This is a genomic window from Cupriavidus sp. FW305-3-2-15-C-LB2 (genome assembly GCF_058787575.1).
Genome location: NZ_JBYSZW010000012.1, coordinates 1 through 114,550, shown reverse-complemented (window position 1 = coordinate 114,550; position 114,550 = coordinate 1). Strand labels below are relative to the sequence as shown.

Annotated in this window: 93 protein-coding genes, 3 pseudogenes and 1 riboswitch; of the genes and pseudogenes, 52 read left to right on the top strand and 44 right to left on the bottom strand. The window is 64.8% G+C overall.

What is annotated here, in order from left to right; translation table 11 throughout:
- Positions 1-85: 85 nt before the first annotated feature.
- Both AC3WRR_RS11755 and AC3WRR_RS11750 read left to right on the top strand, forming a co-directional pair.
- Positions 86-1,834 carry a class I adenylate-forming enzyme family protein gene (locus AC3WRR_RS11755; protein ID WP_058697086.1) on the top strand — a complete coding sequence of 583 codons (1,749 nt, stop codon included), beginning with the start codon at positions 86-88 and terminating at the stop codon, positions 1,832-1,834.
- A 47-nt stretch (positions 1,835-1,881) separates the two neighbouring features.
- The gene (locus AC3WRR_RS11750) at positions 1,882-2,724 is read left to right on the top strand and encodes an acid phosphatase (protein WP_231881501.1); all 843 of its coding nucleotides are present in this window, start codon (positions 1,882-1,884) and stop codon (positions 2,722-2,724) included.
- A 32-nt stretch (positions 2,725-2,756) separates the two neighbouring features.
- Here AC3WRR_RS11750 and AC3WRR_RS11745 read toward each other — a convergent pair whose 3' ends face one another.
- From AC3WRR_RS11745 to AC3WRR_RS11735, 3 genes are all read right to left on the bottom strand, one after another.
- Positions 2,757-3,239 (bottom strand): CreA family protein, encoded by a 483-nt coding sequence (locus tag AC3WRR_RS11745; protein WP_058697085.1) that lies wholly within the window; start codon positions 3,237-3,239, stop codon positions 2,757-2,759.
- Positions 3,240-3,249: 10 nt separating this feature from the next.
- On the bottom strand, positions 3,250-3,735 hold the full coding sequence (locus AC3WRR_RS11740) for an acyl-CoA thioesterase (RefSeq protein ID WP_010814167.1): 486 nt from the start codon (positions 3,733-3,735) through the stop codon (positions 3,250-3,252).
- Between the two features lie 210 nt (positions 3,736-3,945).
- On the bottom strand, positions 3,946-4,227 hold the full coding sequence (locus tag AC3WRR_RS11735) for an HU family DNA-binding protein (protein ID WP_010814166.1): 282 nt from the start codon (positions 4,225-4,227) through the stop codon (positions 3,946-3,948).
- Positions 4,228-4,736: 509 nt separating this feature from the next.
- On the opposite strand from AC3WRR_RS11735, the gene AC3WRR_RS11730 reads away from it, so the two are divergent.
- Together AC3WRR_RS11730 and AC3WRR_RS11725 are read left to right on the top strand one after the other, a co-directional pair.
- Complete coding sequence (locus AC3WRR_RS11730) at positions 4,737-5,939, top strand: ammonium transporter (RefSeq protein ID WP_010814165.1); 1,203 nt, start codon at positions 4,737-4,739, stop codon at positions 5,937-5,939.
- Positions 5,940-6,152: 213 nt separating this feature from the next.
- A complete protein-coding gene (locus tag AC3WRR_RS11725; RefSeq protein ID WP_010814164.1) occupies positions 6,153-7,007 on the top strand; it encodes a mechanosensitive ion channel family protein in 855 nt (284 codons plus the stop codon).
- Between the two features lie 19 nt (positions 7,008-7,026).
- Here the strand turns inward: AC3WRR_RS11725 and AC3WRR_RS11720 are convergent, their stop codons facing one another.
- The gene (locus tag AC3WRR_RS11720) at positions 7,027-8,232 is read right to left on the bottom strand and encodes a Bcr/CflA family multidrug efflux MFS transporter (protein WP_010814163.1); all 1,206 of its coding nucleotides are present in this window, start codon (positions 8,230-8,232) and stop codon (positions 7,027-7,029) included.
- Positions 8,233-8,625: 393 nt separating this feature from the next.
- Between AC3WRR_RS11720 and AC3WRR_RS11715 the strand changes: the two genes are divergently transcribed.
- Positions 8,626-9,213: a hypothetical protein gene (locus AC3WRR_RS11715; RefSeq protein ID WP_058697084.1), complete on the top strand. Its 588-nt coding sequence runs from the start codon at positions 8,626-8,628 to the stop codon at positions 9,211-9,213.
- A gap of 106 nt (positions 9,214-9,319) precedes the next feature.
- Here the strand turns inward: AC3WRR_RS11715 and mdoH are convergent, their stop codons facing one another.
- From mdoH to AC3WRR_RS11700, 3 genes are all read right to left on the bottom strand, one after another.
- Positions 9,320-11,932 carry a glucans biosynthesis glucosyltransferase MdoH gene (gene mdoH / locus AC3WRR_RS11710; RefSeq protein WP_081225829.1) on the bottom strand — a complete coding sequence of 871 codons (2,613 nt, stop codon included), beginning with the start codon at positions 11,930-11,932 and terminating at the stop codon, positions 9,320-9,322.
- Positions 11,905-13,503, bottom strand: a complete 1,599-nt coding sequence (locus tag AC3WRR_RS11705) for a glucan biosynthesis protein G (protein WP_037025456.1) — start codon at positions 13,501-13,503, stop codon at positions 11,905-11,907. The genes mdoH and AC3WRR_RS11705 overlap by 28 nt, the downstream gene beginning before the upstream one ends.
- 367 nt (positions 13,504-13,870) lie before the next feature.
- A complete protein-coding gene (locus AC3WRR_RS11700) occupies positions 13,871-14,242 on the bottom strand; it encodes a hypothetical protein (RefSeq protein WP_010814159.1) in 372 nt (123 codons plus the stop codon).
- A gap of 202 nt (positions 14,243-14,444) precedes the next feature.
- Here AC3WRR_RS11700 and AC3WRR_RS11695 point away from each other — a divergent pair, with 202 nt between their 5' ends.
- The gene (locus AC3WRR_RS11695; protein WP_010814158.1) at positions 14,445-14,876 is read left to right on the top strand and encodes an RT0821/Lpp0805 family surface protein; all 432 of its coding nucleotides are present in this window, start codon (positions 14,445-14,447) and stop codon (positions 14,874-14,876) included.
- Between the two features lie 29 nt (positions 14,877-14,905).
- On the opposite strand, the gene AC3WRR_RS11690 is transcribed toward AC3WRR_RS11695, so the two are convergent.
- From AC3WRR_RS11690 to ribB, 4 genes are all read right to left on the bottom strand, one after another.
- Positions 14,906-16,648: a mechanosensitive ion channel family protein gene (locus tag AC3WRR_RS11690; protein ID WP_037025458.1), complete on the bottom strand. Its 1,743-nt coding sequence runs from the start codon at positions 16,646-16,648 to the stop codon at positions 14,906-14,908.
- 360 nt (positions 16,649-17,008) lie between these two features.
- Positions 17,009-17,242 (bottom strand): hypothetical protein, encoded by a 234-nt coding sequence (locus AC3WRR_RS11685; RefSeq protein ID WP_010814156.1) that lies wholly within the window; start codon positions 17,240-17,242, stop codon positions 17,009-17,011.
- Positions 17,243-17,417: 175 nt separating this feature from the next.
- On the bottom strand, positions 17,418-18,005 hold the full coding sequence (locus AC3WRR_RS11680) for a surface-adhesin E family protein (RefSeq protein WP_010814155.1): 588 nt from the start codon (positions 18,003-18,005) through the stop codon (positions 17,418-17,420).
- Between the two features lie 104 nt (positions 18,006-18,109).
- Positions 18,110-18,793 carry a 3,4-dihydroxy-2-butanone-4-phosphate synthase gene (gene ribB / locus AC3WRR_RS11675; RefSeq protein WP_143010665.1) on the bottom strand — a complete coding sequence of 228 codons (684 nt, stop codon included), beginning with the start codon at positions 18,791-18,793 and terminating at the stop codon, positions 18,110-18,112.
- Between the two features lie 172 nt (positions 18,794-18,965).
- Positions 18,966-19,124: riboswitch (FMN riboswitch) on the bottom strand.
- A 344-nt stretch (positions 19,125-19,468) separates the two neighbouring features.
- Between ribB and AC3WRR_RS11670 the strand changes: the two genes are divergently transcribed.
- Positions 19,469-20,008, top strand: coding sequence for an acyloxyacyl hydrolase (locus AC3WRR_RS11670; protein WP_010814153.1), 540 nt, complete (start codon positions 19,469-19,471; stop codon positions 20,006-20,008).
- Here the strand turns inward: AC3WRR_RS11670 and AC3WRR_RS11665 are convergent.
- The 5 genes from AC3WRR_RS11665 to AC3WRR_RS11645 all read right to left on the bottom strand — a co-directional run bounded on the left by AC3WRR_RS11665 (position 19,983) and on the right by AC3WRR_RS11645 (position 25,265).
- Complete coding sequence (locus AC3WRR_RS11665; protein ID WP_492297079.1) at positions 19,983-20,876, bottom strand: helix-turn-helix domain-containing protein; 894 nt, start codon at positions 20,874-20,876, stop codon at positions 19,983-19,985. The two genes, AC3WRR_RS11670 and AC3WRR_RS11665, sit on opposite strands and share 26 nt — an antisense overlap.
- Positions 20,877-20,912: 36 nt before the next feature.
- Positions 20,913-21,902 (bottom strand): LysR family transcriptional regulator, encoded by a 990-nt coding sequence (locus AC3WRR_RS11660; protein WP_011617085.1) that lies wholly within the window; start codon positions 21,900-21,902, stop codon positions 20,913-20,915.
- 57 nt (positions 21,903-21,959) lie between these two features.
- On the bottom strand, positions 21,960-22,910 hold the full coding sequence (locus AC3WRR_RS11655; protein ID WP_010814150.1) for an amidohydrolase family protein: 951 nt from the start codon (positions 22,908-22,910) through the stop codon (positions 21,960-21,962).
- Complete coding sequence (locus AC3WRR_RS11650) at positions 22,907-24,244, bottom strand: MFS transporter (RefSeq protein ID WP_010814149.1); 1,338 nt, start codon at positions 24,242-24,244, stop codon at positions 22,907-22,909. Before AC3WRR_RS11650 ends, AC3WRR_RS11655 begins: the two co-directional genes overlap by 4 nt.
- A gap of 76 nt (positions 24,245-24,320) precedes the next feature.
- Positions 24,321-25,265, bottom strand: a complete 945-nt coding sequence (locus AC3WRR_RS11645) for a YncE family protein (protein ID WP_010814148.1) — start codon at positions 25,263-25,265, stop codon at positions 24,321-24,323.
- A 252-nt stretch (positions 25,266-25,517) separates the two neighbouring features.
- Here AC3WRR_RS11645 and AC3WRR_RS11640 point away from each other — a divergent pair, with 252 nt between their 5' ends.
- The 3 genes from AC3WRR_RS11640 to AC3WRR_RS11630 all read left to right on the top strand — a co-directional run bounded on the left by AC3WRR_RS11640 (position 25,518) and on the right by AC3WRR_RS11630 (position 28,737).
- Entirely contained in the window at positions 25,518-26,831 is a 1,314-nt protein-coding gene (locus AC3WRR_RS11640; protein ID WP_010814147.1) for a hemolysin family protein, read from the top strand.
- Between the two features lie 316 nt (positions 26,832-27,147).
- Positions 27,148-28,461: a GGDEF domain-containing protein gene (locus AC3WRR_RS11635; protein ID WP_010814146.1), complete on the top strand. Its 1,314-nt coding sequence runs from the start codon at positions 27,148-27,150 to the stop codon at positions 28,459-28,461.
- Positions 28,462-28,605: 144 nt separating this feature from the next.
- Positions 28,606-28,737, top strand: coding sequence for an entericidin A/B family lipoprotein (locus tag AC3WRR_RS11630; RefSeq protein WP_010814145.1), 132 nt, complete (start codon positions 28,606-28,608; stop codon positions 28,735-28,737).
- 95 nt (positions 28,738-28,832) lie between these two features.
- Here AC3WRR_RS11630 and AC3WRR_RS11625 read toward each other — a convergent pair whose 3' ends face one another.
- From AC3WRR_RS11625 to AC3WRR_RS11615, 3 genes are all read right to left on the bottom strand, one after another.
- A complete protein-coding gene (locus AC3WRR_RS11625) occupies positions 28,833-29,477 on the bottom strand; it encodes a bifunctional 4-hydroxy-2-oxoglutarate aldolase/2-dehydro-3-deoxy-phosphogluconate aldolase (protein ID WP_010814144.1) in 645 nt (214 codons plus the stop codon).
- 65 nt (positions 29,478-29,542) lie between these two features.
- A complete protein-coding gene (locus AC3WRR_RS11620) occupies positions 29,543-30,478 on the bottom strand; it encodes a sugar kinase (protein WP_439672686.1) in 936 nt (311 codons plus the stop codon).
- A gap of 13 nt (positions 30,479-30,491) precedes the next feature.
- On the bottom strand, positions 30,492-31,760 hold the full coding sequence (locus AC3WRR_RS11615; RefSeq protein WP_058697078.1) for an amino acid deaminase: 1,269 nt from the start codon (positions 31,758-31,760) through the stop codon (positions 30,492-30,494).
- 224 nt (positions 31,761-31,984) lie between these two features.
- Here AC3WRR_RS11615 and AC3WRR_RS11610 point away from each other — a divergent pair, with 224 nt between their 5' ends.
- The 7 genes from AC3WRR_RS11610 (at position 31,985) to AC3WRR_RS11580 (ending at position 37,666) form a co-directional block, all read left to right on the top strand.
- Complete coding sequence (locus AC3WRR_RS11610; RefSeq protein WP_010814141.1) at positions 31,985-32,890, top strand: MurR/RpiR family transcriptional regulator; 906 nt, start codon at positions 31,985-31,987, stop codon at positions 32,888-32,890.
- A gap of 2 nt (positions 32,891-32,892) precedes the next feature.
- Complete coding sequence (locus AC3WRR_RS11605) at positions 32,893-34,365, top strand: N-acyl-D-amino-acid deacylase family protein (RefSeq protein ID WP_492297048.1); 1,473 nt, start codon at positions 32,893-32,895, stop codon at positions 34,363-34,365.
- A 52-nt stretch (positions 34,366-34,417) separates the two neighbouring features.
- On the top strand, positions 34,418-34,810 hold the full coding sequence (locus tag AC3WRR_RS11600; RefSeq protein ID WP_010814139.1) for a RidA family protein: 393 nt from the start codon (positions 34,418-34,420) through the stop codon (positions 34,808-34,810).
- 110 nt (positions 34,811-34,920) lie between these two features.
- Positions 34,921-36,282, top strand: coding sequence for a GntP family permease (locus tag AC3WRR_RS11595; protein WP_010814138.1), 1,362 nt, complete (start codon positions 34,921-34,923; stop codon positions 36,280-36,282).
- Positions 36,283-36,780: 498 nt separating this feature from the next.
- Positions 36,781-36,966, top strand: a complete 186-nt coding sequence (locus tag AC3WRR_RS11590) for a DUF1484 family protein (RefSeq protein WP_058697077.1) — start codon at positions 36,781-36,783, stop codon at positions 36,964-36,966.
- 110 nt (positions 36,967-37,076) lie between these two features.
- The gene (locus tag AC3WRR_RS11585; RefSeq protein ID WP_010814136.1) at positions 37,077-37,283 is read left to right on the top strand and encodes a type II toxin-antitoxin system VapB family antitoxin; all 207 of its coding nucleotides are present in this window, start codon (positions 37,077-37,079) and stop codon (positions 37,281-37,283) included.
- Positions 37,280-37,666, top strand: a complete 387-nt coding sequence (locus AC3WRR_RS11580; protein ID WP_492297045.1) for a type II toxin-antitoxin system VapC family toxin — start codon at positions 37,280-37,282, stop codon at positions 37,664-37,666. Before AC3WRR_RS11585 ends, AC3WRR_RS11580 begins: the two co-directional genes overlap by 4 nt.
- 92 nt (positions 37,667-37,758) lie before the next feature.
- On the opposite strand, the pseudogene AC3WRR_RS11575 reads toward AC3WRR_RS11580, so the two are convergent.
- A pseudogene (locus tag AC3WRR_RS11575) lies at positions 37,759-39,080 on the bottom strand (ShlB/FhaC/HecB family hemolysin secretion/activation protein); the annotation flags it as partial.
- 1 nt (position 39,081) lies between these two features.
- Positions 39,082-39,597: pseudogene (locus AC3WRR_RS11570) on the bottom strand (two-partner secretion domain-containing protein); the annotation flags it as partial.
- A gap of 329 nt (positions 39,598-39,926) precedes the next feature.
- On the opposite strand from AC3WRR_RS11570, the gene AC3WRR_RS11565 reads away from it, so the two are divergent.
- The 9 genes from AC3WRR_RS11565 (at position 39,927) to fghA (ending at position 51,326) form a co-directional block, all read left to right on the top strand.
- Positions 39,927-40,844 carry an aldo/keto reductase gene (locus AC3WRR_RS11565; RefSeq protein ID WP_011617074.1) on the top strand — a complete coding sequence of 306 codons (918 nt, stop codon included), beginning with the start codon at positions 39,927-39,929 and terminating at the stop codon, positions 40,842-40,844.
- A 13-nt stretch (positions 40,845-40,857) separates the two neighbouring features.
- A complete protein-coding gene (locus AC3WRR_RS11560) occupies positions 40,858-42,225 on the top strand; it encodes an NTP/NDP exchange transporter (RefSeq protein ID WP_439672683.1) in 1,368 nt (455 codons plus the stop codon).
- Positions 42,226-42,375: 150 nt separating this feature from the next.
- Positions 42,376-43,839, top strand: coding sequence for an MFS transporter (locus AC3WRR_RS11555; protein ID WP_492297043.1), 1,464 nt, complete (start codon positions 42,376-42,378; stop codon positions 43,837-43,839).
- The gene (locus tag AC3WRR_RS11550) at positions 43,836-45,359 is read left to right on the top strand and encodes an FGGY family carbohydrate kinase (protein WP_492297041.1); all 1,524 of its coding nucleotides are present in this window, start codon (positions 43,836-43,838) and stop codon (positions 45,357-45,359) included. Before AC3WRR_RS11555 ends, AC3WRR_RS11550 begins: the two co-directional genes overlap by 4 nt.
- Before the next feature lie 18 nt (positions 45,360-45,377).
- The gene (locus AC3WRR_RS11545; protein ID WP_492297040.1) at positions 45,378-47,057 is read left to right on the top strand and encodes a glycerol-3-phosphate dehydrogenase/oxidase; all 1,680 of its coding nucleotides are present in this window, start codon (positions 45,378-45,380) and stop codon (positions 47,055-47,057) included.
- The gene (locus AC3WRR_RS11540; protein WP_010814126.1) at positions 47,054-48,604 is read left to right on the top strand and encodes an FAD-binding oxidoreductase; all 1,551 of its coding nucleotides are present in this window, start codon (positions 47,054-47,056) and stop codon (positions 48,602-48,604) included. The genes AC3WRR_RS11545 and AC3WRR_RS11540 overlap by 4 nt, the downstream gene beginning before the upstream one ends.
- A 5-nt stretch (positions 48,605-48,609) precedes the next feature.
- Positions 48,610-49,194 (top strand): glycerol-3-phosphate responsive antiterminator, encoded by a 585-nt coding sequence (locus AC3WRR_RS11535; protein WP_010814125.1) that lies wholly within the window; start codon positions 48,610-48,612, stop codon positions 49,192-49,194.
- 169 nt (positions 49,195-49,363) lie between these two features.
- On the top strand, positions 49,364-50,470 hold the full coding sequence (locus AC3WRR_RS11530) for an S-(hydroxymethyl)glutathione dehydrogenase/class III alcohol dehydrogenase (protein WP_492297038.1): 1,107 nt from the start codon (positions 49,364-49,366) through the stop codon (positions 50,468-50,470).
- Between the two features lie 13 nt (positions 50,471-50,483).
- The gene (gene fghA / locus AC3WRR_RS11525) at positions 50,484-51,326 is read left to right on the top strand and encodes an S-formylglutathione hydrolase (protein WP_010814123.1); all 843 of its coding nucleotides are present in this window, start codon (positions 50,484-50,486) and stop codon (positions 51,324-51,326) included.
- 10 nt (positions 51,327-51,336) lie between these two features.
- Here fghA and AC3WRR_RS11520 read toward each other — a convergent pair whose 3' ends face one another.
- A complete protein-coding gene (locus tag AC3WRR_RS11520) occupies positions 51,337-52,350 on the bottom strand; it encodes an AraC family transcriptional regulator (RefSeq protein ID WP_010814122.1) in 1,014 nt (337 codons plus the stop codon).
- A 152-nt stretch (positions 52,351-52,502) separates the two neighbouring features.
- Here AC3WRR_RS11520 and AC3WRR_RS11515 point away from each other — a divergent pair, with 152 nt between their 5' ends.
- From AC3WRR_RS11515 to AC3WRR_RS11490, 6 genes are read left to right on the top strand one after another with little or no spacing between them, the layout of a single operon-like run.
- Positions 52,503-53,636: an acyl-CoA dehydrogenase family protein gene (locus tag AC3WRR_RS11515; RefSeq protein ID WP_010814121.1), complete on the top strand. Its 1,134-nt coding sequence runs from the start codon at positions 52,503-52,505 to the stop codon at positions 53,634-53,636.
- Positions 53,637-53,680: 44 nt separating this feature from the next.
- A complete protein-coding gene (locus tag AC3WRR_RS11510; protein WP_010814120.1) occupies positions 53,681-55,204 on the top strand; it encodes a CoA-acylating methylmalonate-semialdehyde dehydrogenase in 1,524 nt (507 codons plus the stop codon).
- 37 nt (positions 55,205-55,241) lie between these two features.
- Positions 55,242-56,147 (top strand): 3-hydroxyisobutyrate dehydrogenase, encoded by a 906-nt coding sequence (gene mmsB, locus AC3WRR_RS11505; protein WP_492297035.1) that lies wholly within the window; start codon positions 55,242-55,244, stop codon positions 56,145-56,147.
- Positions 56,144-56,914, top strand: a complete 771-nt coding sequence (locus AC3WRR_RS11500) for an enoyl-CoA hydratase (RefSeq protein WP_010814118.1) — start codon at positions 56,144-56,146, stop codon at positions 56,912-56,914. Before mmsB ends, AC3WRR_RS11500 begins: the two co-directional genes overlap by 4 nt.
- Positions 56,915-56,923: 9 nt before the next feature.
- Positions 56,924-58,051 (top strand): enoyl-CoA hydratase/isomerase family protein, encoded by a 1,128-nt coding sequence (locus AC3WRR_RS11495; protein WP_492297033.1) that lies wholly within the window; start codon positions 56,924-56,926, stop codon positions 58,049-58,051.
- A gap of 14 nt (positions 58,052-58,065) precedes the next feature.
- Entirely contained in the window at positions 58,066-58,734 is a 669-nt protein-coding gene (locus AC3WRR_RS11490; RefSeq protein ID WP_011617068.1) for a Crp/Fnr family transcriptional regulator, read from the top strand.
- 13 nt (positions 58,735-58,747) lie between these two features.
- On the opposite strand, the gene alaC is transcribed toward AC3WRR_RS11490, so the two are convergent.
- The 4 genes from alaC to AC3WRR_RS11470 all read right to left on the bottom strand — a co-directional run bounded on the left by alaC (position 58,748) and on the right by AC3WRR_RS11470 (position 62,187).
- On the bottom strand, positions 58,748-59,974 hold the full coding sequence (gene alaC, locus AC3WRR_RS11485) for an alanine transaminase (protein WP_010814115.1): 1,227 nt from the start codon (positions 59,972-59,974) through the stop codon (positions 58,748-58,750).
- A 132-nt stretch (positions 59,975-60,106) separates the two neighbouring features.
- Entirely contained in the window at positions 60,107-60,502 is a 396-nt protein-coding gene (locus AC3WRR_RS11480) for a hypothetical protein (RefSeq protein ID WP_492297077.1), read from the bottom strand.
- Positions 60,503-60,573: 71 nt separating this feature from the next.
- A complete protein-coding gene (locus tag AC3WRR_RS11475; RefSeq protein ID WP_492297031.1) occupies positions 60,574-61,401 on the bottom strand; it encodes a siderophore-interacting protein in 828 nt (275 codons plus the stop codon).
- 78 nt (positions 61,402-61,479) lie between these two features.
- Positions 61,480-62,187 carry a PadR family transcriptional regulator gene (locus AC3WRR_RS11470; protein WP_492297030.1) on the bottom strand — a complete coding sequence of 236 codons (708 nt, stop codon included), beginning with the start codon at positions 62,185-62,187 and terminating at the stop codon, positions 61,480-61,482.
- Positions 62,188-62,483: 296 nt separating this feature from the next.
- Between AC3WRR_RS11470 and AC3WRR_RS11465 the strand changes: the two genes are divergently transcribed.
- The gene (locus tag AC3WRR_RS11465; RefSeq protein WP_492297028.1) at positions 62,484-63,536 is read left to right on the top strand and encodes a hypothetical protein; all 1,053 of its coding nucleotides are present in this window, start codon (positions 62,484-62,486) and stop codon (positions 63,534-63,536) included.
- Positions 63,537-63,614: 78 nt separating this feature from the next.
- On the opposite strand, the gene AC3WRR_RS11460 is transcribed toward AC3WRR_RS11465, so the two are convergent.
- The 4 genes from AC3WRR_RS11460 to AC3WRR_RS11445 form a co-directional block, all read right to left on the bottom strand.
- Complete coding sequence (locus AC3WRR_RS11460) at positions 63,615-63,905, bottom strand: hypothetical protein (protein WP_492297026.1); 291 nt, start codon at positions 63,903-63,905, stop codon at positions 63,615-63,617.
- Between the two features lie 526 nt (positions 63,906-64,431).
- The gene (locus AC3WRR_RS11455; protein ID WP_492297025.1) at positions 64,432-65,853 is read right to left on the bottom strand and encodes a mannose-1-phosphate guanylyltransferase/mannose-6-phosphate isomerase; all 1,422 of its coding nucleotides are present in this window, start codon (positions 65,851-65,853) and stop codon (positions 64,432-64,434) included.
- A gap of 50 nt (positions 65,854-65,903) precedes the next feature.
- Positions 65,904-67,907 carry a capsular polysaccharide export protein, LipB/KpsS family gene (locus AC3WRR_RS11450; RefSeq protein ID WP_492297023.1) on the bottom strand — a complete coding sequence of 668 codons (2,004 nt, stop codon included), beginning with the start codon at positions 67,905-67,907 and terminating at the stop codon, positions 65,904-65,906.
- Positions 67,908-69,068: a glycosyltransferase family 4 protein gene (locus tag AC3WRR_RS11445; protein WP_492297021.1), complete on the bottom strand. Its 1,161-nt coding sequence runs from the start codon at positions 69,066-69,068 to the stop codon at positions 67,908-67,910.
- A 148-nt stretch (positions 69,069-69,216) separates the two neighbouring features.
- On the opposite strand from AC3WRR_RS11445, the gene AC3WRR_RS11440 reads away from it, so the two are divergent.
- From AC3WRR_RS11440 to AC3WRR_RS11415, 6 genes are all read left to right on the top strand, one after another.
- Positions 69,217-70,383 (top strand): polysaccharide biosynthesis/export family protein, encoded by a 1,167-nt coding sequence (locus AC3WRR_RS11440; protein WP_492297019.1) that lies wholly within the window; start codon positions 69,217-69,219, stop codon positions 70,381-70,383.
- 172 nt (positions 70,384-70,555) lie between these two features.
- Positions 70,556-71,500: an NAD-dependent epimerase/dehydratase family protein gene (locus tag AC3WRR_RS11435; protein WP_492297017.1), complete on the top strand. Its 945-nt coding sequence runs from the start codon at positions 70,556-70,558 to the stop codon at positions 71,498-71,500.
- Positions 71,501-71,523: 23 nt separating this feature from the next.
- Positions 71,524-74,283, top strand: coding sequence for a DUF4214 domain-containing protein (locus AC3WRR_RS11430; protein WP_492297015.1), 2,760 nt, complete (start codon positions 71,524-71,526; stop codon positions 74,281-74,283).
- 115 nt (positions 74,284-74,398) lie between these two features.
- On the top strand, positions 74,399-75,433 hold the full coding sequence (gene gmd / locus AC3WRR_RS11425) for a GDP-mannose 4,6-dehydratase (protein WP_492297013.1): 1,035 nt from the start codon (positions 74,399-74,401) through the stop codon (positions 75,431-75,433).
- A gap of 1 nt (position 75,434) precedes the next feature.
- Positions 75,435-76,328 carry an NAD-dependent epimerase/dehydratase family protein gene (locus AC3WRR_RS11420; RefSeq protein ID WP_492297011.1) on the top strand — a complete coding sequence of 298 codons (894 nt, stop codon included), beginning with the start codon at positions 75,435-75,437 and terminating at the stop codon, positions 76,326-76,328.
- Complete coding sequence (locus AC3WRR_RS11415; RefSeq protein WP_492297009.1) at positions 76,325-77,452, top strand: glycosyltransferase family 4 protein; 1,128 nt, start codon at positions 76,325-76,327, stop codon at positions 77,450-77,452. The genes AC3WRR_RS11420 and AC3WRR_RS11415 overlap by 4 nt, the downstream gene beginning before the upstream one ends.
- A 1-nt stretch (position 77,453) precedes the next feature.
- Here AC3WRR_RS11415 and AC3WRR_RS11410 read toward each other — a convergent pair whose 3' ends face one another.
- The 4 genes from AC3WRR_RS11410 to AC3WRR_RS11395 all read right to left on the bottom strand — a co-directional run bounded on the left by AC3WRR_RS11410 (position 77,454) and on the right by AC3WRR_RS11395 (position 81,401).
- Complete coding sequence (locus AC3WRR_RS11410) at positions 77,454-78,581, bottom strand: glycosyltransferase family 4 protein (protein ID WP_492297007.1); 1,128 nt, start codon at positions 78,579-78,581, stop codon at positions 77,454-77,456.
- A gap of 169 nt (positions 78,582-78,750) precedes the next feature.
- Positions 78,751-79,410, bottom strand: a complete 660-nt coding sequence (locus AC3WRR_RS11405) for an ABC transporter ATP-binding protein (protein WP_492297005.1) — start codon at positions 79,408-79,410, stop codon at positions 78,751-78,753.
- Entirely contained in the window at positions 79,407-80,198 is a 792-nt protein-coding gene (locus tag AC3WRR_RS11400; RefSeq protein WP_492297003.1) for an ABC transporter permease, read from the bottom strand. The genes AC3WRR_RS11405 and AC3WRR_RS11400 overlap by 4 nt, the downstream gene beginning before the upstream one ends.
- A gap of 15 nt (positions 80,199-80,213) precedes the next feature.
- Positions 80,214-81,401 (bottom strand): KpsE/RkpR family capsule polysaccharide export protein, encoded by a 1,188-nt coding sequence (locus tag AC3WRR_RS11395; protein ID WP_492297002.1) that lies wholly within the window; start codon positions 81,399-81,401, stop codon positions 80,214-80,216.
- Positions 81,402-81,747: 346 nt separating this feature from the next.
- Between AC3WRR_RS11395 and AC3WRR_RS11390 the strand changes: the two genes are divergently transcribed.
- The 7 genes from AC3WRR_RS11390 to AC3WRR_RS11360 all read left to right on the top strand — a co-directional run bounded on the left by AC3WRR_RS11390 (position 81,748) and on the right by AC3WRR_RS11360 (position 95,890).
- The gene (locus AC3WRR_RS11390) at positions 81,748-82,953 is read left to right on the top strand and encodes a capsule polysaccharide biogenesis protein (RefSeq protein ID WP_492297000.1); all 1,206 of its coding nucleotides are present in this window, start codon (positions 81,748-81,750) and stop codon (positions 82,951-82,953) included.
- Positions 82,946-83,734 (top strand): SDR family NAD(P)-dependent oxidoreductase, encoded by a 789-nt coding sequence (locus tag AC3WRR_RS11385; RefSeq protein ID WP_492296998.1) that lies wholly within the window; start codon positions 82,946-82,948, stop codon positions 83,732-83,734. The genes AC3WRR_RS11390 and AC3WRR_RS11385 overlap by 8 nt, the downstream gene beginning before the upstream one ends.
- Positions 83,731-85,299, top strand: coding sequence for an LTA synthase family protein (locus AC3WRR_RS11380; RefSeq protein ID WP_492297075.1), 1,569 nt, complete (start codon positions 83,731-83,733; stop codon positions 85,297-85,299). Before AC3WRR_RS11385 ends, AC3WRR_RS11380 begins: the two co-directional genes overlap by 4 nt.
- Positions 85,300-85,376: 77 nt before the next feature.
- On the top strand, positions 85,377-92,966 hold the full coding sequence (locus tag AC3WRR_RS11375; RefSeq protein WP_492296997.1) for an SDR family NAD(P)-dependent oxidoreductase: 7,590 nt from the start codon (positions 85,377-85,379) through the stop codon (positions 92,964-92,966).
- A complete protein-coding gene (locus AC3WRR_RS11370) occupies positions 92,963-93,859 on the top strand; it encodes a UDP-3-O-acyl N-acetylglycosamine deacetylase (protein ID WP_454749503.1) in 897 nt (298 codons plus the stop codon). The genes AC3WRR_RS11375 and AC3WRR_RS11370 overlap by 4 nt, the downstream gene beginning before the upstream one ends.
- 14 nt (positions 93,860-93,873) lie before the next feature.
- Positions 93,874-95,223, top strand: coding sequence for an aminotransferase class I/II-fold pyridoxal phosphate-dependent enzyme (locus AC3WRR_RS11365; RefSeq protein ID WP_439669965.1), 1,350 nt, complete (start codon positions 93,874-93,876; stop codon positions 95,221-95,223).
- Between the two features lie 22 nt (positions 95,224-95,245).
- The gene (locus AC3WRR_RS11360) at positions 95,246-95,890 is read left to right on the top strand and encodes a GNAT family N-acetyltransferase (protein WP_454749504.1); all 645 of its coding nucleotides are present in this window, start codon (positions 95,246-95,248) and stop codon (positions 95,888-95,890) included.
- Positions 95,891-95,913: 23 nt separating this feature from the next.
- Here AC3WRR_RS11360 and AC3WRR_RS11355 read toward each other — a convergent pair whose 3' ends face one another.
- The 4 genes and pseudogenes from AC3WRR_RS11355 to AC3WRR_RS11340 all read right to left on the bottom strand — a co-directional run.
- Complete coding sequence (locus AC3WRR_RS11355; protein ID WP_439669962.1) at positions 95,914-97,002, bottom strand: MBL fold metallo-hydrolase; 1,089 nt, start codon at positions 97,000-97,002, stop codon at positions 95,914-95,916.
- Positions 97,003-97,158: 156 nt separating this feature from the next.
- Positions 97,159-98,604 carry an FAD-binding oxidoreductase gene (locus AC3WRR_RS11350; protein WP_011617063.1) on the bottom strand — a complete coding sequence of 482 codons (1,446 nt, stop codon included), beginning with the start codon at positions 98,602-98,604 and terminating at the stop codon, positions 97,159-97,161.
- Positions 98,605-98,629: 25 nt separating this feature from the next.
- Positions 98,630-99,439 carry a 4-hydroxy-2-oxoheptanedioate aldolase gene (hpaI, locus tag AC3WRR_RS11345; protein ID WP_492296994.1) on the bottom strand — a complete coding sequence of 270 codons (810 nt, stop codon included), beginning with the start codon at positions 99,437-99,439 and terminating at the stop codon, positions 98,630-98,632.
- A gap of 37 nt (positions 99,440-99,476) precedes the next feature.
- A pseudogene (locus AC3WRR_RS11340) lies at positions 99,477-100,649 on the bottom strand (NAD-dependent succinate-semialdehyde dehydrogenase); the annotation flags it as partial.
- A 56-nt stretch (positions 100,650-100,705) separates the two neighbouring features.
- Between AC3WRR_RS11340 and AC3WRR_RS11335 the strand changes: the two are divergent.
- Entirely contained in the window at positions 100,706-100,888 is a 183-nt protein-coding gene (locus AC3WRR_RS11335) for a hypothetical protein (RefSeq protein ID WP_041688072.1), read from the top strand.
- Here the strand turns inward: AC3WRR_RS11335 and AC3WRR_RS11330 are convergent.
- Positions 100,885-101,640: a sulfite exporter TauE/SafE family protein gene (locus tag AC3WRR_RS11330; RefSeq protein WP_492296992.1), complete on the bottom strand. Its 756-nt coding sequence runs from the start codon at positions 101,638-101,640 to the stop codon at positions 100,885-100,887. The two genes, AC3WRR_RS11335 and AC3WRR_RS11330, sit on opposite strands and share 4 nt — an antisense overlap.
- A gap of 424 nt (positions 101,641-102,064) precedes the next feature.
- On the opposite strand from AC3WRR_RS11330, the gene AC3WRR_RS11325 reads away from it, so the two are divergent.
- From AC3WRR_RS11325 to AC3WRR_RS11315, 3 genes are read left to right on the top strand one after another with little or no spacing between them, the layout of a single operon-like run.
- Positions 102,065-103,498 carry a cytochrome ubiquinol oxidase subunit I gene (locus tag AC3WRR_RS11325; protein WP_011617059.1) on the top strand — a complete coding sequence of 478 codons (1,434 nt, stop codon included), beginning with the start codon at positions 102,065-102,067 and terminating at the stop codon, positions 103,496-103,498.
- Positions 103,499-103,502: 4 nt separating this feature from the next.
- A complete protein-coding gene (gene cydB, locus AC3WRR_RS11320; protein ID WP_492296991.1) occupies positions 103,503-104,510 on the top strand; it encodes a cytochrome d ubiquinol oxidase subunit II in 1,008 nt (335 codons plus the stop codon).
- Positions 104,510-104,659, top strand: coding sequence for a DUF2474 domain-containing protein (locus AC3WRR_RS11315; RefSeq protein ID WP_084187059.1), 150 nt, complete (start codon positions 104,510-104,512; stop codon positions 104,657-104,659). Before cydB ends, AC3WRR_RS11315 begins: the two co-directional genes overlap by 1 nt.
- A gap of 25 nt (positions 104,660-104,684) precedes the next feature.
- Here the strand turns inward: AC3WRR_RS11315 and AC3WRR_RS11310 are convergent, their stop codons facing one another.
- The 5 genes from AC3WRR_RS11310 to AC3WRR_RS11290 all read right to left on the bottom strand — a co-directional run bounded on the left by AC3WRR_RS11310 (position 104,685) and on the right by AC3WRR_RS11290 (position 111,362).
- Positions 104,685-105,449 (bottom strand): fumarylacetoacetate hydrolase family protein, encoded by a 765-nt coding sequence (locus AC3WRR_RS11310; RefSeq protein ID WP_058697059.1) that lies wholly within the window; start codon positions 105,447-105,449, stop codon positions 104,685-104,687.
- Positions 105,450-105,541: 92 nt separating this feature from the next.
- Positions 105,542-106,990 (bottom strand): MFS transporter, encoded by a 1,449-nt coding sequence (locus AC3WRR_RS11305; protein WP_492296988.1) that lies wholly within the window; start codon positions 106,988-106,990, stop codon positions 105,542-105,544.
- Between the two features lie 109 nt (positions 106,991-107,099).
- Positions 107,100-108,626, bottom strand: a complete 1,527-nt coding sequence (locus AC3WRR_RS11300; protein WP_492296987.1) for an amidase family protein — start codon at positions 108,624-108,626, stop codon at positions 107,100-107,102.
- Positions 108,627-108,718: 92 nt separating this feature from the next.
- A complete protein-coding gene (locus AC3WRR_RS11295) occupies positions 108,719-110,023 on the bottom strand; it encodes an MFS transporter (RefSeq protein ID WP_010814097.1) in 1,305 nt (434 codons plus the stop codon).
- 118 nt (positions 110,024-110,141) lie between these two features.
- On the bottom strand, positions 110,142-111,362 hold the full coding sequence (locus AC3WRR_RS11290; protein WP_492296985.1) for a pyridoxal-phosphate-dependent aminotransferase family protein: 1,221 nt from the start codon (positions 111,360-111,362) through the stop codon (positions 110,142-110,144).
- Between the two features lie 180 nt (positions 111,363-111,542).
- Here AC3WRR_RS11290 and AC3WRR_RS11285 point away from each other — a divergent pair, with 180 nt between their 5' ends.
- Both AC3WRR_RS11285 and AC3WRR_RS11280 read left to right on the top strand, forming a co-directional pair.
- The gene (locus AC3WRR_RS11285) at positions 111,543-112,262 is read left to right on the top strand and encodes a GntR family transcriptional regulator (RefSeq protein WP_439669954.1); all 720 of its coding nucleotides are present in this window, start codon (positions 111,543-111,545) and stop codon (positions 112,260-112,262) included.
- Positions 112,263-112,443: 181 nt separating this feature from the next.
- Complete coding sequence (locus tag AC3WRR_RS11280; RefSeq protein ID WP_492296983.1) at positions 112,444-114,495, top strand: LamG-like jellyroll fold domain-containing protein; 2,052 nt, start codon at positions 112,444-112,446, stop codon at positions 114,493-114,495.
- The last annotated feature ends 55 nt before the right edge of the window (positions 114,496-114,550 follow it).

Below are 114,550 nucleotides of genomic sequence, written 5' to 3'. Positions count from 1 at the left end.
CCCCCCCCCCCCCCCCCCCCCCCCCCCCCCCCCCGCCGCTTTCCTGCATTTCCCTCAACCTGCAGTGCAGTTCCGGGAGGCAGTCATGTCGAGCAATCCGCAGTTGGCCGGCACCTGGCCGGTCATGTCGCTGGCCGAGGCCCACGCCCGGCTTACCGCGCCCGGCGCGCCGTTCGAAACCGAAACGCGCGTGATCCGCGGCATCCCCACCACCGTCTGGAAGAACGCACCGCCCACGCTGCGCGAGCTGTTGCTGAACACGCGCGCGTTTGCCGACCGCACCTTCGTGGTCTATGAGGACGAGCGCGTCTCCTACGATGCCTTCCGTCGCGCCGCCATCGCCCTCGCCCATGCACTGGTGCGCGATGGCGTGCGCAAGGGCGACCGCGTGGCCGTAGCCATGCGCAACCTGCCTGAATGGCCGGTGGCGTTCTACGGCGCGCTGCTGGCGGGTGCCATCGTGACGCCGCTCAATGCCTGGTGGACCGGGGCCGAGCTGGAGTACGGCCTGGCCGATTCCGGCAGCCGCGTGGCGATCGTCGACGCCGAACGGCTCGACCGCATCCTGGAACACCTGCCGGGCTGCCCGGCGCTGGAACGCGTCTATGCCTCACGTGCCGGCGGCACCGCGGCCGAGCCGCGCGTGGCCCCGCTGGAAAGCGTGATCGGCAGCCCGGCTGACTGGGCCGCGCTGCCAGACCAGGCGCCGCCGCAGGTCGATATCGATCCGGACGACGACGCCACCATCTTCTACACCTCGGGCACCACCGGCAAACCCAAGGGCGCGCTCGGCACGCACCGCAACTCCACCAACGTGGCGGTTGCCAGCAGCTTCAGCCCGATGCGCAACCTGTTGCGCCGGGGCGAGCCGATTCCCGCGCCGGACCCCGCCGCGCCGCAAAAGGCCATGTTGCTGGCGGTGCCGTTCTTCCATGTCACCGGCTGCATGGCGGTGCTCAACGGCGCCATCGCCACCGGCGGAAAGATCGTGCTGATGCACCGCTGGGACGCGCTGCGCGGCATGGAGCTGATCGAGCGCGAGCGCTGCACCGCGGCCGGCGGCGTGCCCACCATCGCGTGGCAGATCCTGGAGCATCCGGAGCGCGGCCGCTTCGACCTGTCCTCGCTGGAGAACGTCAACTACGGCGGCGCGCCGGCATCTCCCGAACTGGTGCGGCGCATCGGCGAGGTATTCCCGCTGGCCGCTCCCGGCATCGGCTGGGGCATGACGGAAACGTCGTCCACCTTCACCAGCCACAGCGCCGAGGAATACGTGATGCGCCCGGACAGCAGCGGCCCGGCGCTGCCGATCGGCGAGATGAAGGTGGTGGACGGGCACGGCCGCGCCTTGCCGCCCGGCGCAACCGGCGAGCTGATGGCGCGCGGTGCCAATGTCGTGCGCGGCTACTGGAACAAGCCCGAGGCCACGGCGCAGACCTTTGCCGACGGCTGGCTGCGCACCGGCGACATTGCGCGGCTGGATGAGGAAGGCTACGTCTATATCGTCGACCGGATGAAGGACATGCTGATCCGCGGCGGCGAGAACATCTACTGCATCGAGGTGGAAAGCACCCTGTACGAGCATCCCGCGGTGATGGATGCCGCGGTGGTCGGACTCGCGCACAAGACGCTGGGCGAAGAACCGGCCGCGGTGATCAGCCTGAAGCCCGGCATGCAGGCAAGCGAGGCCGAGCTGCAGGATTTCGTGCGCACCCGGCTGGCGGCATTCAAGGTGCCGGTGCGTATCCTGATTTACCAGGAGATGCTGCCGCGCAATGCCAATGGCAAGATCCTGAAGTCGAACCTGCGCAAGCTGTTCGACGCTGCCACCTGAGCTGCGGCAGGAGCGCCGACTCGACAAGAACAACAAGGAACGACAAATTGACGGAACAAGCAAAGCGTGACCACTCCCCGTCCGCCCCGGTGCGGGCAACTATCGCGGTGGCACTCGCCGCCCTGGTGGCTGGCTGCGCCGCCGGCGGCACCAACCTGTCCGCGGTGCCGGAACTGCGCCCGGGCGTGCCTGCCGGCTACCTGGCTACCGACGCGCGCCCGGACAGCCTGAAGCTGCTGCCCGCGCCGCCGGCGCAGGGCTCGGCAGCGCTGGCGCTGGATGAGGATGCCGCGCGGCAGGCCGGGACGCTGCGCGGTTCACCGCGCTGGCAAGTGGCTGGCGAGGATGCCGTGTTGACGTTCCCGCAGGCCGCCAGCGCATTCTCCTGCGCGCTGGGCGTGCCGGTCAGCGAGAAAGAAACGCCGTACCTGAACATCCTGCTGCGCCGCAGCCTGGTCGATGCCGGCCTGTCCACCTACAAGGCCAAGGACCACTACAAGCGCACACGCCCCTTCGTTGCCAACAAGACCCAGATGTGCACGCCGGCCGAGACCGCCAAGCTGGAAAAGGACGGTTCGTACCCGTCCGGCCACAGCGCCATCGGCTGGGCCTGGGCGCTGATCCTGGCTGAGGTCGAGCCGGAACGCGCCAATGACATCCTGGCGCGCGGGCGCGCGTTCGGCCAGAGCCGCGTGGTCTGCAACGTGCACTGGCAAAGCGATGTCAACGAGGGCCGCATGATGGCCGCGGCAACGGTGGCGCGGCTGCATGCCGACCCCACCTTCCGCGCCGACCTGGACCGCGCCCGCCGCGAAGTGGCGGCGGCACGCGCCAGCGGCGCGCGCCCGTCGCGCGACTGCCAGGCGGAGAGCGCGGCGCTGGCTCCCTGATCCACCAGGTGCCGGGGCCGGCTGCCGCAGGGTTACTTCACCGGGATAACCGTGCCGGCCGGCACCGGCACGGCGGTGACGCTGTTCTGCGGGCTGCCGCTGACAATGCGGTCGGAGTACGTCAGGTACACCAGCGTATTGCGCTTGCGGTCGACCGCGCGCACGACATGCAGGGCCTTGAACAGGATCGACATGCGTTCGGAGAAGACGTTGTCCTGTTGCCGGATCGGCCCCTTGAAGGCGATCGTGGCCACCTGCCGGCAGGCGATCGATGCCTCCGGCGGGTCTTCGGCCATGCCCAGCTGGCCCTTGATGCCGCCCGTGCGGGCGCGCGACACATAGCAGGTCACGCCGTCCACCTGGGGGTCGTCATAGGCTTCGATCACGACCTTGTCGGAGCCGGTCATGCGGAAATTGGTACTGACGCTGCCGATCTCCTCGGCGTAGGCGCCCGAGGCGGCCGTCAGACAGACGACGGCCAGGACCGTGCGGATGCGATTGCAGTAGCGCTTCATGGCGGGGTATTCAGGTCACCGACGACTTGATGTCGTCGTGGCGCTTTTCCATTTCCTGGCGCAGCGCGCGGCGCTGCTGGGCGGCGGCAAAGCGCTGGCGCTCCACCTCGTCGCGCGGCTCCAGCGGCGGCACCTCGGCCGGCGTGCCGTTGTCGTCCACGGCCACCATGGTGAAGTAGCAGCTGTTGGTATGGCGCACCAGCTTGCTGCGGATATTTTCCGTCACCACCTTGATGCCGATTTCCATCGAGCTGCGGCCGGTAAAGTTGACCGAGGCCAGGAAGGTCACCAGCTCGCCCACGTGGATCGGCTGGCGAAACACCACCTGGTCGACCGACAGCGTTACCACGTAGCGGCCGGCGTAGCGGCTGGCGCACGCATAGGCAACCATGTCCAGGTACTTGAGGATGGTGCCGCCGTGGACGTTGCCGGAGAAGTTGGCCATGTCCGGCGTCATCAGCACGGTCATGGAAAGCTGGTGGGACAGATCGTTCATGATGCGGGTACGGATTGCGGGGGCGGGATTTCTGGGGCGAACCTGCGACGGCGGCATTGCCTGACTGCACGCCGGAACGCTGGCGCCGGCAGTTTAACCCGGATCGTGCCCGCCGTTGCCGGCTGCAGCCCGGTACCGGCAGGCGTGGCCGTGCCAGGCAACAAAAAAGCGGCCTGCAAGGCCGCTTTTCACGCTGTGGACGCAAACTGCTTACTTCTTCTTGTTCACCGCGTCCTTGAAACCCTGCCCGGCAGAGAACTTGACCGTCTTGGCGGCCGGGATCTTGATGGTTTCACCGGTGCGCGGATTGCGGCCGGTGCGGGCGGCGCGTTTGCCGGCGCTGAAGCTGCCAAAGCCCACCAGCGTCACCGAATCGCCCTTTGCCACTGCCTTCTTGATACTGTCCAGCGCTGCGTTGAGCGCGCGCTCGGCGGCGGCATTGCTCAGTTCTGCTTCCGCGGCGATGGCCGATACCAGTTCACCTTTATTCATGGCTGATTTCCCTTGTTGGTCGTCGTCACCGATGTGCGTGCCTCGCGGCAAAGCCATCGATCGGCGCAGTCTAATCTGCCCGTCGCGCGTAGAGCAATCCCCAGTGGCACCAATGCGACAAAAAAACCCGCAAATCCTTGATTGAGGCCGGTTAGCGGGCAATTTTCCACGCTTTTCCCGCTTGCCAGAAGCCGGCTTTGCCGGGCCGTCCCGCAGCGCGGCAACGCCAGACCGGCCCGCGCGTGGGGCAAACCAGCAGCATAGGATAGATTCCCACAAATGGGGCGCCGCACCATAACGGTTCAGCCCGCGCCGCCGTTTCGCGCCATTTTGGCGCATCTGCACTATCACGGCGATGCCAGCGGCAACGCTACCAGCAGCGCCCGCCCCTGCCTGCGCGCGGCATTCCGGTGCGGTTTTACCCGACAAGGTGCACATGGCACCAGGATGCGGCCGTTGCTGGAATGCTTTTTGCGTACTCACGCTCCCATTTTGAGCATGAGGTCACTATGGACGACTGGAAGACCGGCACCGACGCCCTGTTTATCCTGCTAGGCGCCATCATGGTGCTGGCCATGCACGCCGGCTTCGCCTTCCTGGAACTGGGCACGGTGCGCAAGAAGAACCAGGTCAACGCACTGGTAAAGATCCTGGTCGATTTTGCAGTTTCGACCATCGCCTATTTCTTTATCGGCTACACCATTGCCTACGGCGTGCAATTCATGTCCGGGGCCGAAACGCTGGCGCAGAAAAACGGTTACGAACTGGTCAAGTTCTTTTTCCTGGCGACATTTGCCGCGGCCATTCCTGCGATTATCTCGGGCGGTATTGCCGAGCGTTCACGCTTCAACCCGCAACTGGTCGCCACCTTCGTGCTGGTAGGTTTTGTCTATCCGTTCTTCGAAGGCATCGCCTGGAACCAGCGCTATGGTGTGCAGGACTGGATTACGCGCGTGGCCGGCGCGCCATTCCATGACTTCGCCGGCTCGGTGGTGGTGCATGCGCTGGGCGGCTGGATCGCGCTGCCCGCGGTGCTGCTGCTGGGCGCACGGCGCGGGCGCTACCAGAAGGACGGCCGCATCAGCGCCCATCCGCCCTCAAACATCCCGTTCCTGGCGCTAGGCGCCTGGGTGCTGGCGGTGGGCTGGTTCGGCTTCAACGTCATGAGCGCGCAGACGGTCGACAAGGTCAGCGGCCTGGTGGCAATCAACTCGCTGATGGCAATGGCCGGCGGCACGCTGGCGGCCTGGGCGGCCGGACGCAACGACCCGGGCTTTGCCTACAACGGGCCGCTGGCCGGACTGGTGGCGGTGTGCGCTGGCTCGGACCTGATGCACCCGCTCGGCGCGCTGATCACCGGCGCGGTGGCCGGCGCGCTCTTTGTCTATATGTTCACGCTGGCGCAGAACAAATGGCATATCGATGACGTGCTCGGCGTGTGGCCTCTGCACGGGCTGTGCGGCGCCTGGGGCGGCATTGCCGCGGGCATCTTCGGGGCCAGGACGCTGGGCGGGTTGGGCGGTGTGTCGCTGGGCGCGCAGGCGATCGGCACCGTGCTTGGCATCGTGGTGGCGCTGGCCGGGGGCACCCTGGTATATGGCGCGCTGAAGAAGCTGGTGGGCATCCGGCTCGATGCCGAAGGCGAATTCAACGGAGCGGACCTGACCTTGCACCGGATTTCGGCAACGCCGGAACGGGAAACCAACTGGTAATGGCGCGCGAGCCGTCCTGATTTAAATTGACAAGCTGCGCAAGGCAGCTTGTCTTAACAATAATTTGCTTGCACTTCCGGTACGGCGTCTCAATAATTGCCGTGCCCATGTATTGCGCCGCAACAGCGCGCAGGGCTAGCACATTGCTGCCGGCTGAATCGGGGGATGTTGTGCCGGCGGCCGGCCGGACACCAACATGAAAGGACTACGCCGATGGATGCCACTACCTTCGATAACCTCAAGGCCCTGGTCGTCACCTACGCGACAGAATTCGGGGTCAAGATCCTGGCAGCCCTTGCCTTCTGGGTCATCGGCCGCTGGCTGATCCACTTTGTCGTGCGCATGGTGCAGAACGCGCTCGGCAAGCAGAAGGTCGATCCCACGCTGCTGCGCTATGTCGGCTCGATCGTCACCGTGACGCTGAACGTGGTGCTGGTGATCGGCATCCTTGGCTACTTCGGCATCCAGACCACGACCTTCGCCGCACTGATCGCCGCCGCTGGCGTGGCCATCGGCATGGCCTGGTCGGGGTTGATGGCGAACTTCGCTGCCGGTGCGTTCCTGGTGGTGCTGCGCCCGTTCAAGGTGGGAGACTTCGTGACGATCGGCGGCGTGACCGGCACGGTGCGCGAGATCGGCCTGTTCGCGACCTCGCTCGACACACCGGACAATGTGCAGACCGTGGTCGGCAACAACAAGATCTTCAGCGATACCATCCAGAACTTCACGGCCAACCCGTACCGGCGCGTGGAACTGAAAGCGCAGCTTGCCGGCAGCACCGACACCGCCCATGCGGCAGCGCTGCTGAAGGCCCGCATCGCGGAGATCCCCAACGTGCTGGCCGAGCCCCCGGTCGATGTCGAGATCCTGGAGTTCACGCTGGTCGGCCCGGTGCTGGCGGTGCGTCCGTACTGCCACAACGACCACTACTGGCAAGTCTATTTCGATACCAACCGCATCATCCGCGAGAGCTTCGGCCAGGCCGGCTATGCCGCACCAATGCCGGCGCAGATGGTGGTGGTGCAACAGGCTTTGGCGCAGCAGGCCGCCGCGCAACAGGCTGCCTGACGACGGCTCGCAGACGGTATCAGCGGGGGCCTGAGCGCCCGTAGTATCGCATCAGCACCGCGCCCGCGCCGCAGGCCGCCATCACCACGCCCAGCGGCAGCGCGGTGCCGTCGCGCCACAGGCTGACTGCCGCGCCGCCCAGCGTCCCGAGTGAAAACTGCAGCGTGCCCATCAGCGCCGAAGCCGTGCCGGCGCGATGGCCCTGATGGGCGAGCGCCAGTGCCGACGCATTCGGCGATACGCAGCCGAGCGCGCCGATAAAGACGAAAAAGCCCGCCAGCAGCACCGGCAGCACCGCCACGCCTGCAAGCGCGGCAACAGCCAGCGCCAGGCCCGCTGCACAGGCAGCCAGCAGCGCGCCCCCGAGCACCTGATCGAGCGAGCGGCCGCGCACCAGCCTGGCGTTGAGCTGCGACATCGTGATCAGGCCCAGCGCATTGGCACCGAACACAAAACCGTAGTGCGACGGCGCAATGCCGTGCAGCTCGATCAGCACGAACGGCGAGCCGGAGATATACGCGAACATGCCCGCCGAGCCGAAACCCGCAGACAGCGAATAGCCGAGGAATTCGCGATCCCGCAGCAGCTCGGCGTAGCTTTTCGCCACCGTGCCGAGCCTCAGCGGCGCCGCATGGCGCCGGTCCAGCGATTCCTCCATGCGCAGGTGTACCAGCAGCAGGATCAGCATCCCTGCCACCGCCAGCACCCAGAAGATCGCGCGCCAGCCCGACACCGAGAGAATGGCGCCGCCGACGATCGGTGCCAGGATCGGCGCAACCCCCATCACCAGCATCAGCGACGAGAAGGCGCGCGCCGACTCATGCGCCTCAAGCCGGTCGCGGATCACCGCGCGTGCCATCACCATGCCGGCGCAGCCGCCCAGCGCCTGCAGGAAGCGCCACAGCATCAGCGACTCCACGCTGCGTGCCAGCGCGCAGCCCACCGCGGCGGCCACATAGAGGCACAGGCCGACATAGAGCGGCGGCTTGCGCCCGAAGCGGTCGCTGAACGGCCCATAGAAAGCCTGCCCCAGCGCCAGCCCCACCAGGAATGTGCCGAGGGTCAGCTGCACCTGGCCGATGTCCACGCCGAGATCGCCGGCCAGCGACGGAAAACTCGGCAGGTACATGTCGATCGACAACGGCGCGATCGCCATCAGCGAACCGCAGATCAGCAGCCAGGCAGGAAAGCGCGCGGCCGAGGCAGCGCTGGTGGAACGGAGCATGGGAAGTATCCGGGGGGAACGGCGTTGTCATGCACGGCCAGCCTGCTTGCGCCGCAGCCCGCGCCTGCAACCCGTGAAAAGACGCAATTGTTGCACAGCATAACGAAAGCGGTACGGCACTGGCGTAGCCGGTTTTGAAACAGTCGTTCAGAAAAACTGCCCCGCCAAGGTCGGGTTCGATGATGCTGGCGAAGTTGGCGCTATTGGTGAATAGTGGTGTCAGGTCATTTGCGATCACGGCAGCGCGAATCCGGCGCTGCGGATGCCCTTGCGGGGTGGCGCGGCTTTCACCTGTGGCAAGGTGGAGGGTACAATGCCAGCCTGTCGGCGCAAGCCACACCGTCGGCCACGCAGAGACGGACGACAGTATCGGTCCCGGCAACGTTAGCCTGCATGAGAATACGACACACGCCGCTTTCCGCTTCGCTAGGCCCGGCCGCACTCGCGGCTGCGCTGCTGTTGCCTCAGCCCCAGCCCGGCAACGCCGCGCCGGCGCAGGCGCGCAATGTCGCCGCCTCGGCGCCGGCCCCAGCGATCGATGAGGCCGACCCGCTGTCACGCATGCTCAAGGGCGCTGCCACTGGCCAGAACACCGGCGCCGCCGGCGTGCCTGAATTGCTGCGCAACACCACGCGGCCCGACAACGTGCTGGCACGCGCCTGCCGCCAGCTCAACGACGCCCTGCCAATCGAAATCGACGGAGAAACGCGGCTGCGCCGCTGCCAGTCGATCCCCGGCAAGCATGTGCTGTTCCAGCTGGAGCTCACCAACTACCGCGGGCCGATGCTGGACCTGGCCAGCTTCGAGGTCAACTACGCTGCGCCCCTGCAGCGCAATATCTGCGCCAACCGCGACGTCGAGATCCTGACCAAGCTAGGCATCAGCCTGATGTTCCGCTACATGACGCGCAAGGACCGTGGCGAGCGCCGCATCGGCGATGTCTACATCAACGCGCCCATCTGCACGGCCGCGCTGCGCTAGCCAATACAAACAAGAATCGATTGCAATTGATGCGGCACGGCACGCCGCCCGCGCAAAAGAAAGACGGCCCGCAGATGCGGGCCGTTCTCGTTTGGGTCAGTACCGCTCAGGCAGCGCGCGGGCGCAGCGGCAGCACGTTGGCCGCGCGCCGCACCAGGATGCGCGTGTCCTTCCAGCCGGCATCGGCCAGCGGCGAGCCCCACACCAGTTCATGCAGGCGTGCCAGTGCAAACGGATTGCCCAGCAGCACATGCTTCTGCGCGGGCGTCAGCGCGCGCGGGCCATGCGTGAGCGCATGCTCGACCAGGGCCTCATGGCGCTTGCGTGCCGATTCCGGCTGCACCACGCGCGGCGTGGCGGTCGCGCACATCAGCGCATTGGTAACCGGGTCCACCACGGCATCGACAAAGTCAGGCGTTTCGGCCGCGGCTTCGACATGCTGCTGCGTCTCGACGATCTCGCGCGGTACCTGCGTCTCCTCGGGGATCATGAAGAGGCCCGCATTGCGCGAGGCGCGACCGAACGACACCCGCGACAGCATCACCGACAACGGGATCGACAGCGCCAGCGAGCCCACGATCGGCAGCAGCCACAGCACGTAGGACGGGTTCAGCCAGTACACCAGGCCACCCCAAGCCAGGCCCAGGGCGGTGTGCCAGCCGTGGCGACGGAATGCTTCGCCCCAGCTGGTCTCGGCGTCTTCGCGCGGGGGCGACTTCCACGAGATGCCCCAGCCGCTGTACGCGGCGATCACGAACTTGGTGTGGAACAGCATGCGCGTGGGCGCCAGCAGCGCGGACAGCATCACCTCGATCAGCATGCTGGCAATCAGCTGCACCGCCCCGCCATAACGGCGCGCCTGCTTCAGCAGCAGCACCACGCTGGCCAGCTTGGGCAGGAACAGCAGCGTGGCCGTGGCGGAGAACAAGGCCAGCGCTTTTTCCGGATGCCACTCGGGCCAGGTCGGGAACAGCTGGTATTGCTGCGTGAAGTACTCCGGCGGCACCAGCGCGTGCTTGGCCAGCATGGCCGTGGACAGCAGCAGGAACAGCAGCCACAGCGGCGCCGACAGGTAGGCCATGATGCCGGTCAGGAACACCGCGCGGTGCACCACGTGGAAGCCCTGCTTGAGCCACAGCCTGAAGTTCATCAGGTTGCCCTGGCACCAGCGGCGGTCGCGCTTGACCTCGTCCAGCAGGTTCGGCGGCAGTTCTTCGTACGAGCCTTCCAGGTCGTAGGCGATCCACACGCCCCAGCCAGCACGGCGCATCAGCGCGGCTTCGACAAAGTCGTGCGACAGGATCTCACCCGACAGCGGGCCGCGGCCGGGCAACGGCGCCAGCGCGCAGTGCTCGATGAACGGATGCACGCGGATGATGGCGTTATGGCCCCAGTAGTGCGATTCACCCAGCTGCCAGTAATGCAGGCCGGCCGTGAACAGCGGCCCGTACACGCGCGTGGCGAACTGCTGCACGCGCGCGTAGAGGGTCTCGCGACCCACTGCCAGGGGTGCGGACTGGATGATGCCCGCGCCGGGGTTGGCTTCCATCAGCCGCACCAGCGTGGCCAGGCAGTCGCCGCTCATCACGCTGTCGGCATCGAGTACCACCATGTAGCGGTACTTGCTGCCCCAGCGGCGGCAGAAGTCGGCCACGTTGCCGGTCTTGCGCTTCACGCGGTGGCGGCGCCAGCGGTAGAAGATGCGGCCAAAGCCGCCGACGGCGCGGCACAGCTCCATCCACGCGTCATGCTCGGCGGTGCGCAGGTCCGGATTGCCACTGTCCGACAGCACGATGAAATCGAAGTTGGACAGGTGGCTGGTGCGCGCCAGCGATTCATAGGTGGCGCGCAACCCCGCGAACACGCGCGTCACGTCCTCATTGCAGATCGGCATGATGATCGCGGTGCGCGCCTCGGGCGCTATCGGCCCGTCGGGCGCGGCCGAGCGCGAGATCAGGTGGCGGTCGCCGCCCTTGGCCAGCACCAGGAAGCCCATCATTGCCGTCCAGAAGCCGGCCGACACCCATGAGAACAGGACGGCGAACAGCACCAGGATGGCGATCTCGAGCGGATCGGCGCCGTGGTATGGCAGCACGTTGCTCATGAAGTAGGTGGCCAGCACGGTCTGGATCACGACCAGGCCCAGCAGGAACCAGCGTCGGTGCGAGCCGGCGGGATGCCATTTGCCTTCGGCATCGGGACCGTCGTGCAGCGTGTCCCAGGTCTCGGGCACGGGCGGGCGGCCGAGCATGCGGCGCCAGGTATTGCGCAGCCAGCCGGTGACGATATGCGGCGGCCATTGGCGCGGCACCATCGAGCTGCGCTCGGGCTCGGGGCCGGTGTCGACCTTCACGGTGCCGTCTTCGCGCCGCTGCAGCAGCGGTGCGCCATCCACCTGGGGATTGCCGTATGCGATCGTGAAACGCCGGCCGACAGAGGCGTAGGCACTGCCGCCTTGCGCGGGCGGCGTGTCCTTGGCCGCCAGGCGCGACTGCAGGCGCGTGATCGCGTCCTGCGCATCGCGGCCGTCGGCGGTAACGGCGATCACGGGGGCAACGGATGCCACGGGCGTGACCGGTGCGACCGGCGTCGCGGGCGCGCCGTCTGCCAGCAGTTCGCTGCGCACTTCAGGCGATACCGGCAGGCGGTCGACATAGCGCTCGCATGCCGCCGCCTTGGCCGGTCGCTGCTTTAGCCTGGGGGTAAGATGTAGCTCCATGTCTCGGATAGGGTTGTATTGCCGTTGCGAAGATAGCCGCGCAACTCAACCGGCTTGGTTTCGTCCTTGCGGCGCATCACCATGGTCATGCGCCAGCCGCCGGTCGCCTCATTGCGCTGCACCGACGTTTTCAGCAGCTCACCGTTGGCATCGGCCGAAACTACCGGGTCGATGCGCACGTTCGCCGGCAGCTTGCCGAAGGCAGGGCCTTCGAAGTCCACTACCAGCGAAAAGCTCGTGTCTTCCTTGTTGCGGGTCTGGCCCTGCCCCAACCGGGTCTGGGTCACCCACGACAGCGGCGGTTGTTGTTCGCCGTCCTTCTGCCACAGCAGCCGGTACTCATAGTCGAAGGGTTGCTTCGGCTTGGGCGGGTTGTCCGGCACCCAGTACGCGACGATATTGTCGTTGGTCTCGTCCGGCGTCGGGATCAGCACCAGCTCTACCCGGCCCGAGCCCCAGTTGCCTCGCGGCTGCACCCAGCCACTCGGCCGGCGCTCATACCACGATCCGATCTCCTGGTAGCTGTTGAAGGTGCGGTCGCGCTGCATCAGCCCGAAGCCCTGCGGATTGGTCGCCGCGAACGAGGTGACCAGCAAGCGCTTGGGATTGACCAGCGGGCGCCAGACCCATTCGCCGGTGCCCAGGTGGATCGACAGGCCGTCAGAGTCATGCACCTCGGGACGGAAATCCTGTGCGGGCGACGGCTGGTTCTCGCCGAACAGGAACATGCTGGTCAGCGGCGCCAGGCCCAGCTTGGTCACGTTCTCGCGCAGGTAGAGGCGCGACTTGACCTCCATCGCGGTCTCGGCGCCGGGCTTGATGGTGAAACGGTACGCGCCGCTCATGCGGCGCGAATCCATCAGCGCGTAGATCGTGATCTCCTTGGCATTGGGGCCGGGACGCTCGATCCAGTACTCAACAAAGCGCGGGAACTCCTCGCCCGAATTGAGCGCGGTGTCCACCGCCAGGCCGCGTGCCGACAAGCCGTACCACTGGTCCTTGCCCAGCGCACGGAAATAGCTCGCGCCCAGGAACGACGCCAGCTCATCCTTGCGCTTGCCCTGGTTCAGCGGATACAGGATGCGGAAGCCCGCGAAGCCCAGGCCCTTGAGCTTGCCGGCATCGACCTTGTGCGGGCCGTAGTTGAACGCGGACGGGTCGAAGCGGAATTCACGCACGCTGTTGCCCACCACTTCATGGATGCGCACGGGCTGGTCGAACACCATGCCCTCGTGGAAGAATGACAGCTCGAACGGCACGCGCGTGCCGCGCCAGGCAAAGCGCTCGGGCTTGTATTCGATCTCGCGGTAGCGCTCGTACGACAGCTCGCGCAACTCGCGCGGCAGGTTCTGCGGGGGCGCCTTGTAAGGCGAGGCTGCCAGCTGGCGCGCGCGCGCCGCCACCGTGTCGAAATCGAACGCCTGGGCTGCCATGGCACACAGCGCCAGCGCGCTGCCACCAAGCCAGGCTGCGATCCGCACACCCGCCCGCGCCGCCCGGCGGCGGGCCCCCGGCCCGGCGGCGGGCAAGGTATGGGGAATGGACAGGCGTGGCGTGGCGATCTGTGACATGTATGCCAGGGTAAGCGGTTGAATCGGGGTGACCGGCATCGGCGGTCGGAACGAAGGACGACACAGCAAGAGACGGGCCCGGCGCCGAGTGGCGAGGCCCGGACACGAGGCAGACGGCCCGCGGGGCACTGTGTCCGGTTTGTTGCGATGCGCAATAAACCATAACAATTCGAGATGCAAAAGTCACGTTTCGATCACGCAAGGTTTGAAACAAAATGTTGGCCAGGTTGCCTGAAAGCCGCTCCGGACAAGGCTTTGCGGGCGTCGGGATCACGCGGCCGCAAGCTCCGGCGAGGCGAACGCCTCCCGGCTGCGAGAACCTGGTGCGGATCGGGGCCGGCCGGCAGCCGGCCCTTTTAATACGGTGTTACTTTTTAGCGCCTTCGCTGTACGGATCGAACTTGCCGCTCTTGGCGCCTTCGGAATACGGATCGAACTTCCCGCTCTTCATGCCACCCTGGCTATATGAATCGAAGGATTTCTGCGCGCCGCCCTGGATCGGCTCCATCTGGTCAGGGCGGGCACCCGGGTTCAGCGAAGTCACGTTGTCGCTTTTTGCGCCATCCGAGTACGGGCTGAATTTGTCCTGCTTGGCGCCATCGGAGTAGGTACTGAACTTGTCTTGCTTGGCGCCGTCAGTGTAAGGATTGAATTTGTCGGCCTTGCCCGTGGTCTGGGCGTGCAGCGTGCCGAATGCGCAGGCCAGGGCCAGGCCGATGGTCAGATAGCTCAGCTTCATGGGATCTCCTCTCGCTGGGGGAAAGGCGCTTGCCTTGCAAAGCGCACGGCAGGCGCCGCTGCCGGCCGACGCGAAGCGCGGGGGCAACAATCAACGCTAGGTCAGCGGCTGGCACGTGTCAACCGCACCGCAGCGCCGCTGCGGCGCTGCATTGCGCTTACAATGCCACCCAAACGCCACCACGAAGCCACAAGGAATCGTCATGCTGCCTCGGCCATCCGACCCTACCGTCAGCCCTGTCCGCCCTGCCCTGCGCGCCGCCGTCACTGGCGCGCTTGGTGCCGCCCTGCTGTTTGCCGCTGCGGCACCGGCGCAGGCGTACTTCGACAACTACCTGAGCGGCACCATCATCGGCACGCTCAACGACAAGGAAGGCGCATCGCTGGCCAAGTCAGTGCGCACCGCACTGAACGATACGGCCGACGGCAAGACGGTTGAATGGACGTTCCCGGCGGCGGGGCGGCGCCAGCAGATCGACGGCACCATCACGCCGGTCGAAAGCAAGACCGACAAGGGCCAGCCCTGCCGGCGCCTGAAGTCTGACCTCAAGCGCGGCAGCGCTGAAGAGCACTGGAGCGGCTGGTTCTGCAAGCAGTCCAACGGGCAATGGAAGTCGCGCCACGTCGATGAGTAAGCGGCGCTGAGCGCTCGCGCCGCCGGCGTTCATGCCGCGCGCGACGGCGCGCGATGCGGCCGCGCCGCCGGATCGACCTGCGGCGACCCGGGTTCCTCGTACCACCTGGTCCCGGGCACGTAGACGGTCTTGTCCGGCTGCGCCATGAAATGCGGCGACATGATCTGCACCCCGTGGGTGTTGAACTGGTCCTGGATCGCCGCGTGCAGTGCCGACAGCGCGTAGAAGCGATTGCGCGGATGGTCCAGCGCGCAGAACAGTTCGTACTCGACGTAGAAGTCGGACAGCCCCCGCTGCAGCACGAATGACGTCGGCGACGGCGCAATATGCGCCGCCTCGGCGGCGGCTGCCAGCAGCATCGCATGGACCTGCCGCCAGGGCGTGTCGTAGCCGATCGTGACCGAAGTCGAGATCAGCGCAGCCTGCCAGCCTTCCTGCACGCGGGGATCACGCACGCTGCCGTGCCGGGTGTAGTTATGGATGGCACTGCCGACCACCACCGCATTGGGCAGCGTCACCTCTTCATTGCGCAGGTTGATCACCTTCACCGACAGGGCGTCGAGCGAGGCCACGGTGCCCACCGTATCGCCGATGCACACCATGTCGCCACGCCGCAGCGCACGCGAATACACCACCACCATGCCGCTCATCAGCTGGTTGACCACGTTGGCCGATCCCAGCGTCACCATGAAGCCCAGCAGCACTGACAGCCCCTTGAAGACATCGCTGTCCGAGCCCGGGATGTAGGGGTAGGCAAAGGTGAAGCCCAGCGCCCAGATCACCACCGCCGCCAGCCGCCGCGTGGCGCCTGCGGTTTCCGGATGCATGCCGGGCACCGTGATCTGGCCCTTCTGCACCGCCTTGAAGATATTCGACACCAGCCGCTGCACCGCGCGGGTAATCAGCACGATCACCGCCACCGTGACCAGGCCCGGCACCGACGACACCATCGACAGCGCGATCTGCGACAGCAAACCGACGATAAAGGCGCCCATGCGGTCGCCCATGGGCTGGGTCAGCGGAAACAGCTCGAGCGCAAACTCCAGCCAGGCAAAGGCCAGCACCAGCACCAGCCCGATCGCCAGGATCTGCACGATGCGGGCAACCAGGTGGTAGAGCGCGCCGGTCCAGTCGAACTGGCCGCCGACGCGCCGCGCCAGGTGGCGCTCCAGTGCCACCTGCAGGCGAGCGCGCAGGGCCACGCCGGCTCGCGCCACGCCCCATGTCAGCGCGGCCAGCACGGCCAGGCCAAGCAGGCTCAGCGCGGCGCCGCGCAGCAGGTTGGGCCAGTGCAGGTGCGCGCGCCGCGCGGCAATGGCCTGGCGCAGGCCCGCCGCGGTGCGCGTTGCGGCAGCCTCAAGCGTAAGGTGATCCTCCGGGGAGAGGTCTTGCGAGGTCAGCGCGAACAAGAGCCGGTCGCCCAGCCGGAAGGCGACCATCGGCGCATCGCCGAACGTGCCGCTGACCTGCCCGAGCGGCAGTGCCAGTTCGCTTTCCGTCAGGTCGTCGAACACCAGCTGCGCGCGCGAGACGCGCATGGCCGGGGTGGCTCCCGCGATCTCGGCGCGCATGGTGGCGATGGGCCTATCCATCAGGCGCAGCTCGACCGCAGCGCCGCTGCGCACGGCGATCGGAGCCGGCACGGCCGCGGGCTCGGACGCCGGCGCAGCCAGGCTGGCTTGCATCCAAAGCGTGCCTATCACCCAGCCCAGTCCCGCCATCCAGAATGCCGTCAATCGCCGCCACCGCCGCCACACCGCTAGCGTTGCCATAAGACCGCTCCCGTCCGAGTTGGCCTGCGCCGGCGCGAGGGCTCCACGCCCTGTCCGGCACGATGCCCGCAAGCATAGCGTGCGGCGGCGCAGGCGCAAAGCCGGCGCGGCGGCAGCCGCCCTGCGGCAGCGGACGAAAAAAAGGAGGCCGAAGCCTCCTGGTTGCGATCCGCCCGGACATGCCCTGCTCTATCCCCCCGGAAGACACGCAACGCGTGCCGCGGGGCTGTCCTGCGCACGGCGGGTCCGCGCCATGCAGGCGCGGCCGGCCATTATCTGCGTGGCGGCATGGCAGTCACGGGCGCAGCCTGCCTCCCCGCTTGCCGGGGAGCCGTGCGCCCGCCGCCATCATCAGCGCGCTCAGGCGCCTTTGTTCTTCGTCGGATCCTTGGCCGCAGGCGCGTGGCTCTTCTTCTTGCTGCTGGTCTTCTTGGCCTTGGCCTTGCTGCTGTCTGCCTTGGCCGGCGCGGCCTTGTCAGTCGACGCTGCCGCCGGCGTGGCCGGGGTGGCAGGCGTCGCCGGAGTAGCCGGCGTCTGCGCCATCGCGCCCGCACCGAACATTGCCATCGACAGCATGACGATCCATTTCTTCATTTCCGTCTCCTCGTTTGCCCTGCGGGTAGGTATGGCAGGGATGCCTGCCATGACGGGCGCTTTTGGCTCGCGCCCTGTCACCAGCATCAACGAGGAAGGTTTGCGCGCCGTTGACCGGGACAAACCCTGATAGGGAGCTGGACAGGCAGCCGTGGATCGCCGCTCGCCGCCAGGCTTACCGGCACAGCTTGCGCAGCAACTCTCCGGCAATCGTGCCGGGGCCGGCGACCTGGAAGGTGCCGTACTGCGGCGCGCGGATCGTATAGAGCGAATCGCCGCGCGCAAAGCGCTTGTTGTAGAGCGTCTGCTCGACCACGGCGAACATGGACGTGGCGCAGTTCAGCACCATGCGCTTGAGCGACGAGCGGATCGGCTCGCCGCTGGCGGTGCGGATCACCCCCGACGGCGAATTGCGCATCACCACCACGCCGACTTCGGTGCCCTGGCGGCGCACCGTGGATTGATCGAAATACGAAATCACGCCGTTGGCACCCATCAGGGGAAGCCATCGTTGCGGATCGGGGGCGGCGGGATCGGGTGCCGCGACCAGCCGGCAGCCTTCCCTGGGCGTGGACCGGAATACCGTGCCGGTGCCAGCGACCTGGCACTCGTACAGGCCAGCGGCGGCAGCCGGGCGGGTGGTGCTGGAGGGAACGGGGGACGGCGCCGTCACGGCGCTGCCTTCGGCATGCGCCAGCGGTGCGGCCAGTCCGAGCAGGCAGCCAGCAAACGCGGCTGCGTGCCTAAAAATGCGGAACATCATGGAATTGCCCTCATATAGACGGGAAAAAGCGATCCGCATTGTCGCACAGGAAGCACGCATCCCGGGCGCGTTTGCATGCCGGGGTGCGTGCAGGCGGCGACTTTTCAGTCGTGCAGGCGGCGCCAGGCCACCAGGTCCTCGATGGTCAGCACCGGTAGCTGGTACATCTCGGCAAAGGCCAGCGCCTCCGGCCGGCGTGCCATGGTGCCGTCGGGGTTCATCAGCTCGCACAGCACCGCGGCCGGTGACAGGCCTGCCATGCGGGCCAGGTCGACCGAGCCCTCGGTATGGCCGCGGCGCACCAGCACCCCGCCGTCGCGCGCCACCAGCGGAAACACATGGCCGGGGCTGACCACAGCATCGGTGCCCGCATCCCCGGCAATGGCAGCGCGGATGGTGGTGATGCGGTCGGCGGCGCTGACACCCGTGCCGACACCTTCGCGGGCTTCGATCGATACCGTGAAGGCGGTGCCATACTGGCTGCGGTTGTGCTCGACCATCGGCCGCAGGCCGAGGCTGCGCACCTTGTCCTCGGTCAGGCACAGGCAGACGATGCCGCTGCATTCGCGGATCATCATCGCCATATTGGCATTCGTCAGGCGTTCCGCGGCCAGAATCAGGTCGGCCTCGTTCTCGCGGTCGTCATCGTCGAGCAGCACGACCGGACGGCCTTCGCGCATGGCGTCCAGCGCCTGCGCGATGCGCGCGGCCAGGGAACGGGAGTCGGCATCGGCGGCAAGATCCGCGGACACCTCGGGTGCAACAGCTTCGGTGGAAAGGCTAGGCATGAAACGCTCCTTGTTCAGCATCAATGGGCGTTCCAGGGGAAGGATCAACGGAGTTGCAGCGCCGCACGCCGCGCCTGAAGCGCACGCACGAACAGCCGCGCCCTGCGCGCGGCGCAAGGCAACAGCGAACCGCAAGGCTCGGGCAAGGCGCCGGGCCGCGCGGGCAAGCTCCGCCCATCTTCTTTCATCCGGACTATGACCGTCGGCCCTGGCCTCTCACCAGGTCTGCTGACCTCGCACGGGAATGCGAGCGCTCGCGGGCTCGCCGGACACGCACTGCGCGCCGCGGCATACCGCCGGTGGGGACTTTCACCCCGCCCTGAAGACGTAACGAACCGGCGCGGCCTTGTAGCCGGCACCGGCGCGCGAATGTTAGCACGATTATTTTTTTCTTTGTCCCGACGCAGAGCGCCGGACGGGCGCTCGACCACGCTTGAACAAATCCGACCATCGCAACGTGGCCTCGCGTGTACTACAAATAAGGCAGGGAGGCAGCGCATGTGCAAGCTGGCGCCCGCCGTGGCGGCCGGCTCATGCCTTGCCGGACAACAACGCAGCACCTCTTCATCCGTGCTTCCCATGCGCCGACACGAACCAGAAGCCAGACAAGACCGCCGTGTGAGTTGTTCCTCGTTCCATCCCCCCCCGCCCTGCCGACATGCGTGGCAACAGCGGGTGCGCCGCACCGTCGCCGCGGGCCTGCTTGCCCTGCCCTTGTGCCTGGCAGCGACGGCACGCGCCGCGCCTGCCGTGCAGCTTGGCTACGGCTTCGACGATGGCCACGACGTGCAGAAGGCGGAGGTCGCCATGTTGTGGGATTCGGGCTTTGCGTGGGGCAATCCGCAAGGCTGGCAGGTCGACCTGCAATGGGAGGTCAACATTGCGCGCTGGCGCAGCAGCAGCGACAACCAGCCCAACGACCTATGGGAGTTTGGTGCCTCGCCGGTGGTGCGGATCGCATGGTGGCGCCACACCTGGGTGCCCTTCCTCGAGCTGTCGGTCGGGCCGCGCCTGCTGACCAGCACGCACACCTCGGCCAACCACGACATTTCCACCGCCTTCCAGTTCTCGGAGTACGCCGGGATCGGCTTGACGGTGGGCAAGGACCGGCGCTTTGCCGCGGGCTACCGGTTCCAGCACCTGTCCAATGGCGGCATCAAGGACCCCAATCCCGGCACTACCTTCCACGTCATTTACCTGCGCTACCGCTTCTGACAGCGGCCGCTGCAGCCCCGGCCTGCGCTTCAAACAAGGTGCGGGTGGCGTCGTCAGCCGGGAAGAAGCACTCGATGCGCAGCTCCTGCAGCGTGATGTCCTGTGGAATGCCGAGCGTGGTCAGGGTCGAGAACAGCGACGCGCGGAACGCGCCCGCATGCAGCACCACCGGCAGCAATGGCGCCGGCGGGCCATCGGTGCCGTCGTCCTCGGGCAGCAGCGTGCCGCCCGGCCCGACCATGTCAGGATGCCAGGCGGCGATGCGCCCGAAGATCTCGCGCGCGGTCTGGTCGTGGGCCTGCACCTGCAGCTCCTGCCACACGCGCCGCAACAGGTAGCGTCCAACCTGGCGCGCGTTCTCGATCACTGGCCACAGGCCCTCCGGATCAAACACGGTCAGCATCAGGTTGATCCTGTGGCTGCCTTCCGTGAGCGATGCCGGCTCGCGCCCGCCCAGCAGGGTCTCGAGCATGCGCCGGTAGGCCGGGTTGGCATCCATCAGGTTCCAGAAACGGTCCAGCACCACGGCCGGGTACGGCTCCTGCTTGGCCAGGATCAGCGCGATCGCCTGCTGCACCATCTGCAGCGGCGGCGAAGCCAGCGCGTGTTCGCTGTAGGCCGGGGCAAAGCCGCCGGCCAGCAGCAGCCGGTTGCGCTGGCGCAGCGGCACGCCCAGGCGCTCGGCCAGCGCCAGCACCATTTCACGGCTGGGGCGGGCGCGGCCGGATTCCAGGAAGGAGATGTGGCGCTGCGACACCCCGGCGGCCAGCGACAGCGCCAGCTGGCTGTAGCCGCGCTTGCTGCGCCAGTAGCGCAGCAGGCCGGGGAAGTCGAGGGTGGCCTCGGAGGCTGGGGTCAGCGTGTCCATGGCATGCATTACAGCATGCACCGCGGCGTATGACCATTACCTTGCAGGTAATGGCTCCAATTCAGTCATCGCCTGCGGAGCGCCGGGCCCCGCCGCGCGCACCGCGTCGATCAGCAGGCGCATGGCCGGCGTCGCGGCCCGCCGCCGGCGCAGCACAATCCCATAGGGGACCAGCCGCCCGCGCATCGCCACCGGCAGGACCGCCAGCGCACCCAGGGCGACGAAGTACTCCGCGATCGCGCCCGGCACGACGGCAATGCGGTCGCTATCCGCCAGCAGCGGCAGCGTGCCCATGATCGACGAAGTCTCGATGATGTCTTCCGGCAGCGGCACGCGGTTGTCGCGGAAGGTCTGGTCGATGATCTGCCACATCGGCACCGCCGCTGGCGGGATGATCCAGGGATAGCCGGCCAGGGAAGCCAGCTTGACGCCGCGCTTGCCTGCCTGCGGATGGCCGGCGCGCGCCACGATGGCCAGCGACTCTTCGAACAGTGGCTCGAAGTCAAGATCGTCGGCCACCGTGCCTTCGGGAATGCGTCCGATCACCACGTCCAGCGCATCCTGCCGCAGCGCCTGTACCAGTACGTCGCTGGTATCGACCTGCATCACGATATGCAAACGCGGATAGCGTGCCTTGAGCGCGTTGATGACGCCCGACAGAACGGAAGGCACCGGGGCCAGGATCGAGCCGAGCCGCACCTTGCCCACCTCGCCCGCGGCGATGGCGGCAAATTCATCGTGCAGGGCATCCAGGTCGGCCAGCACCACGCGCGCATAGCGGATCAGCGCCTCGCCGAACACCGTCGGCTCGATGCCGCGCGCATGCCGCGTGAACAGCAACGTGCCGACCACGCTCTCGAGCTCGTGCAATGCCTTGGTGACGGCTGGCTGGGACAGCGCCATCTGTGCCGCGGCGCGCCGCAGCGAGCGGTGCTCGGCAAGGGCAAGGGCCAGGCGCAGATGCCGCATATGCAAGCGTTTGCGCAGGGTGGCGGCACTGGAGAGGGTGGCTGGGAGGTCTGGCATGGTGGCCGGGCTGCGGCGAAGATAGGACTTATAGCATGCTTGTGCCTGCCGCTGGTTCTAGGCCAGCTCGGACGGCCTTGGAACATTGATCCGATAGAACCTGGCCGCATTGCCAGCCAGCACGCGCTGCCTGGCGACGGGATCCGGCAGCGCCTCGCACACCGTGCCGAGGATCGTGCCCAAGTCCGCGCTCAGGCCCGACACCGGCAGGTTGCTGCCGAACATCGCCCGCTCATGCCCGAATATCGCCAGCACCTCGCGCACGATGCCGCGGTTGCCCTGCGCATCCCAGCGCCCGCCGGCCAGCCCGAACTCCGACAGCTTGACCAACACATTGGCGCAGGCGGCCAACGCCTCCATGCCGGCGCGCCAACTGGCCAGGCCCTCTTTCGAGCGGTCCAGTGGCAGGCCCGCGTGATTGAGCGCGATCGGCACGCCCGGCAAGGCGGCCGCCACCCGCGCCGCCTCGCGCAAATGCCAGAACGGTACCCGCAGATCCCACGACAAGCCATGGCGCTCCAGCCGCGCCAGGTCGTCCAGCCAGGCCTGGTCCTGCATCGACCCGGGCCGCCCTGCCACTGACTCGCCCTGCGCCGCGGCTGTCAGCGGTTTGCACCGGATCCCCCTGACCCGCGCGAAACCGGCCTGGCGCGCCAGCAGCTCCGCGCATCCTGGAGTGCCGAACGGCGCGTAGGCCACCACCGCGGCAGCCATGCCGGGGCGCCAGGCCTGGCCGTGCAGCCACGCGGTCTCGTCGACGGCTTCGCGGCGGTCGCGTTCGGCCTCTACGTGCACAGTGGCCAGCACTGTGACGGCGCTAGTGTCATGCGCGTACTGCGCCTCAAGGTAATCGCTGCGCAGGGCCTGGTAATCGCCGAGAAAGAAGCTCTGTGGCCGGTATTCGTCCTGCAGCCAGGGATAGCGGCCGCGCCCGAGTTGCCACAGGTGGTGGTGGGCGTCGACGATGGCCAGGCCTGCGGGCAGCGCGGCAGTTGTTACGCTGCTCATCGGCACCGCCTCGGCAGCGTGGCGGCCAGGGCGCCGGCCATCACCAGCGCGGCGACCAGCAGGTAGACACCGGCGCCCGCGCTGACGCGCTCGATCAGCACGCCCGCGGCATAGGGACCGCAGAATCCGCCCAGGTTGCCCAGCGCATTAATCACGCCGCGCGCCACGCCCGCGTGCTCGGCGGCCAGCAGCCGTGGCGGCAGGGTCCAGAACACCCCCGCCGCGGACTGCAGGAAGAAGCCGCTGCCGACCAGCAGGCCATAGGACAGCCAGGTATTGTCGTGCCACCAGACCGAACCGGCCAGGCAGGCGGCGAAACCCAGCAGCGGCCAGACCACGAAGTCCTTGCGCCGGCCGGTGCGGTCGGACAGCGAGGAGATCGCGAGGATGCCGGCCATGGTGCCCAGGTACGGCAGCACGGCCAGCATGCCGACCTGCCCCATGCCGCCTCCGGTCAGGCCCCTCAGGATGGTGGGCAGCCACAGCGTGTACCCGTAGATCCCCATCTGGTAGAGAAAATTGACGGCGATCAGGCGCCAGATCACGTCCTGCGACAGGATGTGCGCCAATACCGCCCGCGTGCCGGCCGCGCCCTGCCCCACGCTTGCGCCAGCGGCGGCTGCCTGCTGCTCTTCCTCGCGCAGGCGGGCCAGCAGATAAGCCTTCTCTTCGGCGGAAATCCAGCGCGCCTGCTCCGGCCGGTCACAGGCCAGCTTCCACCACACGCCGAGGCAGGCCAGCGAAATCAGGCCTTCCACGATAAACAGCCAGCGCCAGTCGAGCGCCGCGATTACCAGGCCCGACAGCGGCGCGGTGATGACGCCGGCGATCGGCACGAACAGGATCACCAGGGCGTTGGCGCGTCCGCGTTCGTGGTCGGGAAACCAGTTGCCGACCATGGTCAGCACCACCGGCAGCATGCCGCCCTCGGCCACCCCCAGCGCAAAGCGCAGAATCAGCAGTTCGGTCTCGTTGCGCACCAGGCCGGTCAGCACGGAAATGACGGCCCAGGCCAGCATCGACCAGGCGATGAAATTGCGCCCGCTGCCGCGCACGGCCAGCTTGCCGCCGGGAATCTGCAGGAACAGATAGCCGACAAAGAAGATGCCGCCGGCCAGGCCGGCCATGCTGGCGCCGATACCGAGCGCATCGCCCATCCCGCCCGGCATCGCGAAGGCGATATTGACGCGATCCATGTACGAGACGATGCAGACCATCAGGATCGGCGGGATGATGCGCCACCAGCGCTGGGCTGGAATGCTGGCGGCACCGGTGAGTGGTGTCGCATCGATGGCGACCGACGTGCCGGCGCCGGCTTGGTCCAAGCCTTTCATACTCTGTCTCCGTATGGATTTCCGGGTATGGGCCGCTGGCATCCGCGCTGCCTTCGCGGCCGTGAACGCCAGTTGACTACCGCGTCGGCAAAGCCAGGATGGCAAGACCGTCCGGTTCCTTGCCGGTGGTGAAGGCATGGCGCAGGGCCAGGCCAGGCAGGTCAAGCTGGCCGACGGTGTGGTCGTTGAGCGCGATATAGGCGCGGCTCGGGTCAGCCGGATGGAAGGCGAGCGCAATCGGCCTGGCGCCGGTGTCGACCCGGCCGGTTTCGGCGAGCGTGTCGGGGTCGAAAACGCGGATGCTGCGCTCGCCGTAGTTGAGCACGAACAGGCGGTCGTCCGGCGACCAGTAGATGCGGGTGGGATCCTCGCCGGTCGGCACCGTGCGCACCGCTTCCATCGTGCGCGCGTCCAGCCGGGTCAGACTGTGATCGTCGCGGCTGGCGACGTAGAGCGCCGCTTCGTCGCGGCTCAGGCAGCAGCCCTCGGGGCGCCTGCCGGCGTACGCCGCGCGCGGAGCGCGGGTGGCATCGTAGGGGTGGACCAGTGTCACGGTATGCGACAGCAGGTTGGTCACGTAGGCACGCTCGCCATCGGCCGACAACACGAACAGATGGCTTTTCACCCCGCCCGCGGGCACGGCGCGGTCAGGCACGGGGTGCTCCAGCGGCGCCTCGAACACCACCAGCATATTGTCGCGCTCGCTCAGCGCGTAGACGCGTCCTTGCCGGTCGATCTGCAGGCCATGGATACGGTGATAGGGCGAGCAATCGAGCCGTGCCCCCACTGCGCCGCGCATCAGGTCGACCGCGATCACCGCGGCGCCGCCGTCGCCGGCGTGCGCGAAGGTCTGCACGCCATAGTGGCCGACGTAGCCGCACAGGCGCTCGCGGTCCACCACGAATTCATGCGGATAGTCAGGCAACTGCACACTGAAGCGGCGCTCGCCGCCATCCAGTTCGTAAGCGCTGAAGCTATGGCCGAATTTCTCCACCAGCACGGCCGTCCATTGGCTTTCCATTCTGTCTCCTTGTGATTCGCACGCCTGTAGGCTCCAGGCTGTTCGGAAGGCGGCACAGGTGCTGCCATGGGCGGAAGTCTGGCGCAGCCAACGATAACTATCTATTGAATATTAGGTATCGAGCTATCTCCATTAGTTATCGCCACGCCAGGCGGAGGCGCCACCATCACCTGCACCGGGGAACCGCCGGGCCGTCATGCGCGGATGGTATGCTTGGTGCTTTCAACTCACACGCAAAGAGCGCGTACCCTGATGGAAATTGCCATACTACTGGCGCTCATTCTGCTTAACGGCCTGTTCGCGATGTCCGAGATCGCGCTGGTCACGGCCCGTAAGGCACGTCTGCAGCGCCAGATCGAGAACGGTGACCGCGGCGCGATTGCCGCGGTCCAGCTGGGCGAGGACCCCACGCGCTTCCTGTCCACGGTGCAGATCGGCATCACGTCGATCGGCGTGCTCAACGGCGTGGTCGGCGAATCCACGCTGGCGCAGCCGCTGGGCCTCTGGCTGCAAGGCTTCGGCTTGTCGCCTAACACCTCCGGCTATGTGGCAACCGCCATCGTGGTGGCCGGCCTGACCTACTTTTCCATCGTGCTGGGCGAACTGGTGCCCAAGCGCCTGGGCCAGATGGCCCCCGAAGCCATCGCGCGGCTGGTGGCGCGCCCGATCGGCTGGCTGGCGGTGGCCTCCACCCCGTTCGTCAAGCTGCTGTCCAGCTCAACGCGGCTGGTGCTGCGGCTGCTCGGCACCAAGGTCGACCGCGGCCCGGGCGTGACCGAGGAAGAAATCCACGCGCTGCTGGTCGAGGGTTCCGAAGCCGGCGTGATCGAACAGCACGAGCACACCATGGTGCGCAACGTGTTCCGGCTGGACGACCGCCAGCTGGCATCGCTGATGGTGCCGCGCGGCGATGTCGTGTACCTGGACGTGGAAGAGACGCTCGATGAAAACCTGCACCGCATCGAAGAATCCGACCACTCGCGCTTTCCGGTCGTGCGCGGCGGCATGCACGACATCATCGGCGTGGTCAGCGCGCGCCAGCTGCTGGCGCGCCGGCTGCGCGGCGAGGAAGCCGACCTGAAGGCCGCGGCGCAGCCGGCGGTGTTCGTGCCCGAGAGCGTGACCGGCATGGAGCTGCTGGAGAATTTCCGCGGCTCCGGCGGCCAGATGGCCTTTGTCATCGACGAATACGGCGAAGTGCTGGGCCTGGTGACGCTGCAGGACCTGATCGAGGCCATCACCGGCGAATTCAAGGCCGACGCCGCCGGCGAGGAATGGGCGGTGCAGCGCGACGACGGCTCGTGGCTGCTCGACGGCCTGATCCCGATCCCGGAACTGAAGGACCGCATCGGCCTGCGCCAGGTGCCCGAGGAAGAAAAAGAGCGCTACCACACCCTGTCCGGCATGCTGCTCCTGCTGCTGGGCCGCCTGCCGCAGATCGCCGACAGCGTGCAATGGGGCGACTGGCGCTTCGAGATCGTCGACATGGACGGCAAACGCATTGACAAAGTGCTGGCCGCGCGCCTGCCCCCGCAGGAAGGACCTGAGGAAGAGACCACCGGCTGATCAGGCCAGCCCATCCGCCGCTGCCGGATTCCGGCGGTGGCGTCAATCCAGGATCACGGCCAATTCCGGCCATATTGATCCATATCAAGTTGCAGGTTGCGACCAAGTCACCTTGGCGCAATTTGCAATGTTCCGCACCTTCCCCTTCGCTTATGATCGGCCTGTGCGGCCCGCATGCGGCCGTGGCAGGCGTGGATTACCAAGGCCTGACGACAAGCGCCGGCGGCCGTCCCAGCGGCAAGCCGAACGACCAAATCTGATACCGGGGAGACGCGGGCAGCGCACGGCCTTCAACAGGCTGCCCGCAAGACCATCCATGCATCCTGATGCCGATGACAACGCCGCGGGCGCGCCTGGCGCGATGCAGCCGTCCGCCCTGGTGTCCGCGCTAGCGGCACGCCGCTCCGGCACCGGGCAGCCAGCGACGATCCTTTCTATCCGCCTGGACCGGTTTGCCAGCGCCTGCGAAACCCTGGGGCCACGGCGCGCGGCCAGGCTGCAGGCCATCGTGCAGGCACGCATCGCCTGCCTGCTGCCGCCCGGCGCCATCATGCACTGGATGGCGCCGGCAGACCTGGTGGTCATTACCGCGCTGCCGGACGGTGAGCCCGACCCCGGCCCGGTGGCCAGCCGGCTGGCCGACGACCTGTCCCGGCCGTTCGCGCTGGAGGGCTTCGAGCTGTTTATTTCGTGCAGCATCGGCGTGGCCACCGACCATCCGGATATCCCGGCGGAACGCAGCCTGCAGCAGGCCCTGGACGCCATGCTGCGGGTCGATCGACGGGGAGGCGACGGCCTGGCGCGCGCCGACAAGCCCGCCGCGCCACCGACGGCGCCCCTGCTGGCCGCCCTGCCCGACGCACTGGAGCGCGGCGAACTGAGCCTGCAGCTGCAGCCGCGCGCCGACTTCGCCAGCGCCGTGGTCAGCGGCTACACCGTGCGGCTGCGCTGGCACCATCCGGCGCTCGGGCGGGTGGCGCCGCAGGATTTCCTGCCGGCGGTGGAGTCGCTGGGGCTGGTCGGCAGGATTGGCAGCTGGCTGCTGGAAAGCGTGCTGCCGCTGGTACGCGCCGCCGAAAACGTGGCCCCGCTGCAATTCACCCTGCTGGCCTCCAGCGCCCAGCTGCACCGCCCGCAGATGGTGGAGGCACTGGCCCAGGCCATCGACGCAGGCGGCATCGCACCGGACCGCCTGTGCATCGAAGTGTCGGCCAGCGCGGTGCCGGCCGACGCCGACATCATTGCCCGCTTTGCCGCCCTGCGCCGGCGCGGACTGCAACTGACGCTGGGCGATTTCGACGACAGCCCGGGCTGCCGCCAGTTGCTGGCGGCGCTGCACCCGGACCGCGTCACGCTGGACGCGCGCCGGCTGGGCCATGCCCCCCGGCCCGGTGATTCCGCCAACCGTGCCGACAGCCTGCGCGCCGCCTGCCGGCTGGCCCGGGGCGCCGGCGTGTCGGTCTGCGCCAAGGGGATCGAGACCCGCCAGCAGCTCGAGGCGGTGCGTGCCTGGGGCTGCCACAGCGTGCAGGGCTACCTGCTGGCGCAGCCATTCCCTGCGACCTGGCTGCTCCAGACCCATGCGGCAATCCAGCAGCGCGCCCGGGAACTGCTGGCGCCCCACGCCTGAGAAGCGGCTGGCGTTGCGCCCGTTGCACGATTTACAAATTGGCACATACCAGATGTCAAACCCGCTCACAGCAGCGGTAAAATCGGCGCAAATCCCTCAATCCCTGAATCTCTCGATTCTTGAAATCCTCGAAAGGAGCCCGGCGTGAAGAAAGGTTGGATCTGGTGCGTTTTGTTTGCCACACTGTTGGCTGGATGCAACACGATGGCGGGGCTCGGCCAGGATATTCAGCGCGGTGGCCAGAAGCTCGAAAGCTCGGCGGACCGTCACAAGTAAGCCGCCAGCCCCCCCAAGTCTGATGCGGCCCGGACCGCGTCGATATGAAAACGGCACGCCGCATGGCGTGCCGTTTCTCTTTGCGCTGCCGCTGCTCAGCGCTTGTTGCGCAACGCCCTGGCCTGCTCGGCCAGCGTGCGGATGCGGCCCCAGTCGCCACTGGCAACCGCGTCCTTGGGCACCACCCACGAACCGCCCACGCACACCACGTTCGGCAGCGCCAGGTAGGTCGGCGCCAGCGCGGCGTCGATGCCGCCGGTCGGGCAGAAGCGCAGCTGCGGCAGCGGGCCGCCCAGCGACTTCAGCATCGGCACGCCGCCCGCTGCCTGCGCCGGGAAGAACTTGAGGAAGGTGAAGCCGGCTTCCAGCGCCGCCATCGCCTCACTGGCGGTGGCCACGCCCGGCAGCAGCGAGATGCCCGCGCCCTGCGCGCCCTCGGCCAGCGCCGGGGTCAGGCCGGGCGAGACGGCAAACTGCGCGCCCGCATCGCGCACGGCGTGCAGCTGCTCGACGTTCAGCACCGTGCCGGCTCCGACGCAGGCCTGCGGCAAGGCTGCCGCCACCGCCTTGATCGCCTCCAGTGCCACCGGCGTACGCAGCGTGATCTCAAGCAGCGGCAAGCCGCCGGTGACCAGTGCCTCGCTGACGTGCAGGGCCTCGTCGACCGAGTGGAATTCCAGCACCGGGATCACCGGCACGTCGGCAAGGCGTTGAAGCAGCGGGGAAGTCTGGTTTTGCATGGCTGTCTCGGAGTAGGGAGTGCAGAAGCAGGGTTTCAGGGAAACAGGAGTTCAGGCCAACCGGGTCATGCGATCACCGACACCGACTGCGCCAGCCGGCCCAGCACGGTCTGGGCGTCGGGGATCGGCGCCACCGCGCCATAACCGGTGGTCGACAGCGCGGCAGCCACGTTGGCATAACGCGCCGCCTCGAACGGGTCGGCACCCGCGGCCAGGCGCGCAACAAAGCTGCCGCCGAAGCAGTCGCCCGCCCCGGTGGCATCGACCGGCTTGACCGGATAAGGCGGCACCAGCGCGCGCGACTCTGGTGTGGCCACATAGGAGCCCTCTTCGCCCAGCTTCAGCGCGACCAGGCCGATGCCGCAGCCCAGCAGGTAGTCGACGATGGCGTCGCGGTCGTCCAACCCGGTCAGCACGGTGATGTCATCCCAGCTGGGCAGGCACACGTCGGTCAGCATCAGGGCCTCGCGCATGATGCCGCGCGCGCGCGCCAGCGACCACAGCCGCAGCCGCAGGTTGGTGTCCAGCGTGACCTTGGTGCCGGCCTTGCGCGCATGCTCCATCGCGTCCAGCCCGGCATCGCAGGCGCTGGTGCTGATGGCCAGGCTGATGCCCGACAGGTGCAGGTAGCGCGCCGCGGTGATCGCGCCCAGCGGCAGATGCTCGTGCTGGTAGCGGCTGGCAGCAGAGCCTTCGCGCAGGTAATCGAAGCGGTGGCCGTGGTTGTCGTGCGAGACAAAGTAGACCCCGGTAGGCGCGCTCGGGTCGACGCGCACGTGGCGGGTATCGACCCGCTCCTGCGTCCATAGCGCGCGCAGGCGCTCGCCGAAGGTGTCGGCACCGACCGCGCAGATATAGCCGGTGCTGGCGCCCTGGCGCGCAGCGGCAATGCAGAAGTTGGAAGTGTCGCCGCCAAAGCCTTGCAGGTAGCGCGACGGATCGTCGGGCTGTTGGTTGAACTCCACCAGCGGTTCGCCGTAGGCCAGGATATCGATGCTCATGGGGCTGCCTGCCTCAGAAGAAGGTTTGCACGATGTCGATCACGCGCATGTCGCGGTCCAGCACCGGGATATGGCGCCACTTGTCGAAAGTCAGGCACGGGTGCGAGATATCGAAGGCGATCATGTCGCCGACCTGAACGTCGTCGCCAGGCTTGACCTGCAGGTAGGCGTGCTGGTCCATCATGCCGGTGACTTCCCAATGCGCGGGGACGTCCACCGGCGCCTCGGTGCCAGGCCGGTACAGCCGTGCCGGGATCGGCATGCCGGCGTCGAAGGCCGCATCGCGCTTGCCCATGCCGATGATGACGCGGTCCGGCTCGGGGATCGACTGCACATAGGCCCACAGCTGCAGCGCCGGCAGCAGGCCCTCGCGCATCTTCTGCGCGACCGGGTTGCTGGCCAGGATGCGCTGCTGCGCGGCGCGGTAGATGCCCACGTCATGCGTCAGGTAGCAGCCCGGGCGCAGCACGATGTCGATCGGCGCGCCGATCTCGGTGCGCGCGAATTCCTCGGCCACCACGTCGTACCAGGCCGAACCCGCGCCCGACATCACCACCGGGCTGCGGCCGAAGCGGCCTTCCTGTGCCAGCTGCCGCGTTACCGCCACGGTGCGCTGCAGGAACTTGCGGATATCGGCTTCTTCCTTGAGCACGCCTTCATAGATCTCGACGCCGGCCAGCGACAGCGCCTGCGGCCAGCGCGCCAGCGCGTCCAGCACGGCCTGCTGCTGCGCGTCGTCGCGTACGCCGGTGCGCCCGCCTTCCACGCCCAGTTCCAGCAGCACCTGCAGCTTCTGGCCGCGCTCCTGGAAGAACTTGCCGAGCTGGTCGACCAGCGCGGCCGAGTCCACCAGCGCGAAGAATTCGAAATCCGGATCGCGCAGCAGGTCAGCGATGATTTCCATATTGCGCCGGCCCACCAGCTGGTTGGCCATCAGCACGCGCTTGACGCCGTGCGCATGCGCGGCAGCGGTCTGGTGCGCGGTGGCCAGCGTGATGCCCCACGCGCCGGCGCCAAGCTGGCGCGCAAACAGCTTGGGCGCCATGGTGGTCTTGCCATGCGGCGCAAGCTGCACGCCGTATTCGTTCATGAAGCGGCGCATCCATTCCAGGTTATGCGCAAGCCGGTCTTCATAGAGCACCGCGGCCGGCAGGCTCAGCTCTTCCCGCAACAGGTTCCAGCCGGTCTGGCCGGCCGCATCCGGGGCGATGGGGGTCTCCATCCGTCCCAGCGCCTTGTTGAGCGGATCGATCACGCCAGCCTGATACTTTATTTCACGCATGCTTGTCATCACCCTGAAAAAATCTGATTGACGTAATGATAGCCCTGAAAATAAGATATTTCATCCTTGTTATAAAGTAACACGCAGATGCCCGGAAGGGCTAGCCGGGACCACGCGACTGGCATCCGCCACGTGCGCCAATCACTGTTATAGCCCCTGCCTGCAAGCACCGCAGTTTTCGTCACATTTCGATCCGACCCGTCTTCCGACCAGACCTGCCGCCCATGACTGCGCCCTTCGACATCCTGACCCGCATCGCCGAGCGCGGCCCCGCGCTGCGCCTGGCCGAGCAGAAGGTGGCGCAGGTGGTACTGGAAGACCTGGCCGGCGCGGCCGCCGCCAGCATCAATGAGCTGGCGCGCAAGGCCGGCGTCAGCGAGGCCAGCGTGACGCGCTTTGCCAAGGCCATCGGCTGCCGCGACGTGCGCGACCTGAAGCTGCGCCTGGCGCAGGCCACCGCGGTGGGTGCGCGCTTCCTGCAGCCCGGCAGCGTTCCCGCCGGTGAAGCCACCCCGGCCACACTCGCTGACAGCATCCACGCCGACATCCTCACCGCGCTCGAAGTCAACCGCGGCATGATGGATGCGCAGCGCATCGAACAGGCCGCGCGCCTGTTGCTCGGCGCACGCATGGTCTACGCTTTTGGCATGGGCGGCGGCTCGTCGTTCATGGCCGACGAGGCCCGCCATCGCCTGGCGCGCCTGGGCCAGCCGGTGGCGAGCTACCAGGACGCGCTGCTACAGAAGATGGTGGCGGCCACGCTGGGCCGCGACGACGTGGTGCTGGCCTTCTCGGCCAGCGGCCGCGTGCCGGAGATGCTGGCCAGCTGCGATATCGCGCGCGAGTACGGTGCCCGCCTGGTGGCCGTGACCGCGCTGGGCTCGCCACTGGCCGCGCGCGCCGACGTGCTGCTGCCGGTGCGCACGCTGGAGACGGATTTCATTTTCAAACCGTCGGCATCGCGCTACGCCATGCTGATGGTGCTGGACGTGCTCGCCACGCAATGCGCGCTGTTGCAGCCGGACCAGAGCAAAGAGCGCCTGCGCCGGCTCAAGTACGTGCTGGACAGCCACCGCGGCGAAAGCGGCCCCGCCCGGGGCCCTGACAGCCGCCAGCCGCTCGGAGACTGACCATGCCACACCTGTTCGATACCCTGATCCGCTGCGTCACCCTGATCGACGGCTCCGGCGCCGCCGCACGCCTGGCCGACGTGGCCCTGCGCGACGGCCGCATCGCCCGCATCGATGAAGCCGGCGCGATCGATCCCGACGCCGCCTCGCATGTAGTCGAAGGCGACGGCCTGGTCCTTGCACCGGGCTTTGTCGACGTGCATACGCACGACGATACCAACGTGGTGCGCCAGCCCGAGATGACGCCCAAGCTGTCGCAGGGCGTGACCACGGTGGTGGTCGGCAACTGCGGCATCAGCGCCGCACCGGTGACGCTGGCGGGCGAGCCGCCCGACCCGATGAACCTGCTCGGCCATGCCGACGCCTTCCGCTACCCGGATTTCAAGTCCTACGTCGATGCAGTGGAAGCCGCGCAGCCCGCGGTCAACGTTGCCGCGCTGGTCGGCCATACCGCGCTGCGCAGCAACCATATGGACCGCTTCGACCGCGCCGCCACGCCGGAAGAAATCGCGGCAATGCGCGCGCAGCTGGAAGAAGCGCTGCAGCACGGCGCGCTGGGCCTGTCCACGGGCCTGGCCTACGCCAACGCCTTCAGCGCGCCGACCGATGAGGTGCTGGCGCTGGCCGAACCGCTGGCCAAGGCCGGCGCGCTCTACGCCACCCACCTGCGCAGCGAGTTCGCCGAGATCCTCGACGCCATGGATGAGGCCTTCCGCATCGGCCGCCATGCGCGCGTGCCGGTGGTGATCTCGCACCTGAAATGCGCGGGCGTGGCCAACTGGGGCCGCAGCACCGAGGTGCTGGACGCGCTCGACGGTGCGCAGCGCTGGCAGCCGGTGGGCTGCGACTGCTACCCCTACACCGCCAGCTCCTCCACGCTGGACCTGAAGCAGGTCACCAGCGACTTCGACATCATGGTGACCTGGTCCGAAGGCGCGCCCGAGATGGGCGGCCGCCTGCTGGCCGATATCGCCGCCGAATGGCAGGTAAACCTGCACGAAGCCGCGCGCCGGCTGATGCCCGCGGGCGCGGTCTACCACTGCATGGAAGACGCCGACGTCGACCGCATCCTGAGCCATCCGGCCACGGTGGTCGGGTCGGACGGGCTGCCCAACGACCCGCTGCCGCATCCGCGCCTGTGGGGCGCCTTCCCGCGCGTGCTGGGCCACTACGCCCGCGACCGCGAGCTGTTCCCGCTGACGGTGGCCGTCAACAAGATGACCAGCATGTCCGCCGAGCGCTTCGGGCTGCAGGAGCGCGGCTTCGTGCGTGAAGGCTACTGGGCCGACCTGGTGCTGTTCGACGCCACCACCATCCGAGATGCGGCCAGCTTTACCGATCCCATGCAACCGGCCGAGGGCATTGCCGCGGTCTGGGTCAACGGCGAGCTGTCATGGCAGCAGCGCCAGGCCACCGGCGTGCGCGCCGGCCGGTTCCTGCCGCGAGGCTCGCGGCCTGAGTTCGGCGCCGCCTGACCGGCGCGCTGCCCTCCTTCCTTCCCATATCCAACCCATCCCAGGAGTACCCATGGACATCAAACGATTCGGCGTCGAAGGCGGCACCGGTACCGGCGGCCAGCACATGCCCTTTGCCCGCGCGGTCGCGGCCGACGGCTGGCTCTACGTCTCCGGCCAGGTGCCGATGGTCAGCGGCGAGGTCATCGACGGCGGCATCGTGCCCCAGACCCACCAGGCCATCAAGAACGTGCTGGCCATCCTGGCCGAGGCCGGCTACGGCCCGGAGCACGTGGTGCGCTGCGGCGTCTGGCTGGACGACACGCGCGACTTCGCCTCGTTCAACAAGATCTTCAAGGAATACTTCGGCGCCAACCCGCCCGCGCGCGCCTGCGTGCAGTCGAGCATGGTGGTGGACTGCAAGGTCGAAGTGGACTGCATCGCCTACAAGAAGCCGGCGGCCTGAGCCTGCTGCCTGCGGATTGCGTGCCCTCTCCCGCTACCGCGGGAGAGGGGAAAAACTAAAAACTAACCCCTGCCGCCACAAGCGGCCTTTTTTCCACACAAGGAGACTATATGGGTGCCGTCACCGGAACCACGCTCTTGGTGTATGCGCTGATCGCAGTGATCGCACTGGTGGTGCTGATCGCGCGCTTCAAGCTCAACCCCTTCATTACCCTGGTGGTCGTATCGGTGCTGCTCGGCTTTGCCGTGGGCATGCCGATGGGCGACATCGTCAAGTCCTTTGAAGCCGGTGTCGGCGGCACGCTGGGCCATATCGCGCTGGTGGTCGGCCTTGGCACCATGCTCGGCAAGATGATGGCCGAATCCGGCGGCGCGGAGCGCATCGCGAACACACTGATCGATTTCTTCGGCGCGAAGAACGTGCATTGGGCGATGGCCACCATCGCCTTTATCGTCGGCCTGCCGGTGTTCTTTGAAGTGGGCTTCGTGCTGCTGGTGCCGATCGCCTTCAACGTGGCCAAGCGCACCGGCACGTCGATGGTGCTGGTCGGCATCCCGATGGTGGCCGGCCTGTCCGTGGTGCACGGCCTGATCCCGCCGCACCCGGCCGCGCTGCTGGCGGTGACCGCCTATGGCGCCGACATCGGCAAGACCATCATGTACGCGCTGATCGTTGGCATTCCCACGGCAGCCCTCGCCGGCCCGCTGTTCGCCAAGCTGATGGACCGCTACGTCAAGCTGCCCGAGGTCAACCCGCTGGCGGACCAGTTCACCGAAGAGGATGAGCGCGTCAAGGCATCGCACGAGTTGCCGGGCTTCGGCATCACGGTGTTCACCATCCTGCTGCCCGTGATCCTGATGCTGATCGGCAGCTGGGCCGACCTGTTCACCACGCCCAAGACCTTTGCCAACGACTTCCTGAAGCTGATCGGCAACTCGGTGATGGCGCTGCTGATCGCCGCGCTGGTGAGCTTCTACACCTTCGGCAAGGCGCGCGGCTTCAACCGCGAGACCATCCTCAAGTTCACCAACGAGTGCGTGGCGCCCACCGCCATCATCACGCTGGTGGTCGGCGCCGGCGGCGGCTTTGGCCGCATCCTGCGCGACTCCGGCATCTCCAACGCCATCGTCGACGTCGCCACCGGCGCCAACGTGTCGGTGCTGGTGCTGGGCTGGCTGGTGGCGGTGATGATCCGCATCGCCACGGGCTCGGCCACGGTGGCCATGACCACCGCCGCGGGCATCGTCGCACCGATCGCCGCCAGCGTGCCGGGCACCCGCCCGGAACTGCTGGTGCTGACCACCGGCGCCGGCTCGCTGATCCTGTCGCACGTGAACGACGGCGGCTTCTGGCTGGTCAAGGAATACTTCAACATGACCGTGACCCAGACCTTCCAGACCTGGTCGGTCTGCGAAACCATCATCTCCGTGGTGGCACTGCTGCTGACGCTGGGCCTGGCCACGCTGATCTGAGCGTTACCTCCCGCGCCCCCGCCCCGGGGGCGCGCCGGGCGGCCCCGGCAGGCCCCGGTATCCACCGGGATTGGCTTGCCTGCGCGGGCCATCCCAGCTTCATGGCCGTGACTGCCTTCGACGGCATGGGCGCGGTTTACGAAAGCCGCACGTGCATTTTCAAGAGTCGGCGATTTCCGGATCCGCTGCATGGATTCAAACTTCGCCCGCCCCTGGAAATGCGACATCTCTCATCGATTCCCCTGCACCGACAGCAAATACTGGTGGCGTCATCGGATCACCGATGATCGGGTGTGGAAAGCCCGGATGCCTGACGAGGACAGGCGTTGCGCTTGCAGCATGCAACGCCTGTGTGCTCGCATGGTTCCATGGCGGGCCAAGCGAGGCAGCCGCAAGGCTGGCCGGTTCCACCTCGTCAGACCGGTCTTTCCACCCTCGTTGACTGGCCCGCCGCCCTCACGTGGAAAGGAGTGGCGCGCACTCACCAGTGAGGAATCAATGACGACGATCGATAAGATGACTAACGAATGCTTGCAGCAGGTCCGCGCTGGTATCGACGGAGTTCTCGTACTTCTGGATCACGAAAGCGAACGCTCGGAGGGCTGCTTCAGCGCGCTTTGCCTGCTTGGCATGGTGAAGGCGCAGCTTGATGGACTGCTGGCCGAACGGGAGCGGATGATGTAGCGGCGCGTTGGTGTGACGGGGCAGTCACCGTCACACCATCCTGCGGGCAACCTTGCCTAGATGCTTTTTTTGATGCACCATAACATCAAATTTGAGGCAAGGAGCATGCTATGCGCACGACCGTCACTATCGATGACGCCCTTTATGAACAAGCACTAGAGATAGCCGACCCTGGCATGGACAAATCTGATCTTTTTCGTGAGGCAATCAAGACTTTCGTGCGGGTGCAAGCAGCCAAGCGCCTCGCGGCGCTGGGTGGCACCGCGCCCGACATGGAAGATGTGCCACGTAGCCGCATGGAACCCGAATCGAAATGAGCGTGCTCGTCGACACCTCTGTGTGGGTGGATCATTTCAAGAACCGCAATGACGCACTGGTCAGTTTGCTCGTGTCGGATCAAGCACTGACCCACCCCATGGTCCTGGTTGAACTAGCCTGCGGCACGCCCCCGGCACCGCGTGCGCGGACACTCGGTGACATCGGGCTGTTGCAGCCCGCAAGGCAGGCCAGCCTGGCAGAGGTAATGGCGTTCATCGAGCACGAGAAATTGCATGGACTCGGTTGCGGCCTGGTGGATGTCTCATTGCTGGCTTCCACTTTGATCACGCCAGGCGCACGGCTATGGACACTGGATCAGCGTCTCAACGACTTGTCAGTGCGTTTTCGTGTGGCGCATCGACCCAAGCTTCACTTTCACTAGCAGGCTGCTGAAGTACGCCCCGCTACAACCGGATGCTTGCCAACTGTTGGTGTGCCGATGATTCTGCACTGTCACGCCTCGTCCTGCGGGAATCAGTACCGATACACCACCTGCAACCCAGCCGTCACCGCGGCCGTATGGAACGCTGCGGGCTTATAGACCGGCATACCGACGAACACGTCATACGAGACTGAGCCCAGCCGCGAGCCCAGCCCTCCGCGTAGTCCAATCACCGCCCCGGTCAGTTGGGTGCCGGCCAGCGCAGTGGTAATCGGCCCGAAGACCCTTCCATAATCGAGTCCTGCAGACAGCGCCTGCCCGGCTGCCGCCCAGAGGCGCATGTAGCTCATTGCGCCAATAGAAGCCGCGCTCGCTGGCCAGCAGGTTCTCTCCATCGAAGCCACGCACCGTGTAGCGGCTGCCGATGGTGAGCGCATCAATGTAGTAGAGCCGGTCGTTGGTGAACTGGCCGTGGAAAGTGGTGACATACCGCAGCGGCAGCTCGCCCAGCGAACGGTACCGACAGGTTGGCGTCCGCCACGAGCATCCGATAGCGCCAGGTGGGGCCGCCACTGTCGGCCAACACATCGTCCTGCGCGCCGAATCCGCCGATGCCCTGGCGATAGGCCAGCGTGCCGTCGAACTGCGCCGCGCCGAAGTAGTGGCGATCCGTGATGCCCGCCTCGAGCACCGTATTGTTGCGGCGCTGCTGCGCGATCTCGGTGTCCTCGATGAAGCTCTTGCCAAAGCGCCGGGTCAGGCGAAACTGCATGCCGAACACATCGTTCTGGCTGCGGTTGAGCACGCGGTGCAGCTTCAGGTCCGCTGTCTCCGACTTGCCGCTGGAGATGAAGGTCTGATTGACACCGGCGATCTGCTGGAAATAGTTGTTCGAATAGGCCGACAGCGTCGCCGTCCAGTACCCCCAAGGCACCGAGTAATAGCCATTCCAGCCACGCGTGCCGTGTTCCTTGTTGGCGAAGCCCAGATCCTGGTTGTAGCCGACGTTGAAAAGGTCGTTCAGGCCGAGCGGATTGTCCAGACTCACGCTCAGTTTGCCCTGCCACTTGCCGGTCGAGCGCGTGCCGGAATTGTCCACCGAGGCCACCACCGTCCAGGGCTTGCCGCGTTTGACGGCGATCACCACGTCGCTCACGCCCGGCGCCTTCGTCGGCACGATCTGCATGTCCACATCCTGGCTCGGCACACGCTTCATTTGCTCCAGGCCTTGCTCAAGGTCGCGCAGGTTCAGCAAGTCGCCTGGGCGTGCGGGGAAAGCCGATTTCCGGGTGCCCCACAGGTCGGGCTCGGCGAAGCGCAGTTCGCCTATGACGCCGGGGAGCAGTGCCAGCTTCAGCGTGCCGGAACTCAAGTCCTGCTCGGGTACCAGCACGCGGGTGGTGACGTAGCCCTTGTCCGGCAACCTCCAGGTAGCCGCGCAACTGGCTCGGCAGTGTGCCGGTGGCCTGGTTGACGATGATGCGGGCCGAGCCGCCCGGCAGCAGGTTCGGGTTGCCGTTGACGTACCCCGCCTGCTGGGTAGCCACGATCGACGGCGAATTGTTCAGGATGATGCCGGCCTTGGGGACGTCGAACTGGGTGTAGGCGTTGACGGACACGCCGGCGGTGGACGGCCGGGTGATATTGACCTGCTGCAGCCCGTTCGCGGTCTGGACCACGGCGGGCCGGTTGGCGCCCGCGTTCGGGTCCGCCACCACCTGTGCGCTGGCCGTCCATGGCAGCCCCATTGCGCACCAGGCGGCCAGGGTCGTTGCCGGCAGGCCGAAGCGCGCCATGCGGGTGAACGCCGGAGCCTGTGTGCAGCGTGACCCAGCGCTGCGCCGCTTGCCCAGGCCGCTCGCCGATTCCTCGACCGCCATCAGCATGGCGCGTGACCGATTGAAGACAAGGCGGTAGCAACGGCGATTCATGATCTGGGTAACGGCACACGGTTTGATACGTGCGCAACTTTACCCAAACCACTAAGAAATAAATGTCAAAAATCTCAAAATGAGACAAAACATGAAAATCTGAATTGCCTGATTGATTCCACAAGAAATTTAACGTTAGTGGCTCATTTTCGCCTGTGTCCGGAGCCACCGCGCCCCGCCAGGCCGCGCTCACCAGCGCATCCAGCCGCGCCTTGCCATTCCCCGCCCTGAACGGCGAAGTCTGCCGCGCAACCGATCAACGCAACGGTTTACAAGGCTCCGCCCACCGCCTAAGGTCAACCAGTAAGTGACTTGCCGGGAACCATCCCATGTCGATCGACCGCCGCTCCTTCCTCAGTCTTGCAGCAGGCCTGGCCGCTACCGGCCTCGGCCCTGTGCTGCCGGCTCATGCCGCCACCGTCGCCGCCCCCTTGCGCCGCAATATCCCGGGCACCACCGAAGCCCTGCCCGTGATCGGCATGGGCACCGCCGACACCTTCAACGTCGGCACCGGCGCCGCCGAACGCAAGCCGCTGGCGGAGGTAATGGGCCTCCTGCTGCAGAGCGAAGGTTCGGTCGTCGATACCGCGCCCAGCTACGGCAGCGCAGAGGCCGTGACCGGCGACCTGCTGCGCGCGGCCAACGCCCGCAGCCGGGTGTTCCTGGCCACCAAGATCTCGGCCAAGTCCGGCGCGCCCGCGCAGGCGCAATGGGCGCGCTCGCTGGCCGACCTGCATGTAGACAAGGTCGACCTGCTGCAGATACACAACCTGATTGACTGGCAGGCCAACCTGCGCTGGCTGCGCGAGCTGAAGGAACAGGGCCGCATCCGCTACCTGGGCGTCACCCACTACCGCGACGATGCGCACGAGGCGCTGGAGAATATCGTGCGCAGCGAGCGCGTGGACTTTGTCCAGATCAACTATTCAGTGGCCGAGCGCAATGCCGAGCGCACGCTGCTGCCGCTGTGCGAAGCACGCGGCGTGGCGGTGCTGATCAACCGGCCATTTCAGGACGGGCGTCTCTTTCGCGCCGTCAAGGACCGACCGCTGCCGCCGTGGGCCGGCGATATCGACTGCGGCTCGTGGGCCCAGCTGTTCCTGAAGTTCATCGTCAGCCATCCCGCCGTGACCGCGGCGATCCCGGCCACCTCCAAGCCGCCCAACATGGCCGACAATCTCGGCGCCGGACTGGGCCGCATGCCTGACCCCGGCCAGCGCGAGCGCATCGCCGCGCTGCTGCGCTGAGCGGCAATCTATCGTGGACGATCCCGCGCGCGAGGCGCCTGCCGGCGGCCTGGCCCGGCTGCGGCGCGGCTTCGGCATCCGCCCCGGCGAGACCGGCGCCGTGGTGGCCGGCTTCCTGTTTTTCTTCTGCCTGTTCGCCAGCTATTTCATGCTGCGCCCGGTGCGCGAGACCATGGGCATTGCCGGCGGCGTGAAGAACCTGCAGTGGCTGTTCACCGCCACCTTTGTCGTGATGCTGGCCGCGATCCCGCTGTACGGCGCGGTCTGCGCGTGGCTGCCGCGGCGCCGCTTCGTGCCCTGGGTGTACGCCTTCTTTATCGCCAACCTGCTTGGCTTTGCGCTGGCCACTCGCGCCCTGCCTGACAACGTCTGGCTGGCGCGCGTGTTCTATGTGTGGCTGTCGGTGTTCAACCTGTTCGTGGTGTCCGTGGCATGGAGCCTGATGGCCGATGTGTTCCGCCCCGAGCAGGCGCGCCGGCTGTTCGCATTGCTGGCCGCCGGCGCCAGCGCGGGCGGGCTGGCCGGCCCCGTGCTGGGCGGCTGGCTGGTGCCGCAGATCGGCCTGACCGGGCTGATGCTGCTGTCGGCAGCGCTGCTGGCCGCAACGCTGCCGGGCGTGGGCTGGCTGTTCGGCTGGCGCCGCCGCGCCGGCGCGGGCGTGGTGCAGCCGGGCGAAGCCCCGGCCGGCGCGGCGCAGGATCCGGCCAACCCCATCGGCGGCGGGCTGCTGGCCGGGCTGTCGCTGCTGCTGCGCTCGCGCTACCTGCTTGGCATCGGCCTGTTCGTGATCCTGCTGGCCACGGCCAGCACCTTCCTGTATTTCGAGCAGGCGCGGCTGGTGGCCGAGGCCTTCCCGGAGCGCACCCGCCAGACCCAGGTCTTCAGCGCGCTGGATGCTACCGTGCAGGCGCTGACCATCCTGGTCCAGCTCTTCTTCACCGGCCGCATCGCGCGCCGCTATGGCGTCACCGTGCTGCTGACCGCGGTGCCGCTGGCGGTGACCTGCGGCTTTCTCGTGCTGGCGATGCTGCCGACCTTCGGCGTGCTGGCCGGCGTGATGATCCTGCGGCGCGTGGGCGAATACGCGCTGCTGCGCCCCGGGCGCGAGATGCTGTTCACCGTGGTCGATCCCGAGACCAAGTACAAGGCCAAGAACGTGATTGACACCGCGGTCTACCGTGCGGGCGATGCGGTCAGTGCGTGGGTCAAGACGGGGATCGATGCGCTGTCGGGCCATCCCGCCACGGTGGCGCTGGCTGGCGCCGTGCTCGCGCTGGTGTGGGCGGGGCTGGGCTGGTGGCTGGGGCGGCGGCATGAGGGGCAGTTGCGACCGCCGGATGCCAGCCTCAGCCGTGCAGTGGGAAATACCGCTGCACGCTAATGCCCGGGACAAGGGTTTTCCCGGTTGACGCTGTGCCTGCGAAGCCATACATTGGTCACGCAGATCTAGATAAGAGACCATCTGTAAGATGGTCTCTTCGCGCCTTGCAGTTGCTGCGGCCTCTTACAGAACAAATAAGAGGAGACCGCCGTGCAACACTCTGCCATCAAGATTCGTGGCATCGATGATGTCATTGCCTACATAGATTCCTGCCCGGGCATTCGCGGCAGGGCCGGTGTCATCTGGTGGCTCGCACTCGGCGGGCTATTCCTTGATGCATTTTCCAATTCTGCGCTGAGCGCCGGCCTCGGGCCGATGACGCGCAACCTTCAACTCGCGCCTGCAAAGGTCGCCCTGTTGACCTCGTTTGCCTCCTGGGTGGCCATTGCCTTCAACCCTATCGGCGGCTGGATGGCCGACCGCTGGGGCCGCGTCCGACCGCTGGTTCTCGCCAAGGTCCTGGCCGTGGCCGGCGCATTGCTGGTGGTGTTTGCCCCCGGCTTCGAGGTGATCCTGGCCGGTCGCTTCTTTGTCGGCGCGGCCTACGGCATCGACTTTGCCATCGCCATGGCGGTGCTGGCGGAGTTCACGCCGGTGAAACTCAAGAGTCGGCTGAACACGTGGCAAGGCATGTGGTACACGGCCGTCTGCTCCAACCTGCTGCTGGCACTGCTGTTCTACTCCTGGGACGTTGGCGATACGATCTGGCGCTACTCGGTGGCAGCCACCGCGGTCTTCGGCGTGATGATCCTGCTGCTGCAGGGCCTGTTCCTGGTGGAAAGCCCGATCTGGCTGGCACGCAAGGAATTGCTCGATGCCGCCGCACACGCCATGACGCGCATCTATGGACGTGAGTTCGTAGCCGCACCGCCCGCGGAACGCATCCCCGTCCTCAACCAGGCGCGCCGCGGCCTGGCCAACGTTCTGCTGATCTTCCGCGGCGTCTACCTGCCGCGCACCGTGCTGGCGGCCACCGTGCAGATCGGGCAGTCGATCCAGTACTTCGCGATCGGCTGGTACCTGCCGCTGATCAGTGCGGCCCTGTTCGGCAAGGACTTTGTCTACGCGACCATCGGCGCGCTGGTTTTCAACGTCTGCGGCATCTTTGGCGGCTTCCTCTCGCCCTTGATAGGCCGCAAGCTGGGCCTGCGCCGCGCCTCGGCGTTCGGCTTTGCGGCGGTATTCGCCATGCTGCTGATCCTGGGCCTGTTCAACGGCAAGATGCCGATGTGGATGGCAGTGGTGGTTCCGTCGCTGTTCATCCTGTTCCACTCGGGCGGGCCCGGCGCGAATGGCAAAAGCCTGTCGTCACTGTCCTTCCGCAGCGAACTTCGCGCGGGCGCCAACGGCATCATCGGCGCGCTCGGCGCCATCGGCGCTGCACTGGGCCTGCTGGTGTTCCCGCTGTTCCGCGCACAGTATGGGCTGGAAACCACCTTCCTGATTCTCTCTGTGGTCCCGCTGCTGGCCAGCATCATCTGCTTCGCGATCCGCTGGGACCCGACCCGCACCACCATCAACCCCGACAATGAAGCCGATGCCCCGCAGTTCAAGGGCGATGTGCCGGACGCTCCGGGTTTCATGAATCCCGCGATTGAGAAGGCCCGCCCATGACCCAGCGCAGAAATGTCATCCTTGCGATCGATGAGGGCACCTCAGGCACCCGGGCAGCGGTGGTCGCCGCTGACGGTCATGTCATGTGCCTCGAGTACACCACGCTTGAGGTCCGTTCGCCCTGCCCTGGCGTGGTCGAGCAGGACGCCGACGTCCTGCTCGACAAGACCCTGGCAGTTTGCCGCGCCACCCTGGCACAGGCTGCCCGCGAAAACCTGACCGTCACCGCCCTCGCCATCGCGACCCAGCGCGCCACCGCGGTACTGTGGGACACGCAGACCGGACGTGCGCTGGCACCCGCCATGGTGTGGCAGGACACGCGATACGCAGCCGATCTGGATCAGCTTGCGCCGGCATGGGACGCGACTCTGCGCGAAGCAGTCGGCCGCCCCACCGGTGTGCGCTCGCCTTACCTATGGGCGGCGCGGCACCTGCGCGACACGCCGGCTGTGGCTGACGCCTTCCGTGCGCGCCGGCTCGCCTTCGGCACCATCGACAGCTGGCTGCTTTGGCACCTGTCGACGGCACGCACGTGCATCACCACGCCGACCAACGCCACTTCCTGCAACGCCTATGTACTGACCGGGCATCGCTACCAGCTCGACTGGATCGACGCGCTTGGCTTTCCGCGCGAGCTGCTGCCTGAGCTGCGCCAGGATGCGGACGACTTCGGCCGCACGCGGCCGGACGTGCTGGGGCTTGACGTGCCGATCCTGGCTTGTGCCGGGGACCAGCTCGCCGGCGCAATCGGCCTGGGATGCCTCGATGCCGGCCAGGCGATGTGCCTGCATGGCACCGGCAGCTTCGTCGACCTGGTAGTCGGTCCGAACCTTCCTGCCCGCAGCGGCAAGTCGGACAGCACCCTGACCATGACCGCGCGCCGGCAACTGGGCGTGTCGCATTTCTCCGTCGAAACCTTTGTCGCCACCACCGGCTCCGCGCTCAACTGGGTCTGCGACAAGCTCGGCTGGTTCGAGAACGCCAGGCAAATCAGTGCGCTGGCCAGCACCGTTGCGTCTTCACGAGGCGTGACCTTTATTCCCGCGCTGACCGGCCTGCGCGTCCCACGCATGCAGCCCGAGGCGCGCGCCGCACTGACCGGCATCTCGATGGCAACGACGCAGGCCGAGATGGCCTTTGCCATCCTTGAAGGCATTGCGCATTCGGTGACTTCCTGCATCGAGGCAAACCGGAAGATCGCGGGCGTGCCGGTGTCGGAGCTCGTGGTTGGCGGCGGCTTGTCCGGCAGCGATGCGCTGCTGCAGATGCAGGCGGATCTCAGCGGAATTTCCATCCACCGCATGAAGGAGACCGACCGCGCCAGCCTGCGCGGCATCGCTTACCTTGCCGGCTCGTCCGGCCTGCTTTGGGATTCCATGCAGCAGGCCCGGACCACCACCACCCCGGACGCAGTATTCGAACCGGCGATCAGCGCCGATGAGCGCGCCCAGCGGCGCGCGCTCTGGCATGCGCGGGTGGCATCCGAGCTCAACCATGCGGACGCGCTTGCGGTCCATTAATCAGGAGCAATAACAGACATGGTGATTTTTCCATCCCGCAGCGCTAACCGCGAGCGCGCCGCCATGACCAGCACCGAGCCGTTGCGGCTGGTGCGCCGGGACCTGCTCGACCGCCTGGAGGCGGATGCGTTCGACATCCTGGTGGTCGGCGGCGGCGTGACGGGCGCCTACGCCGCGCTGGATGCCAGCTTGCGCGGCTATCGCGTGGCGCTGGTTGAAAAGTGCGACTTCGCCGCGGGGACCTCTTCCAAGTCATCCAAGATGGTGCACGGCGGCCTGCGCTATATCGAGCAGGGCAATCTCGGCCTGGTACGCCATTCACTGCTGGAGCGCCAGCGCCTGCGCCGCAACGCGCGCCACCTGGTGCAGCGGCTGCCGTTCCTGTTCCCGGTGATGGAGCGCAACGGCGTGTTCGACAAGCGCCTCGCCAAGGCCTTCGAGAGCCTGCTCTGGACCTACGACCTCGCCGGTGGCTGGCGCGAGGGAATCCTGCACCAGAAGCTGACCAAGGCCGAGGTGCTGTCCCACTGCCCGACCTTCAATGAGGAACATCTGACCGGCGGCTACCTGTACTTCGATGCGCGCGTCGATGATGCCCGCCTGACACTGAACATCGCGCGCACGGCAGCGTTCCACGGAGCGGCCGTGGTCAATCATGCGACCGTCGCCGAGATCACCCGCGACGGCCACGGCAAGGTGGATGGCGCCATTGTCCACGCCGGCGAGCGCGAGATCCGCGTGCACGCAGGCGTGGTCATCATGGCAACCGGCGTCTGGCTGCGCGACTGGACCGGCCGCAGGAAGGGCGAGGCCAGGACCCTGCACATTCGCCCTGCCAAGGGCGTCCACGTTGCCATCCCGTGGCTGAAGATCCGCAATGACTGCACGGTGACGATCCCGGTGCCCGGGCGCAGCCGCCGGGCAACGATCACGCGGTGGGGCAATGTGTCCTACCTCGGCACCACCGACGAAGACTATGAGGGCGACCTCGACAATGTCATGTGCACCCGGCAGGAGCTCGACTTCCTGCTGGAGGGCGCGCGCTCGGCACTAAAGACCGACCTGACGGCGGATGACGTGGTCGGCAGCATCGCGGGGTGCCGCCCGCTGGTGGCGCCGCCCGGCGGCAAGACCCTGGAAATCAAGCGCAATCACGAGATTCATACCGCGGACGACGGCCTGGTGACCATCGTCGGCGGCAAGCTCACGACCTCGCGGCACATGGCCGAGCAGACCATCGATGCGGCGCAGAAGGTCATCGGCAAGCGCAGCAAGTGCCTGACCAGATCGGCCTATCTGCTCGGGGCGGCTGGCTATGACGCGCAGGCCATCGTCGCATCCGGCGGCATGTCCGCGCACCTGGGCGAGCGCTATGGCACGGAAGCGCGCTTTGTCAGCGACATCCTGCAGGCGGACGCCACCCTGGCCAGGCCGATCGTCGAAGGCCTGCCGTATACGGAAGCCGAAATCGTCTACGCCGTGCGCCATGAACTGGCCGGCACGGTTGACGACGTCTTGTCACGACGCATCCGCGCCCGCCTGATGGCGCGCGATGCCTCCGCCCGCGCCGCAGCGCGGGTGGGCCAGATCCTCCAGGCCGAACTCGGATTGTCCGAAGCGGCCGTGGCGCGGCAGGTCAGCGAATACCTGGCCGCCGTCGCCCTCGAAAAATCCGTCCTCATGGGAGACTCAGCATGATCAGCAAGGAAGCCATCAAGCGCGGCTACAACCGCGGCAACTACGTCGTCGGCGCCCACACGCCGCCGGGCTATGCGGCGAACATCCAGGGCACCCCGGATGCGCCGGGCCTGCAACGCGACACCATTGCCGTCTGCGCGGCCGATATTGCGGCCTTGCGCAAGGTGGCCGACGAGGTCCTGACCGATACCGCCGACGTCGTGGCGTGGACGCGCGACTGGTGGGCCGGATCGATGATCACGGAGACCGCCGGCAGGCCCGCCACGCCGCGCGGGGTCATCGTGCGCGCTTCCACCGTGGAACAGGTGCAGGCAGTCATGCGCATTGCCAGCGCCAGTGCCATTCCGGTCACCGTATCGGCCGGCCGCAGCAACGTGACGGGCGCCGCCCTGCCCGTGCGCGGCGGCATCGTACTGGACGTGTGCGGCCTGAACCAGTTGGTCGGATTCGACAAGGACAGCCAGATCGTCGACGTGGAAGCCGGCATGTTCGGCGACATTTTCGAACAGACCGTGCAGAAGGAATTCGGCATGACGATGGGCCACTGGCCATCGTCGTACGCGATCAGCACGGTCGGCGGATGGGTAGCCTGCCGCGGCGCCGGTCAGTTGTCCACGCGCTACGGCAAGATCGAGGACATGGTGTTCGGCATGGATGTGGTGCTGGCCGACGGCAGCCTCGTCACCGTGGGCGGCTACTCGCGCGCGGCATTGGGCCCGGATCTGCAGCAACTGTTCATCGGGTCCGAGGGCATGCTGGGCGTGATCGTGCGCGTGCGCCTCAAGCTGCACCGCCTGCCCGACTACGGGCGCGCCATCGCCTATGGCTTCAAGACCTTTGCCATCGGCCTGGAGGCCTGCCGCGAAATCATGCAGCGCGGGGCCAATCCCGCGGCGCTGCGGCTCTATGACGAACTGGAGAGTGGCGTGCAGTTCGGGCTGCCGGACACCAACGTCCTGCTGGTTGCCGACGAGGGGGCGCGCGAGATGGTCGATGCGGTGATGACGATCAGCGAGCGCGTGTGCCAGGAACTTGGTGACAAGCTGGACAGCGAGTCCATTTTCGAGCGCTGGCTCGACACGCGCTACCTGACCGGCAAGAGCGCCGAGGGCTTCAAGCGCAGCCCCGGCTTTGTCGCCGACACGCTCGAAATGTCGGGACCGTGGCGCGACCTGGCTGCCATCTACGCGGACGTGGTCAAGGCCATCAATGCCGTGCCGGGCACCCTCGCCGGCTCCGCGCACCAGTCGCACGCCTATGTGGACGGCGCCTGCCTGTACTTCTCGCTGCGCGGTGAGGTCGCGGTGGAAGACCGCCAGAAGTGGTATCGCCAGGCATGGGATGCTGCCAATGCGGTGCTGATCCAATACAATGCGGCACTGAGCCACCACCACGGAATCGGACTGTTGCGCGCGCCATACATGGCCCCGTCGCTGGACACGGCGTTCCCGCTGCTGGCGGCGGTCAAGCAGGCACTCGACCCGCAGAATATCCTGAACCCAGGCAAGCTGGGTCTCAGTGACGTGCTCACCAACGAACCGAAGTAACCAGCATGGACAGGTCCCTCGGTGCGCGCCTGACGCGACACCCCGTCATCGGCACACTCTACGGTGTTGACCAGATCGACGCCATTTTTGAAAGCGTGGCCGAAGTCTGCATTGTCGCCAACGTGGAACTGCGCAAGCTGCAGCCCGTCATCGCCACGCTGGCCAGCGCCGGCAAGTACGTCATCGTCAATATCGACAGCTGCGAAGGCTTGTCGCAGGACAAGGGCGGGGTGGAGTACCTGGCCGACATCGGGGTGACCAGTCTGGTCTCCACGCGCGTGGCAACGATCCAGCGCGCCAACCGCGCCGGCATGGTGACGATGCAGAAGGTCTTTGTGACCGACCGCTCCACCTGGCCGCGCAGCGTCAAGGCGCTCGAACAGAGCGACCCGAACCTGGTGCAGCTGATGCCGGCACCGATGCTGTCGCACCTGCCAGAAGCGGACCGCAAGGCGCTGCCGCCGATCGTGACATCAGGCTTTGTCTGCAATCGGGATGATATCCGCAGCGCGCTCGCACAAGGCGCTGTGGCCGTCTCCACCAGCGACCGCAAGCTCTGGAACCTGGAAGCGAGAGCGCTGAAGGCGTAAGAGTCCCGCCTGGGCAGTTTCGCTGACCGCTGATCGGCCAAAACTGGCCTGCAGCCGCAGGAAGATCGTATAGTCATGTCCTCGGACCTGGCTTGCCCCGCGCCGCGCCGGCCTGCGCCGCGCAGCCTGCAAGCCACCCCCCACATTCCTGATCCCGGAGGACTCCCCCATGAAAACCAAAGCCGCCATCGCCTGGAAAGCCGGCGCCCCGCTGACCATTGAAGACGTGGACCTGGACGGCCCGCGCGCCGGGGAAGTGCTGGTGGAAGTCAAGGCCACCGGCATCTGCCATACCGATTACTACACCCTGTCCGGCGCCGACCCGGAAGGCATCTTCCCGGCAATCCTGGGCCATGAGGGCGCCGGCATCGTCACCGACGTTGGCCCCGGCGTGACCTCGCTCAAGCCCGGCGACCACGTGATCCCGCTGTACACGCCGGAATGCCGCCAGTGCAAGTTCTGCCTGTCGCGCAAGACCAACCTGTGCCAGGCGATCCGCGCCACGCAGGGCAAGGGCCTGATGCCGGACGGCACCTCGCGCTTTTCTATCGACGGCAAGCCGATCTTCCACTACATGGGCACCTCGACCTTCGCCAACCACATCGTGGTGCCGGAGATCGCGCTGGCCAAGATCCGCCCGGATGCGCCGTTCGACAAGGTCTGCTACATCGGCTGCGGCGTCACCACCGGCGTGGGCGCGGTGCTGTTCACCGCCAAGGTGGAAGCCGGCGCCAACGTGGTGGTGTTTGGCCTGGGCGGCATCGGCCTGAACGTGATCCAGGCGGCCAGGATGGTGGGCGCCGACAAGATCATCGGCGTGGACCTGAACCCGGGCCGCGAAGCCATGGCGCGCAAGTTCGGCATGACCCACTTCATCAACCCGAAGGACGTGGAGAACGTGGTCGACCACATCATCCAGCTGACCGACGGCGGTGCAGACTATTCGTTCGAATGCATCGGCAACACGCAGGTCATGCGCCAGGCGCTGGAGTGCTGCCACAAGGGCTGGGGCAAGTCGATCATCATCGGCGTGGCCGAGGCCGGCGCGGAGATCTCGACGCGCCCGTTCCAGCTGGTGACCGGGCGCGAGTGGAAGGGCTCGGCCTTTGGCGGCGCGCGCGGGCGCACCGATGTGCCCAGGATCGTCGACTGGTACATGGAAGGCAAGCTCAATATCGACGACCTGATCACGCACACGCTGCCGCTGGAGCGCATCAACGAGGGCTTCGACCTGATGAAGCGCGGCGAGTCGATCCGCTCCGTGGTGCTCTACTGAGGACGGCGCCGACATGGAACTGATCTCGCAACACGGCTGCCACGGCGGCGTGCAGCGCTTCTATCGCCATGATTCGACGGCGATCGGGCTGCCGATGCGTTTCTCGGTCTACCTGCCGCCGCAGGCGCAGGCAGGCGGCAAGGTGCCGGTGCTGTTCTACCTGGCCGGCCTGACCTGCACCGAGGAAACCTTCATGATCAAGGCCGGTGCGCAGCGCTTTGCCGCCGAGCACGGCCTGATGCTGGTGGCGCCCGATACCAGCCCGCGCGGAGCGGGCCTGCCGGGCGAGGCCGATGCCTGGGACTTCGGCGTGGGTGCCGGGTTCTATGTCGATGCCACCGAGGCGCCGTGGCAGGAGTACTGGCGCATGGAAAGCTACGTGGCCGACGAACTGTTCGGGCTGGTCACCACCGCCTTGCCGGGCGATGCCGGCCGCGTCGGCATCTTCGGGCATTCCATGGGCGGGCACGGCGCGCTGGTGCTGGCGCAGCGCCATCCGCAGCGCTTCCGCTCGGTGTCGGCGTTTGCGCCGATCGCCGCGCCGTCACGCTGCCCGTGGGGTGAGAAGGCGTTCACTGGCTACCTCGGCACGGACCGCGCCGCGTGGGCTGAGTACGACGCCAGTGAACTGATGGCACGCCAGAATGGGGCGCCCTTCCCGGCCGGCATCCTGGTCGACCAGGGACTGGACGACCAGTTCCTGCAAAGCCAGCTGCATCCGGAAGCCTTCGCGGCAGCCTGCCAGGCCGTCGGCCAGCCGCTGACGCTGCGCCGGCACAGCGGCTACGACCACGGCTACTACTTCATCACCAGCTTTATCGCCGATCACATCCGCCACCACGCGGCACAGCTGTAGACGCGCCGCATCAACCTTCCGCCACCCGGCGGTATGCCCCCGGGCGCGATCCGGTCCAGCGCCGGAACGCCCGGTGGAACGCGCCCGGCTCGGCAAAGCCGAGCTCGGCCGCGATATCCGCGACCGGGCGGCCCGAATGGCTGAGCGCCTCGATGGCAAGATCGCGCCGCAGCGCGTCCTTCAGGTCCTGGTAGCTGACGCCCTCCTCCATCAGCCGGCGCCGCAGCGATGATGCGGAAAGGTTCAGGCTGATCGCCAGATCTTCAAAGGTGGGCCATTGATCCGGGCGTTGGTTGCGCAGCAGCCTGCGCACGCGCGCGCCCACGCTGGCGCGGTCGGAGTACTTCACCACCACGTTGTGCGGCGCATCGCGCAGGAAGGCCTTCAGGCTGCGCTCGTCCTGGCGCACCGGCTGCTCCAGCAGTGCCGCGTCGAAGACCAGCGCCGTGGCCGGCTGCCCGAACGCCAGCTGGCGCGAATACATGACGCGGTATTCCGCGCTGTACTGCGGCTCGTCGTAGTCGAAGGCCGCCAGCCGCACCGGCACGCGCCGCCGCAGCAGCCAGCTCATCAGGCCATGCAGCATGATCAGCATGGTTTCCTTGGCAAACACGCCGGGCTGCCGCCCCAGGTGTGCGCAGGGCGCGGTCAGCACCAGCGCGGCCTCGTCGCCGTGGCGCTCCAGCCGCACGCCGATATCGTCCAGCAGCAGCCGGAAGTACCGCGTGATGCGCTCCAGTCCCTGCCCCAGGGTGCGGCTGCCGGCCACCGCGTGGCACAGCATGGCAAAGCTGCCGCATTTCATGCTGCGCGAATCCTGCCCGAAAAATTCATCGTCCAGCGCCGCCGCCACGGCCATCCACAGCTCGCTGTAGCTGGCGGCCGATACGCGTGACTGCGGCACCGCCAGCAGCGCCGGCGCAATGCCAGAGCCGCGCAGCACCGGATCCGGGTCGATGCCGCGCGCGCGCAGCCCCGCGATGGCGTGGTGGACGAAACAGATGGCGACACTGCCTTTTTCCATGGCGCGGGAGGGTGGCAAACGAGTTCACGAAGATTGGCGGATTTTGGCATAGGAGCCCGCCCCCGGCGTTCCTACACTGCCCGCAGGTCAAACGCCAAGCGCGCATTCTGCCTGACTTGCCGCGCGGCTCCAAACCCCCACCCTCATCTGCCATGCACAGCGACTACACCGAAGAGCAAACCATGATCCGCGACAGCGCGCGCGCCTTTGCCAGCGAACGGCTGGCAGTGGGCGCCGCGCAATGGGACCGCGACGGCCGCCTGCCCGATGAAGTCGTCGCCGAGATGGGCGCGCTGGGGCTACTGGGCATGATCGTTCCCGAGGAATGGGGCGGCACCTATACCGACTACGTCGCCTATGCGCTCGCCATCGAAGAAATTGCCGCCGGCTGCGCCGCCTGCGCCACGATGATGAGCGTGCACAACTCGGTCGGCTGCGGGCCGGTCCTGCACTATGGCACCGATGCGCAGAAAGAACGCTACCTGGCGCGGCTGGCCAGCGGGGAGCTGATCGGCGCGTTCTGCCTGACCGAGCCGCAGGCCGGCTCCGAGGCGCACAACCTGCGCACGCGCGCGCGCTTCACCGACAACGGCTGGGTGCTCAACGGCAGCAAGCAGTTCGTCACCAACGGCCAGCGCGCCGGTGTGGCGGTGGTGTTCGCCTCGACCGAGCCCGAGCGCGGCAAGAAGGGCATCTCGGCCTTCCTTGTCCCCACAAACACCCCCGGCTTTATCGTCCACGCCCCGGAGAAAAAGCTCGGCATCCGCGCCTCGGACACCTGCGCGATCACGCTGGAAGACTGCACCGTGCCGCATGACGCACTGCTGGGCGAGCCCGGCGAGGGCCTGCGCATTGCGCTGTCCAACCTGGAAGGCGGACGCATCGGCATCGCCGCGCAGGCAATCGGCATTGCACGCTCAGCCTTCGAGGCCGCATGTCGCTATGCATCGGAACGCATCCAGTTCGGCCGCGCACTGCGTGAACACCCGCCCATTGCCAACATGCTGGCCGACATGGCCACCGAGCTGAACGCCGCGCGCCTGCTGGTGCACCGCGCCGCGCGCATGCGCAGCGAAGGCGTGCCGTGCCTGTCCGAAGCCTCGCAGGCCAAGCTGTATGCGTCCGAGCTGGCCGAGCGCGTGTGCTCCAAGGCGTTGCAGATCCACGGCGGCTACGGCTACCTCGAAGACTACCCGGTCGAGCGCCACTACCGCGACGCCCGCATCACCCAGATCTACGAAGGCACCAGCGAGATCCAGCGCATGCTGATCGCGCGCAGCCTGTAGTCCCCCATCCCTTGCCAACAGAACCAGACCTTCCGGAGACAACCATGAGTGCCGTGCCCAAGACCGACAATGCCGTGCCGACCGTGCCGCTGCTGATCAACGGCGAATGGGTGGATTCATCCGCCACCGAATTCCGCAACGTGGTCAATCCCGCCACGCAGGAAGTGCTGGCACGCGTGCCGCTGGCCACCGCAAGCGAGGTCGCCGCTGCCGTGGGCGCCGCCCACCGCGCCTTTGCCACGTGGCGCCACACGCCCATCGGCGCACGGCTGCGCGTCATGCTGCGCTTCCAGGCCCTGATCCGCGAGCACAGCAAGCGTATCGCCGCCATCCTGACCGCCGAGCAGGGCAAGACCCTGGCCGATGCCGAGGGCGACATCTTCCGCGGGCTGGAGGTGGTCGAACACGCCTGTTCGATCGGCACCCTGCAGCAAGGGGGCTTTGCCGAGAACGTGGCCGCCACCGTCGACACCTACACGCTGCAGCAGCCGATTGGCGTGTGCGCGGGTATCACCCCGTTCAACTTCCCGGCGATGATCCCGCTGTGGATGTTCCCGATGGCGATCGTGTGCGGCAATACCTTTGTGCTCAAGCCGTCGGAGCAGGACCCGCTGTCCACCGTGGAGCTGGTCAAGCTGGCGCTGGAAGCCGGCGTGCCGCCGGGCGTGCTGAACGTGGTGCACGGCGCCAAGGACGTGGTCGATGCGCTGTGCACGCACCCGGACATCAAGGCGGTGTCGTTCGTGGGCTCGACCGCCGTTGGCACCCATGTCTATAACCTGGCCAGCGCGCACGGCAAGCGCGTGCAGTCGATGATGGGCGCGAAGAATCATGCCGTGGTACTGCCCGATGCGCACAAGGAGCAGACGCTGAACGCGCTGGCCGGTGCAGGCTTCGGCGCGGCCGGCCAGCGTTGCATGGCCACCTCGGTGGTGGTGCTGGTGGGGGCGGCACGCGACTGGGTGCCCGACCTGGTCGAACGCGCCAAGACCCTGAAAGTCGGCGCCGGCGCTGAAGCAGGCACCGATGTCGGCCCCGTGGTATCGGTGGCGGCAAAGGAACGGATCCTCGGCCTCATCGCCGCCGGCGAGCGCGAAGGCGCGACGCTGGTGCTGGATGGCCGCGGCGTGGAGGTGCCGGGCTTTCCGCAGGGCAACTTCATCGGCCCGACCATCTTTACCGATGTCCGGACCGACATGTCGATCTACACCGAGGAGATCTTCGGGCCGGTGCTGGTGGTGATCGGCGTCGATACGCTGGACGAGGCCATCGCCCTGGTCAACCGCAACCCGTTCGGCAACGGCACCGGCGTGTTCACGCAGAGCGGCGCCGCGGCGCGCAAGTTCCAGAGCGAGATCGACGTGGGCCAGGTCGGCATCAACATCCCCATCCCGGTGCCGGTGCCCTACTTCAGCTTCACCGGATCGCGTGGCTCCAAGCTGGGCGACCTGGGTCCGTACGGCAAGCAGGTGGTGCAGTTCTATACGCAGACCAAGACGGTGACGGCGCGGTGGTTTGATGACGCGACGGTCAACGATGGGGTGAACACCACCATCAGCCTGAAGTAATCGGGCGGCATTCAAGAACGACACGGAAGGAGACCCCATGCATATCGCCTTCATCGGCCTCGGCAACATGGGCGCGCCCATGGCGCGCAACCTGCTCAAGGCCGGCCATACGCTGACCGTATTTGACCTGAACGCCGCGGCGGTGGCGTCGCTGTGCGCCGAGGGCGCCGCCACCGCGGATTCCGCCCGCAAGGCCGTGGCCGAAGCAGACTTTGTCATCACCATGCTGCCCGCCGCTGCCCATGTGCGCAGCGCCTACCTGGGCCCGGAAGGCGTGCTGGCCGGCGTGCGCCCGGGCGTGCCGCTGGTGGACTCCAGCACCATCGACCCCGCCACCGTGCGCGAACTGGCCGCTGCCGCCGAGGCGCACGGCAATGCGCTGGCCGATGCACCGGTCTCCGGCGGCACCGTTGGCGCCCAGGCCGGCACGCTGACCTTCATGGTCGGCGCCACCGAAGCGCTGTTCGCCCAGGTGCGCCCGGTGCTGGCCGGCATGGGGCGCAACCTGGTCCACTGCGGCGGCACCGGCACCGGCCAGGTCGCCAAGATCTGCAACAACCTGATCCTCGGCATCTCCATGATCGGCGTATCCGAGGCGATGGCGCTGGGCGTCAAGCTGGGCATCGACGCCAATGTGCTGGCCGGCATCGTCAATACCTCCACCGGCCGCTGCTGGGCCTCGGATACCTGCAACCCCTGGCCCGGCGTGATCGAGACCGCGCCGGCCGGGCGCGGCTACACCGGCGGCTTTGGCGCCGACCTGATGCTCAAGGACCTGGGCCTGGCCAACGACGCCGCGCGCAGCGTGAAGCAGCCGCTGTTCCTGGGCGCGCTGGCGCAGCAGGTCTACCAGGCCGTGAGCCATGCCGGCGACGGCCAGCTCGACTTCTCCGGCGTGATCCGCCAGTACCTGTCCGCCGCTGACAAGGAGTCCAAGCAATGATCGAGTTCGCCCTGCACGGCCACGTCGCCACGCTGACGCTGAGCCGCCCGCCCGCCAACGCCTTCACTGCGGAAGGCCTGCAGCAGTTGCGCGAGCTGGTGGCAAAGATCGACGCCAACCCCGAAGTGCGCGCCGTGGTGGTCACCGGTGCCGGCGAGAAGTTCTTCAGCGCCGGCGCCGACCTGAACGGCTTCGCCGAGGGCGACCGCGCCCATGCCCGCGTGATGGCGCAGCAGTTCGGCAGCGCCTTCGAGGCCCTGCAGAACGCGCGGCCCGTGGTGATCGCCGCGATCAACGGCTATGCCATGGGCGGCGGGCTGGAATGCGCACTGGCCTGCGATATCCGCATCGTCGAGGAACACGCGCAGATGGCCCTGCCTGAAGCCGCGGTCGGCCTGCTGCCGTGCGGCTGCGGCACGCAGACGCTGCCGTGGCTGGTCGGCGAAGGCTGGGCCAAGCGCATGATCCTGACCAACGAGCGCGTGGATGCCGCCACCGCGTTGCGCATCGGGCTGGTGGAAGAAGTCGTGCCGCGCGGCCAGGCCATCGCCACCGCGCTGGCGATGGCTGAGCGCGCCTGCAACGTGAGTCCCCGGGCCGCCGCGCACAGCAAGCGGCTGGTGCACCTGGCGCGCCAGGGCGTGCCACGCCAGGCCGCGCTGGCGCTGGAGCGCGAGCGCTTTGTCGACCTCTTCGACGATGCCGATCAGCGCGAAGGCGTCAACGCCTTCCTCGAGAAACGAACGCCGCAATGGCGCAACGCCTAGGAGCCCGCCATGCGCCTGACTGAAGAGACCAAGGCCGCCAACCTGGATGCCGCCGAGCCGGAGGTGCTGTTCCAGGTCGTCAACGGTGTCGGCATTGCCACGCTGAACCGGCCGCGCCAGCTCAATGCCCTGTCGTACCCGATGATCGTCGCGCTTGGTGCGCAGATGGAAGCCTGGGCGCGGGATGACGCCGTCCGCGCAGTGGTGCTGCGCGGCGCCGGCCCCAAGGCCTTCTGCGCCGGCGGCGACATCCGCGCGCTGACCGACAGCTACCGCGACGGCACCCCGCTGCACCGGCGCTTCTTCATCGACGAATACACGCTGGATTACCGCCTGCACCGCTATCCCAAGCCGCTGGTGGCGCTGATGGACGGCATTGTCATGGGCGGCGGCATGGGCCTGGCGCAGGCCGCGCACCTGCGCATCGTCACCGAACGCTCGCGCGTGGCCATGCCCGAAACCGGTATCGGCCTGGTGCCGGACGTGGGCGCCAGCCATTTCCTGTCGAAGCTGCCGGTGCAGCTGGCGCTGTACCTGGGACTGACCGGAGTCACCATCGGCGCGGCCGACGCGCTGCTGTGCGGGCTGGCCGATGCCGCGGTGGACTGCGAGACGCTGGCCGGGCTGGAGCAGACCCTCGCCGGCATCGCCTGGGGCCATGACGCGCTCGCTGACCTGCGCCATGCGCTGGTGCGCGAGCCGGTGGCCAGCGCCGCCGACGCGCCGCTGCTGCAGGTGCTGCCGGCGCTGCTGCAGCACTTCCCGGCGCATGCCACGCTGCCCGAGATCCTGGCCGGACTGGCCTGCCAGGACGACCCGGCCTACACCGCCTGGGCCACGCGCACCATCGACGTGCTGCGCACCCGCTCGCCGCTGTCCGCCTGCGCCACGCGCGAACTGCTGCTGCGCGGTCGCCGCATGGACCTGGCCGACTGCTTCCGCATGGAACTGGCGGTGGTGGTCAACACGTTCTCGCAGGGGGACTTCATCGAAGGCGTGCGCGCGCTGATCGTCGACAAGGACAACACGCCGCACTGGCGCATCGCCAGCTATGAAGCCGTCGATGACGTCGCCGTGCAGGCGCTGTTCCGGCCGTGGTGGGCACCGGGCGAACAGCCGCTGCCCCTGCCCGCCTGAGCGGATGCACCACCGTGAGCCTCGACGCGCTGCTGGCGCGCAGCCCCTGGGCGGCGGCACTGACCCCGGAGCAACGCCAGCGCGTGCGCGCCGAACTGCGTGAGCGCGCGGTGCCGCAAGGCGCCTATGTCATCCGCAAGGGCGACCTGGCCGACTGCTGGCTTGGCATCGCACAAGGCCTGGTCAAGGTGCATTGCGCATCGCCCTCGGGCAAGCGCGCGACGCTGACCGGCGTGCCGGCCGGTGGCTGGCTCGGTGAAGGCTCCCTGCTCAAGCGCGAGGCGCTGCGCTATGACGTAGTGGCCCTGCGCGATTCACGCATCGCCTGCATGCCGGGGGCGACGTTCCGCTGGCTGCAGGAGACCAGCCTTCCCTTCAACCGCTATCTGCTCGACCAGCTCAATGAAAGGCTGGGCCTGTTTATCGCCACCGTAGAGCATGAGCGGCTGCACGGCATCGAAGGACGCGTGGCGCGGGCGCTGGCTACGCTATTCCATCCCGTGCTATGCCCTTCCGGACCGGGCCCGGCGTTGCATCTGACGCAGGAAGAAGTCGGCCTGCTGGCGGGCATCTCGCGCCAGCGGGCTAATGCGGCGCTCAAGGTGCTGGAGGATGAAGGCTTGCTGGCGGTCAAGCACAGCGTGGTGCATGTGCTTGACCTGGAGGCGCTGCGCCGCTACTGAGCGCAGCGCTGGTTCATGCCTGCGCGGTTGATGCCGGCTTGACCAGCCCGTCGGCCCGGAACATCGCCTTGATGCCCCGCACCGCCTGCCGAATGCGCGATTCGTTCTCGATCAGGGCAAAGCGCACATACTCGTCGCCATAGTCGCCAAAGCCGATGCCCGGCGAGACCGATACCTTGGCCTTGGCCAGCAGCTGCTTGGAGAATTCCAGCGAGCCCAACGCGCGGTACGGCTCCGGAATCCGCGCCCAGATATACATCGACGCCTTCGGGATCTCCACCGGCCAGCCCGCTTCGATCAGCCCGCGCGCCAGCACGTCACGGCGCGACTGGTACTGCGCGGCGATCTCGCTCACGCATCGCTGGTCGCCCTCCAGCGCGGCAATGGCCGCGATCTGCAGCGGCGTGAAGGTGCCGTAGTCGTGATAGCTCTTGATGCGCGTCAGCGCAGCCACCAGGTCCGGGTTGCCCACCATGAAGCCCACGCGCCAGCCCGCCATGTTGTAGCTCTTGGACAGCGTGAAGAACTCCACCGCGATGTCCTTGGCACCCGGCACCTGCATGATCGATGGCGCCTTCCAGCCATCGAAGACGATGTCGGCATAGGCCAGGTCGTGCACCACGAAGATATCGTGCTTGCGTGCCAGCGCAATGACGCGCTCGAAGAAGTCCAGCTCCACGCATTGCGCGGTGGGGTTGGACGGAAAGCCCAGCACGATCATCTTCGGCTTGGGATAGCTGCCGCGGATGGCGCGCTCAAGCTCGGCAAAGAAATCAATGCCCGGCACCAGCGGCACCGAGCGGATATCCGCGCCGGCAATGACCGCGCCGTAGATATGGATGGGGTAGCTGGGATCGGGCACCAGCACCGTGTCGCCGCGGTCCAGCGTGGCCAGCATCAGGTGCGCCAGGCCTTCCTTGGATCCGATGGTGACAATGGCCTCGGTATCCGGGTCGATCTCCACGTCATAGCGTTCGCGGTACCAGTGCGCGATCGCGCGGCGCAGCCGCGGGATGCCCTTGGAGGCCGAGTAGCCGTGCGTATCGGGCCGCTGCGCCGCTTCCGTGAGCTTGGCCACGATATGCGCCGGCGTGGCGCCATCGGGGTTGCCCATGCTCATGTCGATGATGTCCTCGCCACGGCGGCGGGCGGCCATCTTCAGCTCGGCGGTGATATTGAAAACGTACGGGGGAAGGCGATCGATGCGCGCAAAGCGGCGCTTGCCAGAAGCGGCAGTCATGGAGGGAGTCCTTTACGTAAGCGCCCGGAACCGTCCGAGCGACGTCGGCAGCCTTTGTCTCGGCTGCCGGAGACTCATGTTAGCGGGGATGCGGCGATTGCACAACGACCATGTGAGACCAGGTACAAAAGATCAAAGCAGCTTGCCGCCCGGCGGCCGCGTCGGCCGGTCCGCCGGCAGGTTGCGCACGATGCAGTCCAGCGCGCGCGAATCGGACTTGCCGCCAAGCGCCGCGCTGACCGAATCCCGATACTGCGCCGGCGAGATGCGCTGGTAGTAGAGCCGCGAGGTCTGGTCCAGCCAGTAGACATAGTTGTCGTCGTCCCTGCCGCCACTGGTGCGCAGCCAGTCGCTGATATTGCTGGAGCCAACGATCATGTTGGGGCAAGCGGTCTGCAGCGAATCGAGATAGGCATTGAAGCCCTTGGCCTGGATATTGCGCACAGAGTCCGGCGCACAGGCCACCAGCAGCGCTGCGCAGGCGGAGGCAAGCGCGAAGCGCCGGCTGATCGTGAAGCGGCAAAGCATGGAGAAAGGCTGCACGGCAGGATCTCCCTGGCGGATGGCGATTGCGCTATCTTACCGGCACCCCGCCCGCTTCAGTCGTCCAGCGTCTCATGCACGGCAGAATCGCCACGCTTCCAGTAGGCCGACGCGCGGATGCGGCGCTTGTCGATGCCGCGTTCGCTGACCAGATACTGGCGCACAGCTTTCATCGCCGCCGCTTCACCAGCGGCCCACACATAGCCCTCGCCGCGCGGCAGCGTGAGCTTGCGTAGCGCCCCTTCCAGCAGGCTGCCTTCCAGCGCATCGCCACGATGCAGCCAATGCACATCGCATTGCACCTGCGTCGGCAGCGGAATCTGCGCCGTGGCATCGCCCACTTCCACCACCACGATGGCACGCGTATCAGCCCCAAGCTCTTCCAGACGCCGGGCGATTGCCGGCAGCGCGGTATCGTCGCCGATCAGCAGGTGCCAGTCGAACTCCGTGGGCACCACGAACGAGCCGCGCGGCCCGCCCACGCCCAGGTACTGGCTCGGCTGCGCCTGGGCCGCCCAGGTCGACGCGGGACCATCACCATGCAGCACGAACTCGATATCCAGCTCCTGCTTCGCCCCATCGTAGCGGCGCGGCGTGTAGTCGCGCGCGGCCGGCCGCGGCTGGCCTTCGGGGAAGGTGATGCCGTCAGCGGTGACCTGCGGCAGCACCGGCTTGTCTGCGCCATCCACCGGGAAGAAGACCTTGACATGGTCGTCGAACGACGCCGAGACAAAGTCCTGCAGATCAGCGCCGCCCAGCGTGACGCGCAGCAGCTGCGGTGACACCTGCGTGGTGCGCACCACCTGCAGCAGCCGCATCTTAAGAGGATGGCGCACGCGCTGCACAGTCAGGTCACGTGCGGAGGCTTGGTTGTTCTCACTCATCTTGGAATTCCTTGGGATCAAACCCGGCGCCTGCCGGGTCAGGTTGCCGATGGCCGCAGCCAGCGTCAGTGCCACGCGTCAGGCCTTGCGGACCGCTTCGATCTCAGCCGCCGCGCGCAGCAGGATCTCAGCGATGCGGCGCTGCTCATCGGCGCCCGCATCGCTGCGCAGCGCAATGGCACGCTTGATCGCGGCACGGGCCTGCATCAGCTCGGGCAGCCAGCCGCCCTGCTCCGGCTCGGGCTGCGGCTCGCCGCTCATGGCGCGCCGCATCCACTCCACCTTGCGCGCCACGTGGCGCAGCTTGGCGATCATCACCTCGACCCGATCACGATTGGCGGCCAGGTGGGCCTTGCCGGTCTCGGACAGCTGGTAGCGCTTCTTGTTGCCTTCCGTATCGACGGTGGCGTAGCCCACTTCTTCCAGGTAAGTCAGGGCCGGATAGACCACGCCGGGACTGGGCTTGTAGAAGCCGTTGGTACGGGTCTCGATCGCCTTGATCAGTTCGTAGCCGTGGCTCGGCTTCTCTTCGAGCATGGCTAGCAGCAGCAACTGGAGGTCATCGGCGCTGAACTTGCGGCCCCGGCGCCAGCCTTCGCCGTCGAAGCTGCCGGGACCATCGGGACCGCCCGGGCCGAAGCCGTCGTCATGCCCGCCGCCCCAGAAGCCGCCGCCGTGGCGGCCCATGGCGTGGTGGGCAAAGTGACGTTCGAAGTGCGGCACGAGGCGCGTCAGCAGGTGACGGCCGCGGCCTGAGAAGCCAAACGGGTGGGAATGATCGCGCATGACTACCTCCGCTATGTCGTAAAACATATCTTACGATATATATCGTAAGAGCTAATGTCAAGCACATCCCTGGCTTCCGCCAGCCGGTACGTGCCCTGCCGCACCAAGCCGGCTTGTAGAGCGGTCCCCCGCTTTCCAACATTCATTTAACGCCACGCTCGAAGAACAAGGCGAGAACAAGGCACAAGAAAAGCGAACCGGGAACGAGAGCAAGAGCGCGACAACAAGCTCCAAGAGAAGCATCAACCCGGTCCGCCAGAAGCCGCAACAACCGAGCTGGCACACCGGGGAACCATATGAACGCCATCAAACAGCGAAGGCTCGCGGCGGCCTGGATCGGTGCCATGATGCTGGGACCGTGGCACGCGGCGCACAGCGCCATGGAAGATGCGCTGCTTAGCGCCGAGCCGGTGGGGCCGGCACCGCAAGGTTATATGGTGGAAGGCGCCTATGACTTCAGCGGTCACTACCAGGGCGGCCATCTCCGGGCAGCCTACAAGTTCTCGCCGTCCTGGTCGCTGGAAGCAGGATACTGGCGCCGGCATATGAGTCACGGGCAGGACTCAGCGGACGTCGACAGTTGGCTGGCTGGCGTGAGCTATGGCCTGCTCACCAGCCCCGATGCGGGCCGCAAGCTCACACTGCGGCTGTCCGCCTGGGGCAACTATGCCGGCAGCCTGAGCAGGAGCGGATCCTCCAACGGCAAGAAGCTTGGGGACTTCACCGTCGCGCATCCGAACGACACGCAAGTGCAGGCAGACCTCATCTACACCGGCCAGCCATGGACCAACCACTTCCTGACGGGTTTTGTCAGCGCAGGCTATAGCTGGGTGCGAGCCGGCGATATACAGGGTACGTGGCGACAAGGCACATGCCAGTACAACGTAAGGGTCAGCGCGGACAACATGGCCATCGGCACGCTCGCAGCGCCATGCCGGATCGGACGCGCCACCATCACCAGTGCCAGCGTCCGCGTCAACGCGACCCAGTTCGGCCTGGACGCCGGGGATGGCTTTCATGACAGCAGCGCTTTCATCGGCGCCGGCGGCTCATGGCGGTGGCGTGTTGGCCGGATAAGCCTTCTGGCTGGCTACCATGCCCAGTACTTCCTGCGCGAACTGGATCAGCGCTACTCGGCCTATGGTGCACCGAAGGCCCAATTCAATCAGACGATTGCACTGCAGGCTTCCTATGCGGTCAACCGCTACCTTGACGTGTTCGTACGCGGGGAAGGCTCACAGAATAGCCTCTTCGGCTATGTGCCGATGCTCTACAACCCGGTTATGGCAAGGGGGCTGGGCCGATCAAATGGGCTGGTATCGATCGGGCTGCGTATCAACGGCTTCTAGGAATGGCCCCGCCAAGCCAGTTGCCCGCGGGGCCGGGTGGCCCGACAGCCGCGGCACCAAACCGCGGCCCGCGCAACATCAGTCACGCTGCAATGTCTGGCCCTGCAGCAAGGCCAGCTCACTCAACACCTGCGTCTCATGCGCCAGCCTGCCCGCCAGGGAAAGCAGGCTCTCCCTGGTCTCCTGGCTCAGAGCGCCCAGGTCCTCGCCCGAGGCGTCATGGTCGCTGGCCATCAACAGCAGGCCATAGAGTTCGGCCGCGCGTTCTGTCGCAAGGCTCAGCGGATTTTCACCCGGGCTGTGGGCGGTCACCAGCATGTCAGCACCGTTGTGTTCGGCTGTGATGCCGTGATGGCTATGGCTATACATGGCGCACCTCCGCATGCGTGGCTCGCGCGCGCTGATGCATTGTGCAGCTACTGGAAATTGCCAATCGCCCGGTATGGGCAAACAAAGACTGAAGCATGGAAACGCCCCCTTTTCATACAGGTTCAGTCCCGCGCCCCGGGTGCAAATCGGGGTGGGCGGGCGCAAGGCAGGGCTAGCGGACCGGGAAAAGGGAACCGGCGAGCCCGAGGGCTCCCCTGCCAGGGCCCGCCCATGGAAGGGGCGTGCGCAGGCACGGCGAACGTAAGAATACCGCCAGAAGGCGGCCGTTCGGCCTTTTCACTCGGGCCGCTAGACCCGATCGCTGCGATGGCAGCGACGAGCCTAGTATGCCGAGGGACAAGACCTGCTGGTATGGGCAAATTCGCAAAAGCGGCCGTAGGCAGCGCGGTATCGCGGTGTCTGTCGGCAACACCGCCCTGCGGACCCCATTGCCCGACCGGGCTCACCAGTTGCCAACTATTGGCGAATCGTCAGCACGCCACGGGCGCGGGGCCCGTGCGGTACGTCATTGCACGCGGCCGTAGTTGTCCTCAAAACGGACGATGTCGTCTTCGCCCAGGTAGGAACCGGATTGCACCTCGATGAGTTCAAGCGGAATCTTGCCCGGATTCTCCAGGCGGTGGGTCACGCCCAGCGGAATGTAGGTCGACTGGTTCTCGGACAGCAGCAAGACCTGGTCGCCATTGAAGACGCGCGCGGTGCCGCGCACGACGATCCAGTGCTCGGCGCGGTGGTGGTGCATCTGCAGGCTCAGCGATGAGTCTGGCTTTACGACGATACGCTTGACCTGGAAGCGGTCGCCTTGGTCAATGCCCTCGTAAGAACCCCACGGGCGGAACACTTTGCGGTGAGTAACCGATTCATGGCGGCCGGACTCGTTCAGCTGCTCGACAATCCTCTTCACATCCTGGGCGCGGTCGCGGTGCGCCACCAGCACGGCGTCGGCGGTTTCAACAACCACCAGGTTCTCAACGCCAACCAGCGCCACCATGCGGTGCTCGGCACGCACATAGCTATTGCTGACGTCCTCAGTCAGCACGTCACCTAGCAGCGCATTGCCCTGCTCGTCCGAAGCCTCGATTTCCGCCAGCGCCGTCCACGAGCCAATGTCATTCCAACCCAGGCCGGCTGCGGCCACCACTGCGGCTTGCTCGGTCTTTTCCATCACGGCGTAGTCGATGGAGATGCTCGGGCAGGCCGCAAAGGCTTGCGCATCGAGACGGATGAAATCTGCATCGCGCGTGGAGGCTTGCAAGGCCAATTCGGCCTGCTTCAGGATTTCCGGCTCATGGCGGCCGAGCTCCTCAAGGTAGGTGGCCGCCTTGAGCATGAACATGCCGCTGTTCCAGTAATAGTTGCCTTCCTTGAGGAAACCTTGCGCCGTGGCGCTGTCCGGCTTCTCGACAAAACGGTCCACCAGATATGCGCCATCACTGCCCAGACCGGCGCCGCTGCGAATGTAGCCATAACCCGTATGTGGTTCGGTGGGCTCGATACCGAAGGTCACGAGATAGTTGTCGCGCGCGATGGCTGCTGCGTCATTCGCCAATTTGGCGAACATGGCCTCGTTGGTGATGACGTGGTCCGATGGCAAGACCATCAGCAAGGCATCGTCAGACTGCTGACGCGCCAGCAAAGCTGCCACGGCAACTGCCGGCGCAGTATTGCGGCCTTTTGGCTCCAGCACGATCGAAGACGGCGCGATGTTGACGCTGCGCAGTTGCTCGGCGACAAGGAAGCGCTGTTCGGCGTTGGTAATGACGATAGGCGATGCCACATTGCGCACGCCGTTAAGGCGCAACGCCGTCTGCTGGACCAGCGTATTCTCGCCAGTGAGTTTCAGGTATTGCTTGGGATAGCCGCCGCGCGACATTGGCCAAAGGCGGGTACCATTGCCGCCACAGAGAATTACGGGGTAAATGTTCATGACAACTCCCGAAGAGAGAAATAGTTGTTATTGATTTGAATTCAATGCTTCTAGGCAACAGCACCGCGCTGGCGTTGCCAAGCCCATATTCCATACTTCACAGCATTCCGGCTCCAGCGCCAGATCTTCCGAGGCCAGCGCATCGGGTCTTTCGCAATACGAACCAGTGGTCGGCTAGCAGTCTTACCCAGTAGATTCACCACGGCCTCGGGTGTCGTGAACATTTGCATGCGCCAATCCCAATACACCGGATAACGAAGCAAAGTTCCTGCTACCAACATATCCAGCGTCAGACCGCGTTCGCGCCAGGGCTGTTCAAGCTCATCGGTCGTCAGTCCCCAACCTGCATAGAACGGCAAGCCGTATGTGAACACCTGTTTGCCCCGCAGTAGGGCATCGAAACCTGCCAGCGACGACAGCACGTGGACTTCATCGGCCCGATCTATCAACGACAGTACGTCAGCGTCAGCATCCACAACATCGGCAAGCCGCTGGGCGTGGACCAGGCCATTTCGGTTGCCCGACAGGACATCGGGGTGAGGCTTGTAGACGATGAAAGCATCGGGATTGCGCTGGCGCACGGCTTCCAGCAGCACCTCAGCAGTGCCGATTGCGCCGGTGCCGAAACGAATGGAAGCATCATCGGCTACCTGGCCCGCTACCAAAAGCACCTGCCGATTTGCCGGCGCCAGCCAGCGCGGCGCGCGGCGTCCGAGGTTGTACTTGGTCACGCCGAGGCGGCATACCAGTATGCGCAGCGCCGCCGCGCGCTTCAGTTCAGCCTCGTCGAAGCAAGCCTGATTCAGGATATTTGTCAGTTCGCTCGGGCGTCGCGCATCAAAATACAGGCCATGCCGATCCAGCACCTGACTTTGCGGCGCATTCATGTCTGAGCCCAGTCCGTCGGAATGGAAGAATCCATCTTCCATGCGCAAGACCGGTGTGCCGACGGGAATGTCATCCGCACTCTTGCCGCCCCATACCACAACCCGCTCACCCGGCATGATCTGTTCGGGTGCATCTGTCCAGCGCAACTGACCGCCGCCCGCACCAAGGAAAGGCGTTGCTAATGGCCGCTTCCAGATCTGGAAGCGTAGGCCTGCCAACTGGCCGCAATCCGCAAAGCGTGCACGCACACCGCGCTGTAGTTCGATGCAGTCAAGCAAGCGCTGCAACGTGCCGACACCTTGAGTTTCCGGATCCAGATAGTGTGCGAGCCGCAAGTAGACCGCTTCAAATAGTGCAGCGAGTGTGGGCCGCGCGCGACGTTCCGGCATAGGTAAGTCGTCGACTGTCAGCCCCCAACCCGCATAGAAGGGGCGACCGAATACGCGCACCGGCACCCCGGCCAGCATTGCTTGCATGCCCTCCGGGGCGCTGACTGTATATATATGGTCGACATGTGACAGCGCCGCGAAAAAGCTGAATCCGCGAGAAATTTCCCTCGTGTCTGCCGGCATCTTCAGTCCGCCCGACAACAAGCCGCCGTGACCCACATCTACAGGCCAGATCCAGAACTCAGCGTCAGAATGCTCAGACTGGACCGCCTGCACCATTCGCTCGCATGCGCCACGCGCTCCCGATAGTCCCCGCCGCTGATCAATCAGCAATACGCGCGGCTTGCTCGAGGCTCCCAGTAGTTCCGGCGGCGGCGCAGGATTTGCATCGCGCGCAAGGTCAGCCCGGACCGCGACCAGTCGCCGCATCAATTGAGGCAGCTCCGGGGCGGTTCCCAATCGATCATCACTACTTACGATGGCGTGCACCGCCTGCGCCAGCAGGTCATCCATGTCCCCTTGGCCGCGAACAGCGAACCAGGACAGCGTGGGCTCGCCAGTTTTGCGTGGCGACCACACAGGGCCATGAAGCAACGCAGGTGAGTTGGGGGCAAATATGTACCTCAAGCGGTGTGCAATTCGCCCTACCCTCCGTTCGGACCAAATGCCATCCGTCGCGCCACCGGTGGACGTAAACGTTTCGCCGAGCCTCGTAACGCCGCCCAGATCAGCAGCGGGCTGCGGTACAGACCCGGCAAACTCGCCCAACGTTGCCACCTACGCCAATTCCTCAATGAATTTGTCGACCACCTCGAAGTGCTCCTGCCACGTAGGCTCGCGAAACCCTTCAATTCGAATCAATTGGTCGGCGCGCAGCGAGCTGGCTGGCTGCGAGTACTCCAGGATGCGAGAAATCCAACCCGGGCCATCAAGCGGATCGAGGTAATCCGGAACATTCCCGGCGATTTCATGAAACACGGGCAGATCGCTGGCAATGACGGGCACCCGCATGGCCAATGCCTCGGCCAACGGCATGCCGTAGCCTTCAACAAAGGACGGAAACAGCAGCGCTTGCGAATGATGCAGGTAGTTATAGAGGCGTTCGTCCGAGCAATCGGCCTCTTCAATCAGAGCCCCACGTAGCGCGGAACACCGCTCCAGCATGTCCACAACGTTTTCACACTCCCACCCACGACGACCGATGACGACGAGCATCGGTGCGCGATCCCCCAGCATCTCCACAAGCCGACGCCAGACGTGAAGCATGAACCAGTGGTTTTTGCGCGGCTCGATGGTTCCTAACATGACGAAGTAAGGGCGGCCAATAGGGCGGGCGCCCGATACGTCACCTTTCCTGGTTATGCCGGAGGCCAGCGGCGCGACCACAGTTTTAGGGAGCATCCATCCGGAGCTCTGCGACGTTTCGGTCAACGAGTCGAGTGTGAAGCGGGAATTGGCAATCACGCCGGCAGCATGATTCAGTGCCACGCGCATCCGTTCATGATGGAGTTCACGCACACCAGGGCGGCAATACTCCGCGTGAGTGAGCGGTATCAAATCATGCAACATGAAGATCGTGCGGATATTCCGCCTTGCCAGCGATTGAAAATATCTGCCAAATTCCAGCCCCGAATGGCTGGTGTGGAGCAGTACGCCGCGATCGAATCGTTCACGTCGCAAGGCACGAAGGGTAGCACGCACCATCAGAAGCTTGGCATCCCTCGAATGGGTGGCGTCTTGATTCAGCAACAGGTCAAACGCATGTGCCGATTCATCTTCTGTCAGTACCACGTAAAATCCACGCTCGCTCAAAACGGCGCGCGCCCGGGAAGCATAGTGTCGGATATAGGCAAGGCCGACGCGATCGACGCCTGTTGGCAGCGTCCGCTTGGCCAGCCTATCCAAAAGCCGCGTGATGTCCAGGAATATCGGGAGCACAGGATTGTTATGCCCGCGTGAATGCGCGAGTACCGAATGTGAAAATATGCCAACGAAACTTGTCGAAAGATCGCTGAATGGCCGCGTATTCTAGCTGCGGGCGTGCGATACTTGCAAAGTTTTGCTCAGCCTCAACCACTCTTCCAGAATGCGCAGCCTGTCCGCCTTGTTGGTGGCCGTGTCAACCATCAGCACGGTCAGCCTTACCGCTTGTTCCTCCATTCCCTCCTCCGGCCCGACCAGATCGCAAGTTACAGACTCCTCGGTCGAAGCCTCCGTTACGGCCGGGATCCAGATCGTAGAGGTCACCGAAGAGGTAGCCCAGCGGCTTCTGGCCGAACGTCAGGCCACTGATTTTGCCCGTTCCCTAGGCAACGGTTCCCAATTCCAGCAACAACTCGGCGTGGGGGACACCATTGAGGTCTCAGTCTGGGAGGCGCCGCCGGCCACGCTGTTTGGGGCCGCAGGAATGGATCCGCGCGCTGCGCCCACAAGCGCCCGAGTCACCGTTCTGCCTGAACAGATGGTTAGCGGTGACGGTTATATCAACATGCCCTTTGCCGGCCAGATCAAGGCTGCCGGACGTACCACCACGCAACTGGAAAAGGACATCGTCACTGCCCTCAAGGGCAAAGCCAACCAGCCCCAGGTGCTGGTGCGGCTGTCGAAGAATGTCACCTCCTATGTCACCGTGGTTGGCGACGTAGCCTCCAGTACACGCATGCAACTGACGGCGCGCGGCGAACGGCTGCTAGACGCAGTAGCCAGCGCTGGGGGCGTGCGCCAGCCAGTGGACAAGATGACCATCCAGGTCACCCGCGGCAGCGCGGTTCAGGCCCTGCCTCTGCAAACCATCATCCGCGACCCAAGACAGAACGTGCCGCTGCGCGCCGGTGACGTAGTGACCGCGCTGTATCAGCCGCTCAGTTTCACCGCACTGGGCGCCACGGGCAAGAACCAAGAAGTCAACTTCGAGGCTCAGGGGATTACGCTGGCCCAGGCCATCGCCCGCGCCGGCGGCCTGGAGGATTCTCGCTCGGACGCGCAAGGTGTATTCATCTTCCGCTTCGAGAATGCCAACGCCCTCCCCTGGCCGCGACAACCGGTACGTACCACACAAAACGGCAAGGTACCGGTGGTCTACCGCATCAACCTTAAGGACCCCGGGAGCTTCTTTGTGGCGCAAACTTTCGTGATGGATAACAAGGATCTCCTTTACGTATCGAACGCACCAATAGCCGAGCTTCAGAAATTCCTGAATGTCGTATTTTCGGTAGCTTACCCAGTGGTGAGCACCGTTAACACCTTCAAGTAACAGCCAAAACAAAATGCCACGCCCCTGTTTGTCACGTTCGTAGGCTTTTCGAAAGCCCCATATTTGAGCTTAATGAAGCTTCTCAAAGGCTAGGCGCACGCAGGTGATATAAATCGTTGGCAACAGATTGAAGTGATATATATCACCACCTAAATCAGGGACAAAAATTCAAATGTTTGAAAACACTAAAATCATCGTAACAGGTGCTACCGGAATGTTGGGAAAATCCACTGCCGACCTGTTACGAACGGTGGAGGGTGCGACTGTCTACGCACCGTCGAGGACCGAACTGAACCTTGAGGACCGACTGGCCGTACGAAACTATTTTGAGGCCACGAAACCCGATTACGTCTTCCACTATGCGGCGCGTGTTCACGGCCTTGGGGGAAATCTGCGGTATCCCCTCGAGGCGCTATCTACGAATACTGTGATCAATGATGCTGTTCTCGCCGCAAGTTCGATCGAATCAGTAAAGAAGGTGTTCTTTGCCGGCACCGTCGCAGCATACGGCTACCCCTATGCTGCAATGCCCCTCATTGAAGAAAATGCCTTTACTGGCACCCCACATCATGGCGAGTTTGGCTACGCCATGGCCAAACGACACGCCCTCTCATATCTGGAGTTGCTTGCGGAGAAATATCGCAAGGATTTTGTCTACGGAATCTTCACAAATCTGTATGGCCCTCACGATAGGTTCAATGCCACCTCGGGACACGTCATCCCATCTCTTATTATGAAGATGTATGCGGCGATTCAGAATCGCACGCCATTTCACGTCTGGGGACACCCTGAAACAACAAGAGATTTCTTATTTTCGATGGATGCAGCGCGCGCAGCCATTAGTCTAATGAAGAACGGTAGCGGCATAGTAAATATCGCATCGGGCAAGGAAACGACTATGGGCCATATCGTCTCCACACTCACTGCGCTAAGTCAGTTTGACGGTGAAATCCAATGGGATTCAGCCAAGCCCGTCGGCATTCCTCGCCGATATTGCGATATCTCCAGACTAAACGAGCATGGATTTAAACCCGTTCACACAATTGAAAGCGGCCTGAAAGAAACATTAGACTGGTACTTCGACAACGTCGAAAGTGGAACAACTATTCGCGATTAATTAACACACCCAGAGAATTACGAATGCAAAATCGCTTTAGAGATTTTATTTATCGCTGTTATGAAGTACTTTTGGGCAGGCTTCCAGATTCAGGTGGCTTGATATCCCACAGCCAACGGCTCGAACGAGGTACATCACACCTGGAAGTAGTCCTGGGTATCATGGGGTCAGAAGAGTTCGCAAGACGCCCTTTCGGTTGGTCGGAGCGCCTTCATGCAATTCATTCGCTGCTTGGCGATGAATTGATCAAGAATAAGCTTTACCCCAATATTGTTGAAGTACTCGCCACCGGAAGGCACGTCTTTTCCAAACTCAGTGAATACGGCAATATCAAGCCGATGCGTACCGCGGTTACCGGAGCCACGGTAGCTCGATTTACGTCGTTTAAGGATGGCATCGGTATTTTTTTTGAACTCACGAAGTCTGGTAGGACTGTACATGATCTCCAGGAACTGAACTCTTCCCTCGAGTTTCGACTCGGGTCCAAGAGATTGGTTGCCAGCCAATCAATGGGGCGTTTTCTCGTAAATATCGACCAGCCCTGGACGACAATCTCAGTTCATTCCAGTTCGAGCGGGCAACAACTTACGAAGATTCTGAGATCATCCCTTCAGGTCAGGTCCCTCCCAAATGCACGAAGCATTAGCATTAGCGGCCGATTTGATCCGTCGACCGGAATCGGGCTTCATGCGTCCGCTTTCCTACATCATCTGGACGGAAACTATAACGTGTCGTTCATCGATGCGCGCCCTGAGGATAGCCGCTGGGACAAAGCTCCAGCATCGCTGAAGAGCCAGGTCATCACGCTGGCAGAGTGCGAAAACGTTGATATTGCTATTTATACCGACGTCTTCGCGAACCACTACAACGACAACAATCATCTAAAACTTCCTAAGGCTGCAATTAAAATTGCCTACGTCGTCTTCGATTCCACCCGCCTTCCGGGTTGGTGGGTTGATCGGATTAACGAGCATTTTGATGCAGTTGCCACGCCGTCTGCGTGGGGGAAAAAGATGATTGAAAGCTCTGGCGTTGCGATCCCGGTCTTCCATCTGCCACTTTCTATCGATTTGAAGAGATTTACTGAAAGCCCCGCAAATACAGCAGAAAACAGAAAATTTCGGTTCGGTTGCATTGCAAGTTATAGCAAGCGTAAGAATATTCTACAGCTTGTTCGCTGCTTTAATACCTGCTTCCAAGGGCGCGATGACGTTGAACTCGTAGTTCATACACCTCTTGACTTCGGTGGCGGCTATCGCGAAGTTGCAGACTACGTCGAACAGAATGGTGCAGAGAATATAACATTGTCGCAGCTCGCCTTGGACGACAGTAAGTATCTGTCCCTCATGAACTCGTTTGATGTATTCGCTCTGATTTCAAAGGGTGAGTGCTATTCAATCACCCCACGGCAAGCTATGGCACTTGGGAAACCTGCGATTATTTCTGCAGGACATGCCCATGATGAGCTCATTGAAAGTGGAAAATTTATTTCAATTCCAGTTGCCGGATATGAGCCAGCCCTATACGAAGCATTCGACGGGCAATATATCGGACTTCAAACGACATATGATGACCGTGATGTCTGCGCCGCGCTGAATGAAGCGTACTTCAACTACATCAAACACGCACAAGGTGAAAAAGAGCGACGTGAATTCTCGCAAAAGTTCGATCATAGCGCGTTAGGAGAATTTTATCGAACCATTGTGTCGCCAAAGAACATTTTTCTGTCAGATGAAGATGTGCTTTATAAGGATCGCATCTGCACATCGTCTCGCGCCCTGTTCAAGAAGTATCAAACACTTGCGAAGGCTGAAAAGCAGCTGAATTCCTATCAGCACGGAAATCAAAAGATCATTATCCCGGCTCATGATGGAGGTTTCTTCTCTGTCTTTAATACGTTTCTCTCCCACTTTGCATGGAACTGGGGCAGGACAGACGTCGCCGCAATTATTCCTGACTGGCGAATCAGCACGATCTCGGAATATAGAAAGATCGAAAAGCCGATGAGCTTCTGCTATGGCACGCATACTGATGGAAACATCTTCACGAAGCTATTCTATCCTTTGAGCGATGTGCCCGTTAATGAGGCCGACTACAGCAATGAGGATTTCCTCCGAAAAGATGTCATTTTCTACGATGACTTTAATGAGCGGAATGAGCCGAATCTTACCTACATTCACGCCTATAAGCTTTATAAGCAAAAGGATTTCTCGGACTGGCGTCGTTGGTACCATGGCTTCTATAAGAAGCACTTTAAGCTACGGGATACAATTCAGACTGAGATCGATTCATTTTCGGATGTACATTTTAATGGGCAATTTGTCATCGGCGTCCATATTAAGCACCCGTCACATTCAATCGAACAACATGATGGACTAATGCCGGGTGTTTCGGAATTTGCTCGCAAGATCCTTGATTACGTGTCCAAAAATAGATTGGTCGATTACAAGATATTCGTTGCCACCGACCAAGAGGCCGTCATTGATTATATGAAGGCCATCTTCGGCGAGCGTCTTATCGCTCGTAACGGAGTCACGCGCACAACTAGCACAGATGATCAGCGTTATAAATCGCTTGCTCAGTCGGAGCAACTTCGTGAGGGCCATCAGATCCAGAACCTCATTGCCGCCGATCCTAGCAAGTGGTCGCTTAACATGGCCAAGGAGGTCATTGTTGACGCCCACCTTCTGGCACGATGCAACGCCTTTATTCATGTGACCAGCAATGTTGCTACCGCAGTAAGTTTCATTAATCCTGCAGTGGAAATGATCTACTGCGAATAATAAATCTTCCGGCGAACGCCAAGACTCTAGATCCCGCCGTAACAGCATTAGCTGTCCGGCGGGTTTCCGAGAGAATCGGCACCCCAAAGAAGTTCAAGTATCAGGAATATTTCAAATGTTGAACGCAATCATTACGGGAATTACAGGTCAGGACGGGGCGTACTTGGCAAAACTGCTCTTGAACAAGGGCTACAACGTTTATGGTACTTATCGCCGCAGCAGTTCCGTTAACTTCTGGCGACTCAACGAGCTCGGAGTGTTGGGCCACGGAAATCTCCATCTTGTTGAGTATGATCTTACTGACCTGGCATCCAGCATTCGGTTGGTGAAGGATACTAAGCCACGCGAAGTGTATAATCTTGCCGCACAAAGCTTCGTCGGCGTCTCCTTTGATCAGCCAGTCACCACTGCTCAAATTACTGGGCTCGGCGTTCTTAATCTGCTGGAAGCCATCCGGCTCGTTGATCCCACAATCAAATTCTATCAAGCTAGCACTTCCGAGATGTTTGGCATGGTTCAGGAAGTGCCCCAAACCGAAAGGACTCCGTTCTATCCTCGAAGTCCCTACGCGGTGGCAAAGCTTTATGCCCATTGGATGACTGTGAATTATCGCGAGAGCTACGGTATCTTCGCGGTGAGTGGAATTCTTTTCAATCACGAATCCCCTCTGCGAGGCCGCGAGTTTGTCACGCGCAAGGTCACCGACTCGATCGCCAAGATCCGCCTCGGCATGCTTGATGCCCTGGAATTGGGGAACCTTGATGCAAAGCGGGACTGGGGCTACGCGGAAGAGTACGTTGACGGCATGTACCGGATGCTTCAAGCTCCGGTGGCTGATACGTACGTCTTGGCGACCAATCGCACCGAAACTGTTCGTGATTTCGTTACGATGACAGCTCGGGCAGCTGATTTCGACCTAGCCTGGGAAGGTAGCAATGAAAATGAGATTGGCCGCGATCGAAAAACTGGAAAGGTTATTGTCTCGATAAATCCAAAATTCTATCGTCCTGCCGAAGTAGATCTACTTATTGGCGATCCAGAGAAGGCATATACTGATCTCGATTGGCAACCCAAAACCACATTGGAGAAACTGTCTACAATGATGGTCGAAAGTGATTTGCGCAGAAATAAGGCAGGTTTCTCGTTTTAACATGTCCAAGGTTTTGATAACTGGAATGGCCGGCTTTACCGGATCTCATCTGGCAGAGGAGTTGGATAGGGCCGGGTATTCAGTTTGCGGCCTTGGACACCCGCGGTATCCGGGCAGCCGCTGGCCATACTTTAATTGCGATTTATTGGATGCAGCTGCCCTGAAGAAGATCCTTTTGCATCTGAAACCAGATATCGTCGTTCATTTGGCAGCCATTTCCAGTCCATTGCACGATGATACAAATAGCATCTTTGCAACCAATGTAACAGGAACGAAGAATTTACTTGAAGCTATTGCAAGTGCCAATACCGCTCCCGATGCGATACTGTTGGCGAGCAGCGCGAGCGTCTACGGAGATGCCGGTGCGCAGCCGATAGGGGAAGAATCAGTCTTGGAACCACGTAGTCCATATGGCGCGAGCAAACTCTCAATGGAGTCGCTGCTGGACAGTTGGAGGAAGGAGTTGCCTCTTATCGTTGCCCGCCCATTCAACTACACCGGCAACGGACAGAGTGAAAGATTTATTATTCCCAAGCTAACCTCCAGCTTCAAAAAGGGACGCGACACTCTACAACTCGGGAACATTGATGTGATACGGGATTTCTCTGATGTGAGGATGATCGTCGACGCCTATAGACGGCTATTGCATGTCGATTTCGCGGGAAAGATAATCAACGTATGTTCCGGTATAGGTTATTCGCTCCGGGACATTATCCTTCTTCTCAGTGATTTAACGGGGTACCATCCTAATATCACATCAAATTCCGCACTATTTCGAAAGAACGAGGTTCCGATATTGATTGGAAGTAATCAGCGACTTCGATCCCTAATCGGACCTCTCAAAGTAACGCCTTTGTCCGAAACACTGCACTGGATGTTAGAAGCACAAGCATGAAGTTGATCTTTGGGGTTGACGCTATTTCTCCGCCACTTACTGGCATTGGACGTTACGCATTCGAAATCGCCAAGTATCTCGAACAGCAGCGCGATTTGGAATCGCTCCGCTACTATTTCAACGGCATCTGGCTGCAAGACCCTTTCACGTTTCTTAATATAGACTCGGAGAAGAGCAGCAACAAGCCCAGGGCCTCCTTCTCGCGTTTGCCAAAACTCTTCAGGAAAGCTCATACTCATTGGAGCAATCGAGCCTTTAAAACGCACCTCTTCCATTCCCCCAATTACTTTCTCCCGGCGGGTGTAGAAGGTGGCGTCATTACCGTTCACGATCTTTCGATATTTCGTTTCCCAGCGACACATCCGGCGGAACGAATCAGACACTTTGAGAAGAACTTTGCAGATAGTCTGAAGCGTGCTCAACATCTAATCACAGACACCGAGGCAATCCGTCGGGAGGTTGCCTCTTTTTTCTCTTGGCCACTAAACAGGATTACGGCCATTCATCTTGGTGTATCTCCTGTTTTTCATCCACGCGGCCAAGATGATACGTGTAGAACGTTAAGTTCGTACGGGCTAGTTCATGGCAAATACAATCTTTGCGTCTCTACGCTGGAACCCCGAAAGCGTATTGACGATGTATTGTCGGCTTATGGAACTTTGGATAACGACCTAAAGTGCCGTTTTCCACTTGTATTAGTCGGAAGTTCTGGTTGGCTCAACGACGACCTCCTAAAGTCGATCGATAAAGGAAAGCATGAGGGATGGCTTATCCATCTAGGCTATGTCCCGGAGGATCAACTTCCTGAACTCTATTCAGGTGCCCGGGCTTTCATCTTCCCGTCCCTCTATGAGGGTTTTGGCTTACCTGTCCTCGAAGCTTTGGCCAGTGGGATACCTACCGTCACATCTGATTGCTCCTCCCTTCCGGAAGTTGCTGGCGGCGCCGCGCTTCTAGTTACACCAGGTGATATTTCTGGCATTGCTAGCGCTATCACCCGGGCGGCGACAGACGATGATTGGCGTGTAATGGCGAGAGCGAAGGGATTAGTGGTGGCAGCCAACCATACGTGGAAGGAGTGCGCTCATTCGACACTGTCAGTGTACAGAGACTTGGCTGATTAGATCAGGCTGCCTGTCGTTCAAGAAGCACCCCGAGTTGACGCGCACTGGCTCTCCAGTCGAGCCGACGCATATTTCCGCTAACGGGTGCTCTTCCCTCACCGATTGCTTGAAGCCATGATCTAATAGCAAACGCGAGGTCATCCGGTGACGTCGCGCTAAAGTATGCGACGGACTCTCCAGCTACCTCTCTGAGTACTGGTAAATCTCGAGCAAGGATAGGGATGTTGAATTGTGATGCCTCTATTATTGGCAGACCAAAGCCTTCGCCCTCTGAAGCGAAAAGCAACCCTGACGCCTCATTGTAAAGCTCAAACAACTCGACGTCGTCAACGTTGCTTTTCCAAACAACGCGCCTCTCGTACTCCGGGTGCTGGAGGAGCTTTTCAAAAAACGCCTCCATACGCCACCCTTGTCTGCCAGCGATGACAAGTTTTACGTCAATGCCTTCCTGCCAAAGACGCGTAAAGGCATTGAGGGCTTGAAAATGACCTTTTCTCGGCTCGATGGTGCCAACCATTAAAATTGTATGCATGTGTCCAATACCTTTTTTTGGAATCACGCGGGGTATGGTACGCACAGATGTCGAGCTCAAAAAATCGGATCCCAAATGAAAATGTGAGAGTATCGGACACGAATCGTGCAAATGTAGAGAATTGGCCAACGTCACCTCCACCTCTTCTCTTACCGAGTTAGAAATGCAGTAAAGAGCGTCACCGAATGCAGCGATGGTTTTAAACCAATTTCGAAAATCCTTGCGCGCTCGCGGCGTAAACCACTCGGGATGAGACAACGGCAACAAATCGTAAACAACAAAGGCGAGTTGAACGCCCGTTATTCTCATCCGCGCCAATTCATGGCGTCGTGCCGACACAATACGGCTTGCTAAATCGAGGCCGAGGAAGACGTCACCGTAACTACCAGGAGCCGCCGCGGCAACAGGGTCGGCGCGTTTGGGTGCCCCGATTAATTTGCCGAGATATGCGTCGGCATACTCATACTTGCTTGACCTTGTGGCAGCAACTGGACGAATCAAGAATCCCGCTGGCGGGCTCTTAATGAGCTCGACTAGAAGAGCCTTGACCGCTCGTTGAATTCCTGTACCTGCGTCATTTTTGACAATAATTGACACATCGACAAGAAGCTCTCTTTGGCGCTTGGGTTCCGATCGCGCCCCCCGGTTTGCTTGGCAATCCAGAATCCCACGAATCCTACCCACGTAGCCGAGGGGAAGCAGCGGGAGGAGTTGAACACACATCCAACGTACGACCTTCGCGAATACACCGCGTCTTGATACCAATTCACGCACTACGATTGGCCGATTCATAAAACTCGAAAGCGCTGCCTACATCAGCAAAATTATGAAGTGCCCCCTTTACGAGAACAGCCGCACTATCACAATGATCGCGAATATAAGTTGGATCATGCGAAACTATAATCATTGCACGATCCTTACGCCGCTCGAAAAGCTCATGATGGCATTTCTCCTGAAATCGACTATCTCCTACAGCAACAATTTCATCAATCAAAAAACAATCAAACTCAATTGCCATCGAAATAGCGAATGCCAATCGGGCCCGCATCCCTGCAGAATACGTGCGGACCGGCTCCCTTAAATAATAGCCAAGCTCGGAAAATTCTTGAACGTAATCAACCCTATCGTATGGATTCACTCCGTACACTCTGCATACGAATCGCAGATTGTCCAAGCCCGTCAGACTCCCCTGGAACGCGCCTCCAAAGGCCAACGGCCAGGAGACACTCATCTTCCGGCGAATTGTTCCGGCGCTCGGTAGCTCTGCGCCGCTAATCATTCTAATTAACGTTGACTTGCCTGCTCCATTTCGGCCCAACACACCAATCTTTTGCGCTGGCCGTACAGTGAGATTGATTCCACGTAGTATGTCGTGTTTCCCTTGCCGCGTCCGATAGCTTTTACATACATTAGAAAGCTCAATCATTCCGGCTCCACGCTTTGGCTTACACGACGAACCAGCGTTAGCCCAATTAACATGATAATTAAATCCGACCAGATCATATAGATCGGATCATAGTATGCGTGGATAGCGGAACCAAAATATCCTGCACGAATCATCTCAACTCCATGAACCATGGGGAGCAATAGCGCCAGCTTTTGGAGCGACGTCGGCAACCATTCAACGAGAAAGACGGCCCCAGAGACAGGAAAGAGAAGATAAGCCGCGGTGTGCCAAAGCCTTTCCATCGTGTCACTCATTTCGCTGAGAGCGCCTGTAGCAAATCCCAGACCGCATCCAAATACGGCCAGAAATAACCAGCCGCCCAATACCAACGAAATATCCGCAGGTGCCCTCATCAAATCCAGCGAAACAAATATCGCCGTCAAAACGATAAAGGAGATCGTTGCCCCGGAAATTTCGAGAATAATACGAGAGAAAAATAGATCGATCACCCTGACATTCCGGTGATATAGCAAACTTTGGTTTGGCAGAATTGCTAGTGCACACCGCGTGGCGCAGTTACGCCAAAGCAGCACCGACGAGTAGCCAGTGATTGCAAATGCAGCAATGGATATACCCGTGCCATGGGTAGCATTGAGGCCTGTCCACAATGCGAGAATACCTAAAGTGAATAACATCGGCTCCAAAAATACCCATAGAAAGCCAATATTATGACGACCGTAGCGCGTGAGCACCTCTCGCATCAGTAACGCGCCAATTACTCGACATTGGATCTCAAACGATCTCAGCAATGGTGCTTCCTTTTTCATAGGGACGCCTCTGCTTCAATCGTTATGCTCTCTTACGCCGGCCAACAACAAGCTTAGAACCCCCCAAACTAGGAGCCCCAGAACAAAAACTTCAAACGTAGATTTAAGTCGCTTGGGCTCAACAGCAACGTCTGGCCGATTGGAGTTGACTAGGCGCTCCAGGTATAGTTGCTTACGCTGTGCCTCGGCACGGGCATTTTCAAGGCTCGCCATTACAGACGCCAGCTGTTTATCTGCGAACTGCGAGTCCAGTTGAAGACGTGCATACCTGGCAGCCTTATCCGAAAGCGAGCCCGCCGCTCCCGTTACTCCACTTGTAGCCGAATTTATTTGCTTTTCTAGCGAAAGAATACTCGCTTTCAGGACCGAAACTTGCGGATTTTGCGGGGCGATGGTCTGCAGTTGGCTAAGTTGCGATTGCGCACTGAATAGTTGCGTCTGCAGCGCAGTAACCTGTTGAAGTTGGAGCGCGGATTGCCTATCGGGATCAAAAACACTGTTTGATTTCCTATACGCCGCCAACGCCGCTGCAGCATCCTTAGCCTTCGTGGTGGCAGCTTCGACCTCACTTTGTGCGAATTGAACGGTATCCCTTGCCGCCCGCTCATTCATGCGATTAATCAGATGTTCACTCATAACCAACAGCTCTTGGTTAATTCGTTGAGCATCACCTGATGAGAAAGAGCGCACTTGAAGTGTAGTGATGGCCGACGTGGAGTCCAGTTCGACAGTAATGATATGCTTCGTATAGTACTTCCACAAAGCTTCGAAGCTATCATCTATTTGCCGAAGGAAGCGACTAAAGATATCACCCTGATTTCCATAGGAATTGAGGATAAAGTCGCCGCGATTCAGCTCCGTCAAAGCGTCACGAGATTTTATATAGTCAACAACCGCGTATGTGTCATCCTGAGCTCTAGAGAATCCTGTTCCCTGGAGCAGGGCACCAAGAGCACTAGTCTGTGTCTGGCGCTGCGGGCTCCGTACGACAAAGCGAGACTCAGAAACATAGATATCGGACGCGATCACGCCAAAATAGAGACTCGCCAAAACCGTGGGCATTACCACCGTGGCGAGGAATAGGCGGTTGACTCGCCTTACGCGCTGAAGAAGCCCGCCCTTCCTCTCAGTCGCTTGTTGCGACGATCCGTCTTTCAGTACCGTATCCAAGATTAATTCCAAAGCAATGCGGTGGTATGTCATTAAGCAGGCCCGGCGATCCCCGATTTCGCAACGAAAACCGACTCCCGAACGATCTTCAAGCCTTCAGACGGCCCCTGCTTATTGCAAGTCCAATTCGATGATGCCGCGCAACCGAGCTCAAGGCGGCAGTTTTTCAAAGGAAGGGATTATAACCATTGACGTGTGCGAGTACCATCGATCGCCACCAAGGATGCAACGCGATAACAACGGCCATAGCGATCCCCTTACATTGCATAACCATCTAAGGTATCCTCCCTGCGTTCCCGAACCCATCCCCCTTGGGTTCGCTCTCCACGCAGATCCATCTGCCTACACGCTAGCCAGTCGTACAGCCTGCCTCCAACCGATGCGCCGCTCGTTTCTCGCCCTGCAAGGCACGGCATCCCCATTTTTTAGTCGGCTGGCCGCTGCATTGACTCGGGATGGCCACACCGTACAGCGCGTCAACTTTTGTGGCGGTGATCTGGCGTATGCAGGCCCAGAAAGCGCCCGCGACTTCCGAGAGGACCAAAGTGAGCTTCCAAACTGGTACTCATACACAGTTGCCACCGGCAATTTCACCGACATCCTACTTTTTGGGGATTGCAGAAACATTCATCGTCCGGTTTATCCTCTAGCCGAACAAAATGAAATTCGTGTGAATGTTTTCGAAGAAGGTTATGTCCGACCGAACTGGCTCACCATGGAAGCGCATGGTGTCAACGGCCGATCGCGGTTGCCGCGCGATCCCGCCTGGTATCGCGAGCAACGTGCCGTGACGCCGCCCGCGCCTCCTGGCCAGCCCACGGGGTACAACCTCTACGAACGCGCCTACCACGATATTCGGTACCGTGCGGCCAACGCGCTGTATGCGAGCCGGTTCCCGCATTACCGCAGTCATCGTCCTGAGAGCGGCTACCGCGAGTACGCCGGGCTGGCCAAACGCCTGCTCCAGCAGCGGCAGCACAAGGTTGAGGCGGAGAAGCTTACGGAACGCCTCCTGACCCGGAAACTTCCCTACTACCTATTCCCGCTGCAACTGAATTCCGATTCCCAGATCCAGGTCCACTCATCGTTCGAAGGCATTCGCCACGCCATCGACCATGTCCTGGCGTCGTTTGCCGCGCATGGCCCGTCGGACGCGCTGCTGGTCATCAAGAACCATCCGCTTGACACAGGGCTGATTGACTATCGCCATTACGCGATGGGTGCGGCCAAGGCGCTCGGCATGGCGGACCGTCTTGAGTTCATCGACGCCGGCCACCTGCCGACGCTGTTGGACCATGCCAAGGGCGTGGTAGTCGTTAACAGTACAGTTGGCCTGTCCGCCCTCCACCACCGCCGTCCGCTGATCACGCTTGGCACGGCCATCTACGACATGGCGGGCATGACTTGGCAAGGCGGGCTGGATAGCTTCTGGCGTGAAGCCGAGGGGCCAGATATGGCGCTGTATCAGGTATTTCTGGACTATTTGACACATCACACCCAGATCAACGGCGATTTCTATACCCGTACGGGCATTGAGATGGCAGTCGCCGGCGCCGTGCGGCGGCTGGAGATGGCTCATGGCTAGTTCGGTGCCGCGCCATATTGTGATTACAGGGGCCAGCGCCGGGATTGGCGCGGCGCTCGCGCAGGCGTATGCCGCAACGGGTGTGACGCTTGGCCTGGTCGGGCGGAATGCCACTCGCCTGGAAGACTGCGCGCAGGCATGCATCAGGCGCGGCGCGCATGTCATCACGGCAGAACTCGATGTCCGTGAGCCGGAAGCACTGGAAGCGTGGCTGGCCACGTTTGACCAGGACTATCCAATCGACCTGTTGATTGCCAATGCTGGCGTAGCCAGTACGCTGTCTTCGTCTGCGGACTGGGAAGACCTGGTTCGCACGCGTGATGTGTTCGATACCAATTTTTACGGCGCTCTGCATACGCTGATGCCCGTACTGGAACGCATGCGCGCGCGCAAACAGGGTCAGGTTGCCGTGATCAGTTCGCTCGCGGCAATCCGTGGCATGGCAATCTCGCCAGCCTACTGCGCCAGCAAATCGGCGCTTAAGGCCTATGGAGAATCGGTTCGGCCGCTGCTGGCAGCTTATGGCGTGCGGTTCTCGCTGGTGTTCCCAGGCTTCGTCAAGACTGCGATGAGCGACGTCTTTCCTGGCGACAAGCCGTTCCTGTGGTCCGCCGAGAAGGCCGCGCGCCATATTCGCGCCAGACTGGCGGCAGGCCGGGCGGAAATTGCCTTTCCGTCCCTGCTCGCCTTGGGCATGCGGTTGCTGCCGTTACTCCCCCCGAAGCTCGGCGACCAAATCCTCGACAAGCTCTCTTATTTACCGAGGGAAAGGCGTACCTGAGCATGTCTGGCGGGGTCATTTTCCTCATCGCTCTGTCGGTGTCGTTCCTGCTCGACACCGTCGCCTTGCCCGCTGCGGTGCCGCCCTGGCGCCGCGGCATGGTAGCACTCGCCACGCACATCACTTCGGTAGCTACGGTGTTTTTGTTGACCTTGTCGATTTCCGGCCGTCCAGCATTTGCCGGATTCGTGGCGGCGTCGCTGGTCGGGTTGTTGGCAGTAGTCAGCAACGCCAAGCATCAATCGCTGCGGGAACCGCTTGTATTTTCGGATCTGAGCCTGTTCAGCCAGTTGTTCCGGCATCCACGCATGTACCTGCCGTTCCTGAGTGTTGCCAACACGCTGGCACTGCTGGCCGGAGTGGGCGTATTTGGCGCCGTACTAGTGTATAGCCGCCCAATGCCGGAGGTGCCACATGCATGGCTGCTGGCTGCAACGGCTGCCGGTGCCCTATGCAACCTGCTGGCGGCACGCGTGCTGCCGCTGACGATGGTGCCCGCACTCGACCAGCGCAAGCATGGTTTTTACGCCGTGTTCGTGGCTTGCCTGATGAATGGCTTACGTCCCGCAACGGGCAAGGCACTGCGCGCCGCAATGGCCCGTGGCCCCTTCTCGCGTAAGGCTCAAGCTGCGCAGCGGCCGGATGTCATTGTTGTTCAGAGCGAGTCCTTTTTCGATGCGCGCTGCCTGGGCCCGGGCGTGCGGGCGGATTTGCTCGCCAATTTCGATGCAGCATGCGCCAATGCCGTGCATTGCGGCCAGCTCGATGTGCCGGCTTGGGGTGCGAACACGATGCGTACCGAGTTTGCCGTTCTCTCAGGACTGGCGCCCTCTGAGCAGGGGTATGCACGCTTCTATCCGTACGCCTATGTACGGCGCCAGTGCGCCTCCCTGGCGGCATGGTTCCGGAGTGGTGGCTACCGGACAGTTGCCATCCACCCTTATCATGGCGACTTCTTCGGACGGTGGCGAGTTTTCAGGATGATGCACTTTGAGCGTTTTCTGGATATTCGCCATTTCAAGGACGCACCGCGTTTCGGTCCATATGTGGCCGATTCCGCGGTGACCGATGCTATCCGCGAGGAACTGGAAGCCGCCGGCGACAAGCCGGCGTTTGTCATGGCGATGACTATTGAAAACCATGGGCCGTTGCATCTGGAGAGGGTGGCGCCCGGGGAATCCGCCAGCTATCAACAGTTTGGTGAAGGCAAACCATGGGATGACCTGACTGTCTACCTGCGGCACCTGGCCAACGCCGACGCCATGATTGGCGCACTGACGCGCTACCTCGCCTCGCGCAAGCGTCCAGCCGTCCTTTGCTTCTATGGCGACCACGTGCCGGCGCTGTCGAAGGTATACGGGCAGCTACGCTGCATGCCGCAGCAGAGCAGTTACTTCATTTGGCGCAGTGACAGGGTTGCTACGACCGCGCCTGCGACGGAAATTGCTCCGGCGCACAGGCTGGGCCAGATGCTAATCGATTGCCTTGGCGCAACCCCAGCCGAAGCAGTTAGCAGCAAAGCCTATGCCGACCTAGCATCGGGTATGGGTTATGCATCGCACTAGCGATGCCATTACAGCCAGTACAAGACAAGAACGAAATTTTCCAGCGATCTCAAGAGAAGTCTCGCAGGTATAACAAGATGAATGACGCAATTGCTATTGTCGGGATGTCGTGCCGTTTTCCGGGCGGTGTTCGGAGCCCGGAAGAATATTGGAACCTCCTGCTGGCAGAGAAGGACGCGGTAACGTCAGTACCGCCCGGCCGCTTCGACACCGAGTTCTACCAGCACCCCTCCAAGCGCGAACCAGGCAAGAGCTACACCTTCTCCGCCGGCGTGATCGACGACGTGGCCGGCTTCGATGCCGACTTCTTCGGCATCTCGCCGCGCGAAGCCCAGCAGATGGATCCGCAGCAGCGCCTGCTGCTCGAACTCGCCTGGGAGGCCTTCGAGAATGCCGGCCAGCTGCCGCAGCAAATGGCCGGCAGCAACTGCGCCGTCTTTGTCGGCGTGGCGAGCCAGGACTATGGCGACCGGGCCGTCGACGACCTGAGCGTGGTCGATGCCTACTCCGCCACCGGCAATACGCTCTCCATCGCGTCGAACCGGATTTCCTACCTGTTTGACCTGCGCGGCCCCAGCATGTCGATCGACACGGCGTGCTCGTCGTCGCTCGTGGCGCTGCACCAGGCCTGCAACGCGATCCGCTCTGGCGAGGCCGAGACGGCGCTGGCCGGTGGCGTCAACCTGCTGCTGCATCCCTTCCCTTTCATCAGCTTCTCCAAGGCCTCAATGCTCTCGCCGACGGGTCGCTGCCGTGCGTTCGACGCCAGCGGCGACGGCTACGTCCGCGCCGAAGGCGGTGCGCTCGTGCTGCTCAAGCCGCTCAGCAATGCGCTGGCGGACGGTGACACCATCCACGCGGTGATCGCGGCCTCCGGCGTCAACTCGGATGGCCACTCGCATGGCGGTATCAACGTGCCCGGCGCCGCAACGCAAGCCGCGCTGCTCGAAGCCGTCTACGCACGCGCCGGGGTGGATCCGCGAGACCTGGCCTACGTGGAAGCGCACGGCACCGGCACCGCGGTCGGCGACCCGATCGAGGCCCGCGCGCTGATCGACGTGATCGGCAGCCGGCGCAGCGCCGAGTCGCCGCTGCTGATCGGCTCCGCCAAGACGAACCTCGGCCACCTCGAAACCGCGTCGGGCATGGCTGGCCTGTTGAAGGCCGTGCTGTGCCTGAAGCACCGCGCGGTGCCGGCATCGATCCATTTCCGCAATCCCAATCCGAACATCGACTTTGGTGGCGGTAACCTGCGCGTCGTGGACCGCTACCTGCCGCTGAAGGCAGGCCCCGCGCCGCTGCTGATGGGCGTCAACTCGTTCGGTTTTGGCGGCACCAACGCTCATGTGCTGCTGCGCGAAGCGGTGGCCCGGCCTGACGCTGCGCCCAAGGCGCCTGAGGCAGACGCGTCGCGCCTCGCGCCGCTGGTGCTGAGCGCGCGCGCGCCGCAGGCGCTGCAGGCACTGGCCGGCAAGTACCAGGCACGGCTGCAGGCCGGCGCGTCGTGGCAGTCGCTTGCCAGCGCCACCGCGCATCGGCGGCAGTTGCTGCGGCATCGCGCCGTAATCGCCCCGGCCACGGAGGCGGAAGGCCTGGCCGCGCTCGCGCTGCTGGCAAAAGGCGAAAGTTCGCCGTCATATGTCACCGGCGAAGCAGCCAGCCAGGAAGGCAAGCTTGCGCTCGTCTTCTCCGGCAACGGCTCGCAGTGGGCCGGCATGGGCCAGCGCCTGCTTGCCGAGGATGCCGTCTTCCGCGCCGCACTGGAGGAAATCGACGTGCTGTGGCGGGCCGACGGCAGCCCGTCGCTGGCCGGCGTGATGGGCGATGGCGCCACCGCTGAATGGCTGCAGCGCACCGAGAACGCGCAACCGTTGCTGTTCGCGATGCAGGTCGGCATCGTGCGCTCGCTGCGCGCCAGCGGCCTCGAATACGACGCCTGCTACGGCCACAGCGTGGGCGAGATCGCCGCGGCGTGGGCGTCCGGCGCACTGACCCTGGCGCAGGCCGTCAAGGTGATCAAGGTTCGCAGCCGCGCACAAGCGCTGACGGCCGGCACCGGCAAGATGGCCGCAGTGGGGCTCGGCGAGGCGGCAACGCGTGAGCTGATTGAACGGCTGGGGCTGGCCGACGACCTCGAAGTGGCCGGCATCAACAGCCCGGAGGCCGTCACGCTGGCCGGCTCGCTGCAGGCGTTGCAGGTGCTGCAGGACCATGTCTCCCGCCAGGGCAAGTTCTTCCAGTTGCTGGACCTGGACTACGCATTCCACAGCAAGCGGATGGATGCGATCCGCGAGACCGTGTTGTCGGGGCTGGCCGATCTGCGTCCGCAGCCGACTGAGGCAATCTTCGCCTCCACGGTGACCGGCGGCCCGTTGTCCGGCGTGGAGCTGGATGCGCAATACTGGTGGCGCAACATCCGTGAGCCCGTGCGCTTCGATCAGGCGACGCAACACCTGGCCGGCACCGGCATCCATCTGTTCCTGGAGGTGGGCCCGCATTCGATCCTGCGCAACTACGTGGTGCAAACTGTCGAGCCGGCTGGCTCGGGCGACCGCGTGCTGCCCACGCTGAAGCGCAATCACGACTCGGCGGCCCAGCTCCGCCATGCGCTGTGCGCGGCGGTTGCTCATGGCGCCCGCCTCGACCGCGCCGCCGTTTATCCGGACGATGACCGGACGCTGGCGCTGCCGGGCTACCCCTGGCAACGCAGCCGCCACTGGGCACCGGTCACCGCCGAAGGCTACGACCTCGTCGACCGCCATCGCGAGCACCCGCTGCTGGGTTACCGCCTGAAGGACAGCGCGGCCGCCTGGGAAAACCAGCTTGACCCGGTCAAGCTACCCGCACTCGCCGCGCACGTGGTGGACGGCACCGTGACCTTCCCGGGCGCCGGCTATGTGGAAATGGCGCTGGCGGCAGCACGCCTGTACTTTGGCACCGAACAGTGCGCCGTGGAGAATCTCGACATCCGCGCGCCGGCCGTGTTCCAGCCGCAGCAGAGCAAGCTGTTCCGCTTCACCATCGAGCCGCGCACGGCCAGCTTCGCCATCGAATCGCGGCCGCGCGGCAGCAACGATCCCTGGGCGCAGAACGCCGTCGGCCGCCTGCTCAGCGGCGGCCCGGCGCTGCCCGCGCCGGCTCCGGCGGCGGCGCAACTCGCTGCGCTGCAGGCTGCGCCCGTCATTGACGGCGAGACGCTGTATCAAGGGGCTGCAGCCATCGGACTGGAATTCGGGGACGCGTTCCGCTGGGTGGGGAACGTCCGCGTGGACGGCGACACCGCGCTGGCGGCATTCAATGCGCCCGCCGCGCTGGCGGACCCGAAGGCTGTCGCCGCTTACGTGATGCACCCGGGCGCAATGGACAGCGGTTTCCATCCGCTGCTGGCGCTGGAGGCCAACGGCCGCAAGACGGCGGACAGCGCGGCCTACGTCCCGGTGCAGTTCGGCCGGATCGACTACTACGGCGGCGGTGCCCCGGTGCGCGTGGTCGCCCGCATCGACCGCCGCAACCCGCATTCGCTGGTCGGCACCTTCACCTACCTGGACCAGGCCGGCAATGTCACGCTGCGGATCAGCGAATGCCGCTTCCGCCGCGTCGACCTGGTGGCGCGCCGCCATGGCGCGCCCGGCCGCTATGTGTTCGCGGCCGAGGCTCGTCCGCATGCGCAGGACATTAGCGCCGCGGCACTGCCGGTACCGGCCACGTTGCTGGCTACCGCCGCGCAGGCCGTTGCCGCGCGGGAGGATGCCGCGCACCGCAATACCCACCGGACTGAGGTGATGCCGCTGCTGGACGTGCTGGCCGCCGCCTATGCGTGGCGCGCCATCGAGGCACTGGGCGTGCTCGAGGCCGAAGCACTCCCCACCACGGCGAACCCCGCTTTACTGGAGCGCCTGACCGGCATGCTGCTGGAAGATGGCGTGCTGGCGATACGCGACGGCCGCCTGGTTCGCGGCGACGAGACGTTACCGTCGATCGAGGAACTCTGGCGCACCCTGTTGTCCGCATCGCCGGGACATGTTGCCGAACTGACGCTGCTCGCACATTGCGGCGCCTCGCTACCGGCGATCCTGCAGGGCGAGCGTGACGCATCGGCGGTCCTGCCTAGCGGCCGCAGCAGCCTGCTCGATCATTTCTTCGAGGCCTCGCCCACCTGGGCGCATGTGAACGCGATGGCTGAGTCCTGCCTGGACGCCGCAGTGCGGTCCTGGACCCAGCGCCGGCCGATGCGGATCCTCGAGGTCATCACCCCCGGCGCGGACCTGTTCCAGCCGATCGGCGCACACTGGCAAGACCGCTGCGACTACACGATCGCCGGCAGCGTCGAACAGCTTGGCGCCTTCGATGCCGCCGGTCACCCGCGGATCCGCACCGCGCCGATCGAACTTGGCAACGAAGTCACGCTGGCCATCGAGCCGGGCCGCGGCAAGTCGTTCGACGTGGTCATCGTCAACAACCTGCTGCGCGCGGGCGGCCAGCCGGCCCGCCTGCTGGCCGCCATCCGCTCGTGGATGGCGCCCGGCGCGATGCTGATCCTCGCCGACGGCCAGTCCAGCCGGTTCTCCGACATCGTGTTCGGGCTGTCCCCGGAATGGTGGCACCACGGCCGCGGCGAGCTGATCCCGGCTGCCGCGATCAGCGCGATGCTGCACGCGCAGGGCTTCGAGGCTGCGACGCGGCATGTGGAGGCCGATCTCGATATCGAAGGCGCCCCGCTGCTGCTGGTTGCCCGCCGCGACGCATCGCACGACGAAACCGCGCCCGCCGCCACCGGTGCCCCGACCTCTTCCGCCGTGCACTGGCTGCTGGCCTGCCCGGGCCAGCCCGGCCCGCTGGCGGCCGCGCTGGCCCAGGCCATCCAGGCCGCGTCGCCGGCGGCGCAAGTGTCGCTGCTCGCCTCGCCGGAGGCCTGCATCGCGCACGCCGCGGCGGCCATGGGCGGTGGCACTCCCTGCCATGTGGTATTCCTCGCGGCCGATGCCGCGGTGCAGTCCGCGGCTACGGACGGCAATGCGATGATGCTCGCGCAGGAATCGACCTCGATCGCGCTGGCCCGGCTGGGCCGCGAACTGCCGGGCAGCATGCCGGCCGTGCGGCTGTCGGTGGTCACGCGCGGCGGCGCACCGCTGCCGGTCGCAGACGCCGGCGCGGAAGACTTCCAGCCAGCGCAGGCCACCGTATGGGGACTGGGCCGTGTGCTGATGAACGAGCGCGCGGAGCTTGGCTGCCGCCTGATCGATCTCGATGCGGCAAGCAAAGCACCGGCTGCCGCGCTCGCGTGCGAGCTGCTGTCTGCCGACCAGGAAAACGAAGTGCTGCTGTGGGGCGGCGAACGCTATGTCCCGCGCATGCTGCCGGCCGGTCTTGCGCCGCGTCAGGACGTCATGCCCGACCAGTCCACGGCGGCGCCTCACAGTGTGCTCGCGTTCGAGTCGCCAGGCTCGCTGCGCCACTTGCAATGGTTTGAACAGCCGGCCTTTGATCTAGCAGCCGACGAGGTCGAGGTCGAGCCGACTGCCACGGGCCTCAACTTCCGCGACGTGATGTACGCGATGGGGCTGCTGTCTGACGAAGCCGTGGAAAGCGGCTTTGCCGGCCCCACCATCGGCCTGGAGTTCTCCGGCCGTGTCACGCGCGTCGGCAGCGATGTGCGGTCCTTCGCCGTCGGTGACCCTGTGCTGGGCTTCGCTCCGGCTTGCTTCGCGAGCCGCGTGCGAACGCGGGCGACAGCTATCGCGCACAAGCCGGTGCGAATGAGCTTCGAGGAAGCCGCCACTATTCCCTCCACGTTTTTCACCGCCTACTACGCGCTGTGCGAGCTGGCGCGGCTGCGCAAGGGCGAGCGCGTGCTGATCCATGGCGCTGCTGGCGGCGTAGGGATCGCCGCGATCCAGCTGGCGCGCCATCTTGGCGCCGAGGTGTTTGCCACCGTCAGCAGCAACGAGAAGCGGGAGTTCGTGCGCCTGCTGGGCGCCTCCCACGTGTTGGACTCGCGCAGCCTGTCGTTTGCCGACGATACCCGCCGCATCACGAACGGCCAGGGCGTAGACATCGTGCTGAACTCGCTGGCCGGCGAGGCGATGGTGCTGGGCATCGATGTGTTGCGCCCGTTCGGCCGCTTCCTTGAGCTTGGCAAGCGTGACTTCTACGAGAACAGCCGCATCGGGCTGCGCCCGTTCCGGAACAACATCAGCTACTTCGGCATCGACGCCGACCAGTTGATGAATGCCGCGCCTGAGCTGACCGCCTCGCTGTTCAGCAATGTGATGACGATGCTGGACGAGGGCTCGCTCGACCCGCTGCCGTACCGCGCCTTCCCCGCCAGCCGCGTGGAGGAGGCGTTCCGCTACATGCAGCAGGCACGCCAGATTGGCAAGATTGTCATTACCTTCCCGCACGGCGCGCCGGCGCCGCAGGCAGATGAGCCGGCCGGCCTGGCGCTGGACGCGCGTGCCGCCTACCTCGTCGTCGGCGGTACCAGCGGCCTCGGCTTCGCCACCGCGCGCTGGCTGGTGGACAAAGGTGCGCGCCACCTGGTGCTTGCCAGCCGCCGCGGCGCGCTCGCACCGGAACTGGCCGCCGAAGCCGACCGCTGGCGCGACGAGCACGGTGTTGCCGTCACGGTGTCGTCCTGCGACTTCACCGATGCCACGGCAGTGGACGCGCTCGTGGCGGGCATCGCCGCGCGCGGTGCGCCCCTCAAGGGCGTCGTGCATTCGGCCATGGTGATCGCCGATGGCCTCCTCGCCAACCTCGACGACGGCAAATGGCGCGACGTGCTTGCGCCCAAGGTTGCGGGCGCGTGGAACCTGCATCGCGCCACGCAGGCACTGGCCTTGGATTTCTTCGTGGTCTACTCGTCCGCCACCACGTTCCTGGGCAATCCGGGACAGGCCAACTACGTGGCTGCCAACAGCTTCCTCGAATCGCTCGTGCACCAGCGGCGTGCTGCAGGCCTGCCGGGCACCTTCATGGCCTGGGGCCCGCTTGAGGACGTCGGCTTCCTGGCGCGCAACGCGCAGACGCGCGAGGCGATCCAGTCGCGCATCGGAGGCCGCTCCATCACATCCGATGAAGCGATGGCAGCGCTGGAACGGGCACTGCTCACCAACCGCGCCGGCGAGGCGCTGCTGTGGCTGGACTGGCAGGCAATTTCGCGCGTGATGCCGGCCGCGCGCTCGCTGCGCTATATGGAGATGGGCGCAGGCACCGCCCAGGACGCGCAGCGCCAGGGCGGCGCCAGCGTCGCAGCCGACGTGCGCGCCCTGCCCGTCAATGAAGCCGTGCAGCGCGTCATCGACACGCTGCAAGCCCAGATTGCGCACATCCTGCACCTGTCGGCAAAGAAGATCGATCCGGACCGTTCGATCACCGACCTGGGCATGGATTCGCTGATGGGCATGGAGCTCGGCATGGCTGTCGAAGAGTCCTTCGAGGTGAAGCTCTCGGTGATGCTGCTGGCCGAAGGTGCTACCGTGCGCTCGCTGGCGCAGAAGATCGTTGAGTCCGTGCGCGCCGGCGCGGACAGCCAGGATAGCGGGGAAGCCGCCAGCATGGAGCAACAGATCGCTGCGATGGCATCGATCCACGCCATCGATCTGTCGCAGCCGGGACACGACGGCAGCGCCGGCACGACGATCCTGGCCGACGAGGCCGCGCAGTGACGGCGCAGCCCGGCTGGGCGCGGCAGCAAGGCACGCTCGCGACCGAACTGCGGCTGTCCGGCCACGGCCTGCACACGGGGCGGCGCGTCAACGTGCACATCTCGCCCGCACCGCTGGGCCAGGGGATCGTGTTCCGGCGCATGCGCGCGGGGCGCGTGGTGGCTGAGTTGCCCGCGTCGCCGCAGCTCCGGCTCGGGCAACCGCTCTGCACGGCGCTGCAGTCGGCAAGCGGCGTGCGCGTGCGCACTGTGGAGCATCTGCTCGCGTCGCTGCTGGCCTGCCAGATCGATCACGCCACGGTCGGGCTCGATGCCGAAGAAGTACCGATTCTCGATGGCAGCGCACTGCCGTGGATCGCGGCCATTGATTCCTGCGGACGCACTGCACTGCCAGCGCCCAAGCGCTTCCTGCGCATCCGGCACGCAGTGACGGTCGCGGATGGCGGCACGCGCCGCCTCACGGTAACGCCCGCTGACCGCTACGAGATGGATGTCACCAATGATCTGAAAGGCTTTGGCGAACTGAAGTGGGCAGGCACGATCGACCCGGCCTCCTTCGCCAGCGAGATTGCGCCGGCGCGCTCGTACGGGCGGCTCAAGTGGGCGGTGCCTGCCATCGCCTTCGGCTACCTCCGCGGCAATCCGATTCTGCGGGGCGCGCGGCCATCCTGCACCGCAACCATCGTCGGCAACGGTGTCATCGGCGGCATGCGGCTGCCGGTGGAGTTCGTGCGGCATCGGGTGCTCGACCTGATCGGCGATCTCGCGCTGCTCGGTGCGCCCCTGCTGGGCAAGGTCACGGCGCTGCGCCCCAGCCATGAAATGAACTACCGCCTCTGTGCCGCCCTGCTCGACCAGCCCGATGCGTGGGAGTGGGCGGACACGGCCAACTGAAAACAAGGACAAGCATGGGACTGGGAGACCAGTTGAGACAGCAGCTCGCGGCCAAGGCGCTCAAGCGTCAGCTGGAACGGGTGACTAACGAGATCGATGCGCAAGCCACTGCTCGCGACGCGAACGACGCCACGCCGCGTGCTGTGACGGCGCCGGCCAACCTGGCGGAGCTCTCCCGCTTCGACACCATGCCGGCCTACCAGCAGGTGGCGATCGGCCGCCAGATGAGCGAGCGGCTGCGCATCCCGTCGCCGTTTTTCCGCGTGCACGAGGCAGTGGCCAGCGCCACCACGCAAATCGACGGGCGGACTTACGACAACTTCGCCAACTACAACTATCTCGGCTTGGCCGGAGACCCGGTGGTATCCGCCAGCGCCAAGGCTGCGATCGACCGGTACGGCACGTCTGCCTCCGCCAGCCGGATCGTGGCGGGCGAACGGCCGATCCAGCGTGAGCTCGAGCAGGAGCTGGCGCGGCTGTACGACGTGGACGACTGCGTCGCATTCGTCAGCGGCCACGCCACCAACGTCACGGTGATCGGCTGCCTGTTCGGGCCGTCCGACCTGATCGTGCACGATGCGCTGGCTCACAACAGCATCGTGCAGGGCGCGCAACTGAGCGGCGCCAAGCGCTTGAGCTTCCCCCACAACGACTGGGCAGCGCTGGACGCGTTGCTGACGCGCGTGCGCCGGCAATACCGGCGCGTGCTGATCGCCGTGGAAGGCATCTACAGCATGGATGGCGACTTCCCGGAACTCGATCGCTTCATCGATATAAAGCGCCGGCACGCAGCATTCCTGATGGTGGATGAAGCCCATTCGCTCGGTGTGATGGGCGCACGGGGCCTTGGCATCCGCGAACACTTCGGGCTGGCTGGCCGCGATGTCGATATCTGGATGGGCACCTTCAGCAAGACGCTGGCCGGCTGCGGCGGATACATCGCAGGCGAGCGGGCACTGATCGACATACTGCGCCATCTGGCTCCCGGTTTCCTCTATAGCGTCGGGCTTTCGCCCGTGCTGGCGGCTGCATCGCTGGCCGCGCTGCAGTGCATGTTGCGCGAGCCGCAGCGCGTGGCGAGCCTGCAGCAGCGCGGACTCCAGTTCCTGGAGGAAGCGCGCCGCGCAGGACTCAATACAGGCCTGAGCACGGGCTACTCGGTGATCCCGGTCATCACCGGCAGTTCGATGAAGGCAGCGCAGTGGGCCAATGCACTCTTTGACCAGGGCATCAACGTGCAGCCGATCTTCTATCCGGCGGTGGAAGAGAAGGCGGCGCGGCTGCGCTTCTTCATCTGTTCCACGCATACGCCCGGGCAGATCAGTGCCACGGTGGACGCCGTGGCGCGACTGGCGCACGGATAGCGCATCGACAGGCATTCACACCATGCAAGATCGCCTCGGGTTCCGGTCAGCCACGGCAGACGACGCACGCGTGCTGGCACCGCTGGTGCTAGCCTCTGGGCGGCAGGAATTCGCGTTCCTGTTTGACGATAGCGATGCTGCATGCGAGGGATTCCTGGCGTATGCAATGGCTGCGGGGCATGGACGCTTTTCCTGGCGTCGTCACTACGTTGCAACCCTCGATGACATCCCTGTGGCCGTGATGGCGATTCAGGACGGCCGCAGCCGCACGGGCTGGCTGGACGATGCGGTTGCCGCCGGCCAGTTCCTGCGCCACTTCGGCGCGCGCCGCACGGCCGGCATCATCCGCCGCGGGCTGCTTCTCGAACGAGAAATCCCGAAGCCCGCCGCACATCAGACCCTGATGGCACATTGCGCCACGCAGCCCGAAATGCGCGGCACAGGCATTTTCCATGCGCTATTCCAGCACGTTCTCGAGACGAGCCGCCTGCCTGCATACCCCGGCCAGGAGTTGGTGCTTGACGTACTCAAGCACAATACACGCGCGGCAGCGTTGTACAAGCGGCTGGGTTTTATCGTTGCTGCGGGCAAGCGCCCCGCTCCGCGGGGCCTGCCCGTCTCACTTGCCGCGGACCGGATGACGTTCAGTCAAAAACCGACAGAATAAGGGTAAACCCCTACCTCAACGGCCTAACTGAGCCGATACCAATAACACCCGTCATCCCCGCGCTCCCGCACGGCCTCTTCCCGCATCAGCAAGTAGTTCAGATGCGCGATGCTTTCCCCCGTTGCCATCCCCAGCAAACCGCCACTCCCGGTGATCGGCCGCGAAAACAGTTCACCGAATACGTCCACCGCCCGCTTCGGTGTGGCCAACGCGCCACGCAAGCGGTCCAGCGCCTGCATCTGGCTCGCCCGCAGATAGTCAATCCGCGCATGCAGCCCACGGAACGGTTCGTTATGCGCCGGCAGCACCAGCACATCGTCCGGCACGGCAGCGCGCACCTTGTCCAGCGAGGCCAGCCAGTCCTGCATCGGATCGGCATCGGGCTCGGTCGGGAACACCGATACGTTGGAGGAAATGCGCGGCAGCACCTGGTCGCCTGACACCAGCAGCTTCAGCGCCGGGCAGTACAGGCAGGCATGTTCGGGCGAATGGCCGGTGCCGACGATGACCTGCCAGTCGTGCGCGCCGATGCGCACGGTGTCGGCATCGGACAGGCGGTGGAAGCTCTCGGGCAAGGCGTGGACATATTTGCCGAAGCCGCCGAAGCGGGTGCGGTACACCTCGATCGCTTCGTCGTCCCAGCCGGCCTTGCGATAGAACTCGATCGCGTCATCGGGCGCCGCTCGCCCCGTATCCGCCGCCAGCACGCGGCACATCAGGTATTCCAGCCGCGTCATCCACAGCTGGCAGTCGAACTTGCCGGTCAGCCACCCGGCCATGCCGATGTGGTCGGGGTGCATATGGGTCACGAACAGGCGCGTCAGGCCGCCCGCGAGCGGGCCGCTTGCGGCGAACAGCGCGCGCCAGGCCTGGGCGGTTTCCGGGGTCTGCAACCCGGCGTCGACGGCGGCCCAGCCGCTGCCGTCGCGGATGGCCCACAGGTTGATGTGGTTCAGGCCCAGTGGCATCGGCATGCGCAGCCACAGCACACCGGGCGCTACCTCGCGGGCACGGCCGGGTTCGGGCGCGTCGCCACAGGGGTAGTCGAGCTCGGGCTTTTCGAGGGAGATGGGGGCGGCTGCGAGGGCGATGTCGGGGGATTGGGCGCTCATCGGTATCTGGGCCGGTGGGCCGGCCGTGCTGTGCGCGTTGGCCGGTGCGGCAATGCCCCGGCTCCGCGCGTTCTGGATAGCTGACACCTTAGCCCAGATGGGCGATTCCTGCTACGCGCGCCCTGCCCGCGTTCCGTGGTGTGGAATAGCGGTGAGCTATCGGGCCGGCGTCGGCAGCACCTTGCCCGGATTCAGCAGGTTCAACGGATCAAGCGCCTGCTTCACCTGCCACATCAGCTCCAGTTCCACCTGGGACTTGTAGCGCGTCAGGTCGTCGCGCTTGGCCACGCCGATGCCGTGCTCGGCCGAGATCGAGCCGTTTTCCGCATGGGCCATGCCGTCGACCAGTGCCGAGACCCGCTCATACCACTGCGCCAGGAACTCTTTTCCTGGCTGATCCCTGGGTCGCAGCGGGTTGAAGTGCACATTGCCGTCGCCCATATGGCCGTAGATCACCATGCGCGCGTCCGGCACCAGCTCCAGCACCCTGGCCGAGGCTTCCTCCACAAACGTAGCGATGCGCGACAGCGGCACCGAGACATCGCACTTGATGCTGCCGCCGGTGCGGGTCTGGGCGTCGGAGATCTCTTCGCGGATGCGCCAGAAAGTCTGGGCGTCGGACAGGCTGGCGGCCACTGCGGCGTCCTGCACCAGGCCCTGGCTGAAGCCGGATTCGAGGATTTCCATCAGCGTGGCGTTGAGGCTTTCCGCATCGGTCCCGGAGGTGAGTTCGATCAGCACCATCCACTCGTGCTTGTCCTGCAGCGGCGAAGCCACGTTGCCAAGATATTCAAGCACCAGTTCCAGCGCGGGCCGCGAGATCAGCTCGAACGCGGTCACGGCCTGGCCGGACAGGCGCTTGGCTTCACCCAGCAAGGCCACGGCCGCGGCGGGGTCCTGTACGGCGACAAAGGCCACGGCGCTGCTGCGCGGCTGCGGCATCAGCTTGAGCACGGCGCCGGTGATGATGCCGAGCGTACCTTCCGCGCCGACGAACAGCTGCTTGAGGTCGTAGCCGGTGTTGTCCTTGCGCAGGCCGCGCAGCGATGAGTAGATGCGGCCATCGGGCAGCACCACCTCGATGCCGAGCACGAGGTCGCGCATATTGCCGTAGCGCAGCACCGCGGTGCCGCCGGCATTGGTCGACAGGTTGCCGCCGATCTGGCATGAGCCTTCGGAGCCGATGCGCAGCGGGAACAGGCGTTGCCAGGCCTCGGCGGCGCTGCGCGCCGCGCTCAGCGTGACGCCGGACTGCACGGTCATGGTGTCGTTGATGGTGTCGAGGTCCAGCACGCGGTTCATGCGGCTGAGGTTGACGACCACGGCGGTGCCGCTGTCGTCCGGCACGGCGCCGCCCATCAGCGAGGTATTGCCGCCCTGCGGCACCACCGGCACACGCCGGGCATGGCACCACTGCAGCACCTGGCTGACCTCTTCCGTCGATGACGGCAGCACCACTACCTGGGCCTGGCCGCGGTAGATGCCGCGGTAGTCGGTGACGTAGGCCTGCGTGTCGGCGTCGCCGCTGCGGCAGGCGCTTGCACCAACGATGGCCTGCATCGCGCGCAAGGTGGTGTCTGGGGTCGGGGTTTCGGCTGGCATGGGTGTAAGGCGAAGGAGATACGGGTCAGTACGCGGCGGAAGGCTTGTCTGCGGCGGGAGCGTCAGAGGGCTGCTCGCGGAACGATGCGGCAAGCTTGCGCGCGGCGTTGGCATACAGCATCACGTCCACGCCCGTGGCCACGAAGGTGCAGCCCAGGTCCAGGTAGCGGCGTGCCAGTGCCGGGTCCGACGTCAGCGTGCCGGCGGCCTTGCCGCTGGCAATGATGGTGCGCATCGCGCCTTCGATGGCGGCCTGCACCTCCGGGTGACCGGGGCGGCCGCGGTGGCCCATCGACGCAGCCAGGTCGGCCGGGCCGATAAAGACGCCGTCGATACCATCCACCGCGCAGATTGCTTCCAGGTTCTGCAATGCGGTGACGGTTTCGGCCTGCACCAGCAGGCAGACTTCATCGTCGGCCACATCGAGGTAGTCGGTGCGGGCGCTCCACTGCGAGGCGCGCGCAATCGCGCTGCCCACGCCGCGGATGCCTTGCGGGGGGTAGCGCGTAGCGCTGACCACCATGCGCGCCTGTTCCGCGGTATCCACCATCGGCACGAGCAGGCTGCACGCGCCGATGTCGAGCAACTGCTTGATCAGCGGCACTTCACCGGCGACGGCACGCACCACGGGCTGGACCGGGTATGGCGCCACCGCCTGCAGCGCGTGCAGCGTCGAGCGCAGGTCGTTGGGGGCGTGTTCGCCGTCGATCAGCAGCCAGTCAAAGCCTGCGGTGGCGGACACTTCGGCCAGGTATGGCGTTGCCATCGACAGCCACAGGCCGATCTGCGCCTGGCGGGCGGCCAGCGCAGTCTTGAAGGGATTGTTTGCGGGCATGGTGTGTTCCGGTTCGATGATCGATGGGCCCGGCGCTTCAGCCGAGCTGACCCTGGCAAAGGTACTTGGTATGCATGTAGTCGTCCAGCCCGTGGCGCGAGCCTTCGCGCCCGTAGCCGGATTCCTTGACGCCGCCGAACGGCGCCGCCTCGGCCGCGATCGCGCCCTCGTTGATGCCGACCATGCCGGTCTCCAGCGCCTGCGCCACGCGCCAGATGCGGCGGATGTCGCTGGAGTAGAAGTAAGCAGCGAGGCCGAACGGGGTGTCGTTGGCGTCGCGGATCACCTCGGCTTCATCGCGGAAACGAAAGATCGGCGCGACCGGGCCGAAGGTCTCTTCGCACGACAGCTCCATCGCGGGGGCCGCATCGGCCAGCACCGTCGGTGCGTAGTAGTGCGGGCCGTCGGCGGTGCGCACGCGCTTGCCGCCGGTGACCACGCGCGCGCCCCGGGCGACGGCGTCTTCCACATGGCGTGCGATCTTGAGGACGGCGCGGGCATTGATCATGGGACCGATCTGCGCGGCCTCTTCCGTGGCGGGGCCGACGTGGAGCGCGCCAACGCGCTGTGCCAGGCACTCGACAAAGGCGTCGTGCACGGTGTCGTGCACATAGACCCGGTTCGGGCACACGCAGGTCTGGCCGCCGTTGCGGAACTTGAACGCCATCAGGCCATCGACGGCGGCATCGAGATCGGCGTCCTCGAAGACGATGAAGGGCGCGTTGCCGCCCAGCTCCAGCGACAGCTTCTTCAGCGTGGCCGCCGATTCGCGCGCGAGGTGCTTGCCCACGGGCGTGGAACCGGTAAAGGTGATCTTGCGCACGCGGCTGTCGGCCAGCCAGGCATCGACCATGCCCGGCGTGTGCTCGCGCGATGCGGTGACGATGTTGAGCACGCCCGCGGGCATGCCGGCCTGCTGCGCCAGCCATACCAGCGCCAGCGCGGTCAGCGGGGTGTCCTCGGCGGGCTTGGCCACCACCGTGCAACCGGCGGCCAGCGCGGGGGCGATCTTGCGGGCAATCATCGCCAGCGGGAAGTTCCACGGCGTGATTGCCGCGACCACGCCCACCGGCTCCTTCAGCACCAGCAGTTTGCGGCCAGGCTCGGCTTCGGCGACGATATCGCCGCAGATGCGGGTGGCCTCTTCGGCAAACCACTCGACATAGGACGCGCCGTACTGTACCTCGCCGCGTGCCTCTTTGAGGGGCTTGCTCGTCCTACCTGGCGCAGGCCACCTTCGTCGGCCAGCGCGGCGCGGCCGGTTTCATGGCTGAGTCGGTGGCGCTGTCGTTGCAGGAGGAAGGCCGGTTGCACGTGCTGAAGATGGCCGTGCCGGTCGACCTGCCCCCGGTCGGCATCATCACGCTGCGCGAACGGGCGCCGTCGCTCGGCACCGACCAGCTGGTGGAATGCCTGCGCGAGGCTGCGGCGCAGGTCAGGGCCGTCTAGCCCGCACGCGCCATCAACACCGGCGCCGACGTGGCCAGCAGCGCCACGCCGGATACGGTCAGCAACGTCAGCACGACCTTGCGGAAGGTGGCCTCGCTGATCCCCAGATAGAGCCGCGTGCCCAGCAGCGTTGGCACCAGCATCGCGGGCGCCACCACCAGGAACATCGGCAGCATCTCGCGCGTGACGATGCCCTTGCCCACATAGGCGGCCATGGTCATGGCCAGCGTGGCGAGGTTGAAGTTCTGGATCACCGCGCGCTGTTCATCCTTGTCGAAGCCGCGCAGCGTGCACCACAGCGTGGGGATCACGCCAGTGAAACCGCCGATGCCGCCCATCACGCCGCCGGCCGCACCGGCAACGCCATCGGCCACGCGCCCGCCCACGCCGATATGGGGCAGCTTGCGCACCATCAGCATCACCGGGCACCACAGGGTCAGGAAGCCGCCGAGCACGACCTTGAACCACTGTGCGTCGAGCATCGGCAGGATCGCCACGCCCAGGGGGATGCCGGCCACGCCGCCGGCCACGAACGGCCACAGCCTCCGCCACGACAGCCCGCGCCGCACCGACACCGCCGCCAGCAGCTGGCCGGTAAGCGCGCCGAACACGGTCATGGCCGACGCCAGCTGCGGCTCGATCGCCCAGGCCCAGAACGACATCGCCACCATGCCGAAGGCAAAGCCCGACAGCCCCTGGACAAAGCCGGCCACGGCGGCGCCGGCGATCACGATCAGCAAGGTCGAATCCATGGCAAGCGGGGCCGCGTCAGGCAGTGGCGGACGCGATGTTCAAAGGCTTCTGGGAAGCGCATGACTATGCACTTCTTTGCCTTGCTTGTCAGCCGCTGCCTCTGCTGCGCCGCGCAAAACTGATACGGTATTTTTTCAATGAGGTGATGCTGTTCGGTTCATTTCGGCTCCGTTAGCATGGTCGCCATCGACAAGGGCAACGGGCCGCGTGAAGCGGCGCCGGCGGCACGGGGTGCGTCGATATGTCACCCGTACGCCACCGGCAGCAACGGTGCCCTTTGCTGCGCGCGCGGCGTACACTACTCTTACCGCACGCGCCTACGGCCCGCGCCCCGGCGCTCCCTGCCGACCAGCCCCGGCCTGCCAGACGGCAGCGCCGCGCCCGTCCCAGGCGTGCGCCAGGCCAGCGCCACGGAGAACAACAATGTTTGGTTTGACCGCGCTAGACCTCGCCCGCACGCAGTTTGCGTTCACGATTTCCTTCCACATCATTTTTCCGGCGATCACCATTGGCCTGGCCGCCTACCTGGCGGTGCTGGAAGGCTGCTGGCTGCGCACGCAGCGCCCGCATTACCGAGACCTCTACCACTTCTGGTCCAAGATCTTTGCCGTCAATTTCGGCATGGGGGTGGTGTCCGGGCTGGTGATGGCCTATCAGTTCGGCACCAACTGGAGCTTCTTCTCGGAGTTCGCGGGCAGCATCACCGGGCCGCTGCTGACCTATGAGGTGCTGACCGCCTTCTTCCTGGAAGCGGGCTTCCTGGGCGTGATGCTGTTCGGCTGGAACCGCGTCGGGCCGGGGCTGCATTTCTTTGCCACGGTGATGGTGGCGCTCGGCACGCTGATCTCCGCCACCTGGATCCTGGCCTCCAACAGCTGGATGCAGACGCCGGCGGGCTTCGAGATCATCAACGGCCGCGTAGTGCCGACCAACTGGTTCGAAGTCATCTTCAACCCGTCGTTTCCCTACCGCCTGGTGCATATGAGCGTGGCGGCATTCCTGGCCACCGCGCTGTTCGTCGGCGCGTCCGCCGCCTGGCACCTGCTGCGCGGGCGCGACAACCCCGCCATCCGCAAGATGCTGTCGATGGCAATGTGGATGCTGCTGATCGTCGCGCCGATCCAGGCCGTGATCGGCGACATGCACGGCCTGAACACGCTCAAGCACCAGCCCGCCAAAATCGCCGCGCTGGAAGGCCACTGGGAGAACAAAGGCAATGAAGGCCTGCCGCTGCTGCTGTTCGGCTGGCCCGACATGGCGCGCGAAGAGACGCGCTTCGCGGTCGAGGTGCCGCGCCTGGGCAGCCTGATCCTGACCCATTCCTGGGACGGACAGATCAAGGGCCTGAAGGAGTTCGCGCCGCAGGACCGGCCCAATTCCACCATTCTGTTCTGGTCGTTCCGCGTGATGGTGGGGCTGGGGCTGCTGATGATCCTGTTGGGCGTGTGGAGCCTGCTGCTGCGCCGGGGCGAGCGCATGTACCGCTCGCGCGGCTTCCTGCATATGGCGTTGTGGATGGGGCCCACCGGCCTGATCGCCATCCTGGCCGGCTGGTTCACCACCGAGGTCGGACGCCAGCCGTGGGTAGTCTACGGGCTGCAGCGCACCGCCGACGCGGTGTCGCCGCACGGCGTGCCCGAACTGGCAACGACGCTGGCGATCTTCGTGGTGGCCTACCTCTTCGTGTTCGGCGTCGGCATCGCCTACATGATGCGGCTGGTGCGCAAGGGTCCGGCGCTGGAAGAAGCCAAGCCGGAAGGCGGCCCCGGACGCGGGCATACGCCGGCACGGCCATTGTCGGCCGTGGATGACGACGAAGCGCTCGCCCCCGCCACCACTGCACGCACCCGGAGCTGACACCATGGGCATCGACCTCTCGCTTCTCTGGATCTTCATCATCTTCTTCGGCGTGATGATGTACGTGGTGATGGACGGCTTCGACCTGGGCATCGGCATGCTCTATCCGTTCGTGCCGGACCGGCATGACCGCGACGTGATGATGAACACGGTGGCACCGGTCTGGGACGGCAACGAGACCTGGCTGGTGCTGGGCGGCGCCGGACTGCTGGCGGCGTTCCCGCTGGCGTATTCAGTGGTGCTGAGCGCGCTCTACCTGCCGCTGATGCTGATGCTGCTGGGCCTGATCTTCCGCGGCGTGGCGTTCGAGTTCCGCTTCAAGGCCAACGACCGCGAGCGCCCGGTGTGGGACGCCGCCTTCATCCTGGGCTCGGGCACGGCCAGTTTCTTCCAGGGCGTGGCGCTGGGCGCCTATATCGACGGCATCAAGCTGGAGGGCCACCGCTTTGCCGGCGGGCCGCTGGACTGGCTCACGCCCTTCCCGCTGTTCTGCGGCATGGGGCTGATGGTTGCCTACACGGTGCTGGGCAGCACCTGGCTGATCATGAAGACCGAGGGCGAGTTGCAGCAGCGCATGATCAGGCTGACCGGCTCGCTGGCGTGGCTGCTGCTGGCGGTGATCGCGGTGATCAGCCTGTGGACGCCGCTGACGCATCCCGAGATTGCCGAGCGCTGGTTCAGCCTGCCCAACCTGTTCTGGTTCTCGCCGGTGCCGATCCTGGTGGCGCTGTGCATGTTCATGCTGATGCGCGCGCTGCGGCATGAGCCGGATATCTCGCCGTTCATGTACGCGCTGGGGCTGGTGTTCCTGGGCTACAGCGGGCTGGCCATCAGCGTCTGGCCCAATATCATCCCGCCGGGAATCTCGATCTGGGACGCCGCCGCGCCGCCGCAAAGCCAGGGCTTTGCGCTGGTTGGGGCGCTGTTCATCATCCCCTTCATCCTGATGTACACGGTGTGGGCGTACTACGTGTTCCGCGGCAAGGTGCGCCACGGCGAGGGCTATCACTGATGGATATGGATACACAGCGCCCGGGGACCGGCACCTGGCTGCGCCGCATCGGCTGGCTGGTGCTGATCTGGGCCGCCAGCGTGGCGGCACTGGGCGTGGCCGCGTGGGTGCTGCGGATCATCATGCAGGGCGTCGGCTTGCGCAGCTGACGCCCCGTCAAGGGCAACGCCGTCCTCAGAGCTGGACCGAGGCCTCGCCGATGCCATCGAACTCCGCGGTCACCAGGTCGCCTGCCGATGCGTCCAGGATGCCGACCCAGGTGCCGGTGGTGACGACCGTGCCGGCCTCTACGCGTCGCCCGTCGCGCGTGGCGTGGCGCAGCCAGGCGGCCAGCCCAAAGGCCGGATCGCCCAGCGCGTGGGTGCCGCGGCGCTCGATGGTTTGCGTGCCGATCCGCACCCGGCAATGCTGTGCCGCCCAGTCCCGCGCCGCATAGTCACGCCACTGGCCAAGCACCAGTGCGCCGTGGGACTGCAGGTCGGCCAGCTTCAGCAGCGCGGGCGCGGCGAGGTACTGCCGCCAGCGCGAATCGACGACTTCAATCGACACCGCCATCGCATCGATCAGCCCGGCCGCGCCGGCGTAGTCGAGGGCGGCAGCCTGCGCGGCGTCAACGCCCTGCCCCAGCCGCAACGCAATCTCTGCCTCGATGCCGCGCCATGTGAAAGGCCAGTCGCCGGCATGCGCGGGGCTGGTCCAGACCCCCGCAAGCGGCAGTTCGGCATGCGTCAGCACCGCCTCGCGCGAGGCGCCGCCGGATTTCCAGTAGCCGGCGCCTGTCGCTTGCCAGCCAAGCGCGCGGGCCACGGCCGACTGCACGGCGTAGGCCTGTTCCGCATTCTCAAGCACGGTGGCGAATTGCTCTGCATCGGCGCAGCCCTGTTCGCTACGCGCGCTGAGCAGGGCCTGCGCGACCCGATCGATATTGGAAGATGTCATGCCTTGGGTATTTCCTTGAATGAGGGATGAATATCGCCCGGCATCCCGCTCCCGGCAAGCGCGCGCAGCACGCTGCCGGGAGCGGGCCGGTCTCAGGTGCCACTGGCGCTGGCCGCGGTGCCACTGACCGCAGGCGCGGCTTCGTCATCGGCGGCGGTCTCGCCCATGGCGCGGCCGAAGGTTTCCGGCGCGAACTGCACGGCCAGCGCAAACACTGCGTACATCGCCGCGAGCATGCTGAACATGCCGCCGACGCCGTAGGTTTCGAACACCCGCCCGCTGATCAGCGGCGTCAGCGCGCCTGCCAGGGTGCCCAGCGCCAGGATCAGCGAGGTGCCGAACGCGCGCACGTGAGTGGGATACTGCTCCGGCGCGAAGATCCAGATTGACGTGTTCAGCAACACCACGCAGAACGTGAAGCACGCGCCAAACAGCAGCACCAGGCCCACGTTATACGTCAGGAAGCCGAAGCACAACCCGGCCGCGCAGGCCAGCCCCGCGCCTGTCGTCAGCACCCGCTTGCGCGGAAAGTGATAGCCGCAGTATGAGGCCGCGAGCGCCCCGAACAGGCTGCCGCTCTGCATCACCATGGTGAAGAGAAAGCTCTTGGAGATGGTGTAGCCCTGCGACATCAGGATGGTCGGCATCAGCGTCAGCACCGAGATCTGCGCGCCGTACGTCATGGACACCGCAATCCCCAGCGCGATCGTGCGCCGTCCCAGGCGGCCCTTGAAGATATCGCTCAGGCGCACCCTGGTGCGCGGCGCGTCGTCCTGGATCGCGGCCTTGATATAGGGCGTCGGCTCGCCGTCGAGCTTGCCCAGGCGGCCGGATGCCAGCACCGACAGCACCCGGTTGGCCTCGTCCACGCGCCCCTTGGACAGCAGGAAGCGCGGCGTCTCCGGAATAAAGCGCCGGTAGAACACGACGAAGAATGCCGGCAGCACCAGGCAGGCAAAGAGCCAGCGCCAGCTGTCCGGACCCGGGAACATGGCGAAGACCGCCAGGCCGAAGGCCGGCGCCAGCATATTGCCCAGGCCACCGCTACCTACGCTGACCAGGCCTACCGCGGTACCGCGGAAGCGCGTCGAGCACAGCTCGGCCAGCATGGTCACGGCGATCGAGATCTCCCCGCCCAGGCCGATACCGACGATAAAGCGGCCCGCCGCCAGCACGCCATAGTTCGGTGCCAGCGCGCAGATGATGGCGCCCAGCGTGAACAGCAGCAGGTTGGCGCTCAGCATCGTGCGCCTGCCGTAGCGGTCCGCGATATAGCCGGAGCCGATGCGTCCCAGCGCGGCGGCACTGAAGGTCAGCGTATTGAGAAAGCCGATCTCCGCCACCGAGATGCCCCACTGCTCGCGCAGCATGGGGCCGATCAGGCCGACGGCGTTCTGTTCGAAGACATCGAACATCACCCCGAGCATGATCATGAAGATGATCTTCTTGTGCGATGCCGTCACCCCGATGCCATCCATGGCCCGGTCGAGCTCATGCTGCTGTGGGGAATTCGGCGATTGAACTACTGTTTCTGCGCCCATCTTTGTCTCCTCCTCGTTTCGAGGTTGTCGCGCTATGTCCGCGACCTTGTCGCCGCCGTGTCCGGCGGGCGTTTGTAGAGCAGCGATAAAACGTCGTTCCGGCGCGCGCCTATTCCAGCGCCGGCGTCGAATGCGGCGGCCGGCGCGCGCGCAAGGCCTGCTCGGCCGCATAGGCCAGCCGTATCAGCACGGGTTCGGTGAAAGGCAGGCCAAAGAACTCCAGGCCGACCGGTACGCCTTGGGGGGCATTGCCGTCCGGCGCCGAGAATCCGGCCGGAATCACGATGGCCGGAAAGCCGGTGGCCGACGCGAGCACGCCATTGCGCTCCGCCTGGGTCTCGCCGACCGGCGCCACCAGGCGCCGCTGGTGCGGAAATGCCAGCGCGTCAAGCCGATGCCGCGCCATCAGGTCCTGCAGCCGCTGGCGCAATGCCTGCTGGCGCTGCAGGCGTTCGCGGTACTCCCCTTCCCGCTCGCTCAGCGCTGCCGCGGTGGTAAGGGTGCCCGCCACGCTTGGATGGACAGAACCGGCAGCGATGATGTCCTGCATCGATCGCACCGGGACGCCGGGGGGCAGCCCCGCCAGGTAGGCATCGAGATCGCGCTCCATCTCGTAGTGGTGCACAAGCGTGGACGCGAGCAGCTCGTCCGGGCTGATGGCGTCTTCAATCGCGATCAGCTCGGCGCCTTGTGCAGCGATGGTGGCCAGCGCTGCCTGCATCACGGCGTTGACGGGACGATGCACATCCTGGTCGCCGAAGAAATGGCGCAACACGCCGATGCGCGCCCCCCTGAGTCCGTCGCGGTCGAGGCTGGCGGCATAGCTCGCCGGGATGTGGGGCGCGCCCTGGCTGGTGACCGGGTCGGCCGGGTCATGGCCGGCGATGACATCGAGCAGCAGCGCCGTATCGGCGACGGTACGGGTGATCGGGCCGATGGTGTCCTGCGTCAGCCCGCAAGGGACCAGCCCGGCCCGGCTGACCAGGCCCATGGTCGGACGCAGGCCGACCAGGTTGTTGGCCGAGGCCGGCGAGCGGATGGAATTGACCCCGTCGGTGCCGATGCCGAGCAGGCCGAAGCTGGCTGCGATGCCGGCGCCGGTGCCGCCGCTGGAACCGCCGGGCGTGCGGGTCAGGTCATAGGGATTGAGGGTCTGGCCGGACAAGGTGCTGACGGTCTCGCCGCCGGAGGCAAGCTCGTGCAGGTTGGTCTTGGCCAGGACGATGGCACCCGCCTCGCGCAGCCGGCGGATGACGAAGGCATCGTCGGCGGACAGGTTGCCGCGCAGGCAGGCGGCGCCGGCGGTGGTTTCCATGCCGCCGCATTCGATGTTGTCCTTGACCAGCACCGGGATGCCATGCAGCGGCGCCAGCAGCCGTGTGGGGTTGCGGCCCGCCACGGCGTCGATGCGGCCGGCCTCTTCCAGCGCCTGCGGGTTGGCCTGCAGGATGCTGCGCAGGGCGGGACCGTCCTGGTCATAGGCCGAGATGCGCGCGAGGCAGGCGCTGGCCAGTTGGCGCGCCGTCAGCCTGCCGTCGCGCATCGCGGCATGCGCGCTGGCAACGGTGGCTTCCACCACGCTGAACGGCGCGTGATGGCCGGGGCCGTCTGGCACCGGTTGGTACGAGTTTGTCATGAGAGCCTTCCATGCGCCGGCAAGGGCGCGAAGTGTTTGCGAGGTGATGGGCAGGCGGGGCAGCGGCACGGTGCCGCCCCCGCCTTGACTCGCTATCGGTTGACCAGGCGGGCAGGTATTGTCCAGATGCAGAACGCACCCAGCATCAGCATCCCGGCAATCATGTAGTAAGCACTGTTGCCGCTCTGGGTCACGTCGCGCAGGTAGCCGATCATGTAGCCGCTGGTAAAGCCGGCAAGGTTGCCGATCGAGTTGCTCATGGCGATGGCCGTGGCCAACGCCGCGCCGCTGAGGAAAGCCGTCGGCAGGGACCAGAACAGCGGCGTGCAGGTCAGGATGCCGGCTGCGGCGATCGACAGGAACACCAGGGACAGCGCGGTGTTGTGCATGACCCAGGGCAACGCCAGGAAACCGATCGCGCCCATCATGCACGGGATGATCAAATGCCAGCGCCGCTCGCGGTGCTTGTCGGCGCTGCGGCCGAAGAAGTACATCGAGACAATGGCCGCCATATACGGTATCGCGCTCAGCATGCCGATATGGAGCGGGTCGCTGACACCGGTCGACCTGATGAACGTGGGCAGCCAGAGCGTGATGCCGTACTGGCCAGTGACATAGCAGAAGCAGATCAGGCTGATCAGCCAGACGCGCGGATCGGTAAACACCTTGCCGACGCGTGCCTGCGGGTCCACCGCCTTGACGTCTTCCGACTTGGCCAGTTCAAGGACCTGCTTCTCCGCGCTGGTCAGCCATTTGGCCTTGGCAATGGAGTTGTCCAGGTAGTAGAAGCAGAAGCACCCCAGCAGCACCGCCGGCACCGCCTCGATGACGAACATCCATTGCCAGCCGCCCAGGCCAGACACGCCGGCCATGCTGCCCATCAGGAAGCCGGACAGCGGGTTGCCGATGATGCCGGACAGCGGCGAGCCCATGCAGTAGATGGCCATGATCTTGGCACGCCGGTGCGACGGGTACCAGCACGACAGGTAGTACACGATGCCTGGCGTGAAGCCGGCTTCGGCCAGGCCCAGCAGGAAGCGCAGCGTGTAGAACTGGGTTGGCGTCTGCACGAACGCAAAGCACGCAGAGAGTATCCCCCACGTGATCATGATCCGGCCGATCCACACCTTGGCGCCGAACTTGTGCAATGCCAGGTTGCTAGGCACCTCGAACAGGAAGTAGCCGATAAAGAAAATCCCGGCGCCCAGCCCGTAGACGGTTTCGCTGAAGCCCAGTTGCTGCGACATCTGGAGCTTGGCAAAACCTACGTTGACGCGATCGAGATAAGCGATCAGGAAGCAGACCATCAGGAATGGCACCAGCCTCCAGCTCACCTTGCGATAGGTCGCATCCTCGAACGTCCTGATCTTTGTTCCCGCCTGCAGGGTTGTATCCACAGCGTCTCCTCTGTTTTTTGTCAGGTACGGCAGTGCTGCGCTGATCCGTTGCGACCAGTCCGGCGGGGGCGTTGCGCACGCGCGGCGCCCGCCCCCGTCTCGGAAGGCAGTGACTGCGTCAGGCGGCAGCCTTGAGCGGCAGCGGCGTCGCGTGCGTGGCGAGATAGTCCATGGCGGCAACGGTGCCGCTGCCCGCGAGCGAAACGCCCGAGATCTTCAGGCCCATCTCGCAGCCGGCCAGCGTGGCCATCAGCGTGAGGTCGTTGCAGTCGCCCAGATGGCCGATACGGAACATGCGGCCCTTGACCTTGCCCAGGCCGGCGCCGAGCGACATGTTGAAGCGGTCATAGATGTTCCTGCGCACCACGTCCGCGTCGATCCCCTCGGGCATCATCACGCCGGTCAGCACCGGGCTGTAGACGGCCGGGTCCGCGCACTGGATCTCCATGCCCCAGGCCTTGACCGCGCGGCGGCAGGCTTCGGCCAGGCGCTGGTGGCGGGTGAAGACGTTGTCCAGCCCTTCCTCAAGGATCATGTCGAGGGCTTCGGACAGGCCATAAAGCAGGTTCGTGCTGGGGGTATAGGGCCAGTAGCCGGTCCGGTTCATCTCGATGATTTCATCCCAGCCCCAGAAGCTGCGCGGCAGCCGGGCCGTGCGGGAAGCTGCGATGGCCTTGGGCGAGACCGCATTGAAGCTGATGCCAGGCGGCAGCATCAGGCCCTTCTGCGAGCCGGACACGGTCACATCCACGCCCCACTCGTCATGCCGGTAATCGGCGGACGCCAGCCCCGAGATGGTGTCGACCAGCAGCAGCGCCGGGTGTCCGGCCGCATCGATGGCGCGGCGCACGGCGGCGATATCCGAGGTCACGCCAGTCGAGGTCTCGTTGTGCACCACGCACACCGCCTTGATCACATGCGCGCTGTCGGCACGCAGGCGGGCCTCGATCATGTCGGCCTGCACCCCGTGGCGCCAGCCCTCCACGCCCGGCAGGCCGAGGAATTCGGGCTTGATACCCAGGTTCTCGGCCATCTTCTTCCACAGCGTGGCGAAGTGGCCGGTCTCGAACATCAGCACCGTGTCGCCAGGGCTCAGCGTGTTCGACAGCGCCGCTTCCCAGGCCCCCGTGCCCGAAGCCGGATAGATCACCACCGGCTGCTCGGTCTTGAAGATCTTCTTGATGCCGTCCAGCACCTTGAGGCCCAGCGCGCCGAATTCCGGGCCGCGATGATCGATGGTCGGATAGCTGATGGCGCACAGGATGCGATCGGGAACCGGGCTCGGCCCGGGGATCTGCAGGAAGTGGCGGCCGGCGGGATGGAAGTTGAGATTAAGCATTTGACTCCTCCTGTTGAGTTTTGAATGCAAAATACTTTATCAGAGGAGTGACGGGAAAACAGCCGGGATTGCGCCGAAATTCTCTAGCGTTTACCCCACAATACAAGGGTTTACTTGCATTTTTGAGTTCCAGTTAAGGGTCTGCTAAAATTGAACGCAATCACGCGATAGGAATTTTGAATGCAAATTGTCGCAACTTCTGGCACGGATTCGCCGGCCCCCGTACTGCCCAGGCTCGAACGGCAACGCTTGCACGACACCGTGGTGGCCCACCTGCGCACGTTCATCGTCGAGGGCACCCTGGAACCGGGCAGGAAGCTCAATGAGCGCGAACTGTGCGAGACCCTGGGCATCTCCCGCACGCCGCTGCGCGAGGCCCTGAAGGTGCTGGCGGCAGAGGGCCTGATCGATATCTCGCCCAACCGCGGGGCAACCGTTTCGCGCCTGTCCGGGGCGGAGATCCAGGACACGTTTGAGCTGATGAGCGGGCTGGAAGCGTTTTCCGGCGAACTGGCCTGTGAACGCATCACGGCCGTGGAACTGGCCGAGATCAAGGCCCTGCACTATGCAATGCTGGCCTGCCGGGCAAACGACGACCTGCCCGGCTATTACCGCATCAACCACCAGATCCATGACCGCATCAACCTGGCGGCCCGCAATTCGGCGCTGCGCCAGACCTATCTGTCTGTGAACCGGCGACTGCAGGCACTGCGCTTCCGCTCCAACTATCAGAAGCCGAAGTGGGACAGCGCCATCCGCGACCACGAAGAGATGCTGCAGGCACTTGAAGCACGCGACGGCAAGCGGCTTGCGGCCATCCTGCGCCAGCACCTGCTGGACAAGCGCGACGCGGTGCTGCTGATCCAGGCAGGCGATGCCGGCGGCACACCGCAGGCATAGGACGGACGCTGGCGCCACCCTCACCTCAAGAATCCGAATAGCCCCATCAGCATTCTTTGCCCCGCTGTCACCACGGTGACAACCCCGGTTCTTACTCTGCGAGCGCATTGCGGCAAACGCAATCCGCCACGCGGCACCTGCCGCCGGCGCACAACAACGCAGATGAACAGGGGAATCAAAGATGGCAGGGAACCTTGCACCGGACAGGCTGGCGGGGATGTCGCGCGGCCGTGTGCTGGCCGCCACCATGATCGCCGCACTGGCGGCAACACTGGCCGGCTGCGGCGGCGGCGATGACACCGCGCCGACAACCGCACCGAACGACACCACCATCAAGACCCCGCCGCCTGCCGGTGCCGGCGGCCCGCGCGTGCTGCTGGTCGGCGTGGACGGTGCCACCTATGCCCAGGTGCAGGGCGCGCTGCTGCGGCGCGAGCTGCCCAACCTGGCCCGGCTGAACCTGGTGCCCACCGCCACCGGCGGCATGCCCGGCACCATCACCGCGCAGCCGCCGCTGGACGCGCCCAGCTGGGCCACGGTGCTGACCGGCGCCTGGGCCAACCGCCACGGCATCGAAGACGATACCGGCAGCACCGCACTGCAGGCCCCCACCGTATTCCGCTACCTGCGCGCGGCCGGCAAACCCGGCCTGCAGCAAGGCGCATCCACCAGTTCGGGGGTGCTGCCGGGCCTGCTCAAGGCCGAGCAGGAAGCGGGCATGCTCGATACGCTGATTGACTGCGCCGGGGTCGACAGCTGCGTCACGCAGAACGCCGTGCGGCAGGTGCAGTCCGGCTATGGCGTAGTGTTTGCGCAATACAGCGCGCCGGCACAGGCGGCAGAAGCCGGCGGCTTCGGCAACGGCGCCTATGCCACGGCCCTGGCCGGCATCGACAAGGCGCTGGGCGAGCTGCTCGGCGCCGTCGCCGCGCGCAGCCAGGGGCAGCCGGGTGAAGACTGGCTGGTGATGGTCACCACCAGCCACGGCCTGGATGCCACCGGCGCCACCACCACGGTGCCGACGGTGGAGAACCGCACCGCCTTCCTCGCCACCAACAAGGCGCTCAACGGCGCGCTGGCCAAACCTGGCGCAGCAGCGCCGGACACCCCGGCGGACCTGTCGGCGCTGCCGACCGAAGCCGATCTCGTCCCGACCGTGCTGGCCCACGCCGGCGTGGCGCTTGACCCGGCCACCACGCGGCTGGACGGTTCGGCGCTGACCACCGCCAACGCAGGCGTGCGAGCCATCGGCGCCAGCATCAGCCAGTACAACGACGCCATCACGCTGGGCTGGCAGAACCCGACCGAAGCCTTCGGCGTCACCCGCGTGCTGCGCGACGGCGTGCAGATCGCCTCGCTGGGACCTGAGGTGCGGCAGTTCACCGACAAGGCCTTCAACATGGCCACGGGCCTGTACCAGTTCAACTACACGCTGGTGCGCAATGACGTGCCGGTGTCGTACCTGGCGCAGATCCACTACGTCAAGCCGGTCATGCTGGCGCCGACGCTGCTCAATGGGCTGGCCACGTACTTCAGCCTCGACAGCAAGCCGTTCGCCGATGCGAAGAACGCCGCCACGCTCGGCCCGTGGGCGGCAAGCCTTGACGGCGGCACGCTGGCTGCCGACAACTTCAGCAGCCAGTCGCTGCAGCTGGACTCGCGTGTCGACAGCTACAAGCTGGCGTACAACGCTGCCGATATCACGCAGAGCCCGCAGTTCACCATCGGCTTCTGGTTCCGCACCGACTGCACCCAGGGCAACGGCACCGGCGAGCCCATCCTGTCCAACAAGAACTACATCTCGGGCGGCAACCCCGGCATTGCCGTCGCGCTGTTCGGCAGCTGCGAGATCCGCTTCAACCTGGGCAGCGGCAGCGGCAAACGCGACGACATCAACGGCATGAAGGTGTCGGCCAACCAGTGGGCCTACCTGGCGCTGTCGGTCGATGCGACAGCCAGGCGCTTCAGCGCCTATGTCATCGATCCGGTGCTGGGCCTGCAGAAGACCGAGAACAAGGCGATCACCAATACCGACGTGACCAAGCTGGCCGGGCTCGGCACCGGCTGGGGCGTGAACGACGATGCCACGCACAACTACGTGGGCAACAACCCCGGCGCGCTCAAGGGCGTGATGGGCTTCAACGACCTGGCGATGTGGACGCGCGTGCTGTCGCTGGACGAGCTGAAGGCCATCACCGGCGCACGCCAGCCGCTGTCCACGCTCAATCCTTAAATCCGGCCGGAGCCCGTTTCGTCACGGAACGGGTTCCTCACCGACCCTTCCCCCC

Coding starts and splice junctions, on each gene's coding strand:
- AC3WRR_RS11625 (WP_010814144.1), bottom strand. CDS start 29,477: ATGCAAAACCAGACTTCCCCGCTGCTTCAACGCCTTGCCGACGTGCCG.
- fghA (WP_010814123.1), top strand. CDS start 50,484: ATGGAACTGATCTCGCAACACGGCTGCCACGGCGGCGTGCAGCGCTTC.
- AC3WRR_RS11355 (WP_439669962.1), bottom strand. CDS start 97,002: ATGAGCGCCCAATCCCCCGACATCGCCCTCGCAGCCGCCCCCATCTCC.
- mmsB (WP_492297035.1), top strand. CDS start 55,242: ATGCATATCGCCTTCATCGGCCTCGGCAACATGGGCGCGCCCATGGCG.
- AC3WRR_RS11635 (WP_010814146.1), top strand. CDS start 27,148: ATGCATCCTGATGCCGATGACAACGCCGCGGGCGCGCCTGGCGCGATG.
- AC3WRR_RS11305 (WP_492296988.1), bottom strand. CDS start 106,990: ATGGGCGCAGAAACAGTAGTTCAATCGCCGAATTCCCCACAGCAGCAT.
- AC3WRR_RS11360 (WP_454749504.1), top strand. CDS start 95,246: ATGCAAGATCGCCTCGGGTTCCGGTCAGCCACGGCAGACGACGCACGC.
- AC3WRR_RS11475 (WP_492297031.1), bottom strand. CDS start 61,401: ATGAGTGAGAACAACCAAGCCTCCGCACGTGACCTGACTGTGCAGCGC.
- AC3WRR_RS11565 (WP_011617074.1), top strand. CDS start 39,927: ATGTCGATCGACCGCCGCTCCTTCCTCAGTCTTGCAGCAGGCCTGGCC.
- AC3WRR_RS11610 (WP_010814141.1), top strand. CDS start 31,985: ATGACTGCGCCCTTCGACATCCTGACCCGCATCGCCGAGCGCGGCCCC.
- AC3WRR_RS11420 (WP_492297011.1), top strand. CDS start 75,435: ATGTCCAAGGTTTTGATAACTGGAATGGCCGGCTTTACCGGATCTCAT.
- AC3WRR_RS11640 (WP_010814147.1), top strand. CDS start 25,518: ATGGAAATTGCCATACTACTGGCGCTCATTCTGCTTAACGGCCTGTTC.
- AC3WRR_RS11325 (WP_011617059.1), top strand. CDS start 102,065: ATGTTTGGTTTGACCGCGCTAGACCTCGCCCGCACGCAGTTTGCGTTC.
- AC3WRR_RS11395 (WP_492297002.1), bottom strand. CDS start 81,401: ATGACATACCACCGCATTGCTTTGGAATTAATCTTGGATACGGTACTG.
- AC3WRR_RS11620 (WP_439672686.1), bottom strand. CDS start 30,478: ATGAGCATCGATATCCTGGCCTACGGCGAACCGCTGGTGGAGTTCAAC.
- AC3WRR_RS11385 (WP_492296998.1), top strand. CDS start 82,946: ATGGCTAGTTCGGTGCCGCGCCATATTGTGATTACAGGGGCCAGCGCC.
- AC3WRR_RS11605 (WP_492297048.1), top strand. CDS start 32,893: ATGCCACACCTGTTCGATACCCTGATCCGCTGCGTCACCCTGATCGAC.
- AC3WRR_RS11580 (WP_492297045.1), top strand. CDS start 37,280: ATGAGCGTGCTCGTCGACACCTCTGTGTGGGTGGATCATTTCAAGAAC.
- alaC (WP_010814115.1), bottom strand. CDS start 59,974: ATGACTGCCGCTTCTGGCAAGCGCCGCTTTGCGCGCATCGATCGCCTT.
- AC3WRR_RS11595 (WP_010814138.1), top strand. CDS start 34,921: ATGGGTGCCGTCACCGGAACCACGCTCTTGGTGTATGCGCTGATCGCA.
- AC3WRR_RS11585 (WP_010814136.1), top strand. CDS start 37,077: ATGCGCACGACCGTCACTATCGATGACGCCCTTTATGAACAAGCACTA.
- AC3WRR_RS11495 (WP_492297033.1), top strand. CDS start 56,924: ATGCGCCTGACTGAAGAGACCAAGGCCGCCAACCTGGATGCCGCCGAG.
- AC3WRR_RS11685 (WP_010814156.1), bottom strand. CDS start 17,242: ATGAAGAAATGGATCGTCATGCTGTCGATGGCAATGTTCGGTGCGGGC.
- AC3WRR_RS11590 (WP_058697077.1), top strand. CDS start 36,781: ATGACGACGATCGATAAGATGACTAACGAATGCTTGCAGCAGGTCCGC.
- AC3WRR_RS11660 (WP_011617085.1), bottom strand. CDS start 21,902: ATGCCAGACCTCCCAGCCACCCTCTCCAGTGCCGCCACCCTGCGCAAA.
- AC3WRR_RS11465 (WP_492297028.1), top strand. CDS start 62,484: ATGAACGCCATCAAACAGCGAAGGCTCGCGGCGGCCTGGATCGGTGCC.
- AC3WRR_RS11285 (WP_439669954.1), top strand. CDS start 111,543: ATGCAAATTGTCGCAACTTCTGGCACGGATTCGCCGGCCCCCGTACTG.
- AC3WRR_RS11300 (WP_492296987.1), bottom strand. CDS start 108,626: ATGACAAACTCGTACCAACCGGTGCCAGACGGCCCCGGCCATCACGCG.
- AC3WRR_RS11530 (WP_492297038.1), top strand. CDS start 49,364: ATGAAAACCAAAGCCGCCATCGCCTGGAAAGCCGGCGCCCCGCTGACC.
- mdoH (WP_081225829.1), bottom strand. CDS start 11,932: ATGGAGCTACATCTTACCCCCAGGCTAAAGCAGCGACCGGCCAAGGCG.
- AC3WRR_RS11510 (WP_010814120.1), top strand. CDS start 53,681: ATGAGTGCCGTGCCCAAGACCGACAATGCCGTGCCGACCGTGCCGCTG.
- AC3WRR_RS11480 (WP_492297077.1), bottom strand. CDS start 60,502: ATGCTTTGCCGCTTCACGATCAGCCGGCGCTTCGCGCTTGCCTCCGCC.
- AC3WRR_RS11520 (WP_010814122.1), bottom strand. CDS start 52,350: ATGGAAAAAGGCAGTGTCGCCATCTGTTTCGTCCACCACGCCATCGCG.
- AC3WRR_RS11280 (WP_492296983.1), top strand. CDS start 112,444: ATGGCAGGGAACCTTGCACCGGACAGGCTGGCGGGGATGTCGCGCGGC.
- AC3WRR_RS11550 (WP_492297041.1), top strand. CDS start 43,836: ATGACCCAGCGCAGAAATGTCATCCTTGCGATCGATGAGGGCACCTCA.
- AC3WRR_RS11400 (WP_492297003.1), bottom strand. CDS start 80,198: ATGAAAAAGGAAGCACCATTGCTGAGATCGTTTGAGATCCAATGTCGA.
- AC3WRR_RS11440 (WP_492297019.1), top strand. CDS start 69,217: ATGCGCAGCCTGTCCGCCTTGTTGGTGGCCGTGTCAACCATCAGCACG.
- AC3WRR_RS11665 (WP_492297079.1), bottom strand. CDS start 20,876: ATGGACACGCTGACCCCAGCCTCCGAGGCCACCCTCGACTTCCCCGGC.
- AC3WRR_RS11745 (WP_058697085.1), bottom strand. CDS start 3,239: ATGAAGCGCTACTGCAATCGCATCCGCACGGTCCTGGCCGTCGTCTGT.
- hpaI (WP_492296994.1), bottom strand. CDS start 99,439: ATGCCCGCAAACAATCCCTTCAAGACTGCGCTGGCCGCCCGCCAGGCG.
- AC3WRR_RS11315 (WP_084187059.1), top strand. CDS start 104,510: ATGGATATGGATACACAGCGCCCGGGGACCGGCACCTGGCTGCGCCGC.
- AC3WRR_RS11290 (WP_492296985.1), bottom strand. CDS start 111,362: ATGCTTAATCTCAACTTCCATCCCGCCGGCCGCCACTTCCTGCAGATC.
- AC3WRR_RS11680 (WP_010814155.1), bottom strand. CDS start 18,005: ATGATGTTCCGCATTTTTAGGCACGCAGCCGCGTTTGCTGGCTGCCTG.
- AC3WRR_RS11330 (WP_492296992.1), bottom strand. CDS start 101,640: ATGGATTCGACCTTGCTGATCGTGATCGCCGGCGCCGCCGTGGCCGGC.
- AC3WRR_RS11500 (WP_010814118.1), top strand. CDS start 56,144: ATGATCGAGTTCGCCCTGCACGGCCACGTCGCCACGCTGACGCTGAGC.
- AC3WRR_RS11600 (WP_010814139.1), top strand. CDS start 34,418: ATGGACATCAAACGATTCGGCGTCGAAGGCGGCACCGGTACCGGCGGC.
- AC3WRR_RS11740 (WP_010814167.1), bottom strand. CDS start 3,735: ATGAACGATCTGTCCCACCAGCTTTCCATGACCGTGCTGATGACGCCG.
- AC3WRR_RS11655 (WP_010814150.1), bottom strand. CDS start 22,910: ATGAGCAGCGTAACAACTGCCGCGCTGCCCGCAGGCCTGGCCATCGTC.
- AC3WRR_RS11310 (WP_058697059.1), bottom strand. CDS start 105,449: ATGACATCTTCCAATATCGATCGGGTCGCGCAGGCCCTGCTCAGCGCG.
- AC3WRR_RS11535 (WP_010814125.1), top strand. CDS start 48,610: ATGGACAGGTCCCTCGGTGCGCGCCTGACGCGACACCCCGTCATCGGC.
- AC3WRR_RS11515 (WP_010814121.1), top strand. CDS start 52,503: ATGCACAGCGACTACACCGAAGAGCAAACCATGATCCGCGACAGCGCG.
- AC3WRR_RS11695 (WP_010814158.1), top strand. CDS start 14,445: ATGCTGCCTCGGCCATCCGACCCTACCGTCAGCCCTGTCCGCCCTGCC.
- AC3WRR_RS11350 (WP_011617063.1), bottom strand. CDS start 98,604: ATGCCAGCCGAAACCCCGACCCCAGACACCACCTTGCGCGCGATGCAG.
- AC3WRR_RS11415 (WP_492297009.1), top strand. CDS start 76,325: ATGAAGTTGATCTTTGGGGTTGACGCTATTTCTCCGCCACTTACTGGC.
- AC3WRR_RS11545 (WP_492297040.1), top strand. CDS start 45,378: ATGGTGATTTTTCCATCCCGCAGCGCTAACCGCGAGCGCGCCGCCATG.
- AC3WRR_RS11725 (WP_010814164.1), top strand. CDS start 6,153: ATGGATGCCACTACCTTCGATAACCTCAAGGCCCTGGTCGTCACCTAC.
- AC3WRR_RS11540 (WP_010814126.1), top strand. CDS start 47,054: ATGATCAGCAAGGAAGCCATCAAGCGCGGCTACAACCGCGGCAACTAC.
- AC3WRR_RS11705 (WP_037025456.1), bottom strand. CDS start 13,503: ATGTCACAGATCGCCACGCCACGCCTGTCCATTCCCCATACCTTGCCC.
- AC3WRR_RS11335 (WP_041688072.1), top strand. CDS start 100,706: ATGGCTGAGTCGGTGGCGCTGTCGTTGCAGGAGGAAGGCCGGTTGCAC.
- AC3WRR_RS11435 (WP_492297017.1), top strand. CDS start 70,556: ATGTTTGAAAACACTAAAATCATCGTAACAGGTGCTACCGGAATGTTG.
- AC3WRR_RS11645 (WP_010814148.1), bottom strand. CDS start 25,265: ATGGAAAGCCAATGGACGGCCGTGCTGGTGGAGAAATTCGGCCATAGC.
- cydB (WP_492296991.1), top strand. CDS start 103,503: ATGGGCATCGACCTCTCGCTTCTCTGGATCTTCATCATCTTCTTCGGC.
- AC3WRR_RS11730 (WP_010814165.1), top strand. CDS start 4,737: ATGGACGACTGGAAGACCGGCACCGACGCCCTGTTTATCCTGCTAGGC.
- AC3WRR_RS11755 (WP_058697086.1), top strand. CDS start 86: ATGTCGAGCAATCCGCAGTTGGCCGGCACCTGGCCGGTCATGTCGCTG.
- AC3WRR_RS11615 (WP_058697078.1), bottom strand. CDS start 31,760: ATGCGTGAAATAAAGTATCAGGCTGGCGTGATCGATCCGCTCAACAAG.
- AC3WRR_RS11700 (WP_010814159.1), bottom strand. CDS start 14,242: ATGAAGCTGAGCTATCTGACCATCGGCCTGGCCCTGGCCTGCGCATTC.
- ribB (WP_143010665.1), bottom strand. CDS start 18,793: ATGCCTAGCCTTTCCACCGAAGCTGTTGCACCCGAGGTGTCCGCGGAT.
- AC3WRR_RS11720 (WP_010814163.1), bottom strand. CDS start 8,232: ATGCTCCGTTCCACCAGCGCTGCCTCGGCCGCGCGCTTTCCTGCCTGG.
- AC3WRR_RS11650 (WP_010814149.1), bottom strand. CDS start 24,244: ATGAAAGGCTTGGACCAAGCCGGCGCCGGCACGTCGGTCGCCATCGAT.
- AC3WRR_RS11375 (WP_492296997.1), top strand. CDS start 85,377: ATGAATGACGCAATTGCTATTGTCGGGATGTCGTGCCGTTTTCCGGGC.
- AC3WRR_RS11735 (WP_010814166.1), bottom strand. CDS start 4,227: ATGAATAAAGGTGAACTGGTATCGGCCATCGCCGCGGAAGCAGAACTG.
- AC3WRR_RS11365 (WP_439669965.1), top strand. CDS start 93,874: ATGGGACTGGGAGACCAGTTGAGACAGCAGCTCGCGGCCAAGGCGCTC.
- AC3WRR_RS11690 (WP_037025458.1), bottom strand. CDS start 16,648: ATGGCAACGCTAGCGGTGTGGCGGCGGTGGCGGCGATTGACGGCATTC.
- AC3WRR_RS11470 (WP_492297030.1), bottom strand. CDS start 62,187: ATGCGCGATCATTCCCACCCGTTTGGCTTCTCAGGCCGCGGCCGTCAC.
- gmd (WP_492297013.1), top strand. CDS start 74,399: ATGTTGAACGCAATCATTACGGGAATTACAGGTCAGGACGGGGCGTAC.
- AC3WRR_RS11455 (WP_492297025.1), bottom strand. CDS start 65,853: ATGAACATTTACCCCGTAATTCTCTGTGGCGGCAATGGTACCCGCCTT.
- AC3WRR_RS11405 (WP_492297005.1), bottom strand. CDS start 79,410: ATGATTGAGCTTTCTAATGTATGTAAAAGCTATCGGACGCGGCAAGGG.
- AC3WRR_RS11430 (WP_492297015.1), top strand. CDS start 71,524: ATGCAAAATCGCTTTAGAGATTTTATTTATCGCTGTTATGAAGTACTT.
- AC3WRR_RS11390 (WP_492297000.1), top strand. CDS start 81,748: ATGCGCCGCTCGTTTCTCGCCCTGCAAGGCACGGCATCCCCATTTTTT.
- AC3WRR_RS11715 (WP_058697084.1), top strand. CDS start 8,626: ATGAGAATACGACACACGCCGCTTTCCGCTTCGCTAGGCCCGGCCGCA.
- AC3WRR_RS11460 (WP_492297026.1), bottom strand. CDS start 63,905: ATGTATAGCCATAGCCATCACGGCATCACAGCCGAACACAACGGTGCT.